Here is a 110,883-nt window from a genome sequence, read left to right as displayed (position 1 = left end):
CTGTTCAATCGCAAGGACGTCGCAGGCGGCGACGCGCAGCGGCCGGACGAGGGCGCGCGGCCGCTGCTGGGTCCGTCCGAGCTCTACCCGGAGGATGCGCTGAACAGCGTGCAAGGCCAGCCGGCCCCGCTGCTGGCCGCTTCCGATGAGCCTTTGGTAGCGCACGAGGCAGCGGACGAAGTGCGGCTACCGCTACTGGGCCGGACCAGCACTGCCAAGCACCAGCGACACCTGCTGATGCTGCTGACCGTGGGCCTGCTGGTGCTGGCGCTGATCGCCGGCTGGGTGCTGCAGCAAGCCAACCGCTCGGCGGCGCAGCTGACCGCCACCGGCCAGGCACTGATGCAGTCGCAACGCCTGGCCAAGTCGGTGTCGCAGGCGCTGGTGGGCAACCCGCAGGCCTTCCCCGACGTGGTCGACAGCTCGGGCGTGCTGGCACGCAACGTGCGCGCGCTGCATAACGGCGACTCTGCACTGGGAGTGCAGCAGGTGGCGGCGCCGCTGCAAGGCGAGATCGACGCCATCCTGCCGCTGGTCGAGCGCGCCGAGAAGAACGCCGCGACCGTGATGGGCCAAGAGAAGATCCTGACGCAGGTGGGCGACGCGCTGCGCACCATCAACCGCCAGTCCTCGGACCTGCTGGAGATGGCCGAGGCCATCTCGTCGCTGAAGTTGCAGCAGGGTGCTCCGGCGGCCGAGATTTCCGCCGCAGGCCAGCTGGTGATGCTGACGCAGCGCATCGGCAAATCGGCCAACGAGTTTCAGACCACCGAGGGCGTCAGCCCCGAGGCAGTGTTCCTGCTGGGCAAGGATCTGAACACCTTCAAGGAAATCGCCCAGGGCCTGCTCGACGGCAGCGCCGAGCTGCGCCTGGGTGCGGCGCGTGATGCGCAGACGCGCGAGCAGCTGCAGGCGCTGGTCGCGCTGTACGAGCAGACGCGCACCCAGGCCGGTGCCATCCTAGGCAACCTGCAGGGCCTGGTGTCGGCGCGCGAGGCGCAAGCCGCCATCCTGACCGACAGCGAGCCGCTGCGGCGCCAGCTGGAAGGTCTGCAGGAAAACTTGGCGGAGCGTTCGGGCATGGGCGCCGGGCAGTTCGCGGCACTGGCTGCGGCGGCGCTGTTCGTGCTGCTGTGCGGCGTGGGCATCGCCCGCGTGCAGCTGCTGGACAGCCGCCAGCGCCAGAGCCTGGCCGAGACGCAGGAGCGCGAATCGCGCCAGCAGGAGCAGGAAGCCAAGCGCGTGAACGACGCCAACCAGGCGGCCATTCTGCGGCTGATGAACGAGCTGCAGGCCGTGGCCGAGGGCGACCTGACACAGGAAGCCACCGTGACCGAGGACATCACCGGCGCCATCGCCGACTCGGTGAACTACACCGTGGAGGAGCTGCGCCTGCTGGTGGGCAGCGTGCAGAACACGGCGGCGCGCGTGGCCGAGACCACCGCCCAGGTGGACTCCACCTCGACCGAGCTGCTGGCCGCCTCGACCGAGCAGCTGCGCGAGATCCGCGAAACCGGCCGCTCGGTGCTGGACATGGCCGGGCGCATCAACGACGTGTCCTCGCAGGCGCAGGAATCGGCCCAGGTGGCGCGTCAGTCGCTGCAGGCCGCCGAGCAGGGCCTGCAAGCGGTGCAGAACGCCATCGGCGGCATGAACGCCATCCGCGACCAGATCCAGGACACCTCCAAGCGCATCAAGCGCCTGGGCGAATCGTCGCAGGAGATCGGCGAGATCACCGAGCTGATCTCGGACATCACCGAGCAGACCAACGTGCTGGCGCTGAACGCCGCCATCCAGGCGGCCTCCGCCGGCGAGGCGGGCCGCGGCTTCTCCGTGGTGGCCGAGGAAGTGCAGCGCCTGGCCGAACGCTCGGCCGACGCCACGCGCCAGATCTCGGCGCTGGTGAAAGCCATTCAGACCGACACCCAGGATGCGGTGGCCGCCATGGAGCGTTCCACGCAGGGCGTGGTCGAGGGCGCGCGCCTGTCCGACAGCGCCGGCACGGCCCTGTCCGAGATCGACCGCGTGTCGCGCCGGCTGGCCGAGCTGATCGAGCAGATCTCGTCGTCCACCTCGCGCGAGGCGGTGCTGGCCAACGACGTGGCGGACAACATCCAGCACATCTTCGCTGTGACCGAGCAGACCGGCGAGGGCACGCGCATGACGGCCCAGCAGGTGCGCGAGCTTTCGCACATGGCCGAGGAGCTGCGCCAGTCGGTTACCCGCTTCAAGATCGCCTGACACGGCGACGTTTTCACTTCAGCACGGGCTGCGCGCAGCCGGGAACGAACCCATGCCAATCACCGACACCAGCCCGGCAGGCCACGACTGGACACAGGGCGAGCAGGACCTCGGCCCGCTGGCCTGGGTGCTGGACGAGCTGCGCAAGAGCCTGGACGGTGCCGCACGCGCCATGCGCCGCTTCGTGCGCGACGCGGAAGTGGCGCGCCAGTCCGATCTGGCGGCGCTGGACGCTGGCGGCCTGCGCGTGGCACGCCAGCAGCTGCATCAGGCCGGCGGTGCGCTGGAGATGGTCGGCATGGCGCAGCCGGCGCTGGTGGTGCGCGCGCTTGAGTCCGCGGTGCAGCGCTTCGTGCAGCGGCCCGAGCTGTGCGGCGACGACGCCACCGGAGTGATCGAGAGCGCCAGTTTCGCGCTCATCGAGTACCTCGAGCATGTGCTGGCCGGCAAGGCGGTGTCCCCGGTCTCGCTGTTTCCCCAATACCGTCAGGCGCAGGCGCTGGCCGGGGCCGATCAGGTGCACCCGGCCGACCTGTGGCCGGCCGAGCGGCGCCTGCGCGAGCCGATGCTGCAGGCCACGGCCGAGCCGCTGGCCTATGGCGCTGCGGCGCGCACGCGCATGGACAGCGCGGTGCTGCGCATTGTCAAGAGCGCCGACCGGCAGGCCGCGGCCGAGCTGCAGGCGGTGGCGCTGGGTTTCGCCGCGCTGCAGACCGACCGCCAGGTGCGCATCTTCTGGAAGGTGTGTGCCGGCTTCTTCGAGGCCATGGCCCACGGCGCGCTGGCGCCCGATGTGTACGTCAAGCGGGTCGCTTCGCGCGTGCTGCTGCAATACGCCGCGCTGGCGCGTACCGATGCGCCGCTGAACGAGCGGCTGCTGCAGGATCTGCTGTTCTTCTGTGCCCAGGCCCGGCCCACCGATCCGGCCGCGCTGCCGGCGCTGGCGGCGGTGCGTCAGGCCTATGGCCTGGAGCGCCACCAGCCGGTGGATTACGAAAAGCCGCGCTTTGGCCTGTACGACCCGGCGCTGCTGGCGCAAGCGCGCAAGCGCATCGCCGCCGCCACCGAGACCTGGTCGGCGCTGGCGGGTGGCGAGCGCAACAAGCTCAAGCCTGCGGCCGATCAGTTCAGCCTGGTGTGCGACTCGCTGCGCCGGCTGCAGCCGGGCAGCGAAAGCCTGGCACGGGCGCTCACCGAGGCGAGCGATGCCGTGGTGCGCTCGGGCGAGCCACCCAATCCATCGCTGGCCATCGAGGTGGCGACGGCGGTGCTGTACCTGCAGGCATCCTTCGATGACCTGGACCTGGCGCAGGACCAGGTGGCGCAGCGCGCCGGGCGCCTGGCGCAGCGCGTGGCCGAGGTGGCCGCCGGCGGCGAACCCCAGCCGCTGGAATCCTGGATGGAGGACCTGTACCGCCGGGTCAGCGACCAGCAGACCATGGGCAGCGTGGTGGGCGAGCTGCGCATCGCGCTGGCCGAGGCCGAGAAGGCGCTGGACCAGCATTTCCGTGACCCGCAGGACATGGCGGTGCTGGCATCCGTGCCCGGCGGGCTGCAGCAGATGCGCGGCGTGCTGTCGGTGCTGGGGCTGGACCAGGCCTCGCTGGCGGTGATGCACATGCGTGGCACGGTCGAGCAGCTGATGACCGGAGCCGTGGCGCCGCAGGACCGCGCCGAGGTTTTCGCCAGGCTGGGCAACAGCCTGGGGGCGCTCGGCTTCCTGGTGGACATGCTGAGCTACCAGCGCGCCATGGCGCGCAAGCTGTTCGTCTACGACGAGGAAGCCCAGGAGCTGCGCATCCTGATGGGACGCCAGCGCACTCGCGCCGGCGACAGCGCAGCCCAGGCGGTCGCCGGAGTCCAGGCACGCGATGTGACCGCAACCCCGGCGCCGGCACCGGAGACCTTCGTCGCGCAGCTGGCGCCTGCGCCCGCAGCGCCCGGCACGGATACCCTGCAGCCGCTCATGGCGCCTGCGGCGGACCACCTGCCGGTGGCCGCACCCCCGGCCCCGCCGATCGATCCGGCCGCGGCCGTGCCCGCGGCTGCCGGACCAGCGCCGGCCCCCGCCATCTCGCAGCCGCAGCCCGGCGATGCCGATGAGGACGATGGCGGCGAACTGCAGGACATCTTCCTCGAGGAGGCCCGCGAAGTGGTCGCCACCGGCCTGCAGGCCAGTGCGGCGCTGCGGCAGCAGCCGGGCGACCTGAGCGAGCAGACCACGCTGCGCCGGGCTTTCCACACCCTGAAAGGCAGCTCGCGCATGGTCGGGCTGACCGAGTTCGGCGAGGCCGCGTGGGCGCTGGAGCAGGCCTTGAACGCCTGGCTGGCCGAGCAAAAGCCCATGCCGGAGCCGCTGCTGGCGCTGTCCGAACATGCCTTGCATTCCTTCGGCCGGTGGAGCGACGACATCGCCAGCGGCAACGCCCAGGCCTGGCAGGCCCAGCCCTTCCGCGCCGCCGCGGATGCCGTCCGGCAGGGTGGCACGCTGCCGGATCTGACGCTCGCCCCAACAGACCACGCGCTGCCCGAGCCTGCCGCAGCCATCCAGGCCACGGAAGAACATCTTCTGCTGCAGGAAATGCCAGAGCCGGTCGCCATGCCGCTGGACATGGAGCAGGAGCAGCCTGCGCCAACCGCGGCGCAAAAGCCTGTGGCGGCCCCGGACGAGGCAGCACCGGCGCTGGCAGAGTTGCCTTGGGAACCCCACCCGGAACTGGACCTGCTGGATGACGGGCTCGCGCACGAGCCGGGCCTGCCGCTGGGCTTCGACCTGGAGCTGCCGCCGGCCCTGGCAGCGGCGCCGGAGGCAGACGAGGCACCGCTGGACTTTGCCGACACCTTCATCGACGGGGCGTTGATGCCGGAGGCGGCAGATGCGCCTGCCGCGCTGTTGCCCGAGGGCGAAGAGATCGATTTCTCGCTGTTCGAGCAGGCGATGGAAGGTGAGCTGGATCCGCCGCTTGCCTTGTCGCTGCCGCCGCGTGACGCGGCCGCAGGCAGCGAGGCAGCTGAGCCGCCAGAGGTCATGACGGAACTGCCCCTGGAGTGGGGCGCGGGCGATACCGAGGCGCTGCTGCCGCCGTCGGTGCCAGACGATACCCTGATGGTTCCGCTGGACGAGGCCCTGCCGCGGCTGCCGGTTGCGCCGGACGACCAGGCCAGCGACGTGCAAGACTTCTCGCTGGACCTCGAACTGCCGGAAAGGCACGATGTCGCGCCGGCACCGCAGCCACCTGCTGTGGCGCTGCCGCCCGAGGCCGATGTGCCGGCCGCGGAGCTGGTGTCTGTGCCAGGTGCCGACGCAGGCGTGGAGTCGCAAGGGGCAGGACTGGACTGGCCGCTGGCGGACGACGCGTCGCAGCAAGCCTGGGCGGACGAGCCGGCGGCAGAGGAGGTGCGGACCGAGCCGCCGCTGGCAGGGCAGATGCCCGCCGAATTTGCGGGAGAACCGCACGAGCCATTGCCGCAGTCGGAGCGGGAGCCGGAAGACGAAAAGCCGGCGATGGCGGAGGCTGTGCCTGCCGCCGCGCCTGAATCCTGGCCTGAACAGGAAACCCTTGCCCAATCCCAGCCCGAGTCCGCACATGCACCCGAGCCCGAGCCCGAGCCCGAGCCCGAATTTTCTACTTCGGCCGAATCCTCCGACGAGGAGGTCAAGGTCATCGGCGACCTGCGCATCGGCATTCCGCTCTACAACGTTTACCTGAACGAGGCCGACGAATGGTCGCGCCGACTGTCCACCGCGTTGCAGGAGTGGGAACTGGAACTGCATCAGCCGGTGCCAGAAGTAGCGATCGCGCTGGCGCACTCCCTGGCCGGCAGTTCGGCCACTGTCGGCTTCGCCGACCTGTCCGGTCTGGCGCGCACGCTGGAGCATGTGCTGCAGCATCTGCAATTGCTGCCGCAGGGCCTGCCGGAACATGCGCGGCGCGTGAACGCGGCGGCGCACGACATCCGCCGGCTGCTGCACCAGTTCGCGGCCGGCTTCATCAAGGAGCCCAACCCGCAGGTGCTGGCCCAGCTGCAGCAGCTGCTGGATGTCGAGGTCACCAGCGCGCGGGCGCCGCTGGATTTTTCCGCCGTCCGGCAGGCCATGCCCGAACGCGAGGGCGCCGGTCTGGCGCATGTGGCGCCGATGCCCGTGCCCCAGCCTGCCGCGGCCGCCGCCGCGTCGGCGCTGGTCGATGACGACGACATCGACGCGCTGGACACCATCGATCCCGACCTGTTCCCGATTTTCGAGGAAGAGGCGGCCGAGCTGCTGCCGCGGCTGGGGGGTGCGCTGCGCCAGTGGTCGGTGCGCCCCGACAACCTGAGCGCGCGCAGCGAACTGCTGCGCGCCCTGCACACGCTGAAGGGCAGCGCGCGACTGGCCGGCGCCATGCGCCTGGGCGAGATGGCGCACCGGCTGGAGAGCGCCGTCGAACGCATTCCAGTCGAGTCCACGCAGAGCTCCGATGTCGAGCCGCTGCTGGCGCGCCTGGACGTGCTGCAGGCCGATTTCGAGGCCCTGCGCACGCTGGGTGCGCAGCCGCTGAACGAGCCGCTGACCGTGGCGCCAGCCGCGGGCCGCGTTGAGGACGCGGCTGCCGCCACCGCGCCGGCGGCACTGGCTCGCCAGCCGGCCGCCGCGCCTGCACCGCGCGCTGGCGGGCAGTCGGTGCGCGTGCGCACCCAGCTGCTCGACCGCCTGGTCAACCAGGCCGGCGAGGTGATGATCGCCCGCTCGCGTCTGGAGGCGCACATGGGCCAGCTGCGCGGCTCGCTCGACGACCTGACCGGCAACCTGGAGCGCCTGCGCCAGCAGCTGCGCGACATCGAGGTGCAGGCCGAGAGCCAGATGCAGTCGCGCCTGGCGCTGTCGCGCGACTCGGCCGCTGGCTTCGACCCGCTGGAATTCGACCGCTTCACGCGGGTGCAGGAACTGACCCGGATGATGGCCGAGTCGGTCAACGACGTGGCCACCGTGCAGCGCAACATGCAGCGCGCCATGGAAGGCGCCGAGGACGACCTGATCGCCCAGGGCCGGCAGGCGCGCGAGCTGCAGCGCGATTTGCTGCGCACGCGCATGGTCGAGTTCGAGGGCCTGTCCGAGCGCCTGTACGCCGTGGTGCGCCAGGCCGCCAAGGAAACCGGCAAACAGGTCAAGCTGGACATCGTCGGCGGCGCCATCGAGATGGACCGGGGCGTGCTGGACCGCATGGCGCCGGTGTTCGAGCACCTGCTGCGCAACTGCATCGGCCACGGCATCGAGCCGCCCGAGCAGCGCCAAGCCGCCGGCAAGCCGGCGGTGGGCTCCATCACCATCTCCCTGCGCCAGGAAGGCAACGACGTGTCGGTGGAGTTCCGCGACGACGGCGCCGGCCTGGACGTGCAGCGCATCCGCGACAAGGCGGTGGCGCTGGGCCTGCTGCCTGCCGGCGTGCAACTGGGCCGGGCCGACGCGGCGCAGCTGATCTTCCAGCCTGGCTTCACCACCGCCAGCGAGGTGACCGGGCTGTCCGGCCGCGGCATCGGCATGGACGTGGTGCGCACCGAGGTCAGTGCCCTGGGTGGGCGCATCGAGACCGAGAGTGCCGACGGCCAGGGCACGGCGTTCCGGCTGGTGCTGCCGCTGACCACGGCGGTCACCCAGGTGGTCATGCTGCGCGCCGGCCAGCTGGTGTTCGGCGTGCCGGCGTCGCTGATCGAAATCGTGCGCCGCGTGCCGGCTGCGGCGCTGGACGCAGCTTATGCCGACGGTGCCTTCGAGCACGACGGCGAGACGCTGGCGCTGCACTGGGCCGGGGCGCTGCTGCAATCCTCGGCGCGCAGCGACGAGACCGCTGGCCGCACGCGCCCGGTGGTCATCGTGCGCAGCGCCGCCCAGCGCCTGGCGATGCACGTGGACGAGGTGCTGGGCAACCAGGAAGTGGTGGTCAAGAACCTGGGACCGCAGCTGTCGCGCCTGCCGGGCCTGGCGGGCATGTCGGTGCTGGCCTCGGGGGCGGTGGTGCTGATCTATAACCCCGTGGCCCTGGCCACGGTGTACGGCGAGCAGCTGCGCGCCGGGCGCAGCGCCGCCCTGCCAGCGCATGGCCAGGAGCAGGCCGGCGCACCGCCGGCTGCGGCCCTGCCGCAGGACGCCGCCGCAGCCGCGCAGGTGCCGCTGGTGCTGGTGGTGGACGACTCCATCACCGTGCGCCGGGTGACGCAGCGCCTCCTGAAGCGTGAGGGCTACCGCGTGGCGCTGGCCGCCGACGGCCTGCAGGCGCTGGAGCGGCTGCAGGAGGAGCGCCCGGCGGTGGTGCTGTCGGACATCGAGATGCCGCGCATGGACGGCTTCGACCTGGCACGCAACATCCGCGCCGACGCGGCCCTGGCTGGCCTGCCAATCATCATGATCACCTCGCGTATCGCGCAAAAGCACCGCGAGCATGCGCTGGAGCTGGGCGTGAACCACTACCTGGGCAAGCCGTATTCCGACGACGAGCTGCTGGGGCTGGTGCAGCGCTATGCGCACCAGGCGGCCACTGCCGACAGTGCCTGAGACCGGGCGGGGGGCAAGGGACGTGGCCGTAAAATCCGGCCCATGTCCGACTCCCGCCCGTCCATGAACCTGACCCACCACTTCCTGATCGCCATGCCGGGTCTGGAAGAGGGGACGTCGTTCTTCTCGCGTGCCGTGGTCTACCTGTGCGAGCACAGCGAGCGCGGCGCCCTCGGCCTGGTCATCAACAAGCCCATGGGCATCGACCTGGACGGCCTGCTGGAAAAAGTCGACCTGACGCTCGGCCGTGCCGACCTGCACGGCGCGCCGGTGTTCCACGGCGGCCCGCTGCAGCCCGAGCGCGGCTTCGTGCTGCATGACGCCATGCGCCCGCACGCCGACACGGACGGTGAGGATGCCTCGCCCTATGCCTCGACGCTGGAGATCTCCGCCAGCGGCCTGGAGATGACCACCTCCAAGGACGTGCTGGAGGCGCTGTCGCACGGCGCCGGCCCGCGCCGCGTGCTGGTCACGCTGGGCTATGCCTCCTGGGGCGAGGGCCAGCTCGAGTCCGAGCTGGCGGAAAACAGCTGGCTGACCGTCGAGGCCGACCCGCAGGTCATCTTCGACGCCCCAGCTCCCGAGCGTTACGACCGCGCGCTGGCCCTGCTGGGTCTGCAGACCTGGATGCTGTCGCCCGTCGCGGGGCGCGCATGAGCGGCGCCCAGCCCGCCCGCCCTGCCGCCGCTGCCGCACAGCACCAGACCTTCCTGGCCTTCGACTTCGGCGCCAAGCGCACCGGCGTGGCCGTGGGCACGCGCATGCTCGGCACGGCGTCGCCGCAGCGCACCATTCGCGCCGAGGGCGCCGACGCGCGTTTCGCCCAGGTGGCCGAGCGCATCCGCGAGTGGCAGCCCGACGCGCTGGTGGTCGGCATCCCGGTGCACCCGGACGGCGCCGAGCACGAGAACACCCTGCGCGCGCGCAAGTTCGCGCGCCAGCTGCGCGGGCGCTTCGGCCTGGCGGTGCACGAGGTGGACGAGCGCTACAGCACCACCGCGGCGCTGGAGGAGGGCGCGCGTGACGCCGACGCCGGCGCCGCCTGCATCATCCTGGAACAGTTCCTGAGGAGCCTTTGACATGACCCACCCCGACACCGCTGGCCCGGCCGGCCGCCTGCTGCTGGACGCCGAGGCGCTGTACGCCGAACTGGCGCGCGGCGTGCGCGCGCTGCTGGCGCCGGGCACGCGCCTGGCCGGCATCACCTCGGGCGGTGCCTGGCTGGCCGAGCGGCTGCAGCGCGACCTGGGCCTGCAGGAGGCGCCTGGCGTGCTGTCCTCGGCCATGCACCGCGACGACTTCGCGCGCCGCGGCCTGGCCGCCAGCGCGCAGACCAGCATCCCGTTCGACGTGAACGGCGCCGACATCCTGCTGCTGGACGACGTGCTCTACACCGGCCGCACGGTGCGCGCCGTGCTCAACGAGCTGTTCGACTACGGCCGCCCGGCGCGCGTGCGTCTGGCCGTGCTGGTGGACCGCGGCGGGCGCGAGCTGCCCGTGGCCGCCGAGTTCGCCGCCGCGCGCGTCAGCCTGCCGGCCAGCCAGTCGCTGGCGCTGGCCCGCACCGAGGCCGGCGCCTTCCATTTCGACGTGAAATCCCACGAGGCCTGATGTGCTGTACAAGCGCAACCCCCAGCTCAACAAGAGCGGCGAGCTGATCCACCTGCTGTCCATCGAGGGCCTGCCCCGCGCCATCCTGACGCACATCCTGGACACGGCGGCCAACTTCGTCAGCGTCAACGACCGCGAGGTGAAAAAGGTGCCGCTGCTGCGCGGCAAGAGCGTGTTCAACCTGTTCTTCGAGAACAGCACGCGCACCCGCACCACGTTCGAGATCGCCGCCAAGCGCCTGTCGGCCGACGTGTTCAACCTGGACATCGCACGCTCGTCCACCGCCAAGGGCGAGACGCTGCTGGACACCATCGACAACCTCTCGGCCATGGCGGCCGACCTGTTCGTCGTGCGCCACAGCGAATCCGGCGCGCCCTACCTGATCGCGCAGCATGTCGCGCCGCACGTGCACGTGGTGAACGCCGGCGACGGGCGCCACTCGCACCCCACGCAGGGGCTGCTCGACATGTACACCATCCGCCACTACAAGCGGGACTTTGCCAACCTGCGGGTGGCCATCGTCGGCGACGTGCTGCACTCGCGCGTGGCGCGCTCGGACATCCACGCGCTGACCACGCTGGGCTGCGCCGAGGTGCGCGTGGTCGGCCCGCGCACGCTGGTGCCGTCCGATTTGTCGCACATGGGCGTGCAGGTGTTCCACAACCTGGAGGACGGCATTCGCGGCTGCGACGTGGTCATCATGCTGCGGCTGCAGAACGAGCGCATGAGCGGCGCGCTGCTGCCTTCCAGCCAGGAATACTTCAAGAGCTTTGGCCTTACGCCCGAGAAGCTGCGCCTGGCGCAGCCGGACGCCATCGTCATGCACCCCGGGCCGATCAACCGCGGCGTGGAGATCGACTCCGCCGTGGTCGACGGCCCGCAGGCGGTGATCCTGCCGCAGGTGACCTTCGGCATCGCGGTGCGCATGGCCGTCATGTCCATCGTCGCCGGGAACGAGGCTTGACCCCCCTGAGCTGCTGCGCGGCTTCCCCCCAGGGGCACGCCGCTGATGGACCGGCAAAGCCGGATCCACGGCGGCTGCTGGTTTGGCGGGCGCCATGGCGAAACGCAGTGCCGGTACACAGCCCGCATTGAAAAGGCGGGCTTCACTATGTTTTTGATAGCTAGAGGCCAGTATTCCATCAGGGCATACGGCCGATTTGAGCCTGAATCATGAAAATCCTGATCGAAAACGGCCGCGTCATCGACCCCGCCAGCGGGCTCGACAAGGTGTGCAGTGTGGCGCTGGCGGCGGGGCGCATCATCGCCGTGGACCGGCTGCCCGAGGGTTTCGCCCCCGCGCGCACCATCGACGCCAGCGGCTGCCTCGTGCTGCCCGGTCTGGTGGACCTGGCCGCGCGCCTGCGCGAGCCCGGCTACGAGCACGAGGGCATGCTCGAGTCGGAGATGGCCGCGGCCGTGGCCGGCGGCGTGACCAGCCTGGTCTGCCCGCCCGACACCGACCCGGTGCTGGACGAGCCCGGCCTGGTCGAGATGCTCAAGTTCCGCGCCGAAAAGCTGCACCAGGCGCGCCTGTTCCCGCTGGGCGCGCTCACGCGCAATCTGGCCGGCGAGGTGCTGACCGAGATGGCCGAGCTGACCGAGGCCGGCTGCGTGGGCTTTTCGCAGGCCGAGGTGCAGCTGCCCAGCACCCAGGTGCTGCAGCGCGCGCTGCAGTACGCCGCCACCTTCGGCTACACCGTCTGGCTGCGTCCGCAGGAGCTGCACCTGGGCCGCGGCGTCGCCGCCAGCGGCCCGCTGGCCACGCGCATGGGCCTGTCGGGCGTGCCGGTGGCGGCCGAGACCATCGCGCTGCACACCATCTTCGAGCTGATGAAGACCACCGGCGCGCGCGTGCACCTGTGCCGGCTGTCGAGCAGCGCCGGCGTCGAGCTGGTGCGCCGCGCCAAGGCCGAGGGCCTGGCGGTGAGTTGCGACGTGAGCATCAACTCGCTGCTGCTGACCGACGTGGACATCGGCTACTTCGACAGCCGCGCGCGCCTGAACCCGCCGCTGCGCCAGCAGCGCGACCGCGATGCGCTGTCGGCCGGCCTGGCCGACGGCACCATCGACGCGCTGGTCTCCGACCACACGCCGGTGGACGACGACGCCAAGGCCGTGCCCTTCGCCGAGGCCGAGCCCGGCGCCACCGGGCTGGAGCTGCTGCTGTCGGTGGCCGTGAAATGGTCGCAGGATGCCGGCGTGCCGCTGCAGCGCGCGCTGGCGGCGGTCACCAGCGCCCCGGCCGGCGTGCTGGGCGCGTCGCTGGGCACGCTGCAGGCCAGCGTCGGGCGCATCGTCGAGGGCGGCGTGGGCGACCTGTGCATCGTCGAGCCGCAGGCCTGGTGGACGGTGGAGCGCGCGGCCCTGGCCAGCCAGGGCAAGCACACCCCGCTGTCGGGCTACGAGCTGCCGGCGCGGGTGCGCGCCACGCTGGTCGGCGGCCATATCGCCTTCGAGCGCGGGCGCGGCTGAGGCGGCCGGCGACGATCGGGGCAGGGCGGGCGGTGGTGCGTCACCTGCGCGCGGCCTGGCGCCTGCTGCGGCTGCTGCTGCATGTGCTGCACGGCCTGGCCATCGTTGCGCTGCGCTTTCCGCGCCTGGGCGAGGACCGGCGCCAGGCGCACGTGCAGGCCTGGGCGCTGGCGCTGCTGGCACACGCCGGCATCCGGCTGCAGGTGCGCGGCACGCCGGCGCCGGCCGGGCCAGTGCTGCTGGTGGCCAACCATGCGTCCTGGCTCGACATTCCGTTGCTGCACGCGGCGCGCTACTGCCGCTTCGTCTCCAAGGCCGACGTGCAGGACTGGCCGCTGGTCGGCACGCTGGCCACGGCGGCCGGCACGCTGTTCCTGGCGCGCGAGTCGCGCCGCGGCATGCTGCAGACCCTGCGGGGCATGCGCGCCGCGCTGCAGGCCGGCGAGGTGCTGGCGCTGTTCCCCGAGGGCACGACCGGCGACGGCCGCGCGCTGCTGCCGTTCCACGCCAACCTGCTGCAGGCGGCCATCGACGCCGGTGTGCCGGTGCAGCCCGTGGCGCTGGGCTTTGCCGATGCGGCCAGCGGCGCACCCAGCCTGGCACCGTGCTGGCCGGGCGACGAGAGCCTGCTGCGTGCCGTCTGGCGCACGCTGGCCGCGCCGCCGCTGGTGGCGTGGGTGCATTTCGGCGCGCCCGAGCCAGCACAGGGGCGCGAGCGCCGCGCCTGGGCCGCCGCCCTGCGCGAGCAGGTGCAGGCGCTGCGCCACGCCTGACGCCGACAGGGGCATGGCCCGCAGGCCGCGCGCGCCTGCGCTATCGTGGACAGATCGAGGCCAGGCACGGCACGCGTGTGCGGCGGATGCCGGCCGCGTCCAGGAAGGAGTCGCCCATGCCCCTGCGCGGATTCGCACGAGCGCCTGCGCCGTCGCGGCGACCAGGCGGCGGAGCAGGCCGCCTGCCGTGGCTTTTGCTGCTGCTGGGCCATGCGGTGGCGTGCGCGGGACTGGCGCTGGGTCTGCCCGGTGCGGCGGCGGGGGCTGGCCCGGCAGCGCGCACCATCCAGCCATCTGAGCTGCTGCAGGCCCTGCCAGTGCAGCTGGACGGGCGCCCGCGCGTTGCCCTGCAGCTGCGCCAGCACACGGCGCAGGGGCGCGCCAGCAGCCAGGTGACGGCGCACTATGGCAGCGGCGCGGATGCGGTGCGGGTGCGCGTCGTGGATGCCAAGGATGATGCGGGGCGCGAGGACGATGCGGCGCCGGCGGGTACCGGCCCAATATCGGGGCACGGGCGGGAGGACGCGCAGCCCTCCCGCCGCCCGTCCCGGCTGCGCGTGGTGCTGGACAACGGGCTGGTGGTCCAGCTGGAGGCCCATTCCGCCAGCGCCGCGCAACTGCGCGGATGGCTGGCGCAGCTCGACCTGGCGGCGCTGCGGTCCCTGCGCCCGTCTGCTGGGCCGTGAGCCACGCAGGCCAGGCCGGTACCCAGCCCCGTGGCAGCCCGTTGCCCCCTGGAAGTTGGCGCCGCGCGCCGCGGGGCAGGAGCGATGCGGGCTGTCTTGCAGCGTCGGGCTCCAATGGCTGCGACGGAAGGAGAGACGCCCCATCGGGCACAGGCTCTCTTTTTGCTACATTTTATGCAGCATCAAGCCCATGTAAATAAAGGGCTGGAGCCCGAAAAGCCTGAAATTCCGCCTCAGGCCGGCGCGAACGTCACCACATGGTCCACCTGCGGGCGGATGCCGATCCACTCGCCCACTGCGTGGTCGTGGTGGCTGGGGACATGCGCCATCACCGTCAGGCCGCCTGCCAGCTCCAGCGTGTACAGAAATTCCGCGCCACGAAACGACTTGCGCAGCACGCGCGCGCGCACCGGCGCGGCGTCGTCGTGCACCACGTCGTCCGGGCGCAGCAGCACGTCGCAGCGGCCATCCACATAGGCCGAGGGCAGGGGACAGCCATCCACGTCGGTCAGGTCACCCAGCGGCGTGCGCGCCACCACGTGTCCGCCCTGGCTGGCGAGCTCCGCCGGGGCGAACACGCCGTGGCCGATGAAGCCGGCGACGAAGCGCGTGGCCGGGCGGTGGTACAGCGCATAGGCGTCGTCCCACTGGTGCAGGTGGCCCGCTTCCATCACGCCGATGCGGTCGCCGATGGCGAAGGCCTCCATCTGGTCGTGCGTGACGAACAGCGCGGTGGCGCCAGCGGCCTTCAGGATGCCGCGCACCTCGTGCGCCAGGCGCTCGCGCAGGTCCACGTCGAGGTTGGAGAACGGCTCGTCCAGCAACATCAGGCGCGGGCGCGGCGCCAGCGCGCGGGCCAGCGCCACGCGCTGCTGCTGCCCGCCTGAGAGCTCGTGCGGAAAGCGCCCCTGGCTGCCCTCCAGCCCTACCAGCGCCAGGGCCTCGCGCACGCGCTGCTCCTGCTCGGTTCGGGGCAGGTCGTGCAGCCCGAAGGCCACGTTGCGGCCCACGCTCAGGTGGGGAAAAAGCGCATAGTCCTGGAACACCATGCCGATGCGCCGCTCCTCGGGCGGCAGGCTGCGCCCGGGCGCGCCGACCAGCTCCGAGCCCAAGCGGATGCTGCCGCCGGCCACCGGCTCCAGCCCGGCGACGGCGCGCAGCAGCGTCGTCTTGCCGCAGCCCGAGGGGCCGATCAACACGCCGATCTCGCCGGCCGCCAGGCCGATGGTCACGCCCTGCACGGCGGCCTGCGCGCGCGCGCCGTAGCGCACATCCAGTTGGGAGACTTCCAGGAACATCGCGCGATTTTAAGGGCGCGTAAAATCGTTCCCATTTGCATCGCCAGCCTGTGGGCCCGCCAGCGCGGCCCGGCTGGCGTCGTTTTTTTTCCGGCGCCCGCCCGTGCGGCCGCCCTGTTGCGTGCACGCCCCTTTGTCGCTTCGTCCTCCTGCCGCGCCGCTGCGCACCATCTTCCTGATTCTGCTGGCGCTGGCCCTGGTGCTGCCGGTGTTGACGGTGTTCTCCGCCTGGTGGCCCGGCAGCGCCGGTGGCGCGCAGGCCGGTGCCATCGTGCGCGAGATGGCCGCCACCGTGCTGCCCGAGTACCTGTGGACCACCGCCGTGCTGGGCCTGGCGGTGGCCCTGGGCGCAGCGGCGGTGGGCACGGCCAGCGCGGCGGCGGTGACGCTGTTCGACTTTCCCGGGCGGCGCAAGCTGGAATGGCTGCTGCTGCTGCCGCTGGCCATGCCGGCCTACGTCACGGCCTACGCCTATACCGACTTCCTGCAGTACAGCGGCCCGCTGCAGGTGGGGCTGCGCGAGGCCTTTGGGCTGGAAGGCCGGCTGCTGCCCGAGGTGCGCAGCCTGTGGGGCGCCATCTGGGTCTTCATCTTCTCGCTCTACCCCTACGTGTACCTGCTGGCGCGCACCGCGCTGACCGAGCGCGCGGCGCATCTGATGGAGGCCGCGCGGCTGCTGGGCGCATCGCCCGCGCGGCGCATCTGGCAGGTGGCGCTGCCACTGGCGCGCCCGGCGGTGGCGGCCGGCGTGGCGCTGGTGCTGATGGAGACGCTGGCCGACTTCGGCGTGACCAGCTACTTCGGCATCCAGACCTTCACGGTGGGCATCTACAAGGCCTGGCTGGCGATGGACGACCGCCTGGCCGCGGCGCAGCTGGCGACCATGCTGCTGGTGCTGGTGGCGCTGTTGCTGCACCTGGAGCTGCGCGCGCAGCGGCGCATGCGCTTCGCCGCCGGTGGCGTGGGCCGCGCCGGCTCGGCCGAAGCCGAACCCCTGCGGCTGTCCGGCGGCGGGCGGCTGCTGGCCTGGGGCGTCTGCGCCGTGCCGGTGGTCATGGGCTTTTTCGCGCCGGTGCTGTTCATGCTGCGCCCGCTGGCGTCCGACTGGTCGGTGCTGCCCTGGGGACGCTTCCTGGAGTGGGCCGGCAACAGCGTGCGCCTGGGCGCCATCACGGCGCTGCTGGCGGTGCTGATCAGTTTCGTGCTGGCGTTCGCCGTGCGCAGGAGCCGCGACCTCGTCACGCGCGCCGTGGTGCGGCTGGCCAGCCTGGGCTACGCCGTGCCGGGCGCGGTCATCGTCGTCGGCCTGCTGCTGCCGGTGGGCTGGGTGCAGGCCGCCTGGCCCGAGGCACGCGTGCCGGCGCTGGTCACCGCCACGGCGGTGGGCATCGTCTGGGCCTACCTGGTGCGCTTTTGCGCGGTGGCGCTGCAGTCGGTGCAAAGCGGCTACGCGCGCGTGCCGCTGAGCCTGGACGACTGCTCGCGCATGCTCGGCGTGGGCGGCGCGCAGCTGCTGGCGCGCGTGCACTGGCCGCTGCTCAAGCGCTCGGCGGCGGCAGCGGCGCTGCTGGTGTTCGTCGACGTGATGAAGGAACTGCCGGCGACCATGGTGCTGCGCCCGTTCAACAGCGACACGCTGGCGGTGGTGGCCTACCAGCTGGCGCGCGACGAGCGCCTGGGCGAGGCGGCGCTACCCTCACTGGCGCTGGTGGCCGTGGGGCTGGTGCCGGTCATCCTGCTCAGCCGCACGCTGCGCTCGGCGCGGCGCTGACGCCGGCGCGGCGGCGCCGCCGGCATCGAGGGCAGCCGCCCGGGGCGCGCCCTACACTGGCGCGCATGAGTACCGCACCCGTTTCCACTCCCGGCTACACCATCTACCACAGTGCCCGCTGCAGCAACTCGCGCGGCGCGCTGGCGCTGCTGCGCGAGCACGGTATCGAGCCCGAGATCGTGGACTACATCGCTCGGCCGCTGGATGCCGCGCAGCTGAAGGCGCTGGTGACGCGCCTGCAGGTTCCGGTGCGCGAGCTGCTGCGCAGCAAGGAGGCGGCCTATGCCGAACTCGGCCTGCGCGATGCGGCGCGCAGCGACGACGAGCTGATGGCCGCCGTCGCCGCGCACCCCGAGCTGCTGAACCGCCCGATCGTGGTCACGCCGCGCGGCGCGCTGCTGTGCCGGCCGCCCGAGCGGGTGCTGCAGCTGCTGCCCGGCGCGGCTGGCGACGGCGCGTGACGCTGCCGGGCCGGGTGGCCGGCATCTGAGGGCAAAACTGTTTTCTGTCAGCGGGCGCGTTCCGCCGCCCCGCCGCCCCGCGTGCGGAGGCATCATCGAACGCTTTCCGTTTTGCACGAGAGCGCACCATGACCGCACACGCACTGCCATTCCTGGACGGCCATGCCCGGCTCGGCATGGGCTCCTGGCACCTGGGCCAGGGCCGCCGGGATGCCGACAGCGAAATCCACGCCCTGACCACCGGCGCGGCCCTGGGCCTGACGCTGATCGACACCGCCGAGATGTACGGCGATGGCGCGTCGGAGGAGCTGATCGGCGCCGCGCTGCCCGCCATGCCCGTGCGGCCGTTCCTCGTCAGCAAGGTGCTGCCGCACAACGCCAGCCGGCGCGGCGTGCTGCGCGCCTGCGAGGCCAGCCGCGAGCGTCTGGGTGTCGAATGCATCGACCTGTACCTGCTGCACTGGCGCGGTGGCGTGCCGCTGGCCGAGACGGTGGCGGCCTTCGAGGAATTGCGCGCGCAGGGCCAGATCCGGCACTGGGGCGTGTCCAATTTCGACACCGACGACATGCAGGAGCTGTGGCGCGTGCCGCAGGGGCGCCACTGCGTGGTCAACCAGGTGCTCTACAACGTGCACAGCCGGGGCATCGAATACGACCTGCTGTCCTGGTGCCGCGAGCACGGCGTGGGCATGATGGCCTACTGCCCGCTGGGGCAGGGCGAGGTGCTGGAGGACGGCGTGCTGCAGGAGATCGGCGAGCGCCACGGCGTGCCGGCCGCCACCGTGGCGCTGGCCTGGGCGCTGCGCGACCCGGGCGTGATCGCCATCCCCGAAAGCGGCAGCGCCGAGCATGTGCGCGCCAATGCCCGGGCCCTGGCGCTGCAGCTCGACGCGCAGGACCTGGCCGCCATCGACGCCGCATCGCCGCCGCCACGGCGCAAGCAGCCGCTGGACGTGCTGTAGCGTCGGGCGTCGCGGCGCCGCACCATGGGCTCTCAGTGCTGGCCTGCAAGGCTGGCAGCGTAGGGCGCCGCCAGCACCATCTGGCCCGGGCCGTGTGGCGCCACCGTCGCCTGCCCGCTGTCCAGGCGGAACACCGCCACCGCCTGCACCAGTTCCTGCGCCTGGCTCCTCAAGCTGCTGGCGGCAGCGGCCATCTCCTCGACCAGCGCGGCGTTTTGCTGCGTGGCCTGGTCCATCTGCACCACCGCCTCGCCCACCTGGCTGACACCGGCGCTCTGCTCGCTGCTGGCGGCGCTGATCTCGCCCATGAGGTCCGTGACGCGCCGGATGCTGCCCACCACCTCCTGCATGGTGCTGCCGGCGCGGTCCACCAGTTGCGTGCCCGTCTCCACGCGCTGCACGCTGTCGCCGATCAGCTGCTTGATCTCGCGCGCGGCGTCGGCGCTGCGCTGCGCCAGCGAGCGCACCTCGCCGGCGACCACCGCAAAACCCCGGCCTTGCTCGCCGGCGCGCGCCGCTTCCACGGCCGCGTTCAGCGCCAGGATGTTGGTCTGGAAGGCGATCGAATCGATCACCTGGATGATGTCGGCGATGCGCCTGGAGCTGCCCGAGATGCCCTGCATGGTCTGCACCACCTCGGACACCACCTGGCCGCCCCGCGTGGCCACGCCCGAGGCGCCCTGCGCCAACTGGTTGGCCTGGCGCGCGTTGTCGGCGTTCTGGCGCACGGTGGACGACAGCTGCTCCATCGAAGCGGCGGTCTGCTGCAGCGCGCTGGCCTGGCTCTCGGTGCGCGCCGACAGGTCCTGGTTGCCCTGGGCGATCTCGGCGCTGGCGGTGGCCACGCCGTCGGCTCCGTGTCGCACGGTGGTCACCACCTGGGTCAGCGCCGCCTGCATGCGTCCCAGCGCGCCCAGCAGCTGCGCCACCTCGTCGCTGCCCTGCGCCTGCACGGACTGCGTCAGATCACCCTGCGCCACGCGTTCGGCCAGCTGTACGGCGCGCTGCATGGATGCGGCGACCTGCGCGAACACGCTGTAGAGCACGCCCAGCAGCAGCGCTGCGGCCAGCGTGCCGCTGGCTATCTGAATGGTCTGCCAGCGGCGCGCCTGCTGCAGCGCATCGGCCACGGCGCCGCCGGTGCGCGCGTCCAGTTCGCGGAAGAACTCGGCCACCGGCTGCATGATGTCGGCCTTGGTGCGCAGGTATTGCGCGTCGTTCACCAGCGCCCGGGCCTGCGCCGCCTCGGGCGTGCCGGCGCCCCCCGCCTGCACCAGCTGCATGGCGCGGGCCTCGGTTTCGGCCAGCGCGGCCGAGCGTTTCTCGGCCTCGTCCAGCAGCGCCATCTCGGCGTCGTTAAAGCCGGTGCGGCGCATCAGTTCCTGCAGCGCGACCGCCGGGCCAGGGGAGCCCGGCACGTCGATGCCGGCCGCGCGAAAGTCCCAGTAGATGCCCTCATAGCCGGCCGGGCGCGGGCGCTTGCCGGCACGGATGTCCAGCACCTCCTGGTACTGCTGGCGCCAGCGCTCATCGCCGCTGGCCGCATAGGCGCGCACCAAGCGCGTCAGATCGTCCGAACTCTGGCGCAGTTCGTCGGCCAGCATGTACGAGCGATAGCGCTGCTGGTAGGCGGCCGCGACGGTGTCGGCGGCGACGTTCAGGCGCCACTGGGTGGCGGCGAAGACGCCGACCAGGACGGCCAGCAGGGCGGCCAGCAGCCAGAATTTCTGGCGCAGTTGCAGGCGCTGGATGAAGGACATGGGGCTTCCTTTCCTTTTGTGGCTGCAGGCTGCAGTGGCGCTGCAGATGCCGACAGTTTGCGCTTCCAGGAGTGCCCTGGCCAGTGAGAGATGGCACTGCCGTGGCGGGAAAGGTGCCGGCCAGCACGCTGGCTGCCGCAACCTACACGCCTGCCGCAAGCGCGCTGGCATGATGGGCCGATGACCCATGCCGCCTGGATCGACACCCATTGCCACCTGGACGAATTCATCCACCACGGCGGCGCCGCGCATGCCGACGCCGAGCGACGGCGCGCCGCGCAGGCCGGCGTGGCGCACTGCGTGCTGCCCGCGGTGGAGCAGGCCAATTTCGCTGCCGTGCGCGAGCTGGCGCAGCACCATGGGGACAGCTACGCGCTGGGCATCCACCCGCTGTTCACCGAGGACGCAGGCGAGGACGACCTGGCGGCGCTGGAGCACGCGCTGGCGCAGCACGCCGGCGACCCGCACCTGGTGGCGATCGGCGAGATCGGTCTGGACGGCTTCGTCAAGGAGCTGGACTGGGAGCGCCAGCAACAGCTGTGGCGCGCGCAGCTGCGCCTGGCGCGCCAGCACGATCTGCCGGTGATCGTGCACTCGCGCCACGCGGTCGACCAGGTGCTCAAGGGCCTGCGCGAGCTGCCGGTGCGCGGGGGCATCGCCCACGCCTTCAACGGCAGCGAGCAGCAGGCGCGCATCCTGGTGGAGATGGGTTTCAAGCTGGGTTTCGGCGGCGCGGCGACGTTCGAGCGCGCGCACCGCATCCGGCATCTGGCGCAGGTGCTGCCCCTGGAGGCGCTGGTGCTGGAGACCGACGCGCCCGACATCCCGCCGCACTGGCTGTACGTGACGGCCGCCGAGCGCGCCGCGGGCGTGCCGCCGGCGCGCAACAGCCCGGCCGAGCTGCCGCGCATCGGCGCGGTGATCGCCGAGCTGCGCGGCATGGCAGCCGATGAGCTGGCCGAAGCCAGCCGCGCCAATGCCTGCGCGGCGCTGCCGCGGCTGCAGGGGCTGCTGTCATAATAGGTTCATGGTGTTTCAGGCCTCTGGCCCATATGAAACAAGGGCCTGCAGCTATAAAAAAAATAGCAACCTGGCCATCTCCACTCTCACTTTTCCTGCCTCTCGTGACCCGCAAGAAATCCGCCAGCATCGAACTGCCCGAAGTCAGCATCTCCGAGGATGGCGAGGTGCGCCACCTGCACCTGGGCACGCCGTGGATCCAGGGCTCGATGCGCGTGGACGAGCCCTACGCCATCGAGCTGGAATACGTGCAGCGCATGCTGGCCTGGCTGCTGTTCGTGCCGCCCGAGAGCGTGTCCAAGCGCCGCGCGCTGCAGCTGGGCCTGGGCGCCGGGGCGATCACCAAGTTCTGCCACAAGGTGCTGCGCATGCACACCAGCGTGATCGAGCTGAACCCGCAGGTGCTGGCGGTGTGCCGCGCCTGGTTCAAGCTGCCGCCCGACGGGCCGCGCCTGACGGTGGTGCTGGGCGATGCGGCCGAGCAGATCCGCCGCCCGGAGCTGGCCGGCACGGTGGACTTCCTGGCGGTGGACCTGTATGACCACGAGGCCGCCGCGCCGGTACTGGACAACGCCGACTTCTACGACGACTGCCGCCGGCTGTTGACCGACGATGGCTGTCTGACAGTGAATTTGTTCGGCCGCGCCAGCAGCTACGAGCGCAGTCTGGCCAGCCTGTCTGCGGCCTTCGGCGAACAGGCGTTGTGGGCCTTCAAGCCCACGCGCGAGGGCAACACCGTGGTGCTGGCGCAGCGCACGCCGACGGCTCCGAAGCGCGCCGAGTTGATGGCGCGCGCGGAGGCCGTGCAGGCGCGCTGGGACCTGCCGGCAACGAAATGGCTGCGCGTGTTCAAGCCGGTGGCGCCGCGGCCCTGAGCGCGCCGCCCCTTTCACCCCAGGCACCGCCATGACCATCGCGCCCGCTCCCGACAGCCTGACCACGGCGCCGCCCGCACCAGGCGCCCCGCCGCGGCCGCTGCCCGCCATCGGCCCGCTGCACTGGCGCCAGGTCGTGGACTGGCTGCGCGAGGACGGCGTGATCACCGCCGAGGAAGCGCAGCGCACCATCGCCCGCTGCCAGCACGCCGAAAGCCGCCAGCACCCGCTGGTGCGCCTGGGTGCGGTGGCCATGCAGCGCGCCGCCGACGGCAAGCCGCTGGACGTGGAGCTGCTGACCGAATACGTCGCCGGCCGTGCCGGCCTGCCGTACCTGCGCATCGACCCGCTCAAGGTGGACGTGGGCCGCGTGGCCGATGCCATGAGTGCCGGCTACGCCGAGCGCCACAAGGTGCTGCCGGTGCAGGTCACGCCGCAGGAGGTGGTGGTGGCCACCGCCGAACCGTTCATCGACGATTGGGTCGGCGAGGTCGAGCGCCAGGTACGGCGCAGCGTGCGCCGCGTCGTGGCCAACCCGCAGGACATCACGCGCTACACGGCTGAGTTCTATGCGCTGGCGCGTTCGGTGCGCGCTGCCAGCAAGACCGGCGGCGGCGCGGCCGGCAGCAGCTTCGAGCAGTTGGTCGAGCTGGGCCGCGCCGGCAAGCAGCTGGACGCCAACGACCAGGGCGTGATCCGCGTCGTCGACTGGCTGTGGCAGTACGCCTTCGACCAGCGCGCCAGCGACATCCACCTGGAGCCGCGGCGCGAGCAGGGCGTGATCCGCTTTCGCATCGACGGCGTGCTGCACCCGGTGTATCAGATGCCGATGGGCGTGCTCAACGCCATGGTGGCGCGCGTCAAGCTGCTCGGGCGCATGGACGTGGTCGAGCGCCGCCGTCCGCAGGACGGGCGCATCAAGACGCGCAACCCGCGCGGCGACGAGGTCGAGATGCGCCTGTCCACGCTGCCCACGGCGTTCGGCGAGAAGATGGTCATGCGCATCTTCGACCCGGACAACGCCGTCAAGGACCTGGACGCCCTGGGCTTCACGCCGCACGACGCGGCGCGCTGGGAGCAGCTGGTCAAGCGCCCGCACGGCATCATCCTGGTGACCGGGCCCACGGGCTCGGGCAAGACCACGACGCTGTACTCCACGCTCAAGCGCGTGGCCACCGAGGAAGTGAACGTCAGCACGGTGGAAGACCCGATCGAGATGATCGAGCCTGCCTTCAACCAGACGCAGGTGCAGCCGCAGCTGGACTTCGACTTCACCGAGGGCCTGCGCGCGCTGATGCGCCAGGACCCAGACATCATCATGGTCGGCGAGATCCGCGACCTGCGCACCGCCGACATGGCGGTGCAGGCGGCGCTGACCGGGCACCTGGTGTTCTCCACGCTGCACACCAACGACGCGCCCAGCGCCGTCACGCGGCTGATGGAACTCGGCGTGCCGCCGTACCTGATCAACGCCACGCTGCTGGGCGTGCTGGCGCAGCGCCTGGTGCGTACGCTGTGCCGCCAGTGCCGCGCGCGCGACGAGCAGGCCGACCCGCAGGCGCTGGCCGAGCTGATCCGGCCCTGGAAGGTGTCCGGCTATCGCGCCTACAAGCCGGTGGGCTGCGTCGATTGCCGCATGACCGGCTTTCGCGGCCGCATGGGGCTGTACGAGCTGCTCACCGTCACCGAGGCGCTCAAGGGCGAGATCCACGCCAGCCCGTCGCTGGACGCGCTGCGGCGCCAGGCGGCGCGCGACGGCATGCGCCCGCTGCGCCTGGCCGGCGCCCTGCGCGCCGCCGAAGGCCTGACCACGCTGGACGAAATCGTCGCCGCCACGCCACCGCTGGAGTGACGGCCGCCCCGGCCCTATCGGGGAAAACGAGCAGCCAATGCTAGGTGGAACCCACATCCACCGGACCCGCCATGGCTTCCACAATCCGCCAGGTCAACTGGATCGTGGAGACATTCGTGCACATCAAGAGTCAAAAGGACTTCTTCGCCGGCCTGCTGTATTCAGCGGTGGGTGTGGGCTTCGCGTGGGGGGCCACCAGCTACACCGTCGGCAGCGGCGCCCGCATGGGGCCGGGCTACTTTCCGCTGATGCTGGGCATCCTGCTGGCCCTGATCGGCGGCGTGATCATGGTCAAGGCCACCGTGGTGCCGACCGTGGACGGCGACCCGGTCGGCAAGTGGGCCTGGAAGCAGATCTTCTTCATCATCGGCGCCAACCTGCTGTTCGGTGTGCTGCTGGCCGGGCTGCCCAGCTTCGGCGTGCCGGCCATGGGCCTGATCGTCGCCATCTACGGCCTGACCTTCGTGGCCAGCCTGGCGGGCGACCAGTTCAAGTTCAAGGAGGTGCTGGTGCTGGCCACGGTGCTGGCCGCCGGCAGCTACTTCGCCTTCGTCTGGGCGCTGAAGCTGCAGTTCCCCGTGTGGCCCAGCTTCATCGCCGGCTGAAGCCGCCCGACAACCCGATACCCGAGTCCCACCATGGAATTGTTCGAACACCTCTCGACGGGTTTTGGCGTGGCCTTCACGTTCCAGAACCTGATCTACTGCTTTGTCGGCTGCCTGCTGGGCACGCTGATCGGCGTGTTGCCCGGCGTCGGCCCCGTGGCCACCATCGCCATGCTGCTGCCCGCCACCTACGCGCTGCCACCGGTGGCAGCGCTGATCATGCTGGCCGGCATCTACTACGGCGCGCAATACGGCGGCTCGACCACCGCCATCCTGGTGAACCTGCCGGGCGAATCGTCCTCGGTGGTCACGGTGATCGACGGCTACCAGATGGCGCGCAAGGGCCGGGCCGGGCCGGCGCTGGCGGCGGCGGGCATCGGCTCGTTCTTTGCCGGCTGCGTGGGCACCATCATCCTGGCCGCGTTCGCGCCGCCGCTGACCGAGGTGGCCTTCAAGTTCGGCCCGGCCGAGTACTTCTCGCTGATGGTGCTGGGCCTGATCGGTGCCGTGGTGCTGGCCTCGGGCTCGCTGCTGAAGGCCGTGGGCATGATCGTGCTGGGCCTGCTGCTGGGCCTGGTGGGCACCGACGTGAACTCGGGCGTGGCGCGCTACAGCTTCGACATTCCCGAGCTGACCGACGGCCTGAACTTCGTGGTCATCGCCATGGGCGTGTTCGGCTACGGCGAGATCATCGCCAACCTGTCGCGCCCCGAGGACGAGCGCGAGGTGTTCGCCGCCAAGGTCACCGGCCTGATGCCGACCAAGGAGGACTTCAAGCACATGTTCCCGGCCATGGTGCGCGGCACGGCGCTCGGCTCGGCGCTGGGCATCCTGCCGGGTGGCGGCGCGCTGCTGTCGGCCTTCGCGGCCTACACCATCGAGAAGAAGACCAAGCTGAAGCCCGGCGAGGTGCCGTTCGGCCAGGGCAACATCCGCGGCGTGACGGCGCCCGAGTCGGCCAACAACGCGGGTTCGCAGACCTCGTTCATCCCGCTGCTGACTCTGGGCATCCCGCCCAACGCCGTGATGGCGCTGATGGTCGGCGCCATGACCATCCACAACATCCAGCCCGGCCCGCAGGTCATGACCAGCAACCCCGAGCTGTTCTGGGGCCTGATCGCCTCGATGTGGATCGGCAACCTGATGCTGATCATCCTGAACCTGCCGCTGATCGGCATCTGGATCAAGCTGCTCACGGTGCCCTACCGCTGGCTGTTCCCGTCCATCGTGCTGTTCTGCGCCATCGGCGTGTACTCGACCAACAACAACACCTTCGACGTGTGGCTGGTCGGCGCCTTCGGCTTTATCGGCTACCTGTTCTACAAGCTGGGCATGGAGCCGGCGCCGCTGCTGTTGGGCTTCATCCTGGGGCCGATGATGGAGGAGAACCTGCGCCGCGCGCTGCTGCTGTCGCGCGGCGACTGGAGCGTGCTGGCCACGCGGCCGATCTCGGCGGGGCTGCTGGTCGCGGCGCTGCTGCTGCTGATCATCGTGCTGCTGCCTGCGGTCAGCAAGAAACGCGAGGAGGCTTTCGTCGAGGAGTGACGCGCCGCGGCGCCACAGCGGCGCCAGGTTGTGAAAGCGCCCCATGAGGGGCGCTTTTTTTTGGCGGGTGTCAGCGCGGTGGCTGCAGGCGCGGCCGGTCAGTCCGCCGCGCCCTCGACCACGAACTGCACGCGCCGCTGCCCGCCCCATTCGTTCACGTCCAGCCGGAAGGCCAGCAGCGGCTCGCCCTGCAGGGGCTCGGTGCGGCCGAACCAGATGGCGTCCACCGGGCGGCCCTGGTGCAGCAGTTTCAAGGACAGGTGCTTGCCACCGTCTCCCACCAGGCGCTGGCTGACCACCGTCAGCGGCTCGCTGAAAGTGGGCGGCGCGAAGCCTTGGCCCCAGACCTCGCGCGCCAGCGTGTCCACCAGCTCGGCGCGGCAGTACTCGGGCGCCAGCGGTCCGTCGGTTTCCAGCCGGCGTGTCAGCGTGGCGGCGTCCAGCCACTCGTGCGCCACCTGGGCGAAGGCCTGCTCGAAAGTGTCGAAGTGCTCTTCGGCTACGGTGCAGCCGGCGGCCATGGCGTGGCCGCCGAATTTCAGGATCACGCCCGGGTGGCGCTTGGCGACCAGGTCCAGCGCGTCGCGCAGGTGAAAGCCGGGAATCGACCGGCCCGAGCCCTTCAGTTCGTGCTGCTTGCCCGGCGCGCTGCTGGCCGCGAAGACGAAGGTCGGGCGGTGATGCTGGTCCTTCAGGCGCGAGGCGACGATGCCGACCACGCCCTCGTGGAAGTCCGGATCGAACACGCTGATCGCCGGCGGCGGCGTGTCGCCGTCCTCGAACAGGCTCTCGGCCAGCGCCAGCGCCTGCTCGCGCATACCGCCCTCCAGCTCGCGCCGCTCGCGGTTGATGGCGTCCAACTGGCGCGCCAATTCGCCGGCGCGGCCGGCGTCCTCGGTCAGTAGGCACTCGATGCCCAGCGTCATGTCGGCCAGGCGCCCGGCGGCGTTGATGCGCGGACCCAGCGCGAAGCCGAAGTCGAAGGTGGTGGCTACGTCCGGGCGCCGGCCGGCGGCGTCGAACAGCGCGCGAATGCCCGGCGGCATCTGCCCGGTGCGGATGCGCTTCAGGCCCTGCGCCACCAGGCGGCGGTTGTTGCCGTCCAGCTTCACCACGTCGGCCACCGTGCCCAGTGCGACCAGCGGCAGCAGCGGCTCCAGCCGTGGCTGGCTGGTCGCGTCGAACACGCCGCGCGCGCGCAGCTCGGCGCGCAGCGCCAGCAGCACATAGAACATCACGCCCACGCCGGCCATGCACTTGCTTTCGAAGGTGCAGCCGGGCTGGTTCGGGTTGACGATGGCGTCGGCCTCGGGCAGCTGCGGGCCCGGCAGGTGGTGGTCGGTGACGACCACCGTCAGGCCCAGGGCGCGGGCCTCGGCCACGCCCTCGCAGCTGGCGATGCCGTTGTCCACGGTGATCAGCACGTCGGCGCCGCGCGCGTGCACACGCCGCGCGATCGGGGCGGTGAGGCCGTAGCCGTCCACCACCCGGTCGGGGACCAGATAGTCGACGTGGCACGCGCCCAGCAACCGCAGGCCGCGCACCGCCACGGCGCAGGCGGTGGCGCCGTCGCAGTCGTAGTCGGCCACGACCAGCAGGCGCCGGTCCTGCGCCATGGCATCGGCCAGCACCTGGGCGGCCTGCTGCGCGCCGCGCAGCTGCTGCGGGCGCAGCAGGTGCGCCAAGCCGTCGTCGAGTTCTTCCTTGCTGCGCACGCCGCGCGCAGCGTACAGGCGCGCCAGCAGGGGATGCACACCGGCCTGCTCCAGCGCCCAGGCGGTGCGCGGCGGGATGTCGCGTTCTATTATTTTCATAGCTGTTCGGCCAATGTTGACAGTTGCTGGCGCCGGAATTGACTGGTCATGCGCTGCCACAGGCCGCGCGGCGCGCTGTGCCAGGTGAGGGCCGAACGCTCGCCGCACAGCGTGAGCCGCACGGCTTCGCCCGCCGCGGCGGGCGCGGCCAGCTGCGCCACCGGGCCGGCGTCCAGCGCGCGCCAGGCTGCGCCCCAGGCGGCCCAGTCCTCGGCCAGGGCCGCCTGGCGCAGCTCGTCCGGCTGCTGCGGCGGCGCCACCGGCGCGGGCCGCTCGGGCAGGGCGCCGGCGCCGTGCAGCCAGAAGGCATTCACGGCGGGCAGGCCGCGCGCGGCGCGCTCGTCGTTGAAAGGGTGGGTGTAGAGCAGCATCTGCATCTCGCTGTGTAGCCGGTGCACCAAGCGCGCGCTGGCGGCGTCCGGCAGCCAGGGGCGCACGTCGCGCCCCACGACCCGGTCGAGCGATGCGCAGGCCAGGCCGGCCAGCGCATCGCCGCGCGCGCGCCAGCGCGTGGGCTGGTCGTATTCCAGCGCGATACCGTCCTGCGCGAACCAGGGCGCCAGGATATCCAGCAGCGCGCGCGCATCGGCCTCGGTCAGTTGCAGCAACGCCGGGTCGGCCAGGGTGACCGAGTCGGCGCCGATATGCCACTGGCAGGGCGTGACATAAGCCCAGGCCTCGCCGGGCGCGGCCTGCTGCGCGAACGCCGCCCAGGGCGTGGTGCCGCGGGGCGATGCCGGCAGGCCCAGGTGGCGTGCCAGCGCGCGCTCGTGCGGCGGGGAGAAATCGGTGTCGCTGCCTGTGTCCGGCGCCTCCGGGGTCAGGCGCGCCAGCAGCCGCTCCAGGTGCGGCAGCTGCAGCGCGTCCAGCACCGGCTGGCAGCCCGGCGAGGGGCTGGCGGCCAGCGCGATGAGCAAATGGGAGTTGTCTGGCATGGCCGCCATTGTCCGGGATGCCACAATGCGCCCGCCCGCCACGGTGGCCGTGTCCCCACGGCGCGGCGGGCGTCACCTCGGCCCGCGCCGCGCGCCGTCTGTTGCCCCCATCCATGCCTATTCCCTACGAACTTGCCCTGGGCTGGCGCTACACCCGCGCAGGGCGCGCCACCCGGCGCAACGGCTTCATCTCCTTCATCTCGGGTGTGTCCATGCTGGGCATCGCCCTGGGCGTCGCGGCCCTGATCATCGTGCTGTCGGTGATGAACGGCTTTCAAAAAGAGGTGCGCGACCGCATGCTCAGTGTGGTCTCGCACATCGAGATCTTCGCGCCCGGCGGCGCGGCGCTGCCCGACATGGAGCGCACCCTGGCCGAGGCGCGCGCCAACCCGAACGTGGTCGGCGCCGCGCCCTTCGTCGCCGCGCAGGCGCTGCTGGCGCGCGGCGAGGACATGAAGGGCGTGCTGGTGCGCGGCATCGACCCGTCGCGCGAGGCCGAGGTGACCGACCTGGCGGCCGAGAGCGTCGAAGGCCTGAAGGCGCTGGTGCCGGGCGAGTTCCATGTGGTGCTGGGCGTGGACCTGGCGCACCAGCTGGGCGTGCGCGCCGGCGACGCGGTCACCCTGATCGCCCCGTCGGGCCAGGTGACCCCCGCCGGCATCGTGCCGCGCCTGAAGCAGATGACCGTGGCCGGCACCTTCAGCAGCGGCCACTACGAGTACGACTCGGCCCTGGTGCTGCTGCACCACCAGGACGCCGAACGCATCTTCCGCCTGGAGGGGCCGACCGGCGTGCGCCTGAAGCTCAAGGACCTGCACCAGGCCCCGGAGGTCGCGCGCCAGCTGGCCGGCACGCTGTCGGGCCAGCTGCTGATCCGCGACTGGACGCAGCAGAACAAGACCTGGTTCGCCGCGGTGCAGCTGGAAAAACGCATGATGTTCATCATCCTCACGCTGATCGTCGCGGTGGCGGCGTTCAACCTGGTGTCCACGCTGGTCATGACGGTGACTGACAAGCGCGCCGACATCGCCATCCTGCGCACCCTGGGCGCGAGCCCGGCGAGCATCATGGGCATCTTCGTGGTGCAGGGCGCCATGGTCGGCGTCATCGGCACGCTGGGCGGGCTGGCGCTGGGGCTGCTGGTGGCGTTCAACATCGACGTCATCGTGCCGGCCATCGAGCGGGCACTGCACACCAGCTTCCTGCCGCGCGACATCTACCTCATCAGCCGCATGCCCAGCGAGCCGCTGGCGGCCGACATCATGCCGATCGCGCTGATCTCGCTGGTGCTGGCCTTCGTCGCCACGCTGTACCCGAGTTGGCGCGCCAGCCGCGTCAATCCCGCGGAGGCCCTGCGCTATGAGTGAGACCCTGACCCACGATGTGGTGCTGCAGGCCGGCGGCCTGACCAAGCGCTTCCAGGAGGGGCGGCTGGACGTGACCGTGCTCAAGGGCGTGGACCTGTCCGTGCGCGCCGGCGAGACGCTGGCTATCGTCGGCGCCTCGGGCTCGGGCAAGAGCACATTGCTGCACCTGCTGGGCGGTCTGGACGCGCCCACCAGCGGCCGCGTGCTGCTGCAGGGCCAGGACCTGGGCGCGCTGTCGCCCGCCGAGCAGGGCCGGCTGCGCAACCAGCGCCTGGGCTTCATCTACCAGTTCCACCACCTGCTGCCCGAGTTCAGCGCACTGGACAACGTGGCCATGCCGCTGCGCATCCGCCGCCTGGCGCCGGCCGAGTGCGCGGCGCAGGCGCAGCAGATGCTGCAGGCCGTGGGCCTGGCTGGGCGCGTGCAGCACCGCCCGGCCGAGCTGTCGGGCGGCGAGCGCCAGCGCGTGGCGATCGCGCGCGCGCTGGTCACCCAGCCGGCGTGCGTGCTGGCCGATGAGCCAACGGGGAATCTGGACCGGGGGACGGCGGATGGGGTGTTCGCGTTGATGCTGGGGCTGGCACGGGAGCGGGGGACGGCGTTCGTCATGGTGACGCATGACGAGCAGCTGGCGGGGAGGTGTGATCGGGTGGTGCGGCTGGCGTCGGGGGAGGTGCTACAGGGGTGATAGCTAACGGCCCTTTGTTTATCGGGGCGTGAGGCAGTTTTTCCTGTTTTTTTCGGTTTTGGTGTTGATTTTGTTTTGACTGCGGGGGCCGGGACTCGCCCCGGCGGGCGACTTCCTTTCTTGCTCGTGCAAGAAAGGAAGCAAAGAACACGGCCCCACGGCTGCGACCCCTTCGCTGGCGCGAAGGGGCAGACCTGGGGCGGGACGCTTGCGGGGTGGGCCGCAGAACTCACTGCGCTGCTGCGCAGCTCCGTTCAAACAACTGCGGCCAGTCAGATGACGAAGCATGGGCGCTGCGACGCCCATGCCCCCCCGCCAGCGCCCCGCCCCAGGCGCAGCCTTAAAGGGGCGAAGGCGGGAGCGGGGAGAGGCCGGCGCTGCGCGCGGCCTGATGACAGACAGCGGCCCTCTTGCTCCCTCGCCCCCGTCAGGGGGAGAGGGCAGGGGTGAGGGGGTGATGGTTCGGGCGCTGCGCCTGTACCAGCCCTCCCACCCTCACCCCAGCCCTCTCCCGCCCTGCGGGAGAGGGAGTGAAGACCACGCGGTGCGGCTGTCCCGGCTGTTTGGCTGTTCCCTCTCCCCACCACCCCCTTCAAAGGCCGCGCCTGTCTCGGGGCGCTGGCGGGGGGGCATGGGCGTCGCAGCGCCCATGCTTCGTCATCTGACTGGCCGCAGTTGTTTGAACGAAGCGCTTGAAGGCGCGAAGTGAGTTCCGCAGCGCACCCCGCCAGCGCCCCGAGACAGGTTGCCCCCACGCGCGACAGCGCGTGGGGGACGCAGCCTGCGGGGGGCGCACTTCTTTTGCCTCCTTTTCTTGTGCGAGCAAGAAAAGGAGGTCGCCCGCCGGGGCGAGTCCCGGCCCCCGCAGTCAACTCAACAACCAACAATAAAAACAGCCCGAGCCTCGATCAATAAATACCCGGCAGCTATCAAAGTAGAAGCGGCATAAACCTAGGCCGGCCCTGCTACTGCGTCACAGCAGCAAGGCAGACGCCCGCCCGCTCAGCCCGCCATCACCCGGATCGGCGGCAGTTCCGCCGGATCGCGCACCTCATCCAGCGTATCGCCCGTATGCAGCGCCCGCGCCGGCCGCGCCAGCAACTCGCGCAGAAAATTCGGCTGCGCCAGCAGCGCTTGGTGCATGGCGCCGTTGTACAGCTGCAGATCGCCGATGCCGCGCGCGGCGATGCGCGCATCGACCTCGCCCGCCGACAGCCGCGCCGGATCGGTCGTGTCCGAGGCCATGCCCATGCACCACAGCGCGCCGTACAGCGGCACGTACTGCAGGTAGGGTCGGAACACCGGAAACACGGCCCGCACCGACGCGGCGATGCGCGTCAGCGTTTCGGGCAGGTGGATCGGCGAGCCCAAGTGCAGCGACAGCACGCCGCCCGGGTTCAGGGCGCGCCGGCACGACTGGTAGAACTCCACCGTGTACAGCTCGACCGCCGGGCCGAACGGGTCCGTCAGGTCCAGCACGATCTGGTCGAAGCGCTCGTCGGTCTCGGCCAGGAAGGCGCGCGCATCGCCCAGGCGCAGTTGCAGGCGCGCATCGTCCAGCGCGCCGCGGTGGATGCCGGGCAGCCACTGGCGCGCCATCTCGACCACCGCGCCGTCCAGCTCGGCCAGCACCACGCGCTCGATGCCGGGCAGTTTCAGCAGTTCTTCCGCCGCGCCGCCGTCGCCGCCGCCCACCACCAGGGCGCGCTTGACCCCCGGGTGGGCGATGGCCGGCAGGTGCACCATCGGCTCGTGGTAGAAGAATTCGTCGCGCTCGCTGGTCATGAATACGTCGTCGATGCGCATCACGCGTCCGAACTGCGGGTTCTCGAAGATCTCGATGCGCTGCCACTCGGATTGCGCCTGCGCCAGCGGCGCGCCGGCCGACAGGTACAGGCCGAAGTCGGCGTTCAGGCGCTCGGCGACGTAGCGCGGCGCCGCGGCCGGCGTGCCGGCTGGGGAGGGCGTCGCGCCGCTCATGCGCGGTCGACGGTGTGCAGGTGCGGGTCGGCCGGGTTGAAGGCGGCCTGCAGGTCGTCGAACAGTTTCTGCGCCTTGGGGCGGTTGTTCTCGGTGTAGTTGCAGACGTAGACGTCCAGCGTCACGTAGCCCGACTCAGGCCAGGTGTGGATGGCCAAGTGCGATTCGGCCAGCACCACGGCGCCGGTCACGCCGCCGCCCTCTCCGAAGCTGTGGAACAGCGATCCGACGGTGGTCAGGCCCGCGGCCGCCACCAGCTCCTTGCAGAAGTTTTCCAGATGGTCGGCGTCCAGCATCAGGCGGCTGTCGCACAGGCAGCCGTACAGGTCGCCGATCAAATGCAGCCCCGTGGCCTGGCGCTGCGGCGCGGGCGGGCGGATCGGGACGACGGATTGGTAGTTCTTCATGGAGCAAACCCTTTCTTCGCTCAAGAGGCGAGCGTGGCAAACAACGGCTGGGCCACAAGGGTTGTCCCCCCGCGGCGGTCGCCGACCGGCGCGCTGCTGGGGCGTCCACGCACGAGGAAATGGGGGGGTGGGAAACGTCGATGAAGGGCCGAATGAATCGCCCTATCGCCATTGCCGCGCCTTTGGTTTCCTGCTGTGCGCCTAGAAAAGGACGCCTGGCAACGCTGACAGCAATCCGCTCGCAAGGCGAGCGTGACATTTTTGCAAACCCGCGATTATAGCGAAACGTCATATGCTCATCCGAGAAAACGACGGCCGGCGCAGCGGGCATGGAGGGTTTGCCCCTATGATGGCCGGCTGTCCGCTCGCGCGGTGTGGCGCGTGCCCAGCTTTTTTTGCCCTGTCCGATGACGGCGCACCCGCCGCATACCCGCCCTTTTCCCTCGCTCTGCCCGACCTGCCGCCTGCCATGCCCGCCGCCCCGCCCGCCGCACCCGAGGCCCGCTTTCTGGTGGAGCTGCGCGACGTCACCTTCGGCTACGGCGAGCGCACCCTGCTGCAGGGGCTATCGCTGACGGTGCCGCGCGGCAAGGTCACGGCCATCATGGGCGCGTCGGGCGGCGGCAAGACCACCGTGCTGCGCCTGATCGGCGGGCAGCTGCGCACGCAGTCGGGGCAGGTGCTGGTGGACGGGCAGGACATGGGCCGGCTGGACAAGGCGGGCCTATACGCGCTGCGCCGGCGCATGGGCATGCTGTTCCAGTTCGGCGCACTGTTCACCGACATGAGCGTGCTGGACAACGTGGCCTTCCCGCTGCGCGAGCACACCGACCTGCCCGAGGCGCTGGTGCGCGACATCGCGCTGATGAAGCTCAACGCCGTGGGCCTGCGCGGCGCGCGCGACCTGATGCCCAGCCAGATCTCCGGCGGCATGGCGCGGCGCGTGGCGCTGGCGCGGGCCATCGCGCTCGACCCCGAACTCATCATGTACGACGAGCCCTTCGCCGGGTTGGACCCGATCGCCTTGGGCACAGCCGCGCAGCTGATCCGTCGCCTGGGCGAGACCATGGGCCTGACCAGCATCCTGGTCTCGCACGACCTGGAGGAGACCTTCCGGCTGGCCGACCACGTCATCATCCTGGGCCCGGGCCATGTCGCCGCCCAGGGCACGCCCGACGAGGTGCGCGCCAGCATCGACCCGCTGGTGCACCAGTTCGTGCGCGCGCTGCCGACCGGGCCGGTGCCGTTCCACCAGCCGGCGCCGCCCCTTGCCGAGGATTTCGGAGGCACGCCATGAGCCGCTGGCACCCCGCGCGCCTGGGTTTCGCCGTGCGCTGCAAGCTGGCCGACATCGGCGCCGCCACGCGGCTGCTGGCGCGGCTGCTGGCGCTGGCGCCGGCGGTGGCGCGTCGCCCGGCGCTGCTGCGCGACCAGGTGCATTTCTTGGGCAACCATTCGCTGTCCATCATCGCCACTTCGGGCCTGTTCGTCGGCTTCGTGCTGGCGCTGCAGGGCTACAACGTGCTGCAGCTGTACGGCTCGGCCAATGCCCTGGGGCTGGTGGTGACGCTGGGCCTGGTGCGCGAGCTCGGGCCGGTGGTCGCGGCGCTGCTGTTCGCCGGGCGCGCCGGCACCTCGCTCACCGCCGAGATCGGCCTGATGCGCGCCGGCGAGCAGCTGGCGGCGATGGAGATGATGGCCGTCGACCCCGAGCGGCGCATCCTGGCGCCGCGCTTCTTTGCTGGCGTGATCGCCATGCCGCTGCTGGCGGCGGTGTTCAGCGCCGTCGGCGTGATTGGCGGCTGGCTGGTCGGCGTGGTGCTGCTGGGCGTGGACACCGGCGCGTTCTGGGGCCAGATGCAGTCCGGCGTGGACGTGTGGCGCGACGTGGGCAACGGCGTCGTCAAGAGCGCGGTGTTCGGCGTGGCCGTCACCTTCATCGCCGTGCTGCAGGGCTACGCCGCGCGGGCCACCCCTGAGGGCGTGGCGCGCGCCACCACGCGCACGGTGGTCATGGCGTCGCTGTCGGTGCTGGCGCTGGACTTTGTGCTCACGGCGCTGATGTTCCGCATCTGAACCTCACGACAAGACAACTCAAGGAAATTTCACCATGCAGCAGTCCAAGAATGACGTCTGGGTGGGCCTGTTCGTGCTGCTGGGCGCGGCGGCTCTGGTGTTCCTGGCGCTGCAGGCGGCCAACCTGCTGCATCTGGACTGGAAGAGCGGCTACACCGTCACCGCGCGCTTCGACAACATCGGCGGCCTGAAGCCCCAGGCGGCGGTGCGCAGCGCCGGCGTGGTCGTCGGCCGCGTGCAGGCCATCAATTTTGACGACAAGACCTATCAGGCGCGGGTGACACTGGAGCTGGACAAACGCTACGTGTTCCCCAAGGACAGCTCCCTGAAAATCCTCACCAGCGGCTTGCTGGGCGACCAGTACATCGGCATCGAGGCCGGCTATGACGAGGCGCAGCTCGCCCCGGGCGACACCGTCACTGCCACGCAATCGGCCGTCGTGCTGGAAAATCTCATCGGCCAGTTCCTCTACGGCAAGGCCGAAGAAGGCGCCAGCGCAGGACCCTCCAAATGAACCCCACCACCTTTTCCGCAGTTCGCCGTGTGCCCCGCTGGGGCGCTCTGGCGTTGGCCTGTGCCCTGGCCGCAGGCTGCGCCAGCGGCCCCCATGCCCACCCGGACGACCCGCTGGAGCCCTACAACCGGGCCATGACCACGTTCAACGACCGCGTGGACGACGCCGTGCTGCGGCCCGTGGCGACGGTCTACCGCGACGTCGCGCCGCGGCCGCTGCGCACCGGCGTAGGCAACTTCTTCGGCAACCTGGGCGATGCCTGGTCGTTCGTCAACAACGTGCTGCAGCTGCGCCTGCGCGACGCCTACGACAGCATGGTGCGCTTCAACGTCAACACCGTCTTTGGCTTGGGCGGCGTGCTGGATATCGCCAGTGAGATGGGCATCGAGCGCCACAAGCAGGACTTTGGCCTGACGCTGGGCCGCTGGGGCGTGCCCACCGGGCCTTATCTGGTGCTGCCGCTGCTGGGCCCGTCCACGCTGCGCGACACGGCGGCGCTGCCTGCCGATCACTGGGGTGACCTGGTGCGTCAGGTCGATCCGGTGTCGGCGCGCAACACGCTGTACGGACTGCGTGTGGTGGACAAGCGCTCGCGCTTGCTGCAGGCCGGCGAGGTGCTGGACAACGCCGCGCTTGACTCCTACTCGTTCACGCGCGACGTCTACCTGCAGGTGCGCAACAACCATGCGCTCTCCAGCCGCAAGGCACGCGCGCGGGACGAGGAAGCCGGACGGATCTCCGACGACTATTGAACCTTGGCCAGCGGCGCCCGTGCGGTTTGCAGTTGCTTGCAACCGGGCACGCGTCCGACGCATGGCCGCCGGGTCGGCTGCGCACAATGGCGGCGCTGCCGTGGCTGCGCCCGAGGCCGCGGCATTTCCCCTGACACAAAGAAAGCCATTCCCTGCCATGCCGATGAACCGCCGAACCCTGATCCATGCCGCCGCCGCGCTGGCGGCCGTTTCCTGCCTGCCCTTGTCCAGCCTTGCCCTGGCCGCCGAGGAGGCCCCCGACGCGCTCATCAAGCGCCTGTCCAGCGAGGTGCTGGAGACCGCGCGCAAGGACCCCTCGGTCAAGTCCGGCAACGTCGAGTACCTGATGCGGCTGGTCGACCGCATCATCCTGCCGCACGTGAACTTCCGCCGCATGACGGCTGGCGCCGTGGGCCCGGCCTGGCGCCAGGCCACGCCGCAGCAGCAGGCGCGGCTGCAGGAGGAGTTCAAGCAGCTGCTGGTGCGCACCTACGCCGGCGCGGTGGCGCAGATCTCCGACCAGACGGTGGTCGTCAAGCCGCTGCGCGCCGCACCCGGCGACAAGGACGTGCTGGTGCGGACCGAAGTGCACGGCCGCGGCGACCCGGTGCAGCTGGACTACCGCATGGAAAAAACCGCCGGCGACGGTGCCGGCTGGAAGATCTACAACCTGAATGTGCTGGGCGTGTGGCTGGTCGACACCTACCGCAGCCAGTTCGCGCAAGAGGTGAACGCGCGCGGCATCGACGGGCTGATCGACGCGCTGGCGACGCGCAACCGCAGCAATAACTCCGGCACGAAGTAAGCCCATGCTGACGCTGCCTGCCGAGCTAACCCAGCGCCAGGCGCGTGCCTGCGCGCAGCAACTGCTGGCCCGGCTGCCGGGCGAAGCCGGCCCGGTGGTGGTTGTGGACGCGCAGGCGCTGGCGACCTTCGACTCGTCGGCGCTGGCGGTGCTGCTGGAATGCCGGCGCGCCGCCGTGGCGGCTGGCCGCACTCTGGCGGTGCAGGGCATGCCGACGCATCTGGCCAGCCTGGCCGAGCTGTACGGGGTGCACGAGCTGCTGCCGGTAGCCTAAAGCCCCAGGCCAGTCGGCCAGGAGGGCGCGGGCTAGAATGCCCGGTTCCCATGGCCGCCGTCTCCTTCCAGTCCGTCTCCAAGACCTTTTCCACTCCCCGGGGCCCGTTCCAGGCACTGGACGGGGTGTCGCTGGACATCCAGGAAGGCGAGTTCTTCGGCCTGCTCGGCCCGAACGGCGCGGGCAAGACCACCCTCATCAGCATCCTGGCCGGCCTGGCGCGCGCCACCAGCGGCAGCGTGTCGGTGCTGGGGCACGACGTGCAGTCGCAGTTCGCCGACGCGCGCCGCCAGCTCGGCGTGGTGCCGCAGGAACTGGTGTTCGACCCCTTCTTCAACGTGCGCGAGACGCTGCGCCTGCAGTCCGGCTACTTCGGCGTGCGCGACAACGACGCCTGGATCGACGAGCTGCTCGACGCCCTGGGTCTGGCCGACAAGGCCAGCGCCAACATGCGCCAGCTCTCGGGCGGCATGAAGCGGCGCGTGCTGGTGGCGCAGGCGCTGGTGCACAAGCCGCCGATCATCGTGCTGGACGAGCCTACCGCCGGCGTGGACGTGGAGCTGCGCCAGACGTTGTGGCAGTTCGTCGCGCGGCTGAACAAGCAGGGCCATACGGTGCTGCTGACCACGCACTACCTGGAGGAAGCCGAGGCGCTTTGCACACGCTTGGCGATGCTCAAGCGCGGGCGCGTGGTGGCGCTGGCGCGCACCTCCGAGCTGCTGGGCGCGGCCTCCGCCAACGTGCTGCGCTTCAAGACCGACGACGCGCTGCCGCCGGCGCTGGCGCAGGTCGCGCGCGTTACCGGCCGCGTGGCGCAGCTGCCGGCGCAGGACGCGCAGGAGATCGAGCAGTACCTGGCCGCGCTGCGCGCCGCCGGCGTGCGCGTGGAGGACGTGGAGATCCGCAAGGCTGACCTCGAGGACGTGTTCCTGAACGTCATGGCCGAGGCGCAGGAAGACGCCCAGCGGGAGCAGCGTGCATGACCGGCTGGCAGACGCTGTTCAAGAAGGAAGTGCTGCGCTTCTGGAAAGTGGGCTTCCAGACCGTGGCCGCGCCGGTGCTGACCTCCATGCTGTACTTGCTGATCTTCGGCCACGTGCTGGAGGACCGGGTGCAGGTCTATGGCCACCTGAGTTACACCGCCTTCCTGGTGCCCGGCCTGGTGATGATGGGCATGCTGCAGAACGCCTTTGCCAACAGCTCGTCCAGCCTGATCCAGAGCAAGATCATGGGCAGCCTGGTGTTTCTGCTGCTCACGCCGCTGTCGCACCGCGCCTGGTTCGGCGCCTACGTTGGCGCGTCCATGCTGCGCGCGCTGATGGTCGGCCTGGGCGTCTTCATCGCCACGCTGTTCTACGCCGCGCCGCACTTCGCCGCGCCATGGTGGATCGTGGCCTTCGCGCTGCTGGGCACGGCGCTGCTGGCCACGCTGGGCGTGATCGCCGGGCTGTGGGCCGACAAATTCGACCAGATGGCGGCGTTCCAGAACTTCCTGATCATGCCCATGACGTTCCTGTCGGGCGTGTTCTATTCCATCCAGTCGCTGCCCCCGTTCTGGCAGGCGGTGAGCCACCTGAACCCGTTCTTCTACATGATCGACGGCTTTCGCCACGGCTTCTTCGGGGTCAGCGACGTCTCGCCCTGGATCAGCCTGGGCGTGGTCGGCCTGGCCTGGGCGCTGGTCAGCGCGCTGGCGCTGCACCTGCTGCGCACGGGCTACAAGATCAGGAACTAGCGTGCATCCCCCTGAGTCGCTTCGCATCTTCCCCCTTCTCTCGCGCTGCGCGCGGAAAGGGGAACGCACCCGTTGGCCCGGCAAAGCCGGAGCCAGGGGTGCCCTGGCCTGCGCCCCTGGCAACGGACCAGGGCAAGGCCGGGCGCGGTGCACACCCTCAACCCGACTACTCTCTACGCCATGACTGCCAACGAACTCAAGGACATCATCAGCGCCGGCCTGCAGTGCGAGCATATCGCGCTGGACGGCGACGGCCGCCACTGGTTCGCCACCATCGTCTCGCCCGAGTTCGAGGGCAAGCGCCAGATCCAGCGCCACCAGCGCGTGTATGCCACCCTGGGCGGACGCATGCAGACCGACGAGGTGCATGCGCTGTCGATGAAGACGCTGACCCCCGCCGAGTGGCGCGCCGAGCAGCCGGGCGCCTGAGCGCAGGGCGCCTTAAACTCCTGAATCCATAGCTGCTGGCCTTTGCTGCATAAGGGCTGGAGGCCAATTTCGCTTGAAATGAACGCACCCATCACCCTGGCCCTGTCCAAGGGCCGCATCTTCGAGGAAACACTGCCCCTGCTGGCCGCCGCCGGCATCGAGGTGCTGGAAGACCCGGAGAAGTCGCGCAAGCTCATCCTGCCCACCAGCCGGCCCGAGGTGCGCGTGGTGCTGGTGCGGGCCAGCGACGTGCCGACCTACGTGCAGTACGGCGGCGCCGACCTCGGCGTGGCCGGCAAGGACTCGCTGATCGAGCACGGCGGCCAGGGGCTGTTCCGCCCGCTGGACCTGCGCATCGCCAAGTGCCGCGTCAGCGTCGCCGTGCGGGCCGACTTCGACTACGCGCAGGCCGTGCGCCAGGGCGCGCGCCTGAAGGTGGCGACCAAGTACACCGCGATCGCGCGCGAGTTCTTCGCCTCCAAGGGCGTGCACGTGGACCTGATCAAGCTCTACGGCAGCATGGAGCTGGCGCCGCTCACCGGCCTGGCCGACGCCATCGTGGACCTGGTCTCCACCGGCAACACGCTCAAGGCCAACCACCTGGTCGAGGTCGAGCCGATCATGGACATCAGCTCGCACCTGGTGGTCAACCAGGCCGCGCTGAAGCTCAAGCAGGCGCCGCTCAAGCGCATCATCGAGGCCTTCGCCAGCGCCCTGGCGCCCGCCTGAAAACCTACCGCACCCGCCCGGTCTTACTATGAATCTTGTAGCTGCACCCCTGCGCCTGTCCACGACTTCCGGCAATTTCGAGCAGGAATTCACGCAGCGCCTGCATTGGTCGGCCGAACAGGACGCGGCCATCGAGCAGCGCGTGGCCGACATCCTGGCCGACGTGCGTGCGCGCGGCGACGCCGCGCTGCTGGAGTACACCCAGCGCTTCGACGGCCTGCATGCGCAAAACGTGCCCGAACTGGAGCTGCACGCCGATGAGCTGCGCGCCGCGTTCGAGTCGCTGCCGCCCGTGCAGCAGCAGGCGCTGCAGGACGCCGCCGCGCGCGTGCGCCGCTACCACGAGGCCCAGCGCCGCGCCAGCGGCGAGAGCTGGAGCTACCGCGACGAGGACGGCACCCTGCTGGGCCAGAAGGTGACGCCGCTGGACCGCGTCGGCATCTACGTGCCCGGCGGCAAGGCGGCGTACCCCAGCAGCGTGCTGATGAACGCCATCCCCGCGCAGGTGGCCGGCGTGCCCGAGATCATCATGGTCGTGCCCACGCCGCACGGCGCCAAGAACCCGCTGGTGCTGGCCGCCGCGCACGTGGCCGGCGTGCACCGCGCCTTCACCGTGGGCGGCGCGCAGGCCGTGGCCGCGCTGGCCCATGGCACCCAGACCATCCCGCGCGTGGACAAGATCACCGGTCCTGGCAACGCCTACGTCGCCAGCGCCAAGAAGCGCGTGTTCGGCACCGTGGGCATTGACATGATCGCCGGGCCCAGCGAGATCCTGGTGCTGGCCGACGGCTCGACGCCCCCGGACTGGGTGGCGATGGACCTGTTTTCCCAGGCCGAGCACGACGAGCTGGCGCAGTCCATCCTGCTGTGCCCGGATGCCGCCTACATCGACGCCGTGCAGCGCGAGATCGACCGCCTGCTGCCCGAGATGCCGCGCGCCGAGATCATCGCCAAGAGCCTGACCGACCGCGGCGCGCTGATCCACACGCGCGACATGGAAGAGGCCTGCGCCATCAGCAACCGCATCGCGCCCGAGCATCTGGAAGTCTCCAGCCGCGACCCGCACCGCTGGGAGCCGCTGCTCAGGCACGCCGGCGCCATCTTCCTGGGGGCCTACACCTCCGAGAGCCTGGGCGACTACTGCGCCGGCCCGAACCACGTGCTGCCCACCAGCGGCACGGCGCGGTTTTCCTCGCCGCTGGGCGTATACGACTTCCAGAAGCGCAGCAGCCTGATCGAGGTCAGCGAGCAGGGCGCGCAGGAGCTGGGCCGCATCGCCAGCGTGCTGGCGCACGGCGAGGGGCTGCAGGCGCATGCGCGGGCGGCGGAGATGCGGCTGCTGCCCACCGCGCAGTGCTGAGCCGCTGCGCCGCGCGGGGCCGTCAGCCCTGCAGCCAGCGCCAGCGCAGCACCGCCGCCGCGCTGGCCCCCGCGGTGCCGACGTGCAGTCGCGCCGGCCCGGCGATGACCAGAGGTGCGTTGCCATCCGCTTGCGCTGCGGCATCAGCCTCCAGAAAATGATCCCTCGGCTGGCCCTCGCAGGTCAGCCAGACTTGGCCCTGGCCAACCTGCAGCAGCAGACGCGTGCCACGCGGCACGACCAGCAGTCGCGGCGCCTGGCCGGGCGCCAGATGACATTCCTGCCAGGCAGGCAGGGCGCCGGGCAGGGTGCGCGGAAGGGCCCAGGCGGGCCAGCGAAACGACAAGAGCGGGGCGGTGTGTTGCATGCCTGCACTCTCGCCCCCTGCACTCCGCGCCGCCAGCCACAGACGGCCGCGCCGTGCATTGGTACAGCCGGCGCTGCAGGGACGGCTGTGTTGGTCGGTGCAGCGCTCGTCTGTACTGCCCTGCGCCGCCCGCACCCGTACAGAATCGCGGCATGACCTGTGCCGCCGACGCCTTGCCCCTGTACCAGCAGATCGCCGGCCAGTGGGCCGAACTCATCCGCAACGGCACGCTGGCGCGCGGTGAGCGCCTGCCCTCGGTGCGCGCGCTGGCGCGCCAGCACGGCGCAGCGCCGACGACGGTGGTGCAGGCGCTGCACTGGCTGGAGGACGCGCGGCTGGTCGTCGCCCGCCCGCGCTCGGGCTTCTTCGTCGCGCCGCGCAGCGGCCCGCAACCCGCGCCGCTGACCGCGCCGGCCGCTGTGCGCGCCTCGCCCCGGCCGCGCGCCGTGGCCGTGGACTGGCTGGGCCAGCGCGTGCTGGGACAGGCGCAGCCCGACCACCTGCTGTCGTACAGCAGCGGCACGCCCGGCCCGGACCTGCTGGACACCGAGCGCGTGCGCCGCGCCGTGGCGCGCGCGGTGCAGCGCCACCACGGTTTGCTGTATGCCTATCCGTCGGCCACCGGCCAGCCCGAGGCGCGCCGGGCGCTGGCGCGCTACGCCGCCAGCCTGGGCTGCACGCTGGACCCCGAGCGCATCGTCGTCACCGGCGGCTGCATGGATGCCATCGCGCTGTGCCTGCGCGCCGTCACCCGGCCGGGCGACGTGGTGGCGCTGGAGTCGCCAACGCACTTCTCCTTCCTGGAGGTGCTGCAGAGCCTGCACCTGCGTGCGCTGGAAATCCCCACGCACCCGCGCCATGGCCTGTCGCTGGACGCGCTGCAGCTGGCGCTGGAGACGCAACCCGTCAAGGCCGTGCTGCTGGTGCCCACGCTGAGCAACCCGCTGGGCGCCTGCCTGCCGCAGGCCGAGCGCCGGCGCCTGGCGCAGCTGGCCGCGCGCCACGGCGTGGCGGTGATCGAGGACGCGATCTACAACGACCTGGCCGATGGCGACGAGATGCGCCGCAGCGTCAAGTCATACGACGACCGCGGCCACGTCATGTTGTGCGGCTCGTTTTCCAAGACGCTGGCGCCGGGCCTGCGCCTGGGCTGGGTCGAGGCCGGGCGCTGGCAGCGCGAGGTGCACCGCCTGCAGGACGTGCAGTCGGGCGGCCAGTCGCCGGTGCTGGAGCTGGCGCTGGCCGACCTGATCACCCAGCCCGGCCACGCCGCCGCCATGCGCACCCTGCGCGCGCGGGCCGGTGCCCGGGTGCAGGCCGCGCGCGAAGCCATTGCCATGCACTTTCCGCGCGGCACGCGCGTGAGCGACCCGCCCGGAGGCCTGCTGCTGTGGCTGGCGCTGCCGCGCGGGCTGGACGCGCTGCGGCTGCACGAAGCCTGCCTGACCGAGGGCATTCTGGTGGCACCGGGTACGCTGTTCAGCGCCAGCGGGCGCTTTCGCAATTGCCTGCGCATCGGGCTGGGTGGGGAATGGGGCGAGGCACATCTGGAGGGGCTGCGGCGCGTGGGCGAGATCGCCGGGCAGCTGCTGCAGGAAGAAGTGGCGCGGGCGGCGTGACGCATGGGCCGTGGCACTGCTTACCGCGTGGCTGCCGTAGCGGTTGCGGCAGGCTGGGCAAGGCTGCGCGCCAGCATCTGCAGCACGTCCGCACAGGGCGCCGTTACCTTCAGCATCAGCAGTTCGTCCGCCCGCGTGCGCCCGAGATTGATGGCCGCCACCGGCAGGCCGCGCTCGCGTGCCGCATGCACGAAGCGCAACCCTGAATACACCATCAGGGAGCTGCCCACGACCAGCAGCAGGTCGCTTTGCTCCAGCGCCTGCAGCGCTGCCTGCACGCGCTCTCGCGGTACGTTCTCGCCGTAGAGCACGACATCCGGCTTGACGATGCCGCCGCACAGCGGGCAGGGCGGGACAGCAAAAGCGCTGAAATCCACGCCTTGCAGGTCGGCGTCGCCGTCTGGCGCCACGGGTGCGCGCCAGTGCGCCCAGCCGGGGTTGGCCTGCAGCAGGGCCTGCTGGAACTCTTCGCGCGGTGCGCGCCGGCCGCAGCCCATGCACACCGTCTGGTCCAGCCGCCCGTGCAGGTCGATCACGCCGGTGCTGCCGGCGCGCTGGTGCAGTCCGTCCACGTTCTGCGTGATCAGGGTGCCCACGTATCCTGCCGCCTGCAGCTGCGCCAGCGCCTGGTGCGCGGCGTTGGGCTGGGCACGGGCAAAGACCGGCCAGCCGATCAGGCTGCGCGCCCAGTAGCGCCGGCGCGTGGCGGCGTGCGCCATGAAGTCCTGGAACATCACCGGCGCCGGGCGCTTCCAGGCGCCGGCGGCGTCGCGGTAGTCGGGGATGCCACTGCCGGTGCTGATGCCGGCGCCGGTCAGCACTGTCCAGCGCGGTGCGTTGCGCAGCAGTGTCAGCGGGGCAGGCAGCAGCGCAGGGTCCGACAGTGCAGGGCTGCCGTCTGGCGCTGCAGCTTGGCCAGGAGCAGCGGCTTTTTCGGAAGATGCGGGCGTGGCGACAGGCATGGCGCAAGCATAGAAAGGATGGCGTGTTCGTGCAGAAGGTGGCCGACACGAAAATCGTGCAACACGAATTTCGTGTAAGCTCGCCCTTATGAAGAACGTCACCATCACGGTCGATGATCCGGTGCTCGAATGGGCCCGCATTGAGGCGGCGCGCCGGGGCACCAGCGTGTCGCGCATGGTGGGTGACTTCCTGGGCGAGCTGCAGCGGCGCGAGGATGCCTATGAGCGCGCTTATCTCGCCTGGCGCACCGACGAGCGCAACTGGCGCTCGGGCGGCAGCGCCGCCGCCTGCGGCTTCGGCCGCACGCCGGCGCAACCGCTGGAGAGCGGCGCCGAAGCCCTCGACTGCCCGCTGACGCAGCCGGTGTTTGTCGATACCGCCGTGCTGCTGGCCGCCGAGGACGGCGCGCAAACGGCTGTGCACACCCAGGTGCGCGCCGCCCTGGACGTGCTGTGGCGCGAGCGCGCCGGGCGCGTCAGCAGCGTGGTGCTGGCCGAGTTCTACGAAGCCGCGACGGTGCACGCCCGCCCGCCCATGCCGCAGGGCGACGCGCGCGCCGCCATCCGCCGCTACCACGCCTGGACGCCCTGGCAGGTCGATGCCGCCACGCTCGAGACCGCCTGGGCGCTGCAGACGCGCCACCAGCTGGCCTGGGGCGACTGCCTGTCGCTGGCCGCCGCGCAGCACAGCGGCTGCGGCCAGCTGCTGTCGCTGGCGCTGCCGCACGGCGCGCTGTTCGGCGGCGTGCAGGTGCTGCACCCGCAGCATTGCGCGTTGCTGCCGCAGGCCTGACAACACCCGCCGTCCCGATTTTTCAGACAAGTCCGGTGAGCCCGATGAATCCCTCCGTCCCCGCGCCTTCCCCGTTGTCCCGCATCCGTCCCGACGTGCGCGCCATGCACGCCTACCACGTCGCGCCGTCCGATGGCCTGCTGAAGCTGGACGCGATGGAGAACCCGTTTTCCCTGCCGCCCGCGCTGCAGCGCGCGCTGGGCGAGCGCCTGGGAGCGCTGCAGCTCAACCGCTACCCCGGCGGCGCGCGCCAAGAGGCGCTCAAGGCTGCCCTGGCCGCGCACGCCGGCGCGCCCGAGGGCAGCGCGCTGATGCTGGGCAACGGCTCGGACGAGCTGATCAGCCTGCTGGCGCTGGCCTGCGCGCAGCCGGCCGCTGACAGGCGCCGCGCCGTGGTGCTGGCGCCGGTGCCGGGCTTCGTCATGTACGCCATGAGCGCGCAGCTGCAGGGCCTGGACTTCGTCGGCGTGCCGCTGACACCGGATTTCGAGCTGGACGAGCGCGCCATGCTGGCCGCCATCGCCGCGCACCACCCGGCCATCACCTACCTGGCGTATCCGAACAACCCCACGGCCACGCTGTGGGACGAGGGCGCCATGCAGCGCATCGTCGATGCGGTGGCCGCGCAGGGCGGCATCGTCGCCATCGACGAGGCCTACCAGCCGTTCGCCAGCCGCAGCTGGATCGAGCGCATGCGCGCGGAGCCCGCGCGCAACGCGCACGTGCTCTTGATGCGCACGCTGTCCAAGTTCGGCCTGGCGGGTGTGCGCCTGGGCTATCTCATCGGTCCGGCGGCGCTGGTCGGCGAGATCGACAAGGTGCGCCCGCCCTACAACATCAGCGTGCTCAACTGTGAGGCGGCGCTGTTCGCGCTCGAGCACGCCGACGTCTTCGCCGACCAGGCCGCCGAGCTGCGCGGCGAGCGCGAGCTGCTCATCGCGCGGCTGCGCGCCATGCCCGGCGTGCAGCGCGTCTGGGACAGCCAGGCCAACATGGTGCTGGTCCGCGTGCCGGATGCGGCGCGCACCTTCCAGGGCATGAAGGACCGGGGGGTCCTCGTCAAGAACGTTTCTACAATGCACGCGCTGCTGGCGCAGTGCCTGCGCCTGACGGTGGGCAGCGCGCAGGACAACGCACAGATGCTGGCAGCGCTCGAGGCTTCGCTATGACTTCTTCCGCACTCATTCCTTCCGCTTCTCCCGACCTGTACGCCGACCGCACGGCCGAGGTGTCGCGCAACACCGCCGAGACGCGCATCCGCGTGCGCGTCAACCTGGACGGCAGCGGCCAATCGCGCCTGGCCACCGGCATCGGCTTCTTCGACCACATGCTCGAGCAGATCGCGCGCCACGGCCTGATCGACCTGGACATCGAGTGCGACGGCGACCTGCACATCGACGGCCACCACACGGTGGAGGACGTGGGCATCACGCTGGGCCAGGCCTTCGCGCGTGCGCTGGGCGACAAGAAAGGCATCAGCCGCTATGGCCACGCCTATGTGCCGCTGGACGAGGCGCTGTCGCGCGTGGTCATCGATTTTTCTGGCCGCCCGGGCCTGCACCTGCACATCCCGTTCACGGCGGCCAGCATCGGCGGCTTCGACACCCAGCTGACCTACGAGTTCTTCCAGGGTTTTGCTAACCACGCGCAGGCCACCATTCACATCGACAACCTGAAGGGCATCAACGCCCACCACCAGTGCGAGACGGTGTTCAAGGCCTTCGCCCGCGCGCTGCGCCTGGCGCTGGAGCGCGACCCGCGCATGGCCGGGGTGATTCCGTCCACCAAGGGCGCGCTGTGACGTGTTTTTGGGTCAAAAAGGCATTGAGCCCTGATGAATAAAGCGCCTGCAGCTATGAAAATGCAAGCAACTACCGTCGCCGTGGTCGATTACGGCATGGGCAACCTGCGCTCGGTGGCGCAGGCGGTGCAGGCCGCGGCCGAGGGGCTGGACTGCCGCGTGCTGGTCACCAGCCGCCCCGAGGACGTGGCCGCCGCCGACCGCGTGGTACTGCCCGGCCAGGGCGCCATGCCCGACTGCATGGCCGAGCTGGCCGCCAGCGGCCTCAAGCAGGCGGTGCTGGACGCGGCCGCCAGCCGGCCGCTGTTCGGCGTGTGCGTCGGCATGCAGATGCTGCTCGACCGCAGCGAGGAGGGCGACACGCCCGGCCTGGGGCTGATTGCCGGCCAGGTGCTGAAATTCGATCTGGCCGGTCGCATGCAGCCCGACGGCAGCCGCTACAAGGTGCCGCAGATGGGCTGGAACCGCGTGCGCCAGGCCTGCGGCGCCGATGGCCGGCATGCGCTGTGGGACGGCGTGCCTGAGGAGAGCTATTTCTACTTCGTGCACAGCTTCTACGCCCGTCCCGACAACCCGGCGCACTGCGCCGGCGAGGCCGACTACGGCGGCCCGTTCGCTGCCGCCATCGCCCGCGACAACCTCTTCGCCACCCAGTTCCACCCGGAAAAGAGCGCTGCCCACGGGCTGCGGCTGTACCGCAACTTCCTGACCTGGAAACCCTGAGCCTTTCCCCTCCCGCAACCGCCGCGCCCGGCAGGGCGCACTTTGCACCACACGACCATGCTGCTCATCCCCGCCATCGACCTCAAGGACGGCCACTGCGTTCGCCTCAAGCAAGGTGACATGGACCAATCGACGACCTTCGGCGAAGACCCGGCCGCCATGGCGCGGCGCTGGGTGGACGCCGGCGCGCGCCGCCTGCACCTGGTGGACCTGAACGGCGCCTTCGCCGGCCAGCCCAAGAACAAGGCGGCCATCAAGTCCATCCTGGCCGAGGTCGGCTCGGACATCCCGGTGCAGCTGGGCGGCGGCATCCGCGACCTGGACACCATCGAGCGCTACATCGACGCCGGCCTGGCCTACGTCATCATCGGCACCGCTGCGGTGAAGAACCCTGGCTTTCTGAAAGACGCCTGCAGCGCCTTCGGCGGCCATATCATCGTCGGCCTGGACGCCAAGGACGGCAAGGTGGCCACCGACGGCTGGAGCAAGCTTACCGGCCACGAGGTGGTGGACCTGGCGAAGAAATTCCAAGACTGGGGCGTGGAGTCCATCATCTACACCGACATCGGCCGCGACGGCATGCTGTCGGGCATCAATATCGAGGCCACCGTCAAGCTGGCGCAGGCGCTGACCATCCCCGTGATCGCCTCGGGCGGCCTGGCCGGCATGGCGGACATCGAGCAGCTGTGCGCGGTCGAGTCCGAGGGTGTGGAGGGTGTGATTTGCGGGCGCGCCATCTACTCGGGCGACCTGGATTTCGCCGCCGCGCAGGCGCGCGCCGACGCGCTGGCGGCGGCCTGAGGCCACGGCGCCTGCGCCGCGCCACCGGGCGCGGGGCGCGGCGCTTCCTTTTCTTGTCTGATTTCCTACCCGGAGCTGCCCGCATGCTGGCCAAACGCATCATCCCCTGCCTGGACGTGACCGGCGGCCGGGTCGTCAAGGGCGTCAACTTCGTCGAACTGCGCGATGCGGGCGACCCGGTGGAGATCGCCGCGCGCTACAACGAGCAGGGCGCCGACGAGCTCACTTTCCTGGACATCACCGCCACCAGCGACGGGCGCGACCTGATCCTGCCGATCATCGAGGCCGTGGCCAGCCAGGTGTTCATCCCGCTCACCGTGGGCGGCGGCGTGCGCAGCGTGGCGGACGTGCGCCGGCTGCTGAACGCGGGTGCGGACAAGGTCAGCTTCAACTCGGCCGCCATCTCCACGCCTGAGGTCATCGAGGAAGCATCGCGCAAATACGGCGCGCAGTGCATCGTCGTGGCCATCGACGCCAAGCGGCGCCAGGGTGCCGAGGTGGCCGAGCGCGGCGAGGGCTGGGACGTCTACAGCCACGGCGGGCGCAAGAACACCGGGCTGGACGCTGTGCAGTGGGCCACCGAGATGGCGCGGCGCGGCGCCGGCGAGATTCTCTTGACCAGCATGGACCGTGACGGCACCAAGAGCGGCTTCGACCTGGCGTTGACGCGCGCCGTCAGCGACGCGGTGCCGGTGCCGGTGATCGCCTCGGGCGGCGTCGGCAACCTGGACCACCTGGCCGACGGCGTCAGCCAGGGCGGCGCCGACGCGGTGCTGGCCGCCAGCATCTTCCACTACGGCGAGTTCACCGTGCGCCAGGCCAAAGAGCACCTGCGCGCGCGCGGCATCGCCGTGCGGCTGTAGGCTGGTTTTCAAGCAAAATTGGCCGCAAGCCCTTTATCCATAAGGGCGTGCAGCTATCCATAACATAGTAAAGACATGAGCGATACCTCTGCCGTAGAAGCTGCGTCCTGGCTCGACCAGGTGCGCTGGGACGAGCGCGGGCTGGTGCCCGTCATCGCCCAGGAAGCCGCCACCGGCGACGTGCTGATGTTCGCCTGGATGGACCGCGAGGCACTGCAAAAGACGGCGGAGCTGGGCCGCGCCGTGTACTTCAGCCGCTCGCGCGGGCGGCTGTGGTTCAAGGGCGAAGAGTCCGGCCATGTGCAGACGGTGCACGAGATCCGCCTGGACTGCGACGCCGACGTGGTGCTGCTGCGCGTTACGCAGCAGGGGCACGAGCCGGGGATCGCCTGCCACACCGGGCGGCACAGCTGCTTCTACAGCGTTCTGCGGGACGGCCAGTGGCAGGCTGTCGATCCGGTCTTGAAAGACCCGGCTTCCATCTACAACTGATCCTTTCATGTCCACCACCAGCAGCAACGACTCCCTGGCCCGCCTGGCCGCCCTCATCGACAGCCGCAAGCCCGAGCGCGGCGGCGACCCGCAGGCCAGCTACGTGGCGCGGCTGCTGCACAAGGGGCCGGACGCCTTCCTGAAGAAGATCGGCGAGGAGGCCACCGAGGTGGTCATGGCCGCCAAGGATGTGCAGCACGGCGCCGACCCGGCTGCGCTGGTCTACGAGATGGCCGACCTGTGGTTCCATGGCATGGTGGCGCTGGCGCACTTCGGCCTGTCGCCGGCCGACGTGATCGCCGAGCTGGAGCGCCGCGAGGGCACCAGCGGCATCGAGGAAAAGGCGCTGCGCAAGGCGCAGGCGCGCGAGGGTCAGGAACCGCAACCGGAGGGACGCACACCATGAGCCGTGACATCATCGACATCGAACCCGACCAGCGCGCCGACTCGCTCAAGGCGGTGGGCTGGGTCAGCTACGTGCTGCACCTGATCGTCGCCCTGGGCGCGGTGCTGCCGGGCGCGCAGCCGGGCGCGGCGCTGCTGGTGGTGGCGCTGATCATCGACCTGGTCAAGAAAAGCGATGCCGAGGGCACCTGGCAGGCCAGCCACTTTTCCTGGCGCATCCGCACGGTGATCTGGGCCGGCGTGCTGTACATCGTCACCGCGCCGCTGTGGTTTTTGTTCTTCTTCCCCGGCTGGATCGCCTGGGGCCTGATTTCCATCTGGTTCCTGTACCGCATCGTGCGCGGCATGGTGGCCATGAACAAGAGCGAGGCCGTCACGGCCTGACACCCGACCCATGACCCACGACCCCGATTGCCTGTTCTGCAAGATCGCCGCCGGCCAGATCCCCTCGAAGAAGGTCTACGAGGACGACCAGGTCTTCGCCTTTCACGACATCGCCCCGTGGGCGCCGGTGCACTTCCTGATGATCCCGAAGCAGCACATCCCGTCCATGGCTGCGGTCGAGCCGCAACACGCGCAGTTGCTCGGCCACATGATGACGCTGGCGCCGAAGCTGGCGCAGCAAGAGGGCTGCAACCCGTACCCGGAAGGCGGCTTCCGCCTGGTGGTGAACACCGGCGACGAGGGCGGACAGGAGATCCACCACCTGCACCTGCACGTCATCGGCGGGCCGCGCCCCTGGAAGAAAGGGTGACCCTTAAGGTCATCCGCCTGCCGCAGGGGCAGCGCCGACTAAAATCCCGCGTATTGCATTAGGAGAGTTCCATGGGTTCGTTTTCCATCTGGCACTGGCTGGTCGTGCTGCTGATCGTGGTGCTGGTGTTCGGCACCAAGAAGCTCAAGAACATCGGCTCCGACCTGGGCGGCGCCGTCAAGGGCTTCAAGGACGGCATGCGCGACGGCGCGGCCGATGACCCGGCGGCCACCACCACCGCCGCCCAGCCGCCCGTGGGCCAGGTCACCGGCACCCCGGCTGCTCCTGCCGACCGCACCACCATCGACGTGGAAGCACGGCGCAAGGGCTGAAGGCCGAACCGCCGTTGACTGACTTCCGCGTCCACCGCCTGATTCCATGATCGACATCGGCCTGTCCAAGATGGCGCTGATCGGCGCCGTCGCCCTGGTCGTCATCGGCCCGGAGAAGCTGCCGCGCGTGGCGCGCACCGTGGGCACGCTGCTGGGCAAGGCGCAGCGCTACGTGGCCGACGTGAAGGCCGAGGTCAACCGCTCGATGGAGCTGGACGAGCTGCGCAAGATGAAGGACAGCGTGGAGAGCGCCGCGCGCGACGTCGAGCACAGCATCCGCAACGAGGCCGGCAACTTCGAGCGCGACTGGAACCAGGCTACCTCGGAGCTGGACGCCATCGGCGGTGGCCAGGCCTCCGCGCCCGGCCTGGACCTGCCGGACATCGTGCCCACCTACCGCAACCCCGGCAAGAACTGGCGCCTCAAGCGCGGCGCCACGCCGCGCTGGTACAAGGCGCAGGCGGGCGTGCGCACCCACGTGCAGTCCGGCGCGGCGCGCGTGGCGCGCTTCCGGCCGCGCAAATCCCATTGACCCCTTCGCGCGGCCCGCCTGAGCGCGGCCGGCGCGGCGGCCACCTTCGCGGCGCGCCGCCTTCTGCCATGTCCCAACCAAGCAAACCCGAAGACGAACTGGCCGGCACCGAGCAGCCCTTCGTCGAGCACCTGATGGAGCTGCGCGACCGGCTGGTGCGCGCCTTCATCGCCGTGGGCGTGGTCGCCGCCATCCTGTTCTTCTGGCCCGGCCCGGGACAGCTGTACGACCTGCTGGCGGCGCCGCTGGTGTCGCACCTGCCGCAGGGCGCGACCATGATCGCCACCTCGGTCATCTCGCCATTCATGGTGCCGCTGAAGATTCTGCTGCTGTCGGCCTTCCTGGTGGCGCTGCCGTTCGTGCTGTACCAAGTGTGGGCGTTCGTCGCGCCGGGGTTGTACGCGCACGAAAAGCGCCTGGTGCTGCCGCTGGTGGTGTCCAGCACGCTGCTGTTCTTCATGGGCGTGGCGTTCTGCTACTTCTTCGTCTTCGGCCAGGTGTTTTCCTTCATCCAGAGTTTCGCGCCCAAGAGCATCACCGCTGCGCCAGACATCGAGGCCTACCTGGGCTTCGTCATGACCATGTTCCTGGCCTTCGGGCTGGCGTTCGAGGTGCCGATCGCCGTGGTGGTGCTGGCGCGCCTGGAAGTGGTGAGCGTGGACAAGCTCAAGAGCTTTCGCGGCTACTTCGTCGTTGGTGCGTTCATCGTCGCGGCCATCGTCACGCCGCCGGACGTGGTCTCGCAGCTAGCGCTGGCGATTCCCATGTGCCTGCTGTACGAACTGGGCATCTGGGCGGCGCAGCTCTTCATCCGCCACACCAAGGCGCCCGAGGACGCTTCCGAGTCCACCGGCTGAGCGCCTGTCAGCTTCCCGCATGGCACCACGGCCTGCCCGCGTCGAAACGCCGGCAGGCCGTTGGTTTTTTGCGGCTGTGCGCTGCTGCGGTCAGCGCTGCTGGCGCTGTTGCTGGCTGAGCTGCGGGCGCGTGCCGGCCACCACCTGCAGCTCGGTGCGGGCGTCGCCGCGCAGCACCTTGAACTGCGCCGGCTCGCCCGGCTTCAAGGCCGCCACGGCGGTGAGCAGCTGCGGCACGGTGTCGATGGCCTTGCCGGCGACTTCCACGATCACGTCGCCCGGGCGCAGGCCGGCCTGCGCCGCTGGGCCGCCCTGGAGCACGCCCGTGATGATCACGCCCTCGGTGGCCTTGACGCCGAAGGTCTGCGCCAGTTCGGGCGAGAGTTCGCCCGGCTCGACGCCGATCCAGCCGCGCGTGACCTTGCCATCGCGCACGATGCCGTCCAGCACCATGCGCGCCGTGGACACGGGGATGGCGAAGCCGATGCCCATGCTGCCGCCCGAGCGCGAATAGATGGCGGTGTTGATGCCCATCAGGTTGCCGTCCACGTCCACCAGTGCGCCGCCGGAGTTGCCGGGGTTGATGGCGGCGTCGGTCTGGATGAAGTTCTCGAAGGTGTTGATGCCCAGCTGGCTGCGCCCCAGGGCCGAGACGATGCCGCTGGTCACCGTCTGGCCGACGCCGAAGGGGTTGCCGATGGCCAGCACCTGGTCGCCCACAGCCAGCTGGTCGGAGTCGCCCAGCACGATCACGGGCAGCTTGTCCAGCTGCACGCGCAGCACCGCCAAGTCGGTTTCCGGGTCGGTGCCGATCACGCTGGCACTGGCGCGGCGGCTGTCCGAGAGCGTCACCTCGATCTCGTCGGCGCCTTCGACCACATGGTTGTTGGTCAGGATGTAGCCATCGGGGCTGATGATCACTCCGCTGCCCAGGCCGGTCTGCGCCTGCACGCCCTGGTCGCCGAAGAAGAACTGGAACCACGGGTCGTTGCTGCGCGGATGCCGCACCGCGGTGCTGGTGTTGATGCTGACCACCGCCGGCGAGGCCTTGCGCGCCGCGGCGCTGAAGCTGCCGACCGCCGGCTGCGAGCCGGGCGCCGCCGGTGCCTCCAGCACCGAAATGCCGGCGCGGGTGGTGGACGCGCCGCGCTGCAGCCAGCTCGGCTGCAGGGTGGCGACGACGAAGTAGGCCGCGACGAGAACCGTCACGACCTGGGCAAACAACAACCAGAGGCGCTTCATGGCAGGACAGGGCTGGGGCAGGGAGGTCGATTGTCGCGCCTTCCAGGCACGCGCAGCGTCGGACGGGCGCGGCACAATCGGCGCGCATGAGCATCACCCGACACGATCTGCTGGCCCGCTTCGACGCGCTGCTGGAGCCCGCGCGCTTCAAGGACTACGGCCCCAACGGCCTGCAGGTGGAAGGGCGCGAGCGCATCGCGCGTGTCGTCAGCGGCGTGACGGCCAGCCGCGCGCTGATCGAGGCCGCCATCGAGGCGCGCGCCGATGCCATCTTCGTGCACCACGGCCTGTTCTGGCGCGGCATGGACGGGCGCATCACCGGCTGGCTGAAGGAGCGCATCCGGCTGCTGCTGGCGCACGACATCAACCTGTTCGCCTACCACCTGCCGCTGGACGCGCACGGCACGCTGGGCAACAACGCGCAGCTGGGCGCGCGGCTGGGCTGGCAGTGGGACCAGCGCTTTGGCGAGCAGGACCTGGCTTTCAGCGCGCCGTGCGAGCTGGCTGGCGCCCGCCAGCTGGCCGACCATGTGCAGCAGGTGCTGGGCCGGCCGGTGCTGCTGGCCGCGCCCGACGGGCCGGCGCGGCCGATTCGGCGCGTCGCCTGGTGCACCGGCGGCGCGCAGGGCTTTTTCGAGTCGGCCATCGCCGCCGGGGCGGACGCCTTCATCACCGGCGAGATCTCCGAGCCGCAGGCGCACCTGGCGCGCGAGACCGGCGTGGCCTTCATCGCCGCCGGCCACCACGCCACCGAGCGCTACGGCGCGCCGGCCGTGGCGGCGCAGGTGGCGCAGGAGGCAGGCATCGAGCACCAGTTCATCGAGATCGACAATCCGGCATAGCCTGCATGCTATCTTTTGGATAGCTGGAGGCCGTTGCAAACAAATGGCTGAGGCCTGTTTTCATGCACAACCTTTCCCCATTGGCCATCACCCAGGGTGACCCGGCCGGCATCGGCCCGGAGATCGCCGCCAAGGCGTTTCGCGACGCGCCCGAGGCGTTGGCCGGCTGCTTCGTCGTGGGTGACGCGGCCACGCTGGCGCGCGCGCTGGAGGTGGTGCGCCAGCCGGGCCGGCCGGCGCTGTCGGTGCAGCGCATTGAGCGCCCGGACGGCCTATCGCAGTTGCTGCCACGGGCGCTGCCGGTGCTGCAGCCACCCGGATTGCCCGGCCCGGCGCCGTTCGGGCAGGTCAGCGCCGAGGCCGGCCGCGCCGCCGCCGACTGCGTGGTCTGGGCCGCGCGTGCGGCGCTGGCGGGCGAGGTGGCCGGGCTGGTCACCGCGCCGCTGCACAAGGAGGCGCTGTCGGCGGCCGGCGTGCCTTACCCTGGCCACACCGAGCTGCTGCAGGCCGAAGCGGCGCGGCACGCCGGCGTGGGCCTGGCACAGATGCCGGTGCGCATGATGCTGGCCAACGACGAGCTGCGCACGGTGCTGGTCAGCATCCACATGGCGCTGCGCGAGGCGCTGGACGCCGTTACGCACGACAACGTGTTGCAGACGCTGCGCATCACCCACGCGGCGCTGTCGCGCAGCCTCGGGCGCGCGCCGCGTATCGGCGTAGCCGGGCTGAACCCGCATGCGGGCGAGGGCGGCCTGTTCGGGCGCGAGGAGATCGAGACCATCGCCCCGGCCATCGCGGCGGCGCGCGCCGAGGGCATCGACGCACACGGGCCGTTCGCCCCTGACACGGTGTTCATGCGCGCGCGCCACACGCCGGCGCGGCCGGGCGAGTTCGACGTGGTGCTGGCCATGTACCACGACCAGGGGCTGATCCCGGTGAAGTACCTGGGCGTGGACAAGGGCGTGAACGTGACCCTGGGTCTGCCGCTGGTGCGCACCAGCCCGGACCATGGCACGGCGTTCGACATTGCTGGCGCCGGCGTGGCTGACCCCGGCAGTCTGATCGAGGCGGTGCGCATGGCGCGCGCGCTGGCGCGGCGCTGAGCCTTCAGGTCTGCCGGCGCTGCTGCAGGCTGTCGCGGATCTCGCGCAGCAGCAGGATGTCCTCGGCCGGCGGCGGGGGTGGCGCGTCGGGTTGGGCCTCCTCGTGCTTGTGCAGCGGCCACTCGCGCTTCAGGCGGTTGATCTGCTTGACCATCATGAAGATGATGAACGCCAGGATCACGAAGTTCAGGCTGATGGTCAGGAAGTGGCCATAGGCGAACACCGGCACGCCGGCCTTGCGCATGGCCTCCAGCGTGTGCGGGATGTCCGGCGGGACATGCGCCAGCGGGATGAACAGGTTGGAGAAGTCGAGCTTGCCGAAGACCAGGCCAACCATCGGCATGATCAGGTCGTTGACCACCGAGTCAACGATCTTGCCGAACGCGCCGCCGATGATGACACCCACCGCCAGGTCGATCACATTGCCTTTGACAGCGAATTCGCGAAACTCTTGCGCGATGCTCATTTGCCCAACCCTTGTTTTGGATGAAAGAAGCGCAGTATTACCGAGCGCCCATGTGCCAGACCCCCGAGGCGCCGATTTTCGCTCCGCTACAATTTGCAGTTGACCTTTTATAACGATGCATACCGAGGATCCCCATGAGTGATACTCCGATCGACTCCAGCAAGCGGACGTGGCTGATCGCGTCTGGCTGCGCTGGCGCGGCCGGCGGCGTGGCAGTCGCCGTTCCGTTCGTGAGCACATTCCAGCCGTCCGAAAAGGCCAAGGCGGCCGGCGCGGCGGTCGAGGTGGACATCTCGCAGCTCAAGCCGGGCGAGAAGATGACGGTGGAGTGGCGCGGCAAGCCCGTGTGGATCCTGCGGCGCACGCCCGAGCAGCTGGCCGAGCTGCCCAAGCTGGACAGCCAGCTGGCCGATCCCCAGTCCAAGCGCAACCCGGCGGAATTCACGCCGCCCTACGCGCAAAACGAGCACCGTTCGATCAAGCCCGAGATTCTGGTGGCCGTCGGTATCTGTCCGCACCTGGGCTGCTCGCCCTCGGACAAGTTCACCCCCGGCCCGCAGCCGTCGCTGCCCAACGATTGGGAAGGCGGTTTCCTGTGCCCCTGCCACGGCTCGACCTTCGACATGGCCGGCCGCGTCTACAAGAATAAGCCCTCGCCCGACAACCTGCCGGTGCCCCCGCACATGTACCTGTCGGACACGCGCCTGCTGATCGGCGAAGACAAGAAGGCCTGAGGGAAAACGACACATGGCTGCCTACCGCGAATTCAAGGAAGTCTCGCCCAACGCCTCGGCCGGCGCGAAGACCATGAACTGGCTGGAGAACCGTTTTCCGACGGCCTTCGACGCCTACCGGGTCCACATGTCGGAGTACTACGCTCCGAAGAACTTCAACTTCTGGTACATCTTCGGCTCGCTGGCGCTCTTGGTGCTGGTGATCCAGATCGTCACCGGCATCTTCCTGGTGATGCACTACAAGCCCGACGCCGCCAAGGCGTTCGAGTCGGTCGAGTACATCATGCGCGACGTGCCCTGGGGCTGGCTGATCCGCTACATGCACTCCACCGGCGCCTCGGCGTTCTTCATCGTGGTGTACCTGCACATGTTCCGCGGCCTGATGTACGGCAGCTACCGCAAGCCGCGCGAGCTGGTCTGGATCTTCGGCTGCGCCATCTTCCTGGCGCTGATGGCCGAGGCCTTTATGGGCTACCTGCTGCCCTGGGGCCAGATGTCGTACTGGGGTGCGCAGGTGATCGTGAACCTGTTCTCGGCCATCCCCTTCATCGGCCCGGACCTGGCCCTCTTGATCCGCGGTGACTATGTGGTGGGCGACGCGACGCTGAACCGCTTCTTCAGTTTCCACGTCATCGCCGTGCCGCTGGTGCTGCTGGGCCTGGTGGTGGCGCACCTCCTGGCGCTGCACGACGTGGGCTCGAACAACCCCGACGGCATCGAGATCAAGGGCCCCGGCAAGCCGGTGGACGCCAACGGTCACCCGCTGGACGGCGTGCCCTTCCACCCGTACTACACGGTGCACGACATCCTGGGCGTGGGCATCTTCCTGTTCGTCTTCACGGCGATCATCTTCTTCGCGCCCGAATTCGGCGGCTACTTCCTGGAGTACAACAACTTCATCCCGGCCGATCCGCTGAAGACGCCTGCGCACATCGCGCCGGTGTGGTACTTCACGCCGTTCTACTCGATGCTGCGCGCCATCACCACCGAGATGATGTACGCGCTGATCGCCTGCGTGGTGCTGGGCGCCGGCTTCGGCGTGCTCAAGGCGCGCCTGCCCGGCATCATGAAGGCCATCGTCCTGGGCGCGGCCGCGGTGGCCATCGTGCTGATGTTGTCCATCGACGCCAAGTTCTGGGGCGTGGTGGTCATGGGCGGTGCCGTGATCATCTTGTTCTTCCTGCCTTGGCTGGACCACAGCCCGGCGCGCTCCATCCGCTACCGCCCCGACTGGCACAAGTGGGTGTACGCCGTGTTCGTGATCAACTTCGTCATCTTGGCCTATCTGGGCGTGCAGCCGCCGTCGCCCATCGGCGAGCGCGTCTCGCAGGTCGGCACGCTGTTCTATTTCGGCTTCTTCCTGCTCATGCCGTGGTGGAGCCGCCTGGGGACGCCCAAGCCCGTGCCCGAGCGCGTGACCTTTGCCGCCCACTGAGCCCGAGCTGGAGAACCATTTCATGAAGAAAATCTTCTTTGCCCTGCTCACCGCGGTGGGCCTGGTGGCCGGCGCGCAAGCCTCTGGCGGCGGCATGGCCTGGGACAAGGCGCCTGTGAATGTCAGCGATACCGCGTCGCTGCAAAACGGCGCCAAGCTGTTCGTCAACTACTGCCTGAACTGCCACTCGGCGGCCTTCATGCGCTTCAACCGCCTGAAGGACATCGGCCTGACCGACGAGCAGATCAAGGACAACCTGCTGTTCACCACTGACAAGGTCGGCGAGACCATGAAGGCGGCTATCGACCCGCAGCAGGCCAAGGCCTGGTTCGGCGCCAACCCGCCCGACCTGACGGTGATCGCGCGCTCGCGCGCCGGCTCGGGCGGCAGCGGCGCCGACTACCTCTACACCTTCCTGCGCACCTTCTACCGCGATGACGCCAAGGCCACCGGCTGGAACAACCTGGCCTTCCCCAGCGTTGGCATGCCGCACGTGCTGTGGCAGCTGCAGGGCGAGCGCCAGGCGGTGTTCGAGGAAAAGAGCGGCGGACATGGTGCCCCCGAGCATGTCTTCACCGGCTGGAAGCAGTTGAGCGAAGGCAGCATGACCCCCCAGCAGTACGACCAGGCCGTGGGTGACCTCGTCAACTACCTGCAGTGGATGGGCGAGCCAGCGCAGAACACCCGCGTGCGCATCGGCGTGTGGGTACTGGCCTTCCTGGCGGTATTCACCTTCATCGCCTGGAGGCTGAACGCCGCGTTCTGGAAAGACGTGAAGTAAGCCGTCTTCCCCTTTGATCGTTACGGGTCCGGCGCGTGTGCCAACGCGCGCCGGGCGACATTGCGGAGTGGACGCCAGCGCGCCCACTCTTTTTGATTTTCAGGAGCCACTCACCATGATGGTGCTTTACTCGGGCACGACCTGCCCCTTCTCCCATCGCTGCCGCTTCGTCCTGTTCGAGAAGGGCATGGATTTCGAGATCCGGGACGTCGACCTGTACAACAAGCCCGAGGACATCAGCGTGATGAATCCGTACGGCCAGGTGCCGATCTTGGTCGAGCGCGACCTCATCCTGTACGAGTCCAACATCATCAACGAGTACATCGACGAGCGCTTCCCGCACCCGCAGCTGATGCCCGGCGACCCGGTGGACCGGGCACGCGTGCGCCTGTTCCTGTTGAACTTCGAGAAGGAACTGTTCGTGCACGTGAACGCGCTGGAGTCGCGCGCCACCAAGGGCAACGACAAGGCGCTGGAAAAGGCTCGCGCCCACATTCGCGACCGCCTGACGCAGCTGGCGCCGGTGTTCCTGAAGAACAAGTACATGTTGGGCGAGGGTTTCTCCATGCTCGATGTGGCCATCGCCCCGCTGCTGTGGCGCCTGGACTACTACGGCATCGAGCTGTCCAAGAACGCCGCGCCGCTGCTCAAGTACGCCGAGCGCATCTTCTCGCGTCCGGCCTACATCGAGGCGCTGACGCCGTCCGAGAAGGTCATGCGCAAGTGATGCAACGTCGCACCTGCTCCCTCTGACACTCCGAAGGCCGCGTATGACCACCGAAGATTCCATGCCGGAACTGCCCTCGACGCGCCCCTATCTGCTGCGTGCGCTGCACGAGTGGTGCACCGACAACGATTTCACGCCCTACTTGGTGGTGCGCGTGAACGAGTCGGTGCGCGTGCCGCGCGAGTACGTGAACAACGGCGAGATCGTGCTCAACGTCAGCTACGACGCCACCAGTGCGCTGCAGCTGGGCAACGATTTCATCGAGTTCAAGGCGCGCTTCGGTGGCAAGCCGCACGAGATCATCGTGCCGGTGCGCCGCGTGGTGGCCATCTATGCGCGCGAGAACGGCCAGGGCATGGCTTTTGCGCTGGAGGAAGACCCCCAGCTGCAGCCCGGCGCGCTGCTGGCCGCCGATGCGCAGCGTGGCGCGACGGCGCCCGCGCTGCAGTCGGTGGATGGGTCGGCGAAGCGCGATGCCGCCCCCGAGGATGGCGACGAGCCTCCGCCGTCGCCGCCTCCTGCTGGAGCACAACGGCCTTCGCTCAAGCGCGTGAAGTGATGCCGCGCAGGCAGGCAGGCGCGCGCCGCAATGGATGCCGCGCTTGCCCGTCAGCCGGTTTTTTGCCGGCTACAATCGCGCTTTGATTTTTGTGCCGGTTTAGCTCAGTTGGTAGAGCACCCGCCTTGTAAGCGGTAGGTCGTCAGTTCGAATCCGACAACCGGCACCATCTGTCTTCTTTCGCTCCTCCGCCATCCACCCGGGTCGCCCTGACGGCCTTCAGCTGTGGATCTTCAGGCGGATCGAGTTCACATCCCACCCCTTGCTGCGCAGGTGAGCCTGCAGGGCCGGCAGCAGCTGCCGGGTCTTGGCCGCAGCCGCATTGCCGCGCACCAGCAGGCACCAGCTGTCCCCGTCGATCGGACCCGCCTTCAGCGCCGGGCGCAGCAGCGGCGGAATCAATCCCTCTACCGCCTTCAGGCGTTCGCTGGATTCGCGCGTGAGTGCGGCCAGGCGCGCCAGCGGCGGCGACTCCAAGCTGGCCTGCTGGACGGTGACGGCGTGGTGGTGACGGCGATTCATCGGGATTGGTTGGGGCGGCAAGGCGGACGGGGGGCGGCGATTATCGTCCAGCCGGCGCGGCGCAGGGGCGTGGCGGGTGCAACGTTAGAATGCCCTGTTTCGCTGCCGCTGGAGGACGCGGGTGCCGGCTGTGCCGGGTCCGGCCTTGACGTGGCGGCAGGTCCGTATCCATTCATCTAGGAACTGCGGCCGCTCAGGGCGCCACGCCGGCGTGCGCAGCGGCCCTGCCCGCATGGCCACCAACTTCCTCACCAAGATTTTCGGCAGCCGCAACGACCGGTTGCTCAAGCAATACCGCAAGACCGTCGCGCGCATCAACGCCATGGAGCCGGAGTACGAGGCTCTGAGTGACGAGGCGCTGCGCGGCAAGACGCAGGAGTTCAAGGAGCGTGTCGCGCGCGGCGAGAGCCTGGACGCGCTGCTGCCCGAAGCCTTCGCGGTGGTGCGCGAGGGCTCCAAGCGCGTGATGAAGATGCGCCACTTCGACGTGCAGCTGATCGGCGGCATGGCGCTGCACTACGGCAAGATCGCCGAGATGCGCACCGGCGAGGGCAAGACCCTGACCGCCACGCTGCCGGTGTACCTGAACGCGCTGTCGGGCAACGGCGTGCACGTGGTCACCGTGAACGACTACCTGGCCGGGCGCGACGCACAGTGGATGGGGCGGCTGTACAACTTCCTGGGCCTGACGGTGGGGATCAACCTGCCGCAGATGCCGCGCGAGGAAAAGCAGGCTGCCTACGCCAGTGACATCACCTACGGCACGAACAACGAGTACGGCTTCGACTACCTGCGCGACAACATGGTGTACGACGCGCGCGAGCGCGTGCAGCGCCAGCTGAACTACGCCATCGTCGACGAGGTGGATTCGATCCTGATCGACGAGGCGCGCACGCCGCTCATCATCAGCGGCCAGGCCGACGACCACACGGCCATGTACGTCGCCATCAACCAGATCGTGCCGCTGCTCACGCGCCAGGAAGGCGAGGCCGACCCGCGCACCGGCGAGGGCGTGACCAAGCCGGGCGACTTCACCGTGGACGAAAAGACCCACCAGGTCTTCCTGACCGAGCAGGGCCACGAGAACGCCGAGCGCATCCTGGCCGACGCCAAGCTGATCGCCGAGGGTGCGACGCTGTACGACCCGGCCAACATCGCGCTGGTACACCACCTGTACGCCGCGCTGCGCGCGCACCACCTGTACCACCGCGACCAGCACTACGTGGTGCAAAACGGCGAGATCGTCATCGTCGACGAGTTCACCGGCCGCCTGATGGCGGGCCGCCGTTGGAGCGAGGGCCTGCACCAGGCGGTGGAGGCCAAGGAAGGCGTGACCATCCAGGCCGAGAACCAGACCCTGGCCTCGATCACCTTCCAGAACTACTTCCGCCTGTACGCCAAGCTCTCGGGCATGACCGGCACGGCCGACACCGAGGCCTACGAGTTCCAGGAAATCTACGGCCTGGAGACGGTGGTCATCCCGCCCAATCGCCCCAGCCGCCGCGACGACCAGCTCGACCGTGTCTACAAGACCACGCGCGAGAAATACGAGGCGGCCATCGCCGACATCCGCGAGTGCCACGAGCGCGGCCAGCCGGTGCTGGTGGGCACCAGCTCGATCGAGAACTCGGAGATCATCGACGAGCTGCTGACCCGCGCCAACCTGCCGCACCAAGTGCTGAACGCCAAGCAGCACGCGCGCGAGGCGGACATCATTGCCCAGGCCGGCCGGCCCGGGATGATCACCATCGCCACCAACATGGCCGGCCGCGGTACCGATATCGTGCTGGGCGGCAACGTGGAAAAGCTGATCGCCGCGCTGGATGAGGACGACAGCCTCAACTCCGAGCAGCGCGCCGCGCGCACCGAGCAGCTGCGCGCGCAGTGGAAGGAAGACCACGACAAGGTTTCGGCACTGGGCGGCCTGCGCATCATCGCTACCGAGCGCCATGAATCGCGCCGCATCGACAACCAGCTGCGCGGCCGTGCCGGCCGCCAGGGCGACCCGGGCTCGTCGCGCTTCTACCTGAGTCTGGACGACCAGCTGATGCGCATCTTCGCGGGCGACCGCGTCAAGGCCATCATGGACCGCCTGAAGATGCCCGACGGCGAGGCCATCGAGGCCGGCATCGTCACGCGCAGCATCGAGAGTGCCCAGCGCAAGGTCGAGGCGCGCAACTTCGACATCCGCAAGCAGCTGCTGGAGTACGACGACGTCGCCAATGACCAGCGCAAGGTCATCTACCAGCAGCGCAACGAGATCCTGGATACGGCCGAGCTGGCCGGCCTGATTGACGCCATGCGCGACGACTGCCTGACCGACGTGGTGCACCAGTTCGTGCCGCCCGAGTCGGTGGAAGAGCAATGGAACCTGCCGGCGCTGGAAAAGGCCTTGGCCACCGACTGGCAGATCGAGCTGCCGCTGCAGCAGCTGGTGCAGGGCTCCGAGGCGATCACCGACGAGGACATCCTGGACAAGGTGCTGGCCGCCGCGCGCGAGGCCTTCCAGGCCAAGGTGGCCATGGTCGGGCAGGAGAACTTCCTGCAGTTCGAGCGCATGGTGCTGCTGCAGAGCTTCGACACCAACTGGCGCGACCACTTGGCGGCGCTGGACTACCTGCGCCAGGGCATCCACCTGCGCGGCTACGCGCAAAAGCAGCCCAAGCAGGAATACAAGCGCGAGGCGTTCGAACTGTTCCGCCAGCTGATCGACCAGGTCAAGAACGAGGTCACGCGCGTCATGATGACCGTACAGGTGCAGTCGCCCACCCAACTGGACGAAGCCGCGCAGGCCATGGAGGAGCGCGGCGAGGGCAGCATCGCCAACGTGACCTACAGCGCTCCCGGCGAGGATGGCAACCCGCAGCAAAGCGGCTCGGGCAGCCCCGACGGGGACGATGCCGCCCGCCAGGCCCAGCCGGGCGTGCGCGTGGGGCGCAACGACCCCTGCCCGTGCGGCAGCGGCAAGAAATACAAGCAGTGCCACGGCAAGCTGAACTAGAGAACAACCCCCTGGAGCCGCTGCGCGGCTTCTCTCTTCTCTGGCGCGCTGCGCGCTGGGAAGGGAGACGACTCCAGCGCGCTGGGGCGGCCCTTGCGCGGTATCTGCTGGCGCGGGTTGCGCCAGTGGCATGACGTAGCGCGTATGTTTGACCTTTGAAGAAAGACGATCCATGCCTGTGAATCTCTCCGCTCCCGTTGCACAAGACCTGCACCCTGTCGCGGGCGTGCGCATCGGCGTGGCCGAGGCTGGCGTGCGCAAGGCCGGTCGCAAGGACCTGACGGTGTTTTTGCTGGACGAGGGCGTCACGGTGGCCGGCGTGTTCACCGAGAACCGCTTCTGCGCCGCGCCGGTGCAGGTCTGCCGCGAGCACCTGCAGGCGGGCGGCGCCATCCGGGCGATGGTGGTCAACACCGGCAACGCCAACGCCGGCACCGGCGCCGATGGCCTGGCGCGTGCGCGCGCCACCTGCGATGCGCTGGCCGGTCAGCTGCGGCTGCAGCCGGCGCAGGTGCTGCCGTTTTCCACCGGTGTGATCATGGAGCCGCTGCCGGTGGAGCGCATCGTCGCCGGCCTGCCCGCCGCGCTGGCCGACGCCGAGGAGCAGCACTGGGCACGCGCCGCCGAAGGCATCATGACCACCGACACGCTGCCCAAGGCGACCAGCCGGCAGGTCAAGATCGGCGGGCGCACGGTGACCGTGACCGGCATCAGCAAAGGCGCCGGGATGATCCGCCCGAACATGGCGACCATGCTGGGCTTCATCGCCACCGACGCCTGCATCGACCCGGCGCTGGTGCAGCCGCTGGTGCGCGCGCTGGCCGGTGCGTCGTTCAACCGCATCACCATCGACGGCGATACCTCGACCAACGACTCGTTCGTGCTGGTCGCGACGCAGCGCGCGGGGCACGCGCCCATCACGGCGCTGGACAGCGAGGACGGCCGGCAGCTCTACGCCGCGTTGCTGGCGGTGGCGCAGCAGCTGGCCCAGGCCATCGTGCGCGACGGCGAGGGCGCGACCAAGTTCATCACCGTGCGCGTCGAAGGCGGCAAGACCGCCGCCGAATGCCGCCAGGTGGCCTACGCCATCGCGCACTCGCCGCTGGTCAAGACCGCGTTCTTCGCCAGCGACCCGAACCTGGGCCGCATTTTGGCGGCGGTGGGCTATGCGGGCATCCAGGATCTGGACCAGACGCTGATCGACCTGTACCTGGACGACGTGCACGTGGCCGTGCAGGGCGGGCGCAACCCGCAGTACCGCGAGGAAGACGGCCAGCGCGTGATGCGCGGCAGCGAGATCACCGTGCGCGTGCTGCTGGGCCGCGGCGATGCCCAGGCCACCGTCTGGACCTGCGACCTGAGCCACGACTACGTGACCATCAACGCTGACTACCGCTCCTGAGATTGCTCCTGATTCAATAGCTGTAGGCCGTTATATATAAAGGGCTAGAGGCCAAAATGACTCCAAACCTTGAGCGCCTGATCGATCGTGCCGAGCAACTCATGGCGCGCATCGAGGCAGCGCTGCCCGGACCTTTGTCGGCGCCCGACTGGACGGCCGCCGCTGCCTGGCGCTACCGCAAGCGCGCCAGCGGCCATGGTGCCCTGGAGCCGGTGCGCCAGGTGGCGCAGATGCGCCTGCAGGACCTGAAGGAAATCGACGCGCAAAAGGAGAAAGTGCAGCGCAACACCGAGCAGTTCGTGCATGGGCGCAGGGCCAACAACCTGCTGCTGACCGGCGCGCGCGGCACCGGCAAGTCCTCGCTGATCCGTGCCTGCCTGCACGAATATGCGCCCCATGGATTGCGCCTGATCGAAGTCGACAAGACCGACCTCACGGACCTGCCCGACATCGTCGAGGTGGTCGCCGGGCGGCCGGAGAAGTTCATCGTCTACTGCGACGACCTGAGCTTCGAGGAAGGCGAGGGCGGCTACAAGGCGCTGAAATCCATCCTGGACGGCTCGGTGGCCGCGGCGACGCCCAACGTGCTGGTCTATGCCACCAGCAACCGGCGCCACCTGCTGCCTGAGCAGATGAAGGACAACCTGAGCTACTCCACCAGCGCTGATGGCGAGATCCATCCCGGCGAGGTGGTCGAGGAAAAGATCTCGCTGTCCGAGCGCTTCGGCCTGTGGGTCAGCTTCTATCCGTTCAGCCAGGACGAATATCTGGCGATCGTCAGCCAGTGGCTGTCCAGCTTCGGCGTGCCGCCGGGGGAGATCGAGGCCGCGCGGCCCGAGGCGCTGGTCTGGGCACTGGAGCGCGGCTCGCGCAGCGGCCGCGTGGCGCTGCAGTTCGCACGCGACTACGCCGGGCGGCGCGGCAGCCCTACGGCATGAGCGTGGCGGCGCAGCGCATCGATGTGGCCGCAGGGGTGCTGCTGCGCGCAACTGATGGCGCCTTTTTGATGTCCACCCGCCCGACGGGCAAGGTGTGTGCGGGCTGCTGGGAGTTTCCCGGCGGCAAGGTCGAAGCCGGAGAAACGGTGGAGCAGGCCATCGGGCGTGAATTGCACGAGGAGCTTGGCATCACCGTGCAGCAGGTCGAGCGCTGGCAAGTCACCGAGCACGATTACCCGCACGCCCGGGTGCGTCTGCACTGGTGCAAGGTGCGCGCCTGGCAAGGGGACTTCGAGATGCGCGAAGGCCAGGCGATGTGCTGGCAAACCTTTCCGCTGACGGTCACCCCCATCCTGCCCGGCGCCTATCCGGTGCTGCAGTTGCTGGCGCGCGAGCGCGGCGCCTCGTTTTCGCCGGTGGCCTGAGCGTTTTGCGGGGCATGCCCTGTACAGAACGGGCCTGGCGGCAGCCAGGGACTGTGCAAGGACGGTCGCCTGTACGGCGGTGTGCGCGTCATGCACCGGCATCCACGGCCATGCCGCGTTGATTGTCCCGCGCTGCCGTGGGTTTGGGACAGCCTTCCAATATCGCGCTCAAGGTCACCAGCCGCCGGTGAACCTTACAGAAAACTGACGCCAAAACGGGCGCGAATGTGCCATGAGGGGCTTACAAAGGTCTGACAAACCGAGCAATTCAGGCAAGTATTTGTTTCGGGTTTTCTCCCTGTGGCATCTGATCTGCGTCACGTTTAATTGATTTCGCGTCATCGCCTGCCAATGGCGTCGGTTTCCAGACACAGTGTTGCCGCATGGACAGGTTATCGGCTAGGTGCCGGTGTCAGCGGGCTTGCCCGAACGTGGATGCACTGTTTTTCCCAACCAGCGGGCATCGCTTGGCCCGGTGGGCATTCATTGCCACAACGAGGAGACACATGTCCAAGACGCGATTCGAAAATGGCTCTGCTCCCTATGTTTCCCGCCGCACTGCGCTGCAGGCCGGCGCGGGTCTGGCCCTGACGGGGGTGGCCGGTGTGCGCTGGGCGTTCGCGGCCGACAAGCCGGCAATGGGCACCTGGCCCGCCGGCTCGCAGGGCAACACGGTGTACATCGGCGCCGCAGTGCCGCTGACCGGGCCCTACGCTGTGCAGGGTGAGGACGAGCGCAAGGGCATGGAGCTGGCCATCGAGCACATCAACGGCAACCACGAGCTGATGAAAAAGCTGGCGCCCAAGATCAACAACGGCGTGCTCGGCAAGAAGGTCGGCTTTCTGTCGGCCGACTCGGCCGCGAAACCGAACCAGGCGCTGCAGGTCGAGCAGACTTTCATCAACCAGAACAAGATCATCGCCATGATCGGCTCGACCTCGTCGGCCGTGGCGGTGGCGCTGAACAAGTTCGCGCAGCGCGAGAAGATCCTCTACATGGCCGGCATTTCGGGATCGAACGACACCACCGGCAAGGACTGCGTGCGCTATGGTTTCCGCCAGGGCGTCTACGGCGAGATGTGCGCTAACGCCATCGGGCCGATTCTGGTCAAGCAGTTCGGCAAGAACCGCAAGGCGGCCTTCATGACGCCCGACTACACCTATGGCCACACCACGACCGAATCGGTGCGCGAATTTCTGGTCAAGCAGGCTGGCTGGACCATGGTCACCAACCAGGTCTCGCCCTTGGGCACGCAGGACTTCAGCCAGTACCTGACGAATATCGCCAACGCGGGCGCCGACTTCCTGATCAATGTGAACTGGGGCCGCGACGCGGTGCTGTCGAGCCAGCAGGCCAAGCAGTTCGGCCTGCTGCCCAAGATGACGCTGGTGCTGCCCTACCAGATCCCGTTCTTCGCGCGCGAGGCGGGCGTGGACATCAGCGAGGGCGTGTTCGCAGCCACCGACTTCTGGTGGACGCTGGAGGACAAGTACCCGCTGGCCAAGATGTTCGTCGAGTCGTTCCAGAAGAAGTACGGCTACCGGCCCGAGTGGGGCGCCGAGAACGGCTACATGAGCTTCGCGCACTGGGCGCGCATGGTCACCGAGGCCAACAGCTTCTACCCACCCGACGTCATCAAGCAGTGGGAAAAGGGCGATCCGGTGCCCCACCTGCTGGGCGACTTCCACTACCGCCCGCAGGACCACCAGTACGTGCGTCCGGTCATCATCGTCCGCGGCAAGGCCAAGAAGGACATGAAGAACCCGGAAGACTTCTGGGACGTGGTGGAGGTGGTGCCGGGCGACAAGGTCATCCAGCCGGCCGATGCCTTCGGCTGCAAGCTGGGCGACTACACCTGACCGCCGCAGGGCCGGTGGCGGGTAGCGAGCTGCTGCCGCCCGCACCGGCCCGTCCGCCCGCAGGCATCCTCACTGAGCCAGGCCGCTCCGGCACACCGGGGCGGCGGGCCGGATGTTGCCTGCCGTCCGCTTCTCACCGTTTCACGAGCAAAGGCAGGTCAGCGTGATCAACTGGGCCAACTTCATCTCACAGTGCTTCAACGGGCTGGTTCTCGGCGCCCTGCTGGCGCTGATCTCCTCGGGGTTGACGATCATCTACGGCACGCTGGGGGTGCTCAACCTGGCGCACGGTGCCATGTTCATGCTGGGTGGCTACGCCGGCTGGGTGGCCTATACCTATACCGGCTCGTTCATCGTCGCTGTGATTGCCGGCTCGCTGTTCGTCATGGTCGTCGGCCTGGTGATGGAGCAGCTCATCATCCGCCACTTTTATTCCCGGCCGCACGAGGACCAGTTGCTGGTCACCTTCGGCCTCGGCATCGTCTTCGTCGAGGCCGTGCGGTTTTTCTTTGGCAGCCTGTCCAAGACCGTCCCGCCACCGGCGCCGCTGACCGGCATCACGCAGCTGGGTTTCATGGTGTACCCGACCTACCGCATCGGGCTGTTGTTCATCATCGCGGTGGCGCTGTTCCTGCTGTACTGGGTGCTGTATCGCACGCGCATCGGCATGATCGTGCGCGCCGGCATCGAGGACGCGGTCATGGTCGACTCGCTCGGCATCAACGTCTACCGGGTGTTCATGCTGGTTTTCGGCATCGGCGCCATGGCGGCAGGGTTTGCCGGCATCGTCAACGCGCCGGTCGTGTCGGTGGCGCCGGATGTGGGCGACGCGATCCTGGTGCAGACCTTCGTGGTGGTGGTGATCGGGGGCGTCGGCTCCTTTCCGGGCGCCATCCTGGGAGGGCTGATCGCGGGCGAGATCATCAGCCTGACCTCCATGGTCAACCCTGCCTACTCGTACGTCATGCTGTTCGTCGCCATGACTCTGGTACTGGTACTGCGCCCACGCGGCCTGCTCGGCAGCGTCGGCCGCGAATGAGGAAAGTCCATCCATGATCCGACACCGTCCTTTCCTGGTCGAGGCGCTGACCATCGCAGCGCTCGTCGCGGCCCCCTTCGTGCTGCCCCACATCGGCTTCTCGCCGGCCACCATCAACCGCATCCTGATCTGGGGTCTGGTCGGCATCGGGTTCGACCTGCTGTTCGGCTACACCGGGCTGCTGTCGTTCGGCCAGTCAGCCTTCTTCGGCTCCGGGGGCATGTTCGCCGCCTACCTGCTGACGCAGACGTCGTTTTCCAACGCCATCGGAGCGCTGCTGCTGGGCACTCTGTTCGCGGGCGTGATCGGCTACGGGATCGGCCTGATCGCCCTGCGGCGCACCGGCATCTATTTCGCGATGATCACGGTGGCGATTGCCGAGGTGTTCTTCTTCCTGGAGTTCAACCCGCTGTCCGAGTACACGGGTGGCGAAAACGGGCTGCCGGGCGTGCCTTCGCCCAGCCTCAGCCTCGGCTTCACGACGCTGAAATTCTCCAGCAACCTCGAGATGTATGCCTTCTTCGCGTTCTGGTATTTCGTGGGGCTGGTGATTGCGCTGCGCATCGTGCGCTCGCCCTTCGGGCTGGTCATGCGCGCCATCCGCGAGAACCCGATGCGCGCCGAGGCGCTGGGTCACAACATCCGCAGCTACAAGCTGGTGGTGTTCGTCATCGCGGCGATGTATGCCGGATTCGGTGGCGGCCTGCTGGGCATGATGCAGGGCTTCATGCCGCCGGATGCGTTCATGTTCGCCACGTCCGGCGAGATCGTCATGCAGACGGCGATCGGCGGGGCGGGCACGCTGTTCGGCCCCCTGCTGGGCGCCATCGTTTGGCTGTACCTGAGCGACTTCTTCCAGACCGTGCTGAATCTGGGCGCGACCTGGCGGCTGATCCTGGGCATCGTCTTCGTGCTGCTGGTGTGCTTCCTGCGCCGCGGTCTGGCGGGTGCGATCGCCGACGTGTACCACATGCTGCGCCGCCGCAGTGCCACTGCGGAAGCTCCTGTTTCCCCTGTCTCTTCCATCGTTGCTGCACCACGGGCGCCGGCTGCACATGGCATCGCGAACGAGCCGGTCATGATCAAGACAACCTCTGGCAAGAGCGGCCCGATCCTGACCGCCACGGGCCTGACCAAGCGCTACGGCGGCCTACTGGCCAACAGTGACATCAACTTCACCGTCAACCACGGCGAGATCCGCGGCATCATCGGCCCGAACGGCGCCGGCAAGAGCACCTTCTTCAAGATGCTCACCTGCGAAGTCAAGCCGACCTCCGGGCGCATCACCTTCGACGGCCGCGACATCACCGACATGAACGTGATCGACGCCTGCCAGCTGGGCCTGACCAAGAGCTACCAGATCAACCAGCTGTTCGAGCGCTTGACGGTGCGCCAGAACCTGACCATCGCCGCGCTGGGCGAGTTGCGCGGCAAGTTCCGCCTGGACCTGTTCCGCAGTCTGTACAAGGTGCCCAAGCTCAACCGCCTGGTCGAGCAGACGGCGGCGCTGGTGAACCTGACGGCGCGGCTCGACGCACCGGTCTCGGAGCTGGCGTATGGTGAGAAGCGCCGGCTGGAGATCGGGCTGGCGCTGGCGACATCGCCCAGCCTGCTGCTGCTGGACGAGCCCCTGGCCGGCATGAGCCCGCAGGAGCGGGTGGAAACCGTGGCCCTGCTCAAGTCCATCGCGCGCGGGCGCACGCTGGTCATCATCGACCACGACATGGACTCGCTGTTCGAACTGGTCGAGAAGGTGACGGTGTTGCAGGAAGGCCGCTTGCTGGTCGAGGGCACGCCGGAGGAAATCAAGTCCGACGCCAAGGTGCAGGAAGCCTACATCGGCGGTGTCTATGAGGAGGTGGCATGAGCCTGCTCGAAGTCCAGGGATTGAACAGCTACTACGGCGACAGCCACATCCTGTTTGACGTGGGTATGCACGTCGAGAAGAACGAGGTGGTGGCGCTACTCGGCCGCAACGGCGCGGGCAAGTCCACAACGTTCAAGAGCCTGATGGGGGTGGTGCGGCCACGCAGCGGCAGCGTGCGCCTTGATGGTGTGGAACTGGCGGGCAAGAAGGCGCACGCCATCGCGCGCCTGGGGATGCAGCTGGTACACGAAGAGCGCCGGGTGTTCGGCAGTCTCACCGTGGAGGAGAACATCATCCTGGCCGGGCTCACGGCCGAGAACAGGTGGCCCCTGGCCCGCATCTACGAGATGTTCCCGCGCCTGAAGGAGCGCTGCCGCAGCCGTGGCACCGACCTCTCAGGCGGCGAGCAGCAGATGCTGGCGATCGCCCGCGCGCTGGTGCGTGATCCGAAGATCATCCTGCTGGACGAGCCGTTCGAAGGCTTGGCGCCGGTGATCGTCAAGGATCTGGTGCGCATCTGCCGTGAACTGGCGCATGCCGGGCAGACCATCGTGCTGATCGAGCAGAATTTGGTGGCGACCTTGACGCTGGCCCAGCGGGTCTACATCCTGAACAACGGGCATGTGGCGCATGAGGGATCGGCGGCCGAGCTGAAAGCGCAACCCGAGATCATTCAGCGCTACCTGGGCGTGTGAGCGCGAAAGGGTAAAACCATGACCGCGGCCTATGTGGTTGGACGAGTGTCGGTGAAGGAATCCCACTCGTGGGCGCTGTACCGCGGCCAAGTGAACGCCACCCTGGAGCCATGGGGTGGAGAGCTATTGCTGCGCGGCCGGAAGGTTGCAGCCTTGTCCGCAATGGATGAGCAATACAGCGACATCGTGGCCATTCGATTCCCCGACCAGGCAGCGGCACGCGGCTGGTTCGATTCGCCACAGTACCAAGCGCTGATCGCCCTGCGCTCGAATGCTGCAGACGTGGTGCTGACGCTTTATGAGTCCTGAGAGATGCCAGGGTCCTGGCCGGAATCTTCGCTTTCTCCCGTGTCCGGAACGCGGAAATCCTCTGCGGCCCAGGCACCCAGGTCGATCTGCTTGCAGCGTTCACTGCAGAACGGACGAAAGCGATTGGCCGGAATGAACAGGCTGGGACCGCCACAGGTCGGGCAGGCGACCCGGCGAGGTTCGCCAGCGGAGGTAGGAGAGGAGTCGGTGGACATGCCAGCAGAGTTCAAGCGCACAACGCGAGTTCAAAAGCCGCGTCATCGGAGCTAGGGACCAGGCGTCCCCCTGGTTCCTGGCGCATCAGGCGCACGGACACCACCAGCCGATTGCCGCTGATCTCCGGGATCAGCTGCAGCGCCGGATCAATTGCCAGGCGCAACAGCTGGAACGTGCGTCCCTGCGGCAGATTTTGCTGGAACTGTCCGCGCTCGGCCGCCACCTTCTGAGGCAGCCCGGCATCGCGCAGCAGCCGCAGCAGCAGCATCACCGCCTCGGCCAGCGGCCCGAGCGTGGCAACCCAGCCTTGCAGGTCATGCTGCCGCCGCTCCGCCGGCAACTGCTGCCAGGCATAGTAGGCAGGCAGGTCGAAGCCGCAGGTGCCACCGGGAATTCCGATGCGGCTGCGTATGCTCATCAGCCACTCGTTTTCGGTCAGTGGCTGGCCGGCCTTGCCGCTTTGCGCATTCAGACTGGCAAACGCTGTGTCCAGCTGGGCGATCACGCCCTCCAGCGCTGCCTCTGAAATCGACGGGTTGCCGCGAAAGCCCTCCAGCTGGTGCTTGTGCCGCTCCAGATCCTTGAGCACGTCGGCCTTCAGGTCGGCACGCGCGGCCACGTCCATGACCTCGAACACCGTCACCAGAGCGTAGTGGTGGTCCAGCGGATGTTCGCGCGCCATGAGTTCGCCCAGGCGGCGAAACAGCTGCTCCAGGCGCAGGTAGGTTCTCAGGCGTTCGTTGAAGGGGTATTCGTAGAGGATCACGCTGCGGGATTTCTGCGACGGACGCAGGGCATGAAGACTGGCGGTTTTCATCATAGCCCGAAGTGCGCCGCCACCTGGCGTGCCTGCGTTTGCAACTGCTCCAGCGCCAGGCCATCATTGAACACCAGCCAGTCGGCTGCACTGCGGCGCAGGGCGCGCGGGCTCTGCGTGGCCATGATGGCGCGAACCGCGGCCACGTCCAGGCCGCTGCGCGCCTGTACGCGCGCGATCTGCACCTCCTCGGGACAATCCACTACCAGCACCGCGTCCAGCCGTGCAGCCCAGCGGCTGGACTCGGTCAGCAGCGGAATGTCCAGCACCACCAGCCGGTGGTGGGACCGGATTGCGGCTTCAACCGCGGCATCGACTGCCTGGCTGACCAGCGGGTGGACGATGGCTTCCAGCCGGGTACGCGCCGCAGCGTCGGCGAAGGCGAGCGCGCGCATGCGCGCGCGGTCCAGGGCGCCGCTGGCGTCGATGAATTCGCTACCGAAAGCGGTACGCAGCGGGGCGATCGCCGCGCCGCCGGGCAAGGTCACGCCGCGGGCCAGGGCGTCCGCATCCACCAGCGCCGCGCCGCAGCCCTGCAGCATGGCGGCGAAGGTGCTTTTGCCGCTGCCGATGCCGCCAGTGACCCCCAGGTGCACGGCCCGCCTGCTCATGCCAGTCCCATCAGCCCCAGCACGCCGTGCATGATGCGCTGCGGTCCCCACAGCAGCACGGCAAAACCGCCCCCGGCCAAGAATGGACCGAAGGGCACGTACTTGCCCTCGCGCAGGCTGTTGGCGAACTTCATGGCGATGCCTACCACGGCGCCGATGACCGACGCCAGCAGGATGATCGGCACCAGTGCCTGCCAGCCGAACCAGGCGCCCAGTGCGGCCAGCAGCTTGAAGTCGCCGTAGCCCATGCCTTCCTTGCCGGTGGCCAGTTTGAAGGCCCAGTACACACTCCACAACGTCAGGTAGCCGGCCGCGGCGCCCAGCACCGCGTCTTGCAACGGCACGGCGGTCAGCCCGGCTGCAGAGGCCAGTAGGCCGCCCCACAGCAGTGGCAGGGTAATGTCGTCGGGGAGCAGGGTGGTGTCCCAATCGATGGCCGTGAGCGCCACCAGCGCGGCGCAGAAAGCGCACCAGGCGGCCGTGCTGGCCGACCAGCCCCAGCGCTGCGCGCAGGCGAAGAACAGCGCGCCAGTGGCTAGTTCGATCAGCGGGTAGCGCACGCTGATGCGCGTGCGGCACGCCGAGCAGCGCCCGCGCAGGAACAACCAGCTGAGCACCGGGATGTTCTCGTACCAGCGCACACCGTGGCCGCAGGACGGGCAGCGCGAGCGTGGCGTCCACAGGTTGAAGCGCTCCGGCTGCGCCGCAGGGTTTGAGGCGCCCTGAGGCAGCAGGCCCGCGTCCCGCCCGTACTGCGTGCATTCGGCCGCCCACTGGCGCTCCATCATCAGCGGCAGCCGGTGCACCACCACGTTCAGGAAGCTGCCCACCAGCAGCCCCAGGATGCCGACCAGCGTGGCATCCGTCAGGATCGAACCCGTCATCAGACCACCTGGCCCAGCTTGAAGATTGGCAGGTACATCGACACCACGATGCCGCCGATGATGGTGCCCAGGAAGACGATGATGATCGGCTCCATCAGGCTGGACAGGCCGGCGACCATTTCGTCTACATCCTGCTCATAGAAGTCAGCGGCCTTGCCCAGCATGTGGTCCAGCGCGCCGGATTCTTCGCCAATGGCGGTCATCTGCAGCACCATGGACGGGAAGACGTTGGTGTTTCCCATGGCCGCAGTCAGGCTGGTGCCGGTGGAGACCTCCTGCTGGATCTTCTCGGTGGCCGATGAGTAGACATAGTTGCCGCTGGCGCCGCCCACCGAGTCCAGCGCCTCGACCAGCGGCACGCCGGCGGCGAACATGGTCGACAGGGTACGCGTCCAGCGCGCCACAGCGGACTTGTTGATCAGGTCGCCGAAGATGGGCAGCTTGAGCATGGCCCGGTCCAGCGCCTGCTGCATGCGTTCGTTGCGCTTCCAGGCTTGCATGAAGAAGTAAAAGCCCCCACCCAACGTGCCGAAGATCAGCCACCAGTAGGCGACGAAGAACTCGCTGATGGCCATGACCAGCAGCGTGGGCGCCGGCAGATCGGCGCCGAAGGAGGTAAAGACTTCCTTGAACGCCGGAATCACGAAGATCATGATGATCGTGACCACGACGAAGGCCACGACGATGACCGAGATCGGGTACATCAGCGCCGAGCGGATCTTGGACTTGATGGCCTCGGTCTTTTCCATGTAGAGCGCCAGCCGGTCCAGCAACGTCTCCAGGATGCCCGCAGCCTCGCCGGCCTCGACCAGGTTGCAGTACAGGCTGTCGAAGTACATCGGGTACTTGCGGAACGCCGCGTTCAGCGAGGTGCCGGTTTCCACATCGGCGCGGATGTCGTTGAGCAGCTTGGTCACGCTGGGGTTGCTGTTGCCGCGCCCGACGATGTCGAAGGACTGCAGCAGCGGCACCCCGGCCTTCATCATGGTCGCCATCTGGCGCGTGAACAGGGCGATGTCCTTGGGCTTGATCTTCTTGCCCGCACGCATGCGCCGCTTCTTGATCTTGGTCGGTAGCACGCCCTGGCGGCGCAGCGTCGCCTTGACCTGGTTCTCGCCGGCGGCGCGCACCTCGCCGCGCACGGTCTTGCCGCTGCGGTCCTTGCCCTCCCATTCAAAGACAACGTCCTTGATGCCCCTGGATGCAGCCGTGGCCATCTGCTCGCTCCCCCTCGGTGTGCCGTCACTCGTTGGTGACGGCGAGTACTTCTTCCAGCGAGGTCACCCCCAGCCGTGCCTTGTGCAGCCCTGAATCGCGCAGCGAGCGCACGCCCTCGCGCCGCGCCTGGGCGGCAATGTCCAGCGCACTTCCGTCGCGCAGGATGATCTGCTGCATCTCCTCGCTGATCGGCATGACCTGATAGATGCCGACACGGCCCTTGTAGCCGTTGTTGCATGCCGTGCAGCCCACCGGGCGGTAGGTCACCCACGAGCCATCGATTTCTTCTTCGCGGTAGCCGGCATCCAGCAGTGCCTCGTGCGGCACCTCGGCCGGCTGCTTGCACTGTGGGCACAGGCGCCGCGCCAGGCGCTGCGCGGTGATCAGGATGACGCTGGAGGCGATGTTGAACGGCGCGATGCCCATGTTGCGCATGCGCGTGAGGGTGGTCGGCGCGTCGTTGGTGTGCAGCGTGGACAGCACCAAGTGGCCGGTTTGCGCGGCCTTGATGGCGATGTCGGCGGTTTCCAGGTCGCGAATCTCGCCGACCATGATGATGTCCGGGTCCTGGCGCAAAAAGGCGCGCAGGGCGGCCGCAAAGGTCAGGCCGGCCTTCTCGTTCACGTTGACCTGGTTCACTCCGGGCAGGTTGATTTCCGACGGATCCTCGGCGGTGGCGATATTCACCCCCGGCTTGTTCAGCAGGTTCAGGCAGGTGTACAGCGACACTGTCTTGCCGGAGCCGGTCGGGCCCGTGACCAGAATCATGCCGTAGGGCCGGCCGATGGCGGTGAGCAGGCGCTCCTTTTCTTCCGGCTCGTAGCCCAATGCCTCGATGCCCAGGCGCGCACTGCTGGGGTCCAGGATACGGATCACGATCTTCTCGCCGAACAGCGTGGGCAGTGTGCTGACGCGGAAGTCGATGACCCGGTCCGGGCCGACCTTCAGCTTCATTCGGCCGTCCTGGGGCACGCGCTTTTCCGAGATGTCCAGGCGCGAGATGACTTTGATGCGCGAGGCCAGTTTTTCCTTGATGGCGATAGGCGGAGTGGAAATTTCGCGCAGCTCGCCGTCGATGCGAAAACGCACCCGGTATTGATGTTCGTAGGGTTCGAAGTGCAGGTCGGAGGCGCGCATGTTGAACGCATCCAGCAGCATCTTGTGCAGGAACTTGACGATCGGCGCATCTTCGACCTCGGACGAGCCTCCCTGGGGCTCCTCCTGCTCCTGATCCGGCTGCATGTCGTCGAAGTCGAAATCCATGTCGGCCGCGGCCTGCATGGATTCATCGCCCTTGGTCGCGGCCTCGATGAGTTTGAGCAGCTTGTCGTGCTCGGCAATCACCCAGTCCACGCCCATCTGCGTGGTGAATTTGATCTTCTCTGCGGCTTCCTGGTGTGTCGGATCGGCCGTGGCGACGATCAGTCGGTTGCTGCGCTTGGCCAGCGCCACCACGCCATAGGCCTTGCACAGCTTGATGTCGAGCAGCTCGCGCGAGACGCGCAGGGGATCGATTGCATCCAAGTCCAGCAGAGGTGCGCCGAAGATGCCTGAGACCGTGTGCGCCAGGTCGGCCGCATTGATGGTGCCGCTGGCGATCAGGGTGGCAATGAAGCTGGAACGACTCGACTGCGCCTTGCGGAACAAGTCTTCAGCCGTCTGCTGGTTCAGTCGGTCCACGGACATCAGCGCGCGCGCCAGCCCTGGCAGGGCGACGGGCGGAGTTTGCTTGGAAGGGCTGTTGACGGCGGCCATGAAACCAGCGATCTGTCGTGGGAGGGGCAGCGGGCATCCTAACATCGCCCGTCAGCCGTCAGATCGGGAGCTGCCCGGCTTGTCCGGCGCTTTTCCCGGCCTTCCCGGGACGGTGCTGGACCGGCCCGGGACACGGCGATCAGCCCGCCTGCACGGCCGTGATCGCGCGCAGGATGGACTCGCTGGTGGCAGGCGCCATCAGCGGCGGGTCAACGCGGTGTTGCCCCACTGCCGACACGGCATCGCGGATGGCAAAGAACACCGAGAACGGCAGCAGCAGCGGCGGTTCGCCCACAGCCTTGCTGCGGTGGATGCTGTCATGGACGTTCTGGCCCTGGTACAGCTGACAGTGCAATACTGGCGGACAGTCATTGGCCGTCGGAATCTTGTAGGTGCTGGGGGCATGTGTGGTCAGCTTGCCGCTGGTCGGGTGCCATACCAGTTCCTCCGTCGTCAGCCAGCCCATGCCCTGGATGAACGCTCCCTCGATCTGGCCAATGTCCACCGCCGGGTTCAGCGACTTGCCGGCGTCGTGCAGGATGTCGGCGCGCAGCAGTTTCCATTCGCCGGTCAGCGTGTCCACCAGCACTTCGCTGACTGCGGCGCCGTAGGCGTAATAGAAGAACGGCCGGCCGTGCATGGTCTCGCGGTCCCAGCTCAGGCCCGGGGTGGCGTAGAAGCCATCCGACCACAACTGCACGCGCTCCAAGTAGGCTTGGGTGATGAGTGAGCAGAACGGCAGCTCCTGGCCATTGACCTGCACCGCGTCGTTGGCGAAGCGCACGTCCTCTGCCCGGCCGCCGTGCAGCCTTGCCGCCAGGGTGGCCAGGCGTTCGCGGATCTGCCGCGCTGCGTCCTGCGCCGCCTTGCCGTTCAAGTCGGCGCCCGTCGAGGCCGCCGTGGCCGAGGTGTTGGCCACCTTTTCCGTGTCCGTGGCCGTGCAGCGCACGCGCTCGAAATTCACTCCCAGTTCGTGCGCCACCACCTGCGCCACCTTGGTGTTCAGCCCCTGGCCCATTTCCGTGCCGCCATGGTTCACCAGGATGGAGCCGTCGGCGTACACGTGCACCAGTGCTCCGGCCTGGTTGAAGTGCTTGACGTTGAACGAGATGCCGAACTTCAGGGGCGTGAGGGCAATGCCACGCTTGAGCACCGGGCTGCTGGTGTTGAAGGCATCAGCTTCGGCGCGGCGGCTGCGGTAGTCACTCTCGGATTCCAGCTGCGCGGTCAGCTCGTGGATGATGTTGTCGTCCACCGTTTGCCCGTACGGCGTGACGTTGTTCTCGGTCTTGCCATAGAAGTTAATGCGGCGCACATCCAGCGGATCCTTGCCCAGATGGCGTGCGACGGAATCCAGGATGTTTTCGATGGCAATGGCACCCTGCGGGCCGCCAAAACCGCGAAACGCGGTGTTGGACTGGGTGTTGGTCCTGCCCGAGTAGCCGTGCATCGACACATCGGGCAGCCAGTAGGCATTGTCGAAGTGGCACAGTGCGCGCGTCATGACCGGGCCGGACAGGTCGGCCGAGTGGCCGGCACGCGAGATCATGCTGATCTCGGCCCCGAGCACCTTGCCCTGGTCGTCGTAGCCGACTTCATAGTCATACCAGAAGCAGTGACGCCGGCCGGTGATCATGAAGTCGTCGTCACGGTCGACACGCAGCTTGACTGGTCGGCGCAGGCGACGCGCAGCCACTGCGGCCACGCAGGCGAACAGGCCCGATTGCGACTCCTTGCCGCCAAAGCCGCCACCCATCCGGCGGCACTCTACATGCACATGGTTGGCCGGGACGTGCAGGGCATGGGAGATCAGCAGCTGCATTTCGCTGGGGTGTTGCGTGGAGCAGTACACGTGCATCCCGCCGTCCTCTTTTGGGATGGCGTAGCTGATCTGTCCTTCCAGATAGAACTGCTCCTGCCCACCGACCGAAAAGCTGCCTTTGAGGCGGTGCGGGGCACGGGCGATGGCGCCCTGCGCGCCGCCTTCCGTGGTCGAGCGCGCCAGATGCATGGGACGCAGCACGTACTGGCCCAGCTCATGCGCCTGTCGGGGTGAGATCACCGGGGTCTTGGCCTCGATCTGCAACACATCCTTGGCCAGGGCCGCCGCACGCCGGGCTGCGTCGCGCGTTCGCGCCAGGACGGCGAATACGGGCTGGCCAAGGTAGCGGATCTCGCCATCGCACAGGATGGGGTCATCGTGAATGATCGAGCCGCAATCGTTGACACCCGGAATGTCTTCGGGCGTGATCACGGCCACCACGCCGGGCATGGCCCGCACAGGGTTCAGCGACATGCCTGTCAGCTGGCCGCTGGCCACAGGAGACAGTCCCAAGGCACAGTGCAGGGTACCGGCCAGTTCGGGCAGGTCATCGATATACGCGGCTTCGCCGGCCACATGCAGGTGCGCCGATTCGTGCGGACGGCTCACGCCCACCCGTGCGCCAGCGCGCTCGGCTTGTGCTTCGGCCATGCGGTCCACGCGCAGTTCGGTATTTTTTAGGTAGTGGCTGAAAACCTGCGCGCGCTGCAGCACCTTGGGATCCAGTGGCTTGTTCATTTCAGGCTCCTTGCGTGAGGGAGTTGGCGGTTCTGACGCCAGCAGGCGCCGTTGCGGCGGTGACGTGCGGCATCACGCTGAACACGCTGGTCTCCTCGCTGGGCAGGGGATGCTCGGTGCGTGTTTCCAGCCAGAAGCGCTGCAGCAGGTTCTGTGCGACCTGCAGGCGGTAGTCGGCGCTGGCGCGCATGTCGGTCAGCGGCTGATAGTCCTGCACCAGCGCTGCCTTGGCCGCCGATACGTTGTCGTGCGTCCAGGGCTTGCCCAGGAGCGCGGATTCAGCATGCTTGGCGCGGCGCACCGTCGCGGCCATGCCACCGTAGGCCAGGCGCACGTCACGCACCACGTCGCCTTCCACGGCGATCGAGAATCCTGCGCACAGCGCCGAGATGTCGCAGTCGAAGCGCTTGCTGATCTTGTAGCCACGCACTTGGTGGGACAGCATCGACAGCGGGATGGACAGGCCCTGCACGAACTCGCCTGCCTCCAGGTGGTTCTTCATGTAGTCGATATAGAAGTCCTCCAGCGGCATGCGGCGCACGCGGTCGGCCTTGCGCAGTTCGATCTGCGCGTCCAGCCCCATCAGGATCGGTGGCGAGTCACCGATGGGCGAGCCGTTGGCCACGTTGCCACCCATGGTGCCGGCATTGCGGATGGGCAGGGAGGCGAAGCGCAGCCACACGTCTTCCAGCGCGGGCCAGCGCTGCACCAGCGCCGTCCAGGCACTGGTCAGCGAGGCGCCGGCGCCGATGTAGAGCTCGCGACCCTGCGCACCGTCCTGCTCGCGCACCACCTTGAGTTCGTCCACATCACCGACAAAGAGGATGTCGCCCAGATCGCGGAACATCTTGTTGACCCACAGGCCCACGTCGGTGGAGCCTGCCAGCATGCGCGCCTGCGGATGCTCGGCACGCAGCGTGGCCAGCGCCTGCAGCGTGCGCGGGGCGAAGAAGCGGTCGCTGCGTAGGCGCGGGTTCAGACCGGCATAGGTGAAGGTTTGCTCGTCCTCGCGCAGCGCCTGCAGGGCGGCGACCACCGGGGCCGTGTTCAGCTGGACCTGCGGCAGATCGAACATGCGCTGGCCGGCGTCCAGGATGGGGCGATAGCCGGTGCAGCGGCACAGGTTGCCCGACAGGTCATCCGCCAACTGCTGGCGCGACGGCTGCGTGCCGCAAGCGCCGTGCTTTTCATAGGTGGACCACAGCGACATCACGAAGCCGGGGGTGCAGAAGCCGCATTGCGAGCCATGGCAATCCACCATGGCCTGCTGCACAGGGTGTAGCTGCGTTGCCGGTTTGGCGAGCGCGGCCACAGCGGGCATTTCCTGGGCGGGAGCAGGGTCGGCGTCGAGTGCCAGCTGCTTGATGTCTTCCACCGTGAACAGTGCCTTGCCATGCAAGGTGGGAAGGAACTGGATGCAGGCATTCACGGTGCGCAGCGACAGTCCCCGGACGGCAGACTCCGGTGCGTCGGTATGTTCGGGCAGTTCGCCAATGACCACCGTGCAGGCACCGCAGTCGCCCTCGTTGCAACCCTCCTTGGTGCCTGTGCAGTGTGCGTCCTCGCGCAGCCAGTCGAGAACGCTGCGAGTGGGATGCACATCGTGCACTTCGACGACGGCGCCGCGGTGGAAGAATCGAATCGGTTGAGTGGACATGGGGCGGCTCTGATAATCGAAAGAACGCAGCAAAGTTAGCCGCTTTTGGTTCCAGGTGCATATGGCATGGGTAACAGTTCCTATCTGCTGTCGAATATGGTGCAAAGGACATCTTTCGCCAAGATAGGCTGACTGCCTGGTGCGGCCACAGAGACGGCCGCCGCGGGCTGGCCTCAGGGTCGGCCTGCCTCGCAGGGCAACACCACTACCCGCGAATCATGCCCATGACATCTCAACTCCCTCGCCGGCTCGCATTGCGCGGTGACTTGCTGGACTTCACCGGCATGCCTGAATGGGCCACGATCGAGACGCCTGCTGTCCGTTTCCGTCCCGACCACTGGGTGCTGATCGAGGACGGCCGCATCGTCGGTGCTCAACCCGCAGCACAACCTCCGGATGAAAGCTGGGAGCGGCATGACTACCGTGGCAGGCTGGTGTTGCCCGGGTTCATCGACACCCATGTGCACAGCCCGCAGATCGACATGATCGCCAGCTATGGCACGGAACTGCTGGACTGGCTCAACACCTATACCTTTCCCGCCGAAATGTGCTTTGCCAATCCGGCGGTCGCGCATGCGGGGGCGGCGCGCTTTCTGGATGCACTGCTGGAGAGCGGCACCACCAGCGCCGTGGTGTTTCCGACGGTGCACAAGGGCAGTGCGGAAGCATTGTTTGCCGGTGCCAGCGCCCGCGGCATGCGCCTGGTCACCGGCAAGGTCTTGATGGACCGCAATGCCCCGCCAAGCCTGTGCGATGACGTCGTCAAGGCTGAGCGTGATTGCGTGGACCTGATCGAGCGCTGGCATGGGGTGGGGCGCAACTCCTATGCGGTGACGGTGCGGTTCGCCCCGACCAGCACCCCTGAGCAGCTGCAGATGGCCGGACAACTGTGCGCGGCTTATCCCACGACGTACATGCAGACCCACGTGGCGGAAAATCGCGACGAGGTGAAATGGGTGCAGTCGCTGTTTCCGGAAGCGCGCAGCTATCTGGATGTATATACCCGGGCCGGGCTGCTGTACTCGCGCAGCGTGCTGGCGCACGGCATCTGGCTGGACGACAACGATCGCGCGGCCATCCGCGACTCCGGTGCGCAGGTGGCGCATAGCCCGTCATCCAACCTGTTCCTGGGCAGCGGCCTGTTTGACTGGAATGGTGCGGTGCAGGCGGGTGCCAACGTCAGCATGGCCAGTGACGTGGGGGCCGGAACCAGCCTGTCCATGCAGCGCACACTAGCCGACGCCTACAAGATTCAGGCTTTGAACGGACAGCGGCTGACAGCCTGGAAGGCCCTGCACAGCGCCACGCGCGGCGCCGCGCAGGCGCTGGGGCTGGAGCGTGAAATCGGCTCCTTCGACATTGGCTGCACCGCCGACGTGTGCGTTTGGGACTGGGCCCGGGGCCTGGTGGCCGAGCGGCGCGACCAGCTAGTGCGGGACCTGCATGAGCGTGTGTTTGCCTGGCTGACCCTGTCAGATGAACGCAATCTGGTAGCGGCCTACGTAGCTGGCGTGAAACGCCACGCCGCAGATGCCGCCACAGCGGCGCAGCAGGAGGTGGCACTACCAGCGTAATCCACCAGCACCGCGCGAGATCCGCGCACCGCACCGCTTATCCACAACAAAGGGCGACCGCAGCCATGCACCTGACAGGCGCGGTACACGCCATCGGAGACAACCTATGTTAGAGAAATACTTCAAGCTGAAGGAGCACGGAACCGACGTGCGCACTGAGATCCTAGCGGGATTGACGACCTTCCTGACGATGGCCTACATCATCTTCGTCAACCCGTCGATTCTGGGCGCGGCCGGCATGCCGCAGGAGTCTGTGTTCGTGGCCACCTGCGTGATCGCAGCACTGGGCACGGCCGTCATGGGCCTGTATGCCAACTATCCCATCGCACTGGCTCCTGGCATGGGCCTGAACGCCTACTTCGCGTTCGTCGTGGTCGGTGCGATGGGCTATACGTGGCAGACCGCGCTGGGCGCCGTGTTCATTTCGGGCTGCCTGTTCCTGCTGGTGACGCTGTTTCGCATCCGCGAGCTCATCGTGCAGGGCATTCCGCAGTCGCTGCGCATCACCATCGTGGTGGGTATCGGCATGTTCCTCGCCCTGATTGCGCTGAAGAGCGCCGGTGTGGTGGTCGCTTCCGAGGCCACGCTGGTCACCCTGGGTGACCTGCATCAGCCGGCTGTCATCCTGTCGGTGGTCGGCTTCCTGCTCATCGTTGTGCTGGACCGCTTCCGCGTGCCGGGCGCCATCCTGATCGGCATCGTGACGGTGACCGTGCTGTCGTTCTTCTTCGCCGATAACAAGTTTGGCGGCGTGTTCGCGCCTCCGCCGTCGATCTCGCCCACGTTCATGCAGCTGGATATTGCCGGCGCGCTCAAGGGCGGGGTAGTCAACGTGGTGCTGGTGTTCTTCTTGGTCGAATTGTTCGACGCCACGGGCACGCTGATGGGCGTGGCCAAGCGTGCGGGCCTGCTGGTTCCCGGACGCATGGAGCGTATCAACAAGGCACTTTTGGCTGACAGTGCAGCCATCTTTGCAGGTTCGCTGCTGGGCACATCCAGCACTACGGCATACGCCGAGAGCGCTGCCGGCGTGCAGGCTGGCGGCCGCACCGGCCTGACCGCGCTGACCGTCGCCGTGCTGTTCCTGGCCTGCCTGTTCATCTCGCCATTGGCAGGTGTCGTGCCAGCCTACGCGACAGCACCGGCGCTGTTCTTCGTGGCCTGCCTGATGCTGAGCGAGCTGACCGAGCTGAACTGGGCCGAGCCTACGGATGCGATTCCTGGGGTGATCACCGCGCTGATGATGCCCTTCACCTACAACGTCGCCAACGGCCTGGCATTCGGCTTCATCTCCTATGCGGCCCTGAAGCTGTTCACCGGCCGAGTCAGGGAGGTGCACTGGATGACATGGTTGATTGCTATCCTGTTCATGGTGAAGTTCATCTTTATCGGCGGACACTGACAGGTGCGGATGCAAGGCCAGGCCGGTTCCCGGAGCTGTACTGGCATGCGATTCGCCATGAATCGCCATTTGACAATGCTTCTTGCGCCGCGTCAGCCGTGCAAGGGGCATTGCGCATTGAAAAGCGATTCAATACAAGTCGACCTATACAGGTGCGCAACGAAAAAAACCCAAGTGATCATGAATCACTTGGGCTTTTTTTCGTGTGTTCCTGGTCGGGGTGAGAGGATTCGAACCTCCGGCCTCTACGTCCCGAACGTAGCGCTCTACCAGGCTAAGCTACACCCCGAAAGCTGTTGCAGGCCCTGAAGGTATTCCTTCAGGTGCGCCGCTCAAGCAGCTGAGCCGCCAATTGTAGCAAACCTTCGGCGTAAGAATTGGAAGGAAGTTTGCGTGCTGCATCGATGGCCAGTTGTGCCTGCGCGGCGGCGGCCTGGCGCGTGGCTTCCAGGGCTCCGGTCTGGCGGATGATGGCGACTACTGCCGGCAGTTCGTCAGTTGATCCGGTCTCGATCACCGTGCGCAGCAGCTGGCGCTGGGCGGTGTCGCCGCGCTGCATGGCGATGATCAGCGGCAGCGTGACCTTGCCCTCGCGCAGGTCGTCGCCCAGGTTCTTGCCCATTTCCTGTGCGTCACCGTCATAGTCCAGTACGTCGTCGATGACCTGAAAGGCGGTGCCCAGGGCCTGTCCGTATTCAGCGCAGGCCTGCTCGATCTCGGCGTTGCTCCCAGCCAAAATAGCCGCCAGACGGGCGCTGGCCTCGAACAGCTTGGCAGTTTTGGAGCGGATGACGCTCAGGTAGCCCGCCTCGTCCAGCGACGCATCATGGGTGTTCATGAGCTGCTGCACCTCGCCCTCGGCGATGATGTTGGTTGCCTCCGACAGCACCTGCATCACGCGCATGTCCTCAGCGTCGACCATCATCTGAAAAGCGCGCGAGTACAGAAAATCACCCACCAGCACGCTCGCCGGGTTGCCGAAACTCTCGTTGGCCGTGGCGCGGCCTCGGCGCAGCGTCGACTCGTCCACCACATCGTCGTGCAGCAGCGTGGCCGTGTGGATGAATTCCACCACTGCTGCCAGGTTGAAGCGCTGCGCGCCGCGGTACTCGAGGGCGCCGGCCACCAGCAGCAGCAGCGCCGGGCGCAGGCGCTTGCCGCCGGCGGAAATGATGTAGCGCGCCACCTGCCCCACCAGCGGGACGCTGGAATGCAGGCGCTGGGCGATGACGTTGTCCACTTCGCGCATGTCCCCGGCGATGAGTGCCAGGGCGGCGGTGGTGCTGGGATGAGGGGCTGCCAAGGTGTGGGCCGGTTGGTGCAAAGCCTCCGATTATAGGAAGGGCATTGCGCCCGTCACCTTGAGAAGGTAGAAGGCTATGCGCACGCGTTCAGGCGCCGCCAATTGGTGTTTTTCAGGTGCCGTAGTACAATCGCGGGTTCCGCAAAATCCGTTTGCGGAACTCAACTGAACGAGGTTTACATGTACGCGGTCATAAAAACCGGTGGCAAGCAGTATCGCGTTGCCGCTGGCGAAAAAATCAAGGTAGAACAGATTGCTGCGGATGTGGGCCAGGAAATCGTGATCGACCAGGTTCTGGCTGTCGGCAACGGCACCGAGCTGACGGTGGGCACGCCCCTGGTATCCGGCGCAAGCGTCAAGGCCACGGTCGTGGCCCATGGCAAGCACGACAAGGTGCGCATCTTCAAGCTGCGCCGTCGCAAGCACTACCAGAAGCACCAGGGCCATCGTCAGCAGTTCACCGAACTGCAGATCGAGGCGATTGCCGCTTGATGGGTTGATAACCAGGAGAAATTCTCATGGCACAGAAAAAAGGCGGCGGCTCTACGCGAAACGGGCGCGATTCCAAGCCCAAGATGCTCGGTGTGAAGGCTTTCGGCGGTGAGCTGGTCAGCGCCGGTTCGATCATCGTGCGCCAGCGCGGCACGCGCATGCACCCTGGCGTGAACGTCGGCGTGGGCAAGGACCACACCCTGTTCGCGCTGGTGGACGGCCATGTGTCGTTCAGCACCAAGGGCGCACTGTCCAAGCATATGGTCAACGTGACCCCGGCCTAAGAGCACTTCGCTGCCTTCGGCCTGATGCGCAAAGCCCCGCTGGTCGGGGCTTTGCTGTTGGTGCGCCGGCCTTTCTGCCCCTGCCGTATTTTGTAGACTGCACCCCCATGAAATTTGTCGACGAGGCCTTCATCGACGTTGCCGCAGGCGACGGTGGCAACGGCTGCGTGTCGTTCCGCCACGAGAAATACAAGGAATTTGGCGGTCCTGACGGCGGCGACGGTGGCCGGGGCGGTCATGTGTTCGCGCTGGCCGACCCGAATCTGAACACCCTGGTGGACTACCGCTACTCGCGCCGGCATGAGGCCAAGCGTGGCGGGCACGGCATGGGCTCGGACATGTTTGGCGCCGCTGGCTCGGACATCACGCTGAAGATGCCGGTGGGCACCATCATCAGCGACGCCACCACCGGCGAGGTGCTGCACGAGCTGCTGACGCCAGGTGAGTTGATCACCATCGCCAAGGGCGGCGATGGCGGCTTCGGCAACCTGCGCTTCAAGAGTTCGATCAACCGCGCGCCGCGCCAGAAGACGCCCGGCTGGCCGGGCGAGCGCAAGAACCTGAAGCTGGAGCTGAAGGTGCTGGCCGACGTCGGCCTGCTGGGCATGCCCAATGCCGGCAAGTCGACCTTCATCGCCGCTGTCTCCAATGCCCGGCCGAAAATTGCCGACTACCCGTTCACTACCCTGCATCCCAACCTGGGCGTGGTGCGCGTCGGCCCCGAGCAGAGCTTCGTCGTCGCCGACATTCCAGGCCTGATCGAAGGCGCCTCGGAGGGCGCCGGCCTGGGGCACCAGTTCCTGCGCCATCTGCAGCGCACGCGGCTGCTGCTGCACGTGGTCGACCTGGCGCCGTTCGACGAGGGCGTGGACCCGGTCGCGCAGGCCAGGGCCATCGTCGCCGAGCTGAAGAAATACGACCCCGAGCTGCATGCCAAGCCGCGCTGGCTGGTGTTGAACAAGCTGGACATGGTGCCTGCGGAGGAGCGCGCCGCGCGCGTGCAGGACTTCGTCAAGCGTTTCAAGTGGAAGGGGCCGGTGTTCGAGATCTCGGCGCTCACGCGCGAGGGCTGCGAACCGCTGATCAAGACCATCTACCAGCACGTGCGCGCCCAGCAACTGGTGGAGAACGCTCCTGCCGGCGAGGTGGATCCGCGTTTTGCCGGCGAGGACGTGCCGCGCACCTGATCGCGCTTCTCACTATAAAAACAGTAGCTGCATGCCCATATGAAACATGGGCTGGGGCCTGATTTCATTCAAATATGACAACCCCTGTACTGCACGACGCCCGGCGCATCGTGGTCAAGGTCGGCTCCAGCCTAGTCACCAACGAGGGCCGCGGCCTGGACGAGGCCGCGATCGGCGAATGGAGCCGCCAGCTGGCGGCACTGGTGCGCGGCGAGGGCGGCGCGGCGCGCGAGGTCATCATGGTCTCCAGCGGCGCCATCGCCGAAGGCATGAAGCGCCTGGGCTGGGCGCAGCGTCCGAGCGAAGTGAATGAGCTGCAGGCCGCCGCCGCCGTCGGGCAGATGGGCCTGGCGCAGATGTACGAGACCAAGCTGCGCGAGCAGGGCATGGGCAGCGCCCAGGTGCTGCTGACCCACGCCGACCTGGCCGACCGCGAGCGCTACCTGAATGCACGCTCCACGCTGCTCACGCTGCTGCGCCTGGGCGTGGTGCCGGTCATCAACGAGAACGACACCGTGGTCACCGACGAGATCAAGTTCGGCGACAACGACACTCTGGGCGCGCTGGTGGCCAACCTAGTGGAGGCCGATGCGCTGGTCATCCTCACCGACCAGAAGGGCCTGTACACCGCCGACCCGCGGCGCGAGCCGAACGCGCAGTTCGTGCACGAGGCACGTGCCGGCGACCCCGCGCTGGAGGCCATGGCCGGCGGCGCCGGCTCCAGCATTGGCAGGGGCGGCATGCTGACCAAGATCATCGCCGCCAAGCGCGCTGCCGGCTCGGGGGCCTCGACGGTGATTGCCTGGGGCCGTGAGCGCGACGTGCTGCTGCGCCTGGCACGCGGCGAGGCCATCGGCACCCTGCTGGTCGCGCAGACCGCCAAGAACCATGCGCGCAAGCAGTGGATGGCCGATCATCTGCAGCTGCGCGGCGCGGTGACGGTGGATGCCGGCGCCGCAGCCAAGCTGCAAGGCGAGGGCAAGAGCCTGTTGCCCATTGGCATGGTGGCGGTGGCGGGAGACTTTTCGCGCGGCGACGTGATCGCCGTGCGCGATGCCGGAGGCACGGAAATCGCCCGCGGCCTGGCCAACTACGCCAGCAGCGAGGCGCGCCTGCTGTGCCGCAAGCCATCGTCGGAGTTCGAGCGCCTGCTGGGCTATGCCGCCGAGCCGGAGATGGTGCACCGCGACAACATGGTGTTGATGCAGCGTTGATGCACCAGGCCAGGGTCGCCCGGGTAAGGTTCAGCCGGGGTTGCCGGCTTCCGGCTTGGGTACGCTTGCCGGGCCAAGTGTCCCCAGGCCAGGCGTTCCAGTCTGGGGGTCTGGATCGAAACTGGCGCCAGGCGGCAGCTCCACTCCAGGCTTGACCAGCATGCCGCTGCCGCCACGGTGCGTGGCCATGGGCAGGCCATCGATGTCGCGCGCGCGCATGCCGCTGCGCAGATAGCGGTTGCGCTGCTCGTGACGGGGCACGAAGCGCGAGAGTTCGGTCAGCGCCATCTCGTAGACGCCGCGCTTGAACTCGACCACCACGTCCAGCGGCACCCAGTATTCGTTCCACCGCCAGGCATCGAACTCGGGGTGGTTGGTGGCACGCAGGTTCAGGTCCCAGTCATGACCCAGCAACTGCAGCAGATACCAGATCTGCTTCTGGCCCCGGTAATGGCCGCGCGCGTCGCGGCGGATGAAGCGGTCCGGCACCTCGTAGCGCAACCAGTCGCGGGTACGGGCAATAACACGCACATGGTTGGGCTGTAGTCCGACTTCTTCGTGAAGCTCGCGGAACATCGCCTGTTCCGGTGTCTCGCCTCGGTCGATGCCCCCTTGCGGGAACTGCCAGCTGTGGGTGCGTATGCGCTTGCCCCAGAATACCTGGTTCTTCTGGTTGAGCAGGATGATGCCGACGTTAGGGCGAAAACCGTCCCGGTCGAGCATAATCTGACCCCAAATTTTTCAAACTGTTGGTCATTATGCACGCCCCCCAGCGGGCGGCAAGCCAGCCCAGCCGCAGTGCTGCCGGATCCGTTCGATGAAAGCTTCCCAATTCTTCGTTTCCACTCTGAAAGAGGCGCCCGCCGATGCCGAAGTGGTCAGCCACCGGCTGATGACGCGCGCCGGACTTATCAAGAAACTGGGGGCGGGTATCTACACCTACATGCCCATGGGACTGCGCGTGATCCGCAAGGTGGAAGCCATCGTGCGCGAGGAAATGAACCGCGCCGGCGCCGTGGAGTGCACCATGCCCGTGGTGCAGCCGGCCGAGCTGTGGCAGGAGACCGGCCGCTTCGAGAAGATGGGTCCTGAATTGCTGCGCATCCAGGACCGGCATGGACGCGATTTCATCGTGCAGCCGACCAGCGAGGAGGTGGTCACCGACATCGCCCGCCAGGAGCTGCGCAGCTACAAGCAGCTGCCGAAGAATTTCTACCAGATCCAGACCAAGTTCCGTGACGAGCGCCGTCCGCGCTTCGGCCTGATGCGCGGACGCGAGTTCATCATGAAGGATGCGTATTCCTTCGACCGCGACCCGGCCGGCGCGCAGGCCAGCTACCAGGCGATGGCGCAGGCCTATCGCCGCATCTTCGATCGCTTCGGCCTGAAATACCGCGCCGTGGCCGCCGACTCGGGCGCGATCGGTGGCGACCTGAGCGAGGAGTTCCAGGTGATTGCCGCCACCGGCGAGGACGCCATCGTCTATTGCCCGGACAGCGACTACGCTGCCAACATGGAAAAGGCCGAGGCGGCTGCCCCGGCCGGCCCGCGCCCGGCGCCGGCCCAGGCACGCACGCTGACGCCCACGCCCGGCAAGGCCACCTGCGCCGACGTGGCCGCGCTGCTGGGCGTGCCGCTGTCGAGCACGGTGAAGTCGCTGGTGCTGGCCACCGACGTGCTGAACGACGCGGGCGAACCCGCCGGCGTGCAGGTCTGGCTGCTGCTGCTGCGCGGCGACCATGACATGAACGAGATCAAGGTCTCCAAGGTGCCGGGGCTGGACGCGGGTTTCCGCTTCGCCACCGTGCCCGAGATCGAGGAGCACTTCGGCGCCAAGCCCGGCTATCTCGGCCCGTTGGATCTGAAGAAGCCGGTGAAGATCGTCGCCGACCGCGAGGTCGCCGTGATGGCCGACTGGATCTGTGGCGCCAACCAGGTGGACCACCACATCACCGGCGTGAACTGGGGCCGCGACCTGCCCGAGCCCCGTGCCGTGGCCGACCTGCGCAACGTGGTGGCCGGCGACCGTTCGCCGGACGGGCGCGGGGAACTCGCCATCGAGCGCGGCATCGAAGTCGGCCATGTGTTCTACCTGGGCACCAAGTACTCCAAGGCCATGGGCGCCACATTCCTGAACGAGGACGGCAAGCCGGCGTTCTTCGAAATGGGCTGCTACGGCATCGGCGTGACGCGCCTGCCGGCCGCGGCCATCGAGCAGAACCACGACGAGCGCGGCATCATCTGGCCCGACGCCATCGCCCCCTTCACCGTGGTGCTGTGCCCCATCGGCATGGACCGCAGCGAGACCGTAAAGGCAGCCGCCGAGCAGCTGCACATGGATTTACTCGCCGCCGGTGTCGATGTGTTGCTGGATGACCGCGGCGAACGCCCGGGCGCTATGTTCGCTGACTGGGAACTGATCGGCGTGCCGCATCGGGTGGTACTGTCCGAGCGTGGCCTGAAAGAAGGCCAGGTGGAATACCAGCACCGCCGCGATACCGCGGCCACGAAGGTGGCGGCGGCGGACATTCTGTCGTTCGTGAAGGAAAAGCTCGCAGCATGAATGCCGAGGGGATGAAAGCAGCGCTGCCGCGGCGCGGGGCGTTGTCGCGCCGCGCCTGCATGGTGTCGCTGGCCATGGGGCCGGGTGCCTGGCTGGCCGCGCCGACGCTGGCGCACGCCGGCGGGCAGCTGGAAGAGCCGCTGATCGACTCCGTGCGCGGTGCGCTGGCCTCCGCCGTGGGCGACCTGGCGCCGCCCGAGCCGCTGTTCGCCAGTACCGAGGCACGCCTGTCGTACCTGCGCTGGCTGGGCACGATGAGCGAGCGCCTGCGCAGCCGCAAGCCCGACTGGGAGGTGCGCCGCGACTTCCTGCAGACCGTCTGGTACGAGTCCAAGCGCGCCGGGCTGGACGTATCGCTGGTGCTGGGCCTGATCCAGGTGGAGAGCGCGTTCCGCAAGTTCGCCATCTCATCCGTGGGCGCGCGCGGCTACATGCAGATCATGCCGTTCTGGACACGGGCGATCGGTGATGGCGACCCGGGCAAGCTGTTCCACATGCAGACCAACCTGCGCTTCGGCTGCGTCATCCTGCGACACTACCTGGAGCGTGAGGAGGGCGACCTGTACCTGGCGCTGGGCCGCTACAACGGCAGCCGCGGCAAGGCGCCGTATCCCAACGCCGTGTTCGCCGCGCAGCGGAACTGGTTCTTTCAGGAGCGCACTTCGGCGGCCTGACCTGCCGGGCTGTTGCCCATGGCGGCGGCCGGCATGGCCTCGGCCGCCAGCGCATGCGGCTGCCCGACGCGCGTCACCAGCACTTGGTCGATGCGGTAGCTGTCCACGTCGATCACCTCGAACTTGTAGCCGCTCAAGGTGACGCTGTCGGTGCGCCGCGGCACGCGGCGCAGCATGACCATCAAGAAGCCCGCCAGTGTTTCGTACTCGTCGGCATGCGGCAGCTCGTCGATGGCCAGCGCGTGCAGCACATCGTCGATGGGCGTGATGCCGTCGATCAGCCAGGAGTTCTCGTCGCGGCGCACGATCTGCTCCTCGTCGGCCGGACCGACCAGATCGCCCATGACGGTGCTCATCACGTCGTTCAGCGTCACCACGCCGACCACTAGGCTGTATTCGTTGACGATGACGGCGAAGTCCTCGTGCACCTGGCGGAACTGCTCCAGCACCTCGGCCAGCGACAGCCGGTCGGGCACGATCAGCACCTTGCGCACCAAGCCGTCCTCAGCCAGCGAGATCGGCTGGTTGTTCAGTGCACGCTGGAACAGGTCCTTGGCGTCGACGTAACCCACCACGTGGTCGATGTCGGCCACACATACCGGGTAGGTGGAAAACGGCTCATTGGCGATGCGCGCGCGGATGACCGAATCCGGATCGTCGCGCAGGAAATAGGCGATGCGGTCGCGCGGCGACATGCTGCTGACCACGCTGCGCGAGTTCAGTTCGAACAGGTTCTCGATCACCTGCTGCTCGCGCGCCGCCAGCACGCCCGAGCGCGCGCCGGCCTCCATCATCGCCAGAATGTCGTCCGAGGTGACGCGCTCATCACGCTGGGAAGGCAGGCCCGACAGGCGCAGCAGCGCGTCGGCCGCGCGGCTGTACAGCCAGATGAGCGGGCGCAGCAGGCGCATGCACCACTGCATCGGCCGCACCACGCGCACCGCCATGGCTTCGGGCTGGACCATGCCCAGGCGCTTGGGCAGCAGGTCGGCGAACAGAATGAACAGCGAGGTGACGGCCAGGAACGAGGCGACGAAACCCAGCGTCTGCGCCTGTTGCGCCGGCAGCCACAGCGCCAGCAAGTCGGTGAAATACGGGCTGAGCGAGCCCTCGCCGACGATGCCGCCCAGAATGGCCACCGCGTTCAGCCCGACCTGCACCACCGTGAAATAGTCCCCGGGCTGCTCCTGCATCAGCAGCACGCGCGCAGCGCGTGCATCGCCCTCGTCGGCCATCTGGCGCAGCCGCAGCCGGCGCGAGGCTGCCAAGGACAACTCGGACACCGAGAAAAAGGCGCTGGCGGCGATCAGAAGGACGATGACGAGCAGGCTCTGGGGCAGGGTCATGAAGGCTAGCGGGGCGCGGCCGGTACAGGCCTGCCACCCCGGGTGGTGGCAATGCTGGCAGTGTAGCGGGCGGCCTGCGCATGGCCGCCCAGGGCCGCAGGCTCACTGTGTGAAGCCGATACGTGGCTTGCGTGTGCCTGAAGAGGGCGGCAGGTCTTCCGCCGCGATGGCGTCGCGTGCCGCCAGTCGGGCATTGCCGAAGCCGGTCATCAGCGCGCGGCGCATCTCGCGCGGCGCCAGCTGCGCCAGCAGGTCCAGCACGTCGTCCAGCGGCTCGGGCGCGAAGTGACGGCCCCAGTCATGCTCGGCGCGGATGCCCTGGTACAGCCGCAGGGCGATGGCGCGGGCCTGCCCGGCCGTGGGTGGCTGCACCTCGAAGATGTTCATGCGGTTCAGGATCGGGTCGGGAATCGACCGCTCGTCGTTGGCGGTGGTGATCCAGATGACCTGGCTGGCGTCGATGGCCACTTCCGCGAATTCGTCGGTGAAGCTCTGCGCCGTGTCGTGCTCCAGCAGACTGTAGAGCGCGCCCAGCGGGTCGTACTGCGCCTCGCCCGCGGCCTTGTCGATCTCGTCGACGACGATCACCGGGTTGGCGAACTCGCCCTCCACCAGCGCCTCGAAGACCTTGCCCGGGCGCGCGCCCTTCCACTGCGAGGAGGCACCCGACAGCAGCCAGCCGGCGGTCATGGAGCTCATGGGCACCAGGTTCATGCCGGTGCCCAGCAGCTCGGCCAGTTGGCGCGCGAAGTGTGTCTTGCCGATGCCCGGCGGGCCGAGCAGCAGCATGGGCGTGACCTCCAGGCCGTCACGGCTGTCCTGCGCCAGCGCAACGTGGCGCTTCACGTCGTCCAGCACCTCGGTGAAGTTGGGCAGTTGCTGGTACAGGTCGGCCATGTCGGGCACGCCCGCGGGCTTGACCTGGAAGCGCTCCGGACCGCGCTCGAGCATGCGCTCGTACACCGCGCGCAGGTTGCCGGATTCGCCGGCTGCGCCGCCGGACAGGCGTGAGAGCTTGCGTTCGACCTCGCCCGGCTGGAACACGCAGCGCATCTGCGCCACGGGCAGTGACAGGACGGGCGGCGGGGATACGAGGCTGAGGCTCGTCGTCATGGATCGCTCCTGCTGAACAAGGCGGCGTGACCGCCAGGGACACGCCACGATTCAAGCATGCGTCCCTCGCCTGGCCCGTCGGAACAATCCCGCATCGAGCGGCCAGAAAAAAACCGCTCCGAAGAGCGGTTCCTTTCTGGCGCGCAGCGGCTGGCGATCAGCCGGCGGCCTGCTGGCCGGAGACGACCTGCTGCAGCTCGCCCGACTCGTACATCTCCATCATGATGTCCGAGCCGCCGACGAATTCGCCGCGCACGTACAGCTGCGGGATGGTGGGCCAGTGGCTGTAGTCCTTGATGCCCTGGCGGATTTCCTGGTCGTCCAGCACGTTCACCGTGGCGATGTCCTTGGGGTCCACGCCGCAGGCCTTCAGGATCTGGATGGCCCGGCCGGAAAAGCCGCACATGGGAAAGCTGGCGCTGCCCTTCATGAACAGCAGGATGTCGTGGGTCTTGACCAGTTGGTCGATGCGTTGCTGGACGTCGCTCATGGCGTGAATGCTCCTCGAGGGGTGGAGGCCCCGACCGGGGCACGTGAATGACGGGATTATTTCATTGGCGGTGGATGTTTGCCCGGCATTGTCCCGCCGCTGCAGCGGGCTATGCCGGCCAGGTCGTGGCGGCTTTGTACCTGCTCGAAGCCGGCCGCGCGCAGCAGAGCCTGCACGTCGGCGGCCTGGTCCCAGCCGTGCTCCAGGAGCAGCCAGCCGCCGGGCACCAGATGGGCCGGCGCCTGCGCCACGATGGCACGCAGGTCGCGCAGGCCGTCGGCGCCGCTGGCCAGCGCCGATAGCGGCTCGTGGCGCAGCGCGGCCAAGTGCGCGTCATCCGCGCGGATATAGGGCGGGTTGCTGACGATGGCGTCAAAGTTGCCGGGCGCGCTCGCCAGCCAGTCGCCGCGCTGCCACTGCACGGACAGGCCCAGACGTTCACCATTGGCACGCGCCACGGCCAACGCATCGTCACTGGCGTCGACGGCGAGCACCCAGGCATCGGGCCGGGCATGGGCCAGCGCCAGGGCGATGGCGCCGCTGCCGGTGCCCAAGTCGGCCACGCGCGGCGCGGGCACCGGTGCCAGGCACTCCAGCGCCCAGTCCACCAGCGTTTCGGTGTCGGGGCGCGGGTCGAGCACGCGCGCATCCACGGCCAGGGTCAAGCCGTGGAATTCCCGGTGGCCGGTCAGGTAGGCAACAGGTTCTCCGTCCAGGCGCCGGCCGCACAGCGCGTCGAAGACTGCGGCGGCCTGCGGCGGCAGCGGCTCGTCGTCATGGGCGAACAGCCAGGCGCGGTCGTGCGCCGGGCGGCCGAGCGCCTGCAGCAGCAGCATGCGCGCGTCGGTGCGGTCCACGCCGCGCTGCTGGGCGCGGGCCAAGGCGTGGCGCAAGATGGTAGGCTCAGACACTATGTTTTTAATAGCTGTAGGCCCTTAATGAATATGGGCTAAAGGCCAATTTGACTCGAAACTCCTGAAAGAGGCCGATTGGGTCGGCCCGAGGCAGGCCTCAGGCGCCAGTCTCCAGTTCGGCCAGCAACTCGGCCTCGCGCGCGTGCTGCAGTGCGTCCAGCACCTCGTCCAGATCGCCCTCCATGATTGCCAGCAGCTTGTACAGCGTCAGGTTGATGCGGTGGTCGGTCAGGCGGCCCTGCGGGAAGTTGTAGGTGCGGATGCGGTCCGAGCGGTCGCCCGAACCGACCAGGCCGCGGCGCGTGGCGGCCTCGCGCGCCTCACGCTCGCTGCGCTCCTTGTCCTCCAGCCGCGCCTGCAGTACCGCCAGCGCCTTGGCCTTGTTGGCATGCTGGCTGCGCCCATCCTGGCATTCAGCGACGATGCCGGTGGGCAGGTGCACCACGCGCACGGCCGAGTCGGTCTTGTTGATGTGCTGGCCGCCGGCGCCGCTGGCGCGGAAGGTGTCGATGCGCAGGTCCGCCGGGTTCAAGGTGATGGCCCGCGTCGCGTCGGGCTCGGGCATCACCGCCACGGTGCAGGCGCTGGTGTGGATGCGGCCCTGGGTCTCGGTCACCGGCACGCGCTGCACGCGGTGGCCGCCGGACTCGAAGCGCAGCCGGCCATAGGCGCGCTCGCCCTCGATGCGCAGCACCACCTCCTTGTAGCCGCCGAGTTCGGCCTCGTGCGCACTCATGATCTCCACCCGCCAGCCGGCGTTGGCGGCGTGGCGCGTGTACATGCGCGCCAGGTCACCGGCGAACAGCGCGGATTCGTCGCCGCCCGTGCCGGCGCGGATTTCCACAAAGGCGTTGCGCTCGTCATCCGGGTCGCGCGGCAGTAGCAAGCGCTGCAGCTCGTCCTCCAGCGTGATCAGCTCGGCCTGGGCGGCGGCAATTTCCTCGTGCGCCAGCTCGGCCATGTCAGGGTCGGCCAGCAGTTCCTCGGCAGCCGCCAGATCGGCCTCGCGCTGCTGCCAGCGTGCCCAGCGGCCGGCCACGGCGGACACCTCAGCATGCTCGCGCGCCAGGGTGCGCATCTGCTGCATGTCGGCCATGATGTCCTCGCGCGAGAGCAGGAAGTCCAGTTCCCCCAGGCGGTCGGCATGGCGCTGGAGCTGGGTGCGAAGAAACTGCTGCATGGGCAAAAAGGCAAGCGAGAAAAGCCGCGTATTGTCGTTCGTTGTTGCTCGGCGCGCCGTCTGTCGGGCCACGTGCGCCGCTGGTCTGCCCGGCCATGGCCACGCCAGCGCATCGGCACCAGACTGGTGGCCGCCATGGACTTGCACCCTTCCTGCCCGCCGCGCGGCTTTACCCTGATCGAGGTGCTGGTCGCGTTGATCATCTTTTCCTTCGGCATGCTGGGCGCAGTCGGCCTGATCCTGTCGTCCCTGCAGGCAACCAAGTACTCCTCCAACTCAGCCGTGGCCGGCGCTCTGGCGCGCGAATACGGCGAGATCATGCAATTGGTGTCCGACGGGGTGTCGTCCACCGCGTCCGCAACCGCCGATTCCGCCAACACGCTGATGCTGGACACGACCGCCATCAGCAGCGGCTCGCCCGGTAACTGCACCGGCAAGGACAAGACCTGCACTCCGGTCGAATTACTGGCCGCACTGCGCGACGACTGGGCGCTGCGCGTCAAGGATACTGCGACCCTGCCGCAGGGCCGCGCCGAGGTCTGCCGCGACTCCACCCCGCGCAACGCCGACGGCGAACTGGAATGGGGCGGTTGCGACGAGGACGGCGCCACGGTGCTGATCAAGCTGGGCTGGCTGGGCAAGCAGGCGGTCGGCTCGGAGGGCAGCACCGTGGATCGCTCCTGGATGACCGCCGATCGACCGCAGTTCGCCCTCTCGGTGATGGGTAACCTGCGCGACTACGTCGGCACACCCCCGGCCGGAGCCTCGCCATGAACCACCAGCCCTGTCCGAAGCATGTAGCGCGCCAGCGCGGCCTGACGCTGGTGGAGTTGCTGGTGGCGGTGGCGCTGATGCTGATGGTCACCGCCGGCACGGTGGCGCTGTACTCGGTGAATGCCGGGAGCAACAAGACGGTGGACGCCTCGCAAAGCCTGGACGACACCGCGCGGTTCGTGTTCGAGCTGGTCGGGCAGGCGATCCGCAATGCCGGTTACCCTGGCGCCGTGCCCGAGGACGCCGATGAAGGTACGCTGCGCCGCACCGTCGTCAATCCGTTCGACGCATGCAGCGCGAAACCCAAAATCAAACCTTGCCCCATCCTGGGCTTCGACAATTCCAAGGTGGCGGGCACTACAGGGGCCGTGGGCGGCAACAACAGTGGCGGCGTGAACGCCAGTGACAGTCTGGCCGTGCGCTTCAATGGCGCCAGCGACAGCGTCAAGCAACGTGACCAGGGTCGGGGTAACGAGAGCATCACCACCTGCGGTGGCAACGCCGTCGCGCTCACCACGGACGAGTCGCAACTGGGTATGAGCATCTTCTGGCTGAAAGAGTACAACGGTGAGCCCGAGCTGTACTGCACCGAGGAGTACTACCAAGCGGACTCTCCCAAGGGATGGAAGAAATCGAGCAATCCAGTAGCGCGCGGCGTGGAAGTGTTCCAGGTGGTGTACGGCCTGGACTGCGCGGGCAGCTGCAGCAGTGACGGAATCCCGGACCGGTGGGTGCGCGCCACGGATATTAAGGACGTGGATTGGGTCTATGTGCGCGCCGTGCGTATCGGTCTGGTGCTGCGCGGCTCGCCAGGCAGCTCGCAAGGATCCCGCGAAGTCGAGGATGCAACGGAACATGACCTGTATCCGCTGGGCAAGGGCTTCAGCGCTGGCCAGAGTGCATCGGATTTCAAGTTCACGCCTTCCAAGACCGACGGGCGCCTGCGCCGCGTCTATACCAGCACTTTCATGCTGCGCAACGTGGTTGACAAGCCGCCGCCGACACCATGACCCCCATCGCTTCGCCTCGCCCCATGCGCCGCCAGCACGGCCTGGCGTTGATTTTCGTGTTGCTGATGATGGTCATCACGCTGTCCTCGGCGCTGTTCGCCGCACGCTCGACACTGTTGGGCGACAAGGCGGCGCGCAACGACCGTGACCATCAGACCGCCTTCCAGGCGGCCGAGCTGGCCCTGAACGACGCCGAGCTGGACATCATGGATGCCACCCTGGCGCTGGCAACGGGTTCCAAGGCGCGAGGCTGCAAGTTCGGCAACAAGAAAGCGGCCTTCTATCCGGACATCAACTGCAGTGCCGATACCGACCGGCGTGGTTTCTGCGCCATCCCGATGCAGGACCCCGACACTGCCACACCCATCTACAAACACATCGATTGGGAAGAGACCAGCGATAACGCGCGCGTGTACGTCAAGTACGGCGAGTTCACTGGGCGCGCCAGCCATTTCAAGACCGGCAGCAAGCCCCCCATGCCCGCCAAGCCACCCAAGTACATCATCGTCCAGGCAACGCCGGCCAAGGTGCAGATCGTGCGCAACAAGCAGACCTTCGAGGTCGAGGCGGCTTACAAGGTGTATGCGCTGGGGTACGGCGTGAATCCGAACACCCGGGTCATGCTGGAGGCCGAAATCTACAAGCCCGTGCTGGAGAAATCCTGTGGCGGGTGAAAAAGTGAAGGAGGCAAATGCCATGACAAACTCGTCCGTCCCCGCGCGGCGCAGTGTTGCCGCACGGCATATGCTCGGGCTGCGGTTCGCGGGCTTGTCCGGCGTGGTCGTGCTCGCCACCACCCTGGGCCTGCGCTTGGCCACATCCCAGGACAGCCTGCCCGTCGCGACGGTGGACCTGGCTTCGCCCCCGAGCGCCAAGCAGGAAGAGCCTTCCAACGTGTCGCTGGCGCTGTCCGTCGAATTCCCCACAGTGGGCGCTGCCTATCGGGAGGCGCAATACCGGCACGAGCCCACCACTGATCCTTACCTGGGGTATTGGGATGTCAAAAGCTGCTATGCCTACAAGGAGGGCGGTGATGCCTCTTCGCTGGGTGGAGAGTATTTCTACCGCACTGGCGCTGCTAGTAGCAGTGGCGACTGCAGCAATGCCTATAGCGGCAATCTGCTGAACTACGTCGCCACCTCGGCCATCGACGTGTTGCGGCTGACGTTGACGGGCGGCAACCGGGTGGTGGATACCGCCAGCGCCACGGTGCTGGAGCGCGCCTATCTGTACAAGGATTGGAAGCTGAACAACGGAACTTATTTTCCGGTGCGCAAGATCCACAAAAAGTATTTCGGCAAGGCCATGCCCAATGGCACGGCGGCCAGCGGGGACGATTTTGTCTATGCCGGCAGCTGCAAGGACCGTGTCTGGTTTGGCACCAAGACCGGCAATGACTTAGATTGTGACGCTCCCAGCTCGAACAACGACCTCAACCCTTCGAAGCAGGTCAAGGGCAGTGATGGCAAGGACAAGACGGTCTATGTGCCCATGTATGCCCGCGTCAAGGTTTGCACCCCGTCGGAAGCGCCCAGCCGCGGGGACCTGTGCGCGCGCTATCCCAGCGGGCAGTACAAACCAATCGGAGAAATTCAGAAGAAATCCGATGGCACCCGCCTGGCTGCTTTTGGCTATCTGGCGGACAACTCGGACAGGCGTTACGGCGGGGTGCTGCGTGCTCCTATGGGCTATGTGGGTCCGATGGTGCCCAACGCCTCGGGCATCTTGGCGCCTAATGCGGAAAAGGAATGGGATGCCGTCACGGGTGTGTTCACGGACAACCCTAAGAAAGCTTCTTCCTTCACCTACAGCGGTGTGATCAACTACGTCAACCGCTTCGGCACTACGGGAAGCACCAAGGGGGATTACAAGGGGCTGGACCCGGTCGGCGAGCTGTATTACGAATCGCTGCGCTACTACATGGGCCTGGGTCCCACCCCAGCGGCCGTGCAGGATTATGTCGGCAAGGAAGACGGTTTCCCGGTCTATACCACCTGGGTGGATCCGATCCGCAATGCCTGCCAGCGCAAGAACTTCACCCTGGTGATCGGCGACGTCAATACCCACTTCGACAAGCAACTGCCCGGGCATGGCGGCTCGAACGGCACTAGCACGGACGCCCAGGACCCAGCGCGTGGCGTCGAAAGCCTACTGGGCAGTGGGACCTTCAACGCCGCCGACTGGGCCAAGGTCATTGGCGACCTGGAAACCAACGCCAGCCAGACCTATACAAACTCCTTCGGTGTCGCGGTCTCGACCAAGGGCAACCCCAACCCCAACGGCTCCAACAGCGGTCTGAATAACAAGAAAACCGGTTCGGGTAATCGCTCGTCCTATTTGTGGGCCGGAGCTGCCTACTGGGCGCACACCCAGCCCATCCGCAACGACAACGACAGCGATGTAAAAAGCAAGAGTCTGGTGCGTGTCAATACCTTCACCATCGATGTGGACGAGGGCGGCAACGGCACGATCGACAACAACCCGCGCAGTATCAAGCCGCGGGAGAGTAGTTTTTATCTGGCGGGCAAGTACGGATGGTTCAACAATGCCGACGGCTCCAAGGTCAACCGCCTGCAGCCGCTGTCCAATGGTGCCCTTGGGGTCAACGAGGACCTCGACGGCCATCCGTTTCGCAACGTCCTGACCGGAGCGCTCGACAACAGCCGCTGGGAATATGCTGGCGCACCCAACACGCCCGACGGCTACGTCATCGCCAGCCAGGCCAAGAAGCTGCAGGAAGGAGTGGCGCGCTTTTTCAACTCGATCGGCGGCAGTGTCACTCCCAGTTCAGTCGTGGGGCTGAGTTCGGTCAATTTCAGCACCGCATCGCCGGACGGCGCCCTGTTCGTGCCGCAATTTGATTCCAAGACCTGGGCCGGACGGCTGGTGAAGGCCAAGATGTCCTTTTCCCAGTCCACGGGCGATCTTGCGGTTGCATCCGCGCTGTGGGACGCCGGCAAAATTCTGACCGATGCTTCCGTGGCAGGCTCCGTGACCGATCCAATGGTCAGGCCCGTGGACCGCAAATTGTTCACCTATACCCGTGAAGGTGCCAATCGGGGCGGTCAGGTGCTGTCCAAGGGAGAAAAGAGCAAGCTGGACGCCGCCGTTCTGGTCTCGCTTGCCGTGCGACCGATTGGGGCGCCGACCGGCATTTCAGATTCGGGGATGCAGGACGCCACGCTCGACTGGCTGCGTGGCGAGCGTGCCCTGGAAGCCGGCGTCGAAGGGGGCTATCTGCGTGCCAGGACCTCGGTGCTGGGCGCTATCGTCAATTCCGGGCCGGTCTATCAGGGGAGCGTTGACAGCGACAGCCAGGGAGACGGCTTTGCGCAATATGCCGTCGCGCAGAAAAACCGTACACCGGTGGTCTATGTGGGCGCCAATGACGGTTTCCTGCATGCTTTCCGCGCCAGTGACGGCAAAGAGCTGTTTGGCTACATGCCACGCGCCGTTGCCCACAAGACAGCGCGCCTGGCATCGGCCGATTACACCTATCAGCCTCTGGTGGACGCAATTCCGGCGATCAGCGACGCCCAGCAGGTCGATGATGAAGGGCAGCTGCAATGGCGGACCTTACTGGTGTCGGGAATGGGCGGCGGCGCGCAGGGAATCTTCGCGTTGGACGTGACCGACCCTGTCAACTTTTCCAAGGACAAGGTGCTGTTCGAGTTCACCGACCAGGACGATGTGGACATGGGCAATGTCGTGGGTGCCCCGCAGTTGGTGCGCATGATGATTCCCGGCAGTCCGGCGACGTACCGCTGGTTCGTTGCGGTGGGCAGCGGCTACAACAACTATCAGCCCGATGGCCATGCCAACACCGATGGCGCGCAGGCGCTGTTTCTGCTCAGCGTGGACAAGGCGCCCTCTGCTGCTTGGGTGGAAAACACCAACTACTTCAAGGTTCGGCTGCCTGCGCCCAGCGGCACTACCAAGGCCGCAGCGTTGACCAACCCAGGCGTTGCGACCGATCTGCAGGGCAACGCCGTCAACCTGTATGCCGGCGACACCTACGGCAACCTCTGGAAATTCGATTTCCGGCTGGGCCTGGACGCTGCCAAGGCAGCGGTGGCGACCCGCAAGAGCGGCTCCGAGCGGCCGCTGGCCAAGCTGACGGACAAGAACGGCAAGCCGCAGCCCATCACCACCATACCGCGCGTGGCCCCTGGGTTGATGGAGGGTTACATGGTCATTGTCGGCACCGGCAAATATCTGGAAAGCGGCGATGCGGCCACCACCGAGCAAAACAGCGTCTATGGCATCTGGGACAACCTGGGCAACAAAAAGGCGGACTACGAAGTAAAGCGCACGCAACTCACAGCGCGCAGCGCAGATCCGGCCAGCCAAGAAACCTTCGAATTCGGTAGCCAGCGCGGCTGGTATCTGGATTTGCCGGTGGATGGCGAGCGCGTGGTGGTCGAGCCAGACACCCGCTTTGGTTATACCGCCGTCAACTCCTTCGTGCCGCCCTCCGACTGTTCGGCCAACGGCACTGGCGCCATGATGACCTTTGACAACCTGTACGGCTTTAGCCGTAGTGCGCGCGACTACCGCTCGCGCCCGCTCAGCCGGCCACGCATCGTCGCCCTGGACCTGTCGGGCGCCGATACGCATACCTACACCGTGCGCCAGCCCACAGGGCGGCGCAAGCTGACGGTAACTTCCCGGCCGGTCAGCGCGGTAAGCGGCGCGGGTGCCAGCGAGCCCACGGTAGCCCAAGGGGCGCGGGTATCCATCGAGATCCCGGCAGGCCGCGTCGGCTGGCGCGAGATCAAGAACTTCTGATCGGCACGAGACATGCAGCACCACTTCCAGCGCCGGGGCTTCAGCCTGATCGAACTCATGATCGCGGTGGCGATTGTGGCCATCCTGGCGTCGGTCGCCTACCCGTCCTTCATGGAGCAGATCGTCAAAGGCAAGCGCAGCGAATGCCGCTCCGGCGCTCTACAGGCCATGCAGCAGGAGGAACGCTACTTCGGGCAGTACAACACCTATGTGAAAGCCGAGGCCCCGCCCAAGACCGCCAAGGTCAAGAATTTCTCGGGTGACAACCCGGGTGGCAGTGCCTGCCATATCACTGCTGACGCCTGTGCCAACCTGACGCTGGAGCAGTGCGTCGAGGTACGCTCCAGCCCGAAGTTCACCGACCCCAAGAAGGTTAACTATTTCTACGTGGACAGCAATGGAGTACGCGGCTGTTCCATCAACGGCACGCGTACCACTACGGACAAACTATGCTGGTGAACCGCACGTCGCGCCCGGCAAGCTCCCATCCCCTGGCCGGCTTCACACTGATCGAACTCATGGTCGTGGTGGCGGTGGTGGCCATCTTGGCTGCGCTGGCGGCGCCATCGCTGCGGCAGTTTTCTGCCAACCAGGCGCTGTCGGCGGCCGTTTCGGAGCTGGTGGGTGCGGCGATGAATGCGCGCAGTCTGGCCATCAGTCGCAATGCACCGGTAGTGCTGGAGCCCCTGTCCGGCAACGACTGGACGAGCGGCTGGCGTATCTATCTGGAAAAAGACAATACCGAAGGCTATGCTGCTGGTAGCGACGAGTTGGTGGCCACTGGCCCTTCGTTTCCCGACTCCGTGGCTATCAACAGCAGTCCGCCCACCAACTGCACTGTCAAGAACCGGTTTGCCTACCAGCCAAGCGGTTTTCTGAAATTCGGCAGTGACTACGGCAACGGTGGAGTGCCGCTGGTTTCCACGGAGTCCGAGCGCCATCGTTGTGTGGTGTTCGACAAGATCGGTCGTACGCGCATCTGCGGCGGCTCCAAGTCCGGGAACAGCGATGCCGGGGCCTGCTAGCCCTTGAACCTATGAGCCGCTGGTGCTACCGGCTGCCGGGCGTTCAGCACGCAAAAACATGCGCGCGATGGCCTCCGAAGGAGGTATCGGATCGGCCGCGCCCCCCGCCCGCAGTTCAGCCATCGCGCCATGCAGCATCTTCTGCGTCAGCCCGCGCGACAGCCCTTCCAGCACCGCCTCCACATCCTCTCCACGCGCCAGGCGCTTGCGCGCACGGGCCAACTCCAGTGCCCGCCACTCATCGGCCTGGGCGTTGAGTTGGCGGATCAGCGGCACCGTGCCGCCGGTGGGGTCACGCTGGTCCACCCAGCGCATGAAGTTCTGCACCCCCGCGTCGATGATGGCCTCGGCCTGCGCGACAGCCGCCTGCCGACTGGCCTGGGCCGTCTGCACCACGCCAGCCAGATCGTCCACGGTGTAGAGGTAGACGTCCTCCAGCTCCTTGACCTCGGGCTCGATGTCGCGCGGCACGGCCAGGTCGACCATGAAGATCGGCCGGTGGCGGCGGCGCTTGACGGCGCGCTCGACGGCACCGAGGCCGATGATCGGCAACTGGCTGGCAGTGCAGCTGACAATGGCATCGAACTCGTGCAGGTGCTCGGGCAGTTCCGCCAGGCGCATGACCGAGCCGCCCAGCCGCGTGGCCAGCTTCTCGCCGCGCTCCAGCGTGCGGTTGGCGATGGCGATGTGCCTGGGGCTTCTGGCGGCGAAGTGCGTGGCGCACAGCTCGATCATCTCGCCGGCGCCGACGAACAGCACGCGGATCTGCGACAAGTCTTCGAACAGCTGCCCGGCCAGCCGCACCGCAGCGGCAGCCATGCTGATGCTATGCGCGCCGATGTCGGTGCTGGTGCGCACTTCCTTGGCCACGGCGAAGCTGCGCTGGAACAGCTGGTTCAGCGTGCTGCCCAGGGCGCCCGCACCTTCGGCGACACGCACGGCGTTCTTCATCTGCCCCAGGATCTGCGCCTCGCCCAGCACCATCGAATCCAGCCCGCTGGCGACGCGGAAAGCGTGGCGTGCGGCCAGGCCGTTCTCCAGCTGGTAGGAATGCGCGTGCAGCAGCTCGGGGCTGACGCCGCCGGTATGCGCCAGCCAGCCCAGCGTGTGCTCAAGCGCCGCCGTGGGCGCGGCGCAGTAGATCTCGGTGCGGTTGCAGGTGGACAGGATGGCGGTTTCCACCTGCGGGTGGCGGCTGCTGGTGGCCAGCGACTGGCGCAGGCCATGCAGCGTGGGCGCGATCTGGTCAAGCGCGAACGCGAAACGGCCCCGCAGGTCCAGCGGGGCAGTGGTGTGGTTGATGCCGAGCGCCCAGACTGCCATGGGGGTGGATTATAAAATTTGTGCCGCTCCCGGCCAGCGCGCGGGGTATCACGCCTTGATCTGCCTCAAGACTGCATGAGTGTCCTGTCCTTGTTAAATCACCTGCTGAACTTTGCCTTGCCGGCTTTGGCGCTGGCAATGCTGCTGGTGTTGGCCAGCCATGCCCTGTGGCGCCAGCGTGCTCGCGAGGGTGGCTGGCTGCGCCCGATGGTGCTGCACTTCGTGGTCGGCTGCGCAGTGCTCTCGGGCGGGCTGGTACTGCTGGGACGCGACGGACGCATGCTGACCTATGCCGCGCTGGTGCTGGCGTGCGCCACCAGTCAGTGGCTGTGGCTGCGGCCCTGGCGCGCCTGAGGGGCAACGCGTCTAGCTGATTTTGGATGAAAAGTGCCTCCGGCCCTTTTTTTGCAAGGGCGGCAAGCTGCTTTTTTGATAGTGCTGCCGCAGCCTGAGGCATGGGCAAACCGAACCGGGTGACACAACCCTGGATATGTCCCTGGCTTTTCCCGCCAGCCCAGCGCCGCTGCGTCACAACCCCAGCTTGGCCAGACTGCCGCGGCCTTCGCGCACCACCACCGGATCGCCACCGCTATTCATCGGCGTCAGGTCCAGCACCGTGGTCTGCTCCAGCGGGCAGCCGCCTGCGTCCACCACGCCATCGATCAGCTTGCCGAAACGCTCGGCGATCTCCTCGGCATCGTTCAGCGGCTCGGTCTCGCCCGGTGGGATCAGCGTGGTCGCCAGCAGGGGCGAGCCGTGCAACTCCAGCAGCAGTTGCAGGCCCTTGCGGTCGGGCACGCGCAGGCCGATGGTCTTGCGCTGCGGGTGGCTGACGCGCCGCGGCACCTCCTTGGTGGCTTCCAGGATGAAAGTGTAGGGCCCGGGCGTGCCCAGCTTGAGCAGGCGGAACTGGCGGTTGTCCACATGGGCGTAGCTGGCCAGCTCCGACAGGTCGCGACACAGCAGGGTCAGCAGGCGCTTGTCGTCGATCTGGCGCACCCGGCGCATGCGGTCCACGGCGACCTTGTCGTCAAGGCGGCAAACCAGGGCGTAGCTGGAGTCGGTCGGCACCGCAAGGATGCCGCCACCGGCGAGTAGCTTTTCGGCCTGCTGCAGCAGGCGTGGCTGGGGATTTTCGGGATGAACCTGGAACAGCTGGGCCATGGTGTCTATCAATCCTTGTCAGGTGCGCGGCGCGCGCAGGATGCGCGGCTGCAGCAGCGCCCACACGGGTGTGAGCTGGCCGGGCAGGTCGGGCAGCGCGCCCAGATCGGTGTGCGACTCGTCCGGGCTATGGAAATCGCTGCCGCGTGAGGCGGCCAGACCGAACTCCTGCGCCATGCCGGCGTAAATGGGGTATTCCGATGGCAGGTGGCTGCCGGTGACCACCTCCACGCCTTGGCCGCCGTGCTGGGTGAATTCGGAGAACAGCGCGTACTCCTCGGTCGGGGTAAAGCGGTAGCGCCCGGGATGGGCGATCACTGCCAGGCCGCCGGCATCGCGTATCCAGCGTACGGCGTCGCCCAGCCTGGCCCAGCGGTGTTCGACGTAGCCCGGCTTGCCCTCGGTCAGGAAGCGGCGGAAGACCTCGCCGGTATCGCGGCACACGCCGGTTTCGACCAGATAGCGAGCGAAGTGCGTGCGGGAGATGAGTTCCGGATTGCCGACGTAGCGCAACGCACCTGCATAGGCATCCTGGATACCGACCTGCGCCAGCTGGCGGGCCATCTCCTGCGCCCGCTCACCGCGCCCGCCGCGCGTGGCCAGCAGTCCTGCTGCCAGCTGCGCATCGTCGGCGTCGAAACCGAGACCGACGATGTGCACCGTGGTGCCGGCGAAGGTCACCGACACCTCGACGCCGGTCAGGTAGTCCAGTCCCAGTGCGTGTGCTGCCGCGATGGCGCGCTGCTGTCCGGCAATCTCGTCATGGTCGGTCAATGCCCACAGCTGCACCCCGTTGGCATGCGCGCGCGCAGCCAGCGCTTCGGGCATCAGGGTGCCGTCGGAAACGGTGGAGTGGCAGTGCAGATCGGCATTCAGCAGGATGGTCACCAAGGCATTTTAGGGGTCGGTTTTATGCGCTGACGTGTCGGAAATCCGCTCGTGCATGAAAGTCACGACTGACTAGCTTTGTAAATAAATGTCATTCAATGCGACACTATGCAAGCTTTTTTTGTGCCTGCCCTACGGCAGCACCCTTACTTGTTTTTCGCTTCGGCCATGATGAATTTCCAAAATCTCTCAGTCGTTCGCAAACTCTGGGGCCTGGTACTGGGCCTGATGCTGGTCATGCTGGTGCTGCTGGCGACCATGGTGACGCATGTGCAAAAGCTGGGCAGCGAATCCCAGCGCATCGCGCTGGCCAACGAGGAGCGCCTGGGACTGGCGCTGCGCTGGCAGGGCCTGACGGCCCTGGCCGTGGAGCGGGCGGTGCTGGGCGTCAGCCTGGCGGACGAGGCCGTCGCCGAGCGCCTGCGCGGCCAAGCGCAGCACAACATTCAGACCATCAACGGCCTGCAAAAGCAAATCGAGGACAAAGCGTTTTCCGCCGAGGACAAGGCGCAGCTCGCCCGCGTCATCGAGGCGCGCAAGGTGGTGCTGGAGGGTATCGGGCAGGCGGGCCGCATGCGCGCCGAGAACGATTTCGCCGGTGTGCTCACCCTGGTCGAGCAGCAACTCAACCCTGCTGTCGAACGCTATGTGGCCCAGCAAGACGCCTTTGCCCAGCTGCAGCAGCGCCAGCGCGACGAAACCGTGCAGCTCATGGCCGCGCAGCAGCTGCGGGCCGAATGGCTGGGCGGGGCCATTGCGCTGGCGGTGGCGCTCGCCGGCATCCTCCTGTCCGCCCTGCTGGTGCGCTCCATCACCCGCCCGCTGGCGCGCGCCGTGGCGCTGGCCGACGCCATCGCCGCGGGCGACCTCACCCAGGA

105 protein-coding genes, 2 tRNA genes and 1 pseudogene (1 of these 108 only partly in view) are annotated in these 110,883 nt (G+C 68.2%); 78 read left to right on the top strand and 30 right to left on the bottom strand.

Annotated features, from left to right (window positions below):
• The 9 genes from BLQ61_RS14885 to BLQ61_RS14845 form a co-directional block, all read left to right on the top strand.
• Positions 1 to 2,241: the 3' portion of a methyl-accepting chemotaxis protein gene (locus BLQ61_RS14885; protein WP_091572022.1), read on the top strand. 27 nt of this gene lie to the left of the window's left edge; the window shows 2,241 of its 2,268 coding nt (coding positions 28–2,268); the start codon falls outside the window, past its left edge; the stop codon is at positions 2,239 to 2,241.
• Positions 2,242 to 2,293: 52 nt separating this feature from the next.
• A complete protein-coding gene (locus tag BLQ61_RS14880; protein ID WP_245704085.1) occupies positions 2,294 to 8,773 on the top strand; it encodes a hybrid sensor histidine kinase/response regulator in 6,480 nt (2,159 codons plus the stop codon).
• 42 nt (positions 8,774 to 8,815) lie between these two features.
• A complete protein-coding gene (locus tag BLQ61_RS14875) occupies positions 8,816 to 9,430 on the top strand; it encodes a YqgE/AlgH family protein (protein ID WP_091572019.1) in 615 nt (204 codons plus the stop codon).
• The gene (gene ruvX, locus BLQ61_RS14870) at positions 9,427 to 9,852 is read left to right on the top strand and encodes a Holliday junction resolvase RuvX (RefSeq protein ID WP_091572017.1); all 426 of its coding nucleotides are present in this window, start codon (positions 9,427 to 9,429) and stop codon (positions 9,850 to 9,852) included. Before BLQ61_RS14875 ends, ruvX begins: the two co-directional genes overlap by 4 nt.
• Before the next feature lies 1 nt (position 9,853).
• The gene (pyrR, locus tag BLQ61_RS14865) at positions 9,854 to 10,384 is read left to right on the top strand and encodes a bifunctional pyr operon transcriptional regulator/uracil phosphoribosyltransferase PyrR (protein WP_091572014.1); all 531 of its coding nucleotides are present in this window, start codon (positions 9,854 to 9,856) and stop codon (positions 10,382 to 10,384) included.
• 1 nt (position 10,385) lies between these two features.
• Positions 10,386 to 11,348, top strand: coding sequence for an aspartate carbamoyltransferase catalytic subunit (locus BLQ61_RS14860; protein WP_091572012.1), 963 nt, complete (start codon positions 10,386 to 10,388; stop codon positions 11,346 to 11,348).
• A gap of 209 nt (positions 11,349 to 11,557) precedes the next feature.
• Positions 11,558 to 12,859, top strand: coding sequence for a dihydroorotase (locus tag BLQ61_RS14855; RefSeq protein ID WP_091572009.1), 1,302 nt, complete (start codon positions 11,558 to 11,560; stop codon positions 12,857 to 12,859).
• A 32-nt stretch (positions 12,860 to 12,891) separates the two neighbouring features.
• On the top strand, positions 12,892 to 13,632 hold the full coding sequence (locus BLQ61_RS14850) for a lysophospholipid acyltransferase family protein (protein ID WP_091572007.1): 741 nt from the start codon (positions 12,892 to 12,894) through the stop codon (positions 13,630 to 13,632).
• 116 nt (positions 13,633 to 13,748) lie between these two features.
• On the top strand, positions 13,749 to 14,318 hold the full coding sequence (locus BLQ61_RS14845; RefSeq protein WP_139182762.1) for a hypothetical protein: 570 nt from the start codon (positions 13,749 to 13,751) through the stop codon (positions 14,316 to 14,318).
• Between the two features lie 233 nt (positions 14,319 to 14,551).
• Here the strand turns inward: BLQ61_RS14845 and BLQ61_RS14840 are convergent, their stop codons facing one another.
• A complete protein-coding gene (locus BLQ61_RS14840; RefSeq protein ID WP_091572001.1) occupies positions 14,552 to 15,616 on the bottom strand; it encodes an ABC transporter ATP-binding protein in 1,065 nt (354 codons plus the stop codon).
• Between the two features lie 133 nt (positions 15,617 to 15,749).
• Between BLQ61_RS14840 and BLQ61_RS14835 the strand changes: the two genes are divergently transcribed.
• The 3 genes from BLQ61_RS14835 to BLQ61_RS14825 all read left to right on the top strand — a co-directional run bounded on the left by BLQ61_RS14835 (position 15,750) and on the right by BLQ61_RS14825 (position 18,810).
• Positions 15,750 to 17,387, top strand: coding sequence for an ABC transporter permease (locus BLQ61_RS14835; RefSeq protein ID WP_245704083.1), 1,638 nt, complete (start codon positions 15,750 to 15,752; stop codon positions 17,385 to 17,387).
• A 65-nt stretch (positions 17,388 to 17,452) separates the two neighbouring features.
• Positions 17,453 to 17,848, top strand: coding sequence for an arsenate reductase (glutaredoxin) (gene arsC / locus BLQ61_RS14830; RefSeq protein WP_091571998.1), 396 nt, complete (start codon positions 17,453 to 17,455; stop codon positions 17,846 to 17,848).
• 128 nt (positions 17,849 to 17,976) lie between these two features.
• The gene (locus BLQ61_RS14825) at positions 17,977 to 18,810 is read left to right on the top strand and encodes an aldo/keto reductase (protein ID WP_091571997.1); all 834 of its coding nucleotides are present in this window, start codon (positions 17,977 to 17,979) and stop codon (positions 18,808 to 18,810) included.
• 32 nt (positions 18,811 to 18,842) lie between these two features.
• On the opposite strand, the gene BLQ61_RS14820 is transcribed toward BLQ61_RS14825, so the two are convergent.
• Positions 18,843 to 20,570, bottom strand: coding sequence for a methyl-accepting chemotaxis protein (locus tag BLQ61_RS14820; protein WP_091571994.1), 1,728 nt, complete (start codon positions 20,568 to 20,570; stop codon positions 18,843 to 18,845).
• A gap of 180 nt (positions 20,571 to 20,750) precedes the next feature.
• Between BLQ61_RS14820 and BLQ61_RS14815 the strand changes: the two genes are divergently transcribed.
• From BLQ61_RS14815 to BLQ61_RS14795, 5 genes are all read left to right on the top strand, one after another.
• On the top strand, positions 20,751 to 21,590 hold the full coding sequence (locus BLQ61_RS14815; protein ID WP_091571992.1) for a TatD family hydrolase: 840 nt from the start codon (positions 20,751 to 20,753) through the stop codon (positions 21,588 to 21,590).
• A 104-nt stretch (positions 21,591 to 21,694) separates the two neighbouring features.
• Positions 21,695 to 22,465, top strand: coding sequence for a class I SAM-dependent methyltransferase (locus tag BLQ61_RS14810; RefSeq protein ID WP_091571989.1), 771 nt, complete (start codon positions 21,695 to 21,697; stop codon positions 22,463 to 22,465).
• Between the two features lie 31 nt (positions 22,466 to 22,496).
• Positions 22,497 to 24,317, top strand: a complete 1,821-nt coding sequence (tfpB, locus tag BLQ61_RS14805; RefSeq protein WP_091571987.1) for a type IV pilus assembly ATPase TfpB — start codon at positions 22,497 to 22,499, stop codon at positions 24,315 to 24,317.
• A 116-nt stretch (positions 24,318 to 24,433) separates the two neighbouring features.
• Positions 24,434 to 24,922, top strand: a complete 489-nt coding sequence (locus BLQ61_RS14800; protein WP_091572083.1) for a tripartite tricarboxylate transporter TctB family protein — start codon at positions 24,434 to 24,436, stop codon at positions 24,920 to 24,922.
• A 33-nt stretch (positions 24,923 to 24,955) separates the two neighbouring features.
• On the top strand, positions 24,956 to 26,467 hold the full coding sequence (locus BLQ61_RS14795) for a tripartite tricarboxylate transporter permease (protein WP_091571985.1): 1,512 nt from the start codon (positions 24,956 to 24,958) through the stop codon (positions 26,465 to 26,467).
• A 98-nt stretch (positions 26,468 to 26,565) separates the two neighbouring features.
• Here the strand turns inward: BLQ61_RS14795 and recJ are convergent, their stop codons facing one another.
• Together recJ and BLQ61_RS14785 are read right to left on the bottom strand one after the other, a co-directional pair.
• Complete coding sequence (gene recJ / locus BLQ61_RS14790) at positions 26,566 to 28,281, bottom strand: single-stranded-DNA-specific exonuclease RecJ (protein WP_091571982.1); 1,716 nt, start codon at positions 28,279 to 28,281, stop codon at positions 26,566 to 26,568.
• On the bottom strand, positions 28,278 to 29,216 hold the full coding sequence (locus BLQ61_RS14785; protein WP_091572081.1) for a phosphoglycerate mutase: 939 nt from the start codon (positions 29,214 to 29,216) through the stop codon (positions 28,278 to 28,280). The genes recJ and BLQ61_RS14785 overlap by 4 nt, the downstream gene beginning before the upstream one ends.
• A gap of 113 nt (positions 29,217 to 29,329) precedes the next feature.
• Here BLQ61_RS14785 and BLQ61_RS14780 point away from each other — a divergent pair, with 113 nt between their 5' ends.
• Together BLQ61_RS14780 and lolD are read left to right on the top strand one after the other, a co-directional pair.
• On the top strand, positions 29,330 to 30,583 hold the full coding sequence (locus tag BLQ61_RS14780; protein WP_091571980.1) for a lipoprotein-releasing ABC transporter permease subunit: 1,254 nt from the start codon (positions 29,330 to 29,332) through the stop codon (positions 30,581 to 30,583).
• Positions 30,576 to 31,271, top strand: a complete 696-nt coding sequence (gene lolD, locus BLQ61_RS14775; RefSeq protein WP_091571977.1) for a lipoprotein-releasing ABC transporter ATP-binding protein LolD — start codon at positions 30,576 to 30,578, stop codon at positions 31,269 to 31,271. The genes BLQ61_RS14780 and lolD overlap by 8 nt, the downstream gene beginning before the upstream one ends.
• Before the next feature lie 1,002 nt (positions 31,272 to 32,273).
• Here the strand turns inward: lolD and speE are convergent.
• Positions 32,274 to 33,251 carry a polyamine aminopropyltransferase gene (speE, locus tag BLQ61_RS14770; protein WP_091571974.1) on the bottom strand — a complete coding sequence of 326 codons (978 nt, stop codon included), beginning with the start codon at positions 33,249 to 33,251 and terminating at the stop codon, positions 32,274 to 32,276.
• Complete coding sequence (gene speD, locus BLQ61_RS14765; protein WP_091571972.1) at positions 33,248 to 33,658, bottom strand: adenosylmethionine decarboxylase; 411 nt, start codon at positions 33,656 to 33,658, stop codon at positions 33,248 to 33,250. The genes speE and speD overlap by 4 nt, the downstream gene beginning before the upstream one ends.
• A gap of 469 nt (positions 33,659 to 34,127) precedes the next feature.
• Here speD and BLQ61_RS14760 point away from each other — a divergent pair, with 469 nt between their 5' ends.
• The 11 genes from BLQ61_RS14760 to hisD all read left to right on the top strand — a co-directional run bounded on the left by BLQ61_RS14760 (position 34,128) and on the right by hisD (position 42,332).
• Positions 34,128 to 34,955, top strand: a complete 828-nt coding sequence (locus BLQ61_RS14760; RefSeq protein WP_091571969.1) for an ABC transporter ATP-binding protein — start codon at positions 34,128 to 34,130, stop codon at positions 34,953 to 34,955.
• The gene (mlaE, locus tag BLQ61_RS14755) at positions 34,952 to 35,734 is read left to right on the top strand and encodes a lipid asymmetry maintenance ABC transporter permease subunit MlaE (RefSeq protein WP_091571967.1); all 783 of its coding nucleotides are present in this window, start codon (positions 34,952 to 34,954) and stop codon (positions 35,732 to 35,734) included. The genes BLQ61_RS14760 and mlaE overlap by 4 nt, the downstream gene beginning before the upstream one ends.
• Positions 35,735 to 35,768: 34 nt before the next feature.
• Positions 35,769 to 36,248 carry an outer membrane lipid asymmetry maintenance protein MlaD gene (mlaD, locus tag BLQ61_RS14750; RefSeq protein WP_091571964.1) on the top strand — a complete coding sequence of 160 codons (480 nt, stop codon included), beginning with the start codon at positions 35,769 to 35,771 and terminating at the stop codon, positions 36,246 to 36,248.
• On the top strand, positions 36,245 to 37,000 hold the full coding sequence (locus tag BLQ61_RS14745; protein ID WP_091571961.1) for an MlaA family lipoprotein: 756 nt from the start codon (positions 36,245 to 36,247) through the stop codon (positions 36,998 to 37,000). The genes mlaD and BLQ61_RS14745 overlap by 4 nt, the downstream gene beginning before the upstream one ends.
• A 157-nt stretch (positions 37,001 to 37,157) precedes the next feature.
• The gene (locus BLQ61_RS14740) at positions 37,158 to 37,805 is read left to right on the top strand and encodes an MlaC/ttg2D family ABC transporter substrate-binding protein (protein ID WP_091571958.1); all 648 of its coding nucleotides are present in this window, start codon (positions 37,158 to 37,160) and stop codon (positions 37,803 to 37,805) included.
• A 4-nt stretch (positions 37,806 to 37,809) separates the two neighbouring features.
• The gene (locus BLQ61_RS14735; protein WP_091571956.1) at positions 37,810 to 38,079 is read left to right on the top strand and encodes an STAS domain-containing protein; all 270 of its coding nucleotides are present in this window, start codon (positions 37,810 to 37,812) and stop codon (positions 38,077 to 38,079) included.
• A gap of 50 nt (positions 38,080 to 38,129) precedes the next feature.
• Positions 38,130 to 39,062, top strand: a complete 933-nt coding sequence (locus tag BLQ61_RS14730; protein WP_091571953.1) for an ABC transporter ATP-binding protein — start codon at positions 38,130 to 38,132, stop codon at positions 39,060 to 39,062.
• On the top strand, positions 39,059 to 39,814 hold the full coding sequence (locus tag BLQ61_RS14725; protein WP_091571950.1) for an ABC transporter permease: 756 nt from the start codon (positions 39,059 to 39,061) through the stop codon (positions 39,812 to 39,814). The genes BLQ61_RS14730 and BLQ61_RS14725 overlap by 4 nt, the downstream gene beginning before the upstream one ends.
• A gap of 180 nt (positions 39,815 to 39,994) precedes the next feature.
• Positions 39,995 to 40,243, top strand: a complete 249-nt coding sequence (locus BLQ61_RS14720; protein WP_091571947.1) for a BolA family protein — start codon at positions 39,995 to 39,997, stop codon at positions 40,241 to 40,243.
• Positions 40,244 to 40,321: 78 nt separating this feature from the next.
• The gene (hisG, locus tag BLQ61_RS14715) at positions 40,322 to 40,972 is read left to right on the top strand and encodes an ATP phosphoribosyltransferase (protein WP_091571945.1); all 651 of its coding nucleotides are present in this window, start codon (positions 40,322 to 40,324) and stop codon (positions 40,970 to 40,972) included.
• Positions 40,973 to 41,000: 28 nt separating this feature from the next.
• A complete protein-coding gene (hisD, locus tag BLQ61_RS14710; RefSeq protein WP_091571942.1) occupies positions 41,001 to 42,332 on the top strand; it encodes a histidinol dehydrogenase in 1,332 nt (443 codons plus the stop codon).
• Between the two features lie 22 nt (positions 42,333 to 42,354).
• Here the strand turns inward: hisD and BLQ61_RS14705 are convergent, their stop codons facing one another.
• On the bottom strand, positions 42,355 to 42,699 hold the full coding sequence (locus BLQ61_RS14705; protein ID WP_091571940.1) for a DUF2917 domain-containing protein: 345 nt from the start codon (positions 42,697 to 42,699) through the stop codon (positions 42,355 to 42,357).
• Between the two features lie 152 nt (positions 42,700 to 42,851).
• Between BLQ61_RS14705 and BLQ61_RS14700 the strand changes: the two genes are divergently transcribed.
• Positions 42,852 to 44,318, top strand: a complete 1,467-nt coding sequence (locus BLQ61_RS14700; RefSeq protein ID WP_091571937.1) for an aminotransferase-like domain-containing protein — start codon at positions 42,852 to 42,854, stop codon at positions 44,316 to 44,318.
• 20 nt (positions 44,319 to 44,338) lie between these two features.
• Here BLQ61_RS14700 and BLQ61_RS14695 read toward each other — a convergent pair whose 3' ends face one another.
• The gene (locus tag BLQ61_RS14695) at positions 44,339 to 45,280 is read right to left on the bottom strand and encodes an NAD-dependent protein deacetylase (protein WP_091571934.1); all 942 of its coding nucleotides are present in this window, start codon (positions 45,278 to 45,280) and stop codon (positions 44,339 to 44,341) included.
• Between the two features lie 88 nt (positions 45,281 to 45,368).
• On the opposite strand from BLQ61_RS14695, the pseudogene BLQ61_RS17800 reads away from it, so the two are divergent.
• The 14 genes and pseudogenes from BLQ61_RS17800 to tatC form a co-directional block, all read left to right on the top strand.
• Positions 45,369 to 45,554: pseudogene (locus BLQ61_RS17800) on the top strand (PIN domain-containing protein); the annotation flags it as partial.
• A gap of 90 nt (positions 45,555 to 45,644) precedes the next feature.
• Positions 45,645 to 46,073, top strand: a complete 429-nt coding sequence (locus tag BLQ61_RS17420) for a PIN domain-containing protein (RefSeq protein ID WP_245704092.1) — start codon at positions 45,645 to 45,647, stop codon at positions 46,071 to 46,073.
• Positions 46,074 to 46,117: 44 nt separating this feature from the next.
• The gene (locus tag BLQ61_RS14685) at positions 46,118 to 47,242 is read left to right on the top strand and encodes a pyridoxal phosphate-dependent aminotransferase (protein ID WP_091571929.1); all 1,125 of its coding nucleotides are present in this window, start codon (positions 46,118 to 46,120) and stop codon (positions 47,240 to 47,242) included.
• Entirely contained in the window at positions 47,239 to 47,874 is a 636-nt protein-coding gene (gene hisB / locus BLQ61_RS14680) for an imidazoleglycerol-phosphate dehydratase HisB (protein ID WP_091571927.1), read from the top strand. The genes BLQ61_RS14685 and hisB overlap by 4 nt, the downstream gene beginning before the upstream one ends.
• A 54-nt stretch (positions 47,875 to 47,928) precedes the next feature.
• Complete coding sequence (gene hisH, locus BLQ61_RS14675; RefSeq protein ID WP_091571924.1) at positions 47,929 to 48,597, top strand: imidazole glycerol phosphate synthase subunit HisH; 669 nt, start codon at positions 47,929 to 47,931, stop codon at positions 48,595 to 48,597.
• Positions 48,598 to 48,654: 57 nt separating this feature from the next.
• Positions 48,655 to 49,398 (top strand): 1-(5-phosphoribosyl)-5-[(5-phosphoribosylamino)methylideneamino]imidazole-4-carboxamide isomerase, encoded by a 744-nt coding sequence (gene hisA, locus BLQ61_RS14670; protein WP_091571921.1) that lies wholly within the window; start codon positions 48,655 to 48,657, stop codon positions 49,396 to 49,398.
• Positions 49,399 to 49,481: 83 nt separating this feature from the next.
• On the top strand, positions 49,482 to 50,261 hold the full coding sequence (hisF, locus tag BLQ61_RS14665) for an imidazole glycerol phosphate synthase subunit HisF (RefSeq protein WP_091571919.1): 780 nt from the start codon (positions 49,482 to 49,484) through the stop codon (positions 50,259 to 50,261).
• A 75-nt stretch (positions 50,262 to 50,336) separates the two neighbouring features.
• Positions 50,337 to 50,753, top strand: coding sequence for a phosphoribosyl-AMP cyclohydrolase (gene hisI, locus BLQ61_RS14660; RefSeq protein WP_091571915.1), 417 nt, complete (start codon positions 50,337 to 50,339; stop codon positions 50,751 to 50,753).
• 7 nt (positions 50,754 to 50,760) lie between these two features.
• On the top strand, positions 50,761 to 51,159 hold the full coding sequence (locus BLQ61_RS14655) for a phosphoribosyl-ATP diphosphatase (protein ID WP_091571912.1): 399 nt from the start codon (positions 50,761 to 50,763) through the stop codon (positions 51,157 to 51,159).
• Positions 51,156 to 51,542, top strand: a complete 387-nt coding sequence (locus tag BLQ61_RS14650; RefSeq protein WP_091571910.1) for a DUF4870 family protein — start codon at positions 51,156 to 51,158, stop codon at positions 51,540 to 51,542. Before BLQ61_RS14655 ends, BLQ61_RS14650 begins: the two co-directional genes overlap by 4 nt.
• Before the next feature lie 10 nt (positions 51,543 to 51,552).
• Positions 51,553 to 51,912 (top strand): histidine triad nucleotide-binding protein, encoded by a 360-nt coding sequence (locus BLQ61_RS14645; protein WP_091571907.1) that lies wholly within the window; start codon positions 51,553 to 51,555, stop codon positions 51,910 to 51,912.
• Positions 51,913 to 51,983: 71 nt separating this feature from the next.
• Positions 51,984 to 52,244: a Sec-independent protein translocase subunit TatA gene (gene tatA / locus BLQ61_RS14640; protein WP_091571904.1), complete on the top strand. Its 261-nt coding sequence runs from the start codon at positions 51,984 to 51,986 to the stop codon at positions 52,242 to 52,244.
• Between the two features lie 46 nt (positions 52,245 to 52,290).
• Positions 52,291 to 52,776 carry a Sec-independent protein translocase protein TatB gene (tatB, locus tag BLQ61_RS14635; RefSeq protein WP_091571901.1) on the top strand — a complete coding sequence of 162 codons (486 nt, stop codon included), beginning with the start codon at positions 52,291 to 52,293 and terminating at the stop codon, positions 52,774 to 52,776.
• A gap of 68 nt (positions 52,777 to 52,844) precedes the next feature.
• The gene (gene tatC / locus BLQ61_RS14630; RefSeq protein ID WP_091571899.1) at positions 52,845 to 53,633 is read left to right on the top strand and encodes a twin-arginine translocase subunit TatC; all 789 of its coding nucleotides are present in this window, start codon (positions 52,845 to 52,847) and stop codon (positions 53,631 to 53,633) included.
• A 90-nt stretch (positions 53,634 to 53,723) separates the two neighbouring features.
• Here tatC and BLQ61_RS14625 read toward each other — a convergent pair whose 3' ends face one another.
• Entirely contained in the window at positions 53,724 to 54,875 is a 1,152-nt protein-coding gene (locus BLQ61_RS14625; protein ID WP_091571897.1) for a Do family serine endopeptidase, read from the bottom strand.
• Between the two features lie 86 nt (positions 54,876 to 54,961).
• On the opposite strand from BLQ61_RS14625, the gene BLQ61_RS14620 reads away from it, so the two are divergent.
• Together BLQ61_RS14620 and pdxA are read left to right on the top strand one after the other, a co-directional pair.
• Positions 54,962 to 55,717, top strand: a complete 756-nt coding sequence (locus tag BLQ61_RS14620) for a Nif3-like dinuclear metal center hexameric protein (protein WP_091571894.1) — start codon at positions 54,962 to 54,964, stop codon at positions 55,715 to 55,717.
• A 62-nt stretch (positions 55,718 to 55,779) separates the two neighbouring features.
• Positions 55,780 to 56,820, top strand: coding sequence for a 4-hydroxythreonine-4-phosphate dehydrogenase PdxA (pdxA, locus tag BLQ61_RS14615; protein WP_091571892.1), 1,041 nt, complete (start codon positions 55,780 to 55,782; stop codon positions 56,818 to 56,820).
• A 4-nt stretch (positions 56,821 to 56,824) separates the two neighbouring features.
• Here pdxA and mscL read toward each other — a convergent pair whose 3' ends face one another.
• Entirely contained in the window at positions 56,825 to 57,286 is a 462-nt protein-coding gene (mscL, locus tag BLQ61_RS14610; protein ID WP_091571889.1) for a large conductance mechanosensitive channel protein MscL, read from the bottom strand.
• 134 nt (positions 57,287 to 57,420) lie between these two features.
• Between mscL and petA the strand changes: the two genes are divergently transcribed.
• The 6 genes from petA (at position 57,421) to BLQ61_RS14580 (ending at position 61,691) form a co-directional block, all read left to right on the top strand.
• Positions 57,421 to 58,020 carry a ubiquinol-cytochrome c reductase iron-sulfur subunit gene (gene petA / locus BLQ61_RS14605; protein WP_091571886.1) on the top strand — a complete coding sequence of 200 codons (600 nt, stop codon included), beginning with the start codon at positions 57,421 to 57,423 and terminating at the stop codon, positions 58,018 to 58,020.
• Between the two features lie 13 nt (positions 58,021 to 58,033).
• Positions 58,034 to 59,455, top strand: a complete 1,422-nt coding sequence (locus tag BLQ61_RS14600; protein ID WP_091571884.1) for a cytochrome b — start codon at positions 58,034 to 58,036, stop codon at positions 59,453 to 59,455.
• A gap of 22 nt (positions 59,456 to 59,477) precedes the next feature.
• Positions 59,478 to 60,236, top strand: coding sequence for a cytochrome c1 (locus tag BLQ61_RS14595; RefSeq protein ID WP_091571881.1), 759 nt, complete (start codon positions 59,478 to 59,480; stop codon positions 60,234 to 60,236).
• A gap of 115 nt (positions 60,237 to 60,351) precedes the next feature.
• Positions 60,352 to 60,963, top strand: a complete 612-nt coding sequence (locus tag BLQ61_RS14590) for a glutathione S-transferase N-terminal domain-containing protein (protein WP_091571878.1) — start codon at positions 60,352 to 60,354, stop codon at positions 60,961 to 60,963.
• 43 nt (positions 60,964 to 61,006) lie between these two features.
• Positions 61,007 to 61,522: a ClpXP protease specificity-enhancing factor gene (locus BLQ61_RS14585; RefSeq protein ID WP_091571875.1), complete on the top strand. Its 516-nt coding sequence runs from the start codon at positions 61,007 to 61,009 to the stop codon at positions 61,520 to 61,522.
• Positions 61,523 to 61,615: 93 nt separating this feature from the next.
• A tRNA-Thr gene (locus BLQ61_RS14580) sits at positions 61,616 to 61,691 on the top strand.
• 50 nt (positions 61,692 to 61,741) lie between these two features.
• On the opposite strand, the gene BLQ61_RS14575 is transcribed toward BLQ61_RS14580, so the two are convergent.
• Positions 61,742 to 62,044 (bottom strand): hypothetical protein, encoded by a 303-nt coding sequence (locus tag BLQ61_RS14575; RefSeq protein WP_091571872.1) that lies wholly within the window; start codon positions 62,042 to 62,044, stop codon positions 61,742 to 61,744.
• 232 nt (positions 62,045 to 62,276) lie between these two features.
• Between BLQ61_RS14575 and secA the strand changes: the two genes are divergently transcribed.
• The 9 genes from secA (at position 62,277) to BLQ61_RS14530 (ending at position 73,579) form a co-directional block, all read left to right on the top strand.
• Positions 62,277 to 65,045, top strand: coding sequence for a preprotein translocase subunit SecA (gene secA, locus BLQ61_RS14570; RefSeq protein ID WP_091571866.1), 2,769 nt, complete (start codon positions 62,277 to 62,279; stop codon positions 65,043 to 65,045).
• A gap of 172 nt (positions 65,046 to 65,217) precedes the next feature.
• Entirely contained in the window at positions 65,218 to 66,447 is a 1,230-nt protein-coding gene (gene argJ / locus BLQ61_RS14565; RefSeq protein ID WP_091571864.1) for a bifunctional glutamate N-acetyltransferase/amino-acid acetyltransferase ArgJ, read from the top strand.
• A gap of 56 nt (positions 66,448 to 66,503) precedes the next feature.
• Positions 66,504 to 67,385 carry an ATP-binding protein gene (locus tag BLQ61_RS14560; protein WP_091571861.1) on the top strand — a complete coding sequence of 294 codons (882 nt, stop codon included), beginning with the start codon at positions 66,504 to 66,506 and terminating at the stop codon, positions 67,383 to 67,385.
• The gene (locus BLQ61_RS14555) at positions 67,382 to 67,810 is read left to right on the top strand and encodes an NUDIX domain-containing protein (protein WP_091571858.1); all 429 of its coding nucleotides are present in this window, start codon (positions 67,382 to 67,384) and stop codon (positions 67,808 to 67,810) included. Before BLQ61_RS14560 ends, BLQ61_RS14555 begins: the two co-directional genes overlap by 4 nt.
• Before the next feature lie 506 nt (positions 67,811 to 68,316).
• On the top strand, positions 68,317 to 69,669 hold the full coding sequence (locus BLQ61_RS14550; RefSeq protein ID WP_091571856.1) for a substrate-binding protein: 1,353 nt from the start codon (positions 68,317 to 68,319) through the stop codon (positions 69,667 to 69,669).
• A 112-nt stretch (positions 69,670 to 69,781) separates the two neighbouring features.
• The gene (locus BLQ61_RS14545; RefSeq protein ID WP_245704079.1) at positions 69,782 to 70,708 is read left to right on the top strand and encodes a branched-chain amino acid ABC transporter permease; all 927 of its coding nucleotides are present in this window, start codon (positions 69,782 to 69,784) and stop codon (positions 70,706 to 70,708) included.
• 13 nt (positions 70,709 to 70,721) lie between these two features.
• Positions 70,722 to 72,575: a branched-chain amino acid ABC transporter ATP-binding protein/permease gene (locus BLQ61_RS14540; RefSeq protein WP_091571852.1), complete on the top strand. Its 1,854-nt coding sequence runs from the start codon at positions 70,722 to 70,724 to the stop codon at positions 72,573 to 72,575.
• Positions 72,572 to 73,270, top strand: coding sequence for an ABC transporter ATP-binding protein (locus BLQ61_RS14535; RefSeq protein WP_091571846.1), 699 nt, complete (start codon positions 72,572 to 72,574; stop codon positions 73,268 to 73,270). The genes BLQ61_RS14540 and BLQ61_RS14535 overlap by 4 nt, the downstream gene beginning before the upstream one ends.
• A gap of 18 nt (positions 73,271 to 73,288) precedes the next feature.
• A complete protein-coding gene (locus BLQ61_RS14530; RefSeq protein WP_091571843.1) occupies positions 73,289 to 73,579 on the top strand; it encodes a DUF1330 domain-containing protein in 291 nt (96 codons plus the stop codon).
• Here the strand turns inward: BLQ61_RS14530 and BLQ61_RS14525 are convergent.
• The 8 genes from BLQ61_RS14525 to xdhA form a co-directional block, all read right to left on the bottom strand.
• Positions 73,567 to 73,794: a DNA gyrase inhibitor YacG gene (locus BLQ61_RS14525; RefSeq protein ID WP_091571840.1), complete on the bottom strand. Its 228-nt coding sequence runs from the start codon at positions 73,792 to 73,794 to the stop codon at positions 73,567 to 73,569. The two genes, BLQ61_RS14530 and BLQ61_RS14525, sit on opposite strands and share 13 nt — an antisense overlap.
• An 11-nt stretch (positions 73,795 to 73,805) precedes the next feature.
• Entirely contained in the window at positions 73,806 to 74,561 is a 756-nt protein-coding gene (gene zapD / locus BLQ61_RS14520) for a cell division protein ZapD (protein ID WP_091572078.1), read from the bottom strand.
• Positions 74,562 to 74,611: 50 nt separating this feature from the next.
• Positions 74,612 to 75,223 carry a dephospho-CoA kinase gene (coaE, locus tag BLQ61_RS14515; RefSeq protein WP_091571838.1) on the bottom strand — a complete coding sequence of 204 codons (612 nt, stop codon included), beginning with the start codon at positions 75,221 to 75,223 and terminating at the stop codon, positions 74,612 to 74,614.
• Complete coding sequence (locus tag BLQ61_RS14510) at positions 75,220 to 76,107, bottom strand: prepilin peptidase (protein ID WP_091571835.1); 888 nt, start codon at positions 76,105 to 76,107, stop codon at positions 75,220 to 75,222. Before BLQ61_RS14510 ends, coaE begins: the two co-directional genes overlap by 4 nt.
• Entirely contained in the window at positions 76,107 to 77,324 is a 1,218-nt protein-coding gene (locus BLQ61_RS14505; RefSeq protein WP_091571832.1) for a type II secretion system F family protein, read from the bottom strand. The genes BLQ61_RS14510 and BLQ61_RS14505 overlap by 1 nt, the downstream gene beginning before the upstream one ends.
• Before the next feature lie 25 nt (positions 77,325 to 77,349).
• On the bottom strand, positions 77,350 to 79,080 hold the full coding sequence (gene pilB / locus BLQ61_RS14500) for a type IV-A pilus assembly ATPase PilB (protein ID WP_091571831.1): 1,731 nt from the start codon (positions 79,078 to 79,080) through the stop codon (positions 77,350 to 77,352).
• 139 nt (positions 79,081 to 79,219) lie between these two features.
• Positions 79,220 to 81,640, bottom strand: coding sequence for a xanthine dehydrogenase molybdopterin binding subunit (xdhB, locus tag BLQ61_RS14495; protein WP_091571828.1), 2,421 nt, complete (start codon positions 81,638 to 81,640; stop codon positions 79,220 to 79,222).
• A 1-nt stretch (position 81,641) separates the two neighbouring features.
• Positions 81,642 to 83,297: a xanthine dehydrogenase small subunit gene (xdhA, locus tag BLQ61_RS14490; RefSeq protein ID WP_091571826.1), complete on the bottom strand. Its 1,656-nt coding sequence runs from the start codon at positions 83,295 to 83,297 to the stop codon at positions 81,642 to 81,644.
• Between the two features lie 224 nt (positions 83,298 to 83,521).
• Here xdhA and guaD point away from each other — a divergent pair, with 224 nt between their 5' ends.
• The gene (guaD, locus tag BLQ61_RS14485) at positions 83,522 to 84,871 is read left to right on the top strand and encodes a guanine deaminase (RefSeq protein WP_091572073.1); all 1,350 of its coding nucleotides are present in this window, start codon (positions 83,522 to 83,524) and stop codon (positions 84,869 to 84,871) included.
• A gap of 106 nt (positions 84,872 to 84,977) precedes the next feature.
• Positions 84,978 to 86,273 (top strand): NCS2 family permease, encoded by a 1,296-nt coding sequence (locus BLQ61_RS14480; RefSeq protein WP_091571824.1) that lies wholly within the window; start codon positions 84,978 to 84,980, stop codon positions 86,271 to 86,273.
• A gap of 212 nt (positions 86,274 to 86,485) precedes the next feature.
• Here the strand turns inward: BLQ61_RS14480 and BLQ61_RS14475 are convergent.
• Positions 86,486 to 86,562 (bottom strand) — tRNA-Pro (locus BLQ61_RS14475).
• A gap of 30 nt (positions 86,563 to 86,592) precedes the next feature.
• Positions 86,593 to 87,522, bottom strand: a complete 930-nt coding sequence (locus BLQ61_RS14470) for a polyprenyl synthetase family protein (RefSeq protein ID WP_091571821.1) — start codon at positions 87,520 to 87,522, stop codon at positions 86,593 to 86,595.
• A 234-nt stretch (positions 87,523 to 87,756) separates the two neighbouring features.
• Between BLQ61_RS14470 and rplU the strand changes: the two genes are divergently transcribed.
• From rplU to proB, 4 genes are all read left to right on the top strand, one after another.
• Positions 87,757 to 88,068 carry a 50S ribosomal protein L21 gene (rplU, locus tag BLQ61_RS14465; protein WP_091571818.1) on the top strand — a complete coding sequence of 104 codons (312 nt, stop codon included), beginning with the start codon at positions 87,757 to 87,759 and terminating at the stop codon, positions 88,066 to 88,068.
• Between the two features lie 26 nt (positions 88,069 to 88,094).
• On the top strand, positions 88,095 to 88,352 hold the full coding sequence (rpmA, locus tag BLQ61_RS14460) for a 50S ribosomal protein L27 (protein ID WP_091571815.1): 258 nt from the start codon (positions 88,095 to 88,097) through the stop codon (positions 88,350 to 88,352).
• A gap of 107 nt (positions 88,353 to 88,459) precedes the next feature.
• Positions 88,460 to 89,539 carry an Obg family GTPase CgtA gene (gene cgtA / locus BLQ61_RS14455; protein WP_091571813.1) on the top strand — a complete coding sequence of 360 codons (1,080 nt, stop codon included), beginning with the start codon at positions 88,460 to 88,462 and terminating at the stop codon, positions 89,537 to 89,539.
• Positions 89,540 to 89,613: 74 nt separating this feature from the next.
• Positions 89,614 to 90,753 carry a glutamate 5-kinase gene (proB, locus tag BLQ61_RS14450; RefSeq protein WP_091571810.1) on the top strand — a complete coding sequence of 380 codons (1,140 nt, stop codon included), beginning with the start codon at positions 89,614 to 89,616 and terminating at the stop codon, positions 90,751 to 90,753.
• A gap of 30 nt (positions 90,754 to 90,783) precedes the next feature.
• Here the strand turns inward: proB and BLQ61_RS14445 are convergent, their stop codons facing one another.
• A complete protein-coding gene (locus BLQ61_RS14445; RefSeq protein ID WP_091571807.1) occupies positions 90,784 to 91,476 on the bottom strand; it encodes an RNA pyrophosphohydrolase in 693 nt (230 codons plus the stop codon).
• A gap of 94 nt (positions 91,477 to 91,570) precedes the next feature.
• Between BLQ61_RS14445 and BLQ61_RS14440 the strand changes: the two genes are divergently transcribed.
• Entirely contained in the window at positions 91,571 to 93,316 is a 1,746-nt protein-coding gene (locus BLQ61_RS14440; protein WP_091571805.1) for a proline--tRNA ligase, read from the top strand.
• Complete coding sequence (locus tag BLQ61_RS14435; protein ID WP_091571802.1) at positions 93,313 to 93,990, top strand: lytic transglycosylase domain-containing protein; 678 nt, start codon at positions 93,313 to 93,315, stop codon at positions 93,988 to 93,990. The genes BLQ61_RS14440 and BLQ61_RS14435 overlap by 4 nt, the downstream gene beginning before the upstream one ends.
• Here the strand turns inward: BLQ61_RS14435 and paeA are convergent.
• From paeA to prfA, 5 genes are all read right to left on the bottom strand, one after another.
• Positions 93,966 to 95,336 carry a polyamine export protein PaeA gene (gene paeA / locus BLQ61_RS14430; RefSeq protein ID WP_091571800.1) on the bottom strand — a complete coding sequence of 457 codons (1,371 nt, stop codon included), beginning with the start codon at positions 95,334 to 95,336 and terminating at the stop codon, positions 93,966 to 93,968. The genes BLQ61_RS14435 and paeA overlap by 25 nt on opposite strands.
• Positions 95,337 to 95,438: 102 nt before the next feature.
• Positions 95,439 to 96,449 carry an AAA family ATPase gene (locus BLQ61_RS14425; RefSeq protein ID WP_091571798.1) on the bottom strand — a complete coding sequence of 337 codons (1,011 nt, stop codon included), beginning with the start codon at positions 96,447 to 96,449 and terminating at the stop codon, positions 95,439 to 95,441.
• 157 nt (positions 96,450 to 96,606) lie between these two features.
• A complete protein-coding gene (gene grxD / locus BLQ61_RS14420; protein WP_091571795.1) occupies positions 96,607 to 96,939 on the bottom strand; it encodes a Grx4 family monothiol glutaredoxin in 333 nt (110 codons plus the stop codon).
• A gap of 56 nt (positions 96,940 to 96,995) precedes the next feature.
• A complete protein-coding gene (prmC, locus tag BLQ61_RS14415) occupies positions 96,996 to 97,850 on the bottom strand; it encodes a peptide chain release factor N(5)-glutamine methyltransferase (RefSeq protein WP_091571792.1) in 855 nt (284 codons plus the stop codon).
• Positions 97,851 to 97,950: 100 nt separating this feature from the next.
• Positions 97,951 to 99,033, bottom strand: a complete 1,083-nt coding sequence (prfA, locus tag BLQ61_RS14410) for a peptide chain release factor 1 (protein ID WP_091571790.1) — start codon at positions 99,031 to 99,033, stop codon at positions 97,951 to 97,953.
• Between the two features lie 135 nt (positions 99,034 to 99,168).
• On the opposite strand from prfA, the gene pilV reads away from it, so the two are divergent.
• Genes pilV through BLQ61_RS14380 form a run of 6 tightly spaced genes read left to right on the top strand, consistent with a single transcriptional unit; the run spans position 99,169 to position 106,630 of the window.
• Positions 99,169 to 99,807, top strand: a complete 639-nt coding sequence (gene pilV / locus BLQ61_RS14405) for a type IV pilus modification protein PilV (protein ID WP_175488311.1) — start codon at positions 99,169 to 99,171, stop codon at positions 99,805 to 99,807.
• Positions 99,804 to 100,817: a PilW family protein gene (locus BLQ61_RS14400; RefSeq protein ID WP_091571787.1), complete on the top strand. Its 1,014-nt coding sequence runs from the start codon at positions 99,804 to 99,806 to the stop codon at positions 100,815 to 100,817. Before pilV ends, BLQ61_RS14400 begins: the two co-directional genes overlap by 4 nt.
• Entirely contained in the window at positions 100,814 to 101,491 is a 678-nt protein-coding gene (locus BLQ61_RS14395) for a pilus assembly PilX family protein (protein ID WP_139182761.1), read from the top strand. The genes BLQ61_RS14400 and BLQ61_RS14395 overlap by 4 nt, the downstream gene beginning before the upstream one ends.
• Before the next feature lie 22 nt (positions 101,492 to 101,513).
• Positions 101,514 to 105,605 (top strand): pilus assembly protein, encoded by a 4,092-nt coding sequence (locus BLQ61_RS14390; RefSeq protein WP_139182760.1) that lies wholly within the window; start codon positions 101,514 to 101,516, stop codon positions 105,603 to 105,605.
• A 12-nt stretch (positions 105,606 to 105,617) separates the two neighbouring features.
• On the top strand, positions 105,618 to 106,064 hold the full coding sequence (locus BLQ61_RS14385; RefSeq protein WP_091571779.1) for a type IV pilin protein: 447 nt from the start codon (positions 105,618 to 105,620) through the stop codon (positions 106,062 to 106,064).
• Positions 106,055 to 106,630: a GspH/FimT family pseudopilin gene (locus BLQ61_RS14380; RefSeq protein WP_091571775.1), complete on the top strand. Its 576-nt coding sequence runs from the start codon at positions 106,055 to 106,057 to the stop codon at positions 106,628 to 106,630. The genes BLQ61_RS14385 and BLQ61_RS14380 overlap by 10 nt, the downstream gene beginning before the upstream one ends.
• A gap of 9 nt (positions 106,631 to 106,639) precedes the next feature.
• On the opposite strand, the gene hemA is transcribed toward BLQ61_RS14380, so the two are convergent.
• The gene (gene hemA / locus BLQ61_RS14375; RefSeq protein ID WP_091571773.1) at positions 106,640 to 107,953 is read right to left on the bottom strand and encodes a glutamyl-tRNA reductase; all 1,314 of its coding nucleotides are present in this window, start codon (positions 107,951 to 107,953) and stop codon (positions 106,640 to 106,642) included.
• Between the two features lie 75 nt (positions 107,954 to 108,028).
• Here hemA and BLQ61_RS14370 point away from each other — a divergent pair, with 75 nt between their 5' ends.
• The gene (locus BLQ61_RS14370; RefSeq protein WP_091571770.1) at positions 108,029 to 108,307 is read left to right on the top strand and encodes a hypothetical protein; all 279 of its coding nucleotides are present in this window, start codon (positions 108,029 to 108,031) and stop codon (positions 108,305 to 108,307) included.
• A gap of 174 nt (positions 108,308 to 108,481) precedes the next feature.
• On the opposite strand, the gene BLQ61_RS14365 is transcribed toward BLQ61_RS14370, so the two are convergent.
• Both BLQ61_RS14365 and BLQ61_RS14360 read right to left on the bottom strand, forming a co-directional pair.
• On the bottom strand, positions 108,482 to 109,117 hold the full coding sequence (locus BLQ61_RS14365; protein ID WP_091571768.1) for an L-threonylcarbamoyladenylate synthase: 636 nt from the start codon (positions 109,115 to 109,117) through the stop codon (positions 108,482 to 108,484).
• An 18-nt stretch (positions 109,118 to 109,135) separates the two neighbouring features.
• Entirely contained in the window at positions 109,136 to 110,005 is an 870-nt protein-coding gene (locus BLQ61_RS14360) for a 3',5'-nucleoside bisphosphate phosphatase (protein WP_091572066.1), read from the bottom strand.
• Positions 110,006 to 110,173: 168 nt separating this feature from the next.
• Here BLQ61_RS14360 and BLQ61_RS14355 point away from each other — a divergent pair.
• Positions 110,174 to 110,883: MCP four helix bundle domain-containing protein (locus tag BLQ61_RS14355; protein ID WP_342672244.1), on the top strand; the 710-nt coding region annotated here is incomplete at its 3' end.

Source organism: Oryzisolibacter propanilivorax (assembly GCF_900103645.1).
In the GTDB taxonomy this organism is placed as follows: domain Bacteria; phylum Pseudomonadota; class Gammaproteobacteria; order Burkholderiales; family Burkholderiaceae_C; genus Melaminivora; species Melaminivora propanilivorax.
Note: the sequence above shows the minus strand (reverse complement) of the source record. Positions and strands in the feature narration are given on the sequence as shown.

Excerpts from the sequence above, each read along its gene's own strand:
- BLQ61_RS14880 (WP_245704085.1), top strand. The coding sequence starts at position 2,294 with ATGCCAATCACCGACACCAGCCCGGCAGGCCACGACTGGACACAGGGC.
- BLQ61_RS14875 (WP_091572019.1), top strand. The coding sequence starts at position 8,816 with ATGTCCGACTCCCGCCCGTCCATGAACCTGACCCACCACTTCCTGATC.
- ruvX (WP_091572017.1), top strand. The coding sequence starts at position 9,427 with ATGAGCGGCGCCCAGCCCGCCCGCCCTGCCGCCGCTGCCGCACAGCAC.
- pyrR (WP_091572014.1), top strand. The coding sequence starts at position 9,854 with ATGACCCACCCCGACACCGCTGGCCCGGCCGGCCGCCTGCTGCTGGAC.
- BLQ61_RS14855 (WP_091572009.1), top strand. The coding sequence starts at position 11,558 with ATGAAAATCCTGATCGAAAACGGCCGCGTCATCGACCCCGCCAGCGGG.
- BLQ61_RS14845 (WP_139182762.1), top strand. The coding sequence starts at position 13,749 with ATGCCCCTGCGCGGATTCGCACGAGCGCCTGCGCCGTCGCGGCGACCA.
- BLQ61_RS14840 (WP_091572001.1), bottom strand. The coding sequence starts at position 15,616 with ATGTTCCTGGAAGTCTCCCAACTGGATGTGCGCTACGGCGCGCGCGCG.
- arsC (WP_091571998.1), top strand. The coding sequence starts at position 17,453 with ATGAGTACCGCACCCGTTTCCACTCCCGGCTACACCATCTACCACAGT.
- BLQ61_RS14825 (WP_091571997.1), top strand. The coding sequence starts at position 17,977 with ATGACCGCACACGCACTGCCATTCCTGGACGGCCATGCCCGGCTCGGC.
- BLQ61_RS14820 (WP_091571994.1), bottom strand. The coding sequence starts at position 20,570 with ATGTCCTTCATCCAGCGCCTGCAACTGCGCCAGAAATTCTGGCTGCTG.
- BLQ61_RS14815 (WP_091571992.1), top strand. The coding sequence starts at position 20,751 with ATGACCCATGCCGCCTGGATCGACACCCATTGCCACCTGGACGAATTC.
- tfpB (WP_091571987.1), top strand. The coding sequence starts at position 22,497 with ATGACCATCGCGCCCGCTCCCGACAGCCTGACCACGGCGCCGCCCGCA.
- BLQ61_RS14795 (WP_091571985.1), top strand. The coding sequence starts at position 24,956 with ATGGAATTGTTCGAACACCTCTCGACGGGTTTTGGCGTGGCCTTCACG.
- recJ (WP_091571982.1), bottom strand. The coding sequence starts at position 28,281 with ATGAAAATAATAGAACGCGACATCCCGCCGCGCACCGCCTGGGCGCTG.
- BLQ61_RS14785 (WP_091572081.1), bottom strand. The coding sequence starts at position 29,216 with ATGCCAGACAACTCCCATTTGCTCATCGCGCTGGCCGCCAGCCCCTCG.
- BLQ61_RS14780 (WP_091571980.1), top strand. The coding sequence starts at position 29,330 with ATGCCTATTCCCTACGAACTTGCCCTGGGCTGGCGCTACACCCGCGCA.
- lolD (WP_091571977.1), top strand. The coding sequence starts at position 30,576 with ATGAGTGAGACCCTGACCCACGATGTGGTGCTGCAGGCCGGCGGCCTG.
- speE (WP_091571974.1), bottom strand. The coding sequence starts at position 33,251 with ATGAGCGGCGCGACGCCCTCCCCAGCCGGCACGCCGGCCGCGGCGCCG.
- speD (WP_091571972.1), bottom strand. The coding sequence starts at position 33,658 with ATGAAGAACTACCAATCCGTCGTCCCGATCCGCCCGCCCGCGCCGCAG.
- BLQ61_RS14760 (WP_091571969.1), top strand. The coding sequence starts at position 34,128 with ATGCCCGCCGCCCCGCCCGCCGCACCCGAGGCCCGCTTTCTGGTGGAG.
- mlaE (WP_091571967.1), top strand. The coding sequence starts at position 34,952 with ATGAGCCGCTGGCACCCCGCGCGCCTGGGTTTCGCCGTGCGCTGCAAG.
- mlaD (WP_091571964.1), top strand. The coding sequence starts at position 35,769 with ATGCAGCAGTCCAAGAATGACGTCTGGGTGGGCCTGTTCGTGCTGCTG.
- BLQ61_RS14745 (WP_091571961.1), top strand. The coding sequence starts at position 36,245 with ATGAACCCCACCACCTTTTCCGCAGTTCGCCGTGTGCCCCGCTGGGGC.
- BLQ61_RS14740 (WP_091571958.1), top strand. The coding sequence starts at position 37,158 with ATGCCGATGAACCGCCGAACCCTGATCCATGCCGCCGCCGCGCTGGCG.
- BLQ61_RS14735 (WP_091571956.1), top strand. The coding sequence starts at position 37,810 with ATGCTGACGCTGCCTGCCGAGCTAACCCAGCGCCAGGCGCGTGCCTGC.
- BLQ61_RS14730 (WP_091571953.1), top strand. The coding sequence starts at position 38,130 with ATGGCCGCCGTCTCCTTCCAGTCCGTCTCCAAGACCTTTTCCACTCCC.
- BLQ61_RS14725 (WP_091571950.1), top strand. The coding sequence starts at position 39,059 with ATGACCGGCTGGCAGACGCTGTTCAAGAAGGAAGTGCTGCGCTTCTGG.
- BLQ61_RS14720 (WP_091571947.1), top strand. The coding sequence starts at position 39,995 with ATGACTGCCAACGAACTCAAGGACATCATCAGCGCCGGCCTGCAGTGC.
- hisG (WP_091571945.1), top strand. The coding sequence starts at position 40,322 with ATGAACGCACCCATCACCCTGGCCCTGTCCAAGGGCCGCATCTTCGAG.
- hisD (WP_091571942.1), top strand. The coding sequence starts at position 41,001 with ATGAATCTTGTAGCTGCACCCCTGCGCCTGTCCACGACTTCCGGCAAT.
- BLQ61_RS14705 (WP_091571940.1), bottom strand. The coding sequence starts at position 42,699 with ATGCAACACACCGCCCCGCTCTTGTCGTTTCGCTGGCCCGCCTGGGCC.
- BLQ61_RS14700 (WP_091571937.1), top strand. The coding sequence starts at position 42,852 with ATGACCTGTGCCGCCGACGCCTTGCCCCTGTACCAGCAGATCGCCGGC.
- BLQ61_RS14695 (WP_091571934.1), bottom strand. The coding sequence starts at position 45,280 with ATGCCTGTCGCCACGCCCGCATCTTCCGAAAAAGCCGCTGCTCCTGGC.
- BLQ61_RS14685 (WP_091571929.1), top strand. The coding sequence starts at position 46,118 with ATGAATCCCTCCGTCCCCGCGCCTTCCCCGTTGTCCCGCATCCGTCCC.
- hisB (WP_091571927.1), top strand. The coding sequence starts at position 47,239 with ATGACTTCTTCCGCACTCATTCCTTCCGCTTCTCCCGACCTGTACGCC.
- hisH (WP_091571924.1), top strand. The coding sequence starts at position 47,929 with ATGAAAATGCAAGCAACTACCGTCGCCGTGGTCGATTACGGCATGGGC.
- hisA (WP_091571921.1), top strand. The coding sequence starts at position 48,655 with ATGCTGCTCATCCCCGCCATCGACCTCAAGGACGGCCACTGCGTTCGC.
- hisF (WP_091571919.1), top strand. The coding sequence starts at position 49,482 with ATGCTGGCCAAACGCATCATCCCCTGCCTGGACGTGACCGGCGGCCGG.
- hisI (WP_091571915.1), top strand. The coding sequence starts at position 50,337 with ATGAGCGATACCTCTGCCGTAGAAGCTGCGTCCTGGCTCGACCAGGTG.
- BLQ61_RS14655 (WP_091571912.1), top strand. The coding sequence starts at position 50,761 with ATGTCCACCACCAGCAGCAACGACTCCCTGGCCCGCCTGGCCGCCCTC.
- BLQ61_RS14650 (WP_091571910.1), top strand. The coding sequence starts at position 51,156 with ATGAGCCGTGACATCATCGACATCGAACCCGACCAGCGCGCCGACTCG.
- BLQ61_RS14645 (WP_091571907.1), top strand. The coding sequence starts at position 51,553 with ATGACCCACGACCCCGATTGCCTGTTCTGCAAGATCGCCGCCGGCCAG.
- tatA (WP_091571904.1), top strand. The coding sequence starts at position 51,984 with ATGGGTTCGTTTTCCATCTGGCACTGGCTGGTCGTGCTGCTGATCGTG.
- tatB (WP_091571901.1), top strand. The coding sequence starts at position 52,291 with ATGATCGACATCGGCCTGTCCAAGATGGCGCTGATCGGCGCCGTCGCC.
- tatC (WP_091571899.1), top strand. The coding sequence starts at position 52,845 with ATGTCCCAACCAAGCAAACCCGAAGACGAACTGGCCGGCACCGAGCAG.
- BLQ61_RS14625 (WP_091571897.1), bottom strand. The coding sequence starts at position 54,875 with ATGAAGCGCCTCTGGTTGTTGTTTGCCCAGGTCGTGACGGTTCTCGTC.
- BLQ61_RS14620 (WP_091571894.1), top strand. The coding sequence starts at position 54,962 with ATGAGCATCACCCGACACGATCTGCTGGCCCGCTTCGACGCGCTGCTG.
- pdxA (WP_091571892.1), top strand. The coding sequence starts at position 55,780 with ATGCACAACCTTTCCCCATTGGCCATCACCCAGGGTGACCCGGCCGGC.
- mscL (WP_091571889.1), bottom strand. The coding sequence starts at position 57,286 with ATGAGCATCGCGCAAGAGTTTCGCGAATTCGCTGTCAAAGGCAATGTG.
- petA (WP_091571886.1), top strand. The coding sequence starts at position 57,421 with ATGAGTGATACTCCGATCGACTCCAGCAAGCGGACGTGGCTGATCGCG.
- BLQ61_RS14600 (WP_091571884.1), top strand. The coding sequence starts at position 58,034 with ATGGCTGCCTACCGCGAATTCAAGGAAGTCTCGCCCAACGCCTCGGCC.
- BLQ61_RS14595 (WP_091571881.1), top strand. The coding sequence starts at position 59,478 with ATGAAGAAAATCTTCTTTGCCCTGCTCACCGCGGTGGGCCTGGTGGCC.
- BLQ61_RS14590 (WP_091571878.1), top strand. The coding sequence starts at position 60,352 with ATGATGGTGCTTTACTCGGGCACGACCTGCCCCTTCTCCCATCGCTGC.
- BLQ61_RS14585 (WP_091571875.1), top strand. The coding sequence starts at position 61,007 with ATGACCACCGAAGATTCCATGCCGGAACTGCCCTCGACGCGCCCCTAT.
- BLQ61_RS14575 (WP_091571872.1), bottom strand. The coding sequence starts at position 62,044 with ATGAATCGCCGTCACCACCACGCCGTCACCGTCCAGCAGGCCAGCTTG.
- secA (WP_091571866.1), top strand. The coding sequence starts at position 62,277 with ATGGCCACCAACTTCCTCACCAAGATTTTCGGCAGCCGCAACGACCGG.
- argJ (WP_091571864.1), top strand. The coding sequence starts at position 65,218 with ATGCCTGTGAATCTCTCCGCTCCCGTTGCACAAGACCTGCACCCTGTC.
- BLQ61_RS14560 (WP_091571861.1), top strand. The coding sequence starts at position 66,504 with ATGACTCCAAACCTTGAGCGCCTGATCGATCGTGCCGAGCAACTCATG.
- BLQ61_RS14555 (WP_091571858.1), top strand. The coding sequence starts at position 67,382 with ATGAGCGTGGCGGCGCAGCGCATCGATGTGGCCGCAGGGGTGCTGCTG.
- BLQ61_RS14550 (WP_091571856.1), top strand. The coding sequence starts at position 68,317 with ATGTCCAAGACGCGATTCGAAAATGGCTCTGCTCCCTATGTTTCCCGC.
- BLQ61_RS14545 (WP_245704079.1), top strand. The coding sequence starts at position 69,782 with ATGTTGCCTGCCGTCCGCTTCTCACCGTTTCACGAGCAAAGGCAGGTC.
- BLQ61_RS14540 (WP_091571852.1), top strand. The coding sequence starts at position 70,722 with ATGATCCGACACCGTCCTTTCCTGGTCGAGGCGCTGACCATCGCAGCG.
- BLQ61_RS14535 (WP_091571846.1), top strand. The coding sequence starts at position 72,572 with ATGAGCCTGCTCGAAGTCCAGGGATTGAACAGCTACTACGGCGACAGC.
- BLQ61_RS14530 (WP_091571843.1), top strand. The coding sequence starts at position 73,289 with ATGACCGCGGCCTATGTGGTTGGACGAGTGTCGGTGAAGGAATCCCAC.
- BLQ61_RS14525 (WP_091571840.1), bottom strand. The coding sequence starts at position 73,794 with ATGTCCACCGACTCCTCTCCTACCTCCGCTGGCGAACCTCGCCGGGTC.
- coaE (WP_091571838.1), bottom strand. The coding sequence starts at position 75,223 with ATGAGCAGGCGGGCCGTGCACCTGGGGGTCACTGGCGGCATCGGCAGC.
- BLQ61_RS14510 (WP_091571835.1), bottom strand. The coding sequence starts at position 76,107 with ATGACGGGTTCGATCCTGACGGATGCCACGCTGGTCGGCATCCTGGGG.
- BLQ61_RS14505 (WP_091571832.1), bottom strand. The coding sequence starts at position 77,324 with ATGGCCACGGCTGCATCCAGGGGCATCAAGGACGTTGTCTTTGAATGG.
- pilB (WP_091571831.1), bottom strand. The coding sequence starts at position 79,080 with ATGGCCGCCGTCAACAGCCCTTCCAAGCAAACTCCGCCCGTCGCCCTG.
- xdhB (WP_091571828.1), bottom strand. The coding sequence starts at position 81,640 with ATGAACAAGCCACTGGATCCCAAGGTGCTGCAGCGCGCGCAGGTTTTC.
- xdhA (WP_091571826.1), bottom strand. The coding sequence starts at position 83,297 with ATGTCCACTCAACCGATTCGATTCTTCCACCGCGGCGCCGTCGTCGAA.
- guaD (WP_091572073.1), top strand. The coding sequence starts at position 83,522 with ATGACATCTCAACTCCCTCGCCGGCTCGCATTGCGCGGTGACTTGCTG.
- BLQ61_RS14480 (WP_091571824.1), top strand. The coding sequence starts at position 84,978 with ATGTTAGAGAAATACTTCAAGCTGAAGGAGCACGGAACCGACGTGCGC.
- BLQ61_RS14470 (WP_091571821.1), bottom strand. The coding sequence starts at position 87,522 with ATGCGCGAAGTGGACAACGTCATCGCCCAGCGCCTGCATTCCAGCGTC.
- rplU (WP_091571818.1), top strand. The coding sequence starts at position 87,757 with ATGTACGCGGTCATAAAAACCGGTGGCAAGCAGTATCGCGTTGCCGCT.
- rpmA (WP_091571815.1), top strand. The coding sequence starts at position 88,095 with ATGGCACAGAAAAAAGGCGGCGGCTCTACGCGAAACGGGCGCGATTCC.
- cgtA (WP_091571813.1), top strand. The coding sequence starts at position 88,460 with ATGAAATTTGTCGACGAGGCCTTCATCGACGTTGCCGCAGGCGACGGT.
- proB (WP_091571810.1), top strand. The coding sequence starts at position 89,614 with ATGACAACCCCTGTACTGCACGACGCCCGGCGCATCGTGGTCAAGGTC.
- BLQ61_RS14445 (WP_091571807.1), bottom strand. The coding sequence starts at position 91,476 with ATGCTCGACCGGGACGGTTTTCGCCCTAACGTCGGCATCATCCTGCTC.
- BLQ61_RS14440 (WP_091571805.1), top strand. The coding sequence starts at position 91,571 with ATGAAAGCTTCCCAATTCTTCGTTTCCACTCTGAAAGAGGCGCCCGCC.
- BLQ61_RS14435 (WP_091571802.1), top strand. The coding sequence starts at position 93,313 with ATGAATGCCGAGGGGATGAAAGCAGCGCTGCCGCGGCGCGGGGCGTTG.
- paeA (WP_091571800.1), bottom strand. The coding sequence starts at position 95,336 with ATGACCCTGCCCCAGAGCCTGCTCGTCATCGTCCTTCTGATCGCCGCC.
- BLQ61_RS14425 (WP_091571798.1), bottom strand. The coding sequence starts at position 96,449 with ATGACGACGAGCCTCAGCCTCGTATCCCCGCCGCCCGTCCTGTCACTG.
- grxD (WP_091571795.1), bottom strand. The coding sequence starts at position 96,939 with ATGAGCGACGTCCAGCAACGCATCGACCAACTGGTCAAGACCCACGAC.
- prfA (WP_091571790.1), bottom strand. The coding sequence starts at position 99,033 with ATGCAGCAGTTTCTTCGCACCCAGCTCCAGCGCCATGCCGACCGCCTG.
- pilV (WP_175488311.1), top strand. The coding sequence starts at position 99,169 with ATGGACTTGCACCCTTCCTGCCCGCCGCGCGGCTTTACCCTGATCGAG.
- BLQ61_RS14400 (WP_091571787.1), top strand. The coding sequence starts at position 99,804 with ATGAACCACCAGCCCTGTCCGAAGCATGTAGCGCGCCAGCGCGGCCTG.
- BLQ61_RS14395 (WP_139182761.1), top strand. The coding sequence starts at position 100,814 with ATGACCCCCATCGCTTCGCCTCGCCCCATGCGCCGCCAGCACGGCCTG.
- BLQ61_RS14390 (WP_139182760.1), top strand. The coding sequence starts at position 101,514 with ATGACAAACTCGTCCGTCCCCGCGCGGCGCAGTGTTGCCGCACGGCAT.
- BLQ61_RS14385 (WP_091571779.1), top strand. The coding sequence starts at position 105,618 with ATGCAGCACCACTTCCAGCGCCGGGGCTTCAGCCTGATCGAACTCATG.
- BLQ61_RS14380 (WP_091571775.1), top strand. The coding sequence starts at position 106,055 with ATGCTGGTGAACCGCACGTCGCGCCCGGCAAGCTCCCATCCCCTGGCC.
- hemA (WP_091571773.1), bottom strand. The coding sequence starts at position 107,953 with ATGGCAGTCTGGGCGCTCGGCATCAACCACACCACTGCCCCGCTGGAC.
- BLQ61_RS14370 (WP_091571770.1), top strand. The coding sequence starts at position 108,029 with ATGAGTGTCCTGTCCTTGTTAAATCACCTGCTGAACTTTGCCTTGCCG.
- BLQ61_RS14365 (WP_091571768.1), bottom strand. The coding sequence starts at position 109,117 with ATGGCCCAGCTGTTCCAGGTTCATCCCGAAAATCCCCAGCCACGCCTG.